The sequence below is a fragment of the Methanolobus sp. genome (genome assembly GCF_016278365.1).
Lineage (GTDB): Archaea > Halobacteriota > Methanosarcinia > Methanosarcinales > Methanosarcinaceae > Methanolobus.
This window is the reverse complement of sequence record NZ_JADQBZ010000011.1, coordinates 172350-260639: the sequence shown is the minus strand read 5'-3', so window position 1 is coordinate 260639 and position 88290 is coordinate 172350. Positions and strand designations below refer to the sequence as shown.

Below are 88290 nucleotides of genomic sequence, written 5' to 3'. Positions count from 1 at the left end.
CAGGAAGCTGAGAACTTGAAGTGCAAGCTCCCGACTTCAGTCGGGAGTCGTTGACAGATTTATGCTCTCTGTTGCCTGGCAAAATGTCTCATACTGAAAAAGGTTAAATATATTTATACTACAAGAAAAATTTTCCTGATAAAAGGTTATATCATGTAAAACCCTATTAAACCAGAAATGTATATGCTATCAATGATAAAACTGAGGCTTCAAGTATGGTAAAATGGAAAAGGGATATGGGGCTGGAAGGAAGGATGGTCCTGACGATGTTCCTGCTGGCTGCAGTGTATCTGCTCTTCCTTGCATTCCTCGCTTCTATGGGGACTTCGATGGGAGTCATGCTACTCTTTATAGGTCTGTTCATGGGGCTGCAATACTACTATTCTGACCGGCTGGTCCTGTGGTCCATGAAAGCGACAGTGGTCTCAGAAGAAGAGGAACCTAAAATTCATCAGACAGTGACACGGCTTTGTGCCATGGCCGACCTGCCAAAACCCCGGATAGCTATTGTAAGGACTCCTGTCCCAAATGCCTTTGCTACCGGAAAGAGTCCGGGCAGTGCTGTAGTTGCAGTCACTACCGGATTGATGGACAGGCTCAACCAGGGAGAGCTTGAGGCCGTGCTTGCTCATGAGCTGAGCCATGTTAAGAACCGGGATATGACCATACTGACCATTGCCAGTTTCCTCTCCACTGTCGCCTTCTTTTTTGTGAGGTACAGCATGTATTTTGGAGGTTTCGGGAACAACAGGAAAGGTGGAGGAAATATTATTGTGATCTGGCTTGTCTCTATCGGCGTATGGCTGGTCAGTTTCCTGCTCATCCGCGCCCTTTCACGCTATCGTGAATTCGCTGCTGACAGGGGTGCAGCCATGATCACCGGGAACCCTGCCAACCTCACCTCTGCATTAATGAAGATAAGCGATGTTATGCCACGGATACCCACGGAAGACCTGAGAAAGGTCGAAGGAATGAATGCATTCTTTATCATCCCGGCGGTCTCGGGTTCCATAATGAACCTCTTCTCCACTCACCCTTCAATGGAAAAGCGTATAGCAGCACTTGAAAAGATGCAGAGGGAGATGGAGTCCTGATGGGTCTGCGCGATATGTTCGACTCTGTGCTTGGAAAGAGCAAACTGCCTAAAGCAAATACTGACCGTCTCTTTGCGATATCTACTGCCGTGGTGACCATGGAGCTGAACCTGGGCCTGGTGCCTTCAAGTTCTGCAGGTATCTGCTTCAAGTCTATGGCTATGTCAAGTTACCAGACGGTCAGGGAAGAGATAGAAGGCCTGCTTAAGTACAGTGCAGCTGAAACAGGCACTGACTACAGGCTTGAGAAGGATGAGTATAATTTTCTATGGGTGATTCTCAAAGACACTGATTTTGAAGACCTTGTAACGACTATACACATGGTCTCCCAGACCCTTATCGAAAGTGACTTCGGTGAACAGTTGCTATGCGCCGTGTACAGGTTCGAGAGCAACGGCCCTGTCTACTGGATATACAACTTCAAGCAGGGAAGTTATTATCCATTTGTACCCCGGGAAAAGAACAAAAGGGACAACTCCATGGAAATGAGGCTCAAATCTCTCATAGAGAAAGAACTACCCGTTGAGAAAGATCTGGAAAAATGGCATCCTCTATGGGGAATGCCATTCTGAGCAGTTCAGCCTTCAAGTAATCCGTCGCCTGTAAAGATCTCCCTTGCCTCTTTCAGGGTCAGGTCGTCTGGCGGGACGATGACGTCTGATTCCCTGATGTCGGCATCATCAAGCTTCTTCCCATTTGAACGAATGCAGTTCAACAGATTTAAGAGTTCGGCTTTGTACTCTTTCTCATTTCCATTGACCACAAGTTCCACTATTCTGTTATCAATGACGTTCAATTCATCAAAGAGACTGCTTGGAACCTGGTATTGTCCTTCTTCGGATATCCGTATTATCATTTCCCCGCCTCCTTCTTCAGTCTTGCAAGCTCGCTGTCCACACCTGATTGTGCATTGATCTTTGCAAGTTCCCGGTCTATGTCATCCCCGCTGCTTGTGAAATCTTCCAGTGTGCCGGTCTCGATGAGTTCATCAAGTGCTGAAGCGCGGGCCTTCATATCTTCTGTCTTGTTCTCCGCACGGTCTATCGCAAGGCCGATATCAGCCATTTCCTCGCTTATCCCTGAAACGGATTCACTTATCTTGACCTGGGCCTCGGCAGCAGAGTACTGTGCCTTGATGGTCTCTTTCCGTGTCCTGAATACCTCTACTTTGGTCGAAAGGCGCTTCTCGGCTGCGACAAGTTTCTCCTGCTCCTTTTCCAGTTCCTCTATCTGTGTATCGAGGCCCTGGATCTGGGTGGCCAATGAGCTCTTTCTCTCAAGAGCCAGTCTTGCCAGGTCCTCCCTGTCGGCATTGATGGCTTCCTTTGCCTGTGCATCAAGTTTTTCCATGCTTTGCTGGAGCTTTGAGCGCTGCAACTGGAGCCTCTTCTTTGAGGTAGTTACCTCAGCAACTCCCCGTTTAACATTCTGCAGCATCTCAAGCTGCTTCTCGTAAGAATAATCAAGCGTTTCTCTCGGGTCTTCCATCTTATTGACCAGCTTGTTCATTTTAGACTTAACTACGATTCCCATTCTGTTGAATAAACCCATGATCTTCCTCCGGAATAACTTTCTCAGGCACTGACATTGATTCAGGTGGTGTATCTGTCTGTCCGCTATTTCAAATTTTCTTTTAGTATCCAGTGACTATTATATGTGGTCATAAAAGCATAATACGTTTGTCCTGCAAAATATATCGTTGTTTCATATCATCTAGTATTACGTGGCTAAGAGTTATCATTTTGTACTTTCCCAAACCAGGTATATTTTTGTAACGCTCATCTATATTAATATGTAGAAGCCAAATATAGGATACCAACTAAAAGAAGGAATCGATATGAAAACACTTGTAACATACATGTCACAGAGCGGAAATACAAAGAAAGTAGCTGAAGCGATCTATGGAGAGCTTGCAGGGGAAAAAGAAATTAAAGCATTATCAGAAGTTACGAGCCTTGAAGGTTATGATCTTGCTTTCATAGGTTTCCCTGTATTGCAGTTTGACATTCCTCCCAAAATGAAAGAATTCTTATCCGGGAATACAAAAGGCAAGAACATTGCAATATTCATGACTCACGCTGTTCCCGAAGGATTTGAAGCTATCCATTCGTGGACAGGCTCAGCCCAGCAAACAGCAGCAGATGCAAATCTCCTTGGAACATTCGACTGTCAGGGTGAACTTGCCCAGCCTGTTATCGATATGCTGTTAAAAGCAGAAGACCCTCAAATGAAAGCATTCGGTGAGATGGGTCCGTCCACCAAGGGACAGCCTGACGAAAGCCGTCTCCGGAAAGCACGCGAGTTTGCCAGGGACATCCAGTCCAAGGCTAAGTAAGCAATAAGCAAATTAACAGAGGTGTCCCATGTCAGATCAGAAAAAAGCTCCGGTATTCTGTGAGAACTATTGCTTTATTTGTAAAGGAGCACGTGCCGGGAACAGCCTGTGCAGGACCTTGCAGAACATCGAACTGAAGATAGTAGGGAAGAAAGGATGCATATGGGGCAAGGCAAGGACAAAATATTACGGTGTCACGCCGGATAAGCCAATACCAAAAAAGTGAGAACCGGATAAAGGACAGCTCGCCTTTATCCTTTTCATTTACTCTTTTTTCTTTAATTCGCTTTTATATACTCTATCATTTTCGGTGTCAGCAATGGTGCTATCTGAGGCAGCATGTTGGGCATCAGATTCCCCATTGCTGCAGGCATAAGGTCTGGCATCTGCTCCTTCATATGAGCCGGCATAGGTACTCTCTTTTCTACTGCTATGAGCATCTTTGGCATCACCTTGGGCATCAGGGACGGCATGAGCAGTGGCATCATTCTCGGCATCATGGGCTTCATCAGCGCATCCATGCCCGGCACGTACTTTACGGTCTTCATCATGGCCCTCATGTATGAAGGCATTGCACCTATCATGTCAGGCAAGAGCTCCACCATCATCTCTGTCATGTTCTCCGGCTCCATCAGCTCGATCATTTTCTCGAATGTGACCCATGCTTCAAGTGCCACATTGGTGGTATCGGGGATGTCGTATCCAAGGCTGCGGGCTGCAAGTGCTCCAAGGTCCTGTATCTCTATGTTTACATTATTATCCTTTGCAGCGACCCTGAACTGCACAAGGCAGCAAGGGCAGAGTGCAGCCATAATGTCCGCTTTCTGGTCTTTTGCTTCCTGAAGGCGGACATTGCCTATCTTACTCGCGACCTTCGGTTCATCGATAAGTGTCACAACAGAACCGCAGCACAGAGCTCTTTCCCTGTTATGCTCCATTTCCCTGAACTCTACTCCCGGTATGGCCTTGAGCAATTCTCTGGGAGCATCGTATATGCCGGCACCCGCCCTGCCGATGTGGCATGAATCGTGCCATGCTACTACTTTGTTCAAAGGCTGCTTGAACTTAGGCCTGAGCACATCCAGCTTATCCACCAATATCTCTGAGTAATGCTTTGCTTCAATACCATAATCTATTCCCAGCTTTTCCGCCCATTGGGGATATATGGTCCTCCACATGAGCAGGCATGCGGGACAGGACGTTACAACCGTTTTCACACCTTTCTTCTGCATATTGGCGGTGTTCATCTTCATTATTTTCTCAAAGAGGTCCCACTTCCCTGCTACAAGCATCGGTATTCCACAGCATGATTCCTTGTCCCCGAGATATGTGAATTCCACTCCCGCCTCATCAAGCAGGCGCACGGTACCTACAGCCACATCCTTTTCGACAAATGATGCAGTACACCCTGCGAAATAGGCAATCTCTGCCTTGTCCTTGATTTTGGCCCTGATGTCATCTGGCACCCACATGTCCCTGTCTTTCTTGTAATTAGCCCAGATGTTCCTTTCTCTCTCAAGGCTCTGTGCCATAATCTCGAAAGGCGGGATGGTCATCATCTTCTTCTTCTGGACAAGGTTCTCCCTGAGGGTCATCCAGGAGCGCTCGATAGGCAGGTCCAGCTGGCAGTAATGGTCGCACATCTCACAGGTGGTACACGCAAGGAAAGTATCAGCCTGTTCCTGGTCAAGTTCCATCCTTCCTGCAAAGTACTCCTTAAGGAAGAACCATTTTCCTCTTGGTGACTGGGATTCCCATCCCCTTCCATAGTACTGGTCACACTCGTTAACACAGTAGCCACACTGTGCGCAGGTGAAAGCATGTGAGACGATATCTCCAGGTATGCCCTTCTCTTCCCTGAAATCCTGCTGGCTGACCCCTGACACATTACCCATGGCGCGTGCCATCGGTTCAAAGGCTTTTGCAAAAGAGAGCCCTGTCTGCATCAGCGGCTTGCCTGTCAGTGTCTCAGGATTCATGATGTCATTGGGATCTGTACTCTTCTTGAGCTCCCGTATCTTTGCCAGCCTTCCACCGAAGACCTTCTCTGCCTGTTTCGAGAAGTAAAGGCCTGATGAATAGATCCTTCCTCCGTTGTCCTCTGCTATCTTCACGATGCTCAGGGCCAGTGGGAATGCAAGGTTGTACCTGAAAGACCTTTCCGAATGGGGTATGAAGCATAGCATGACAGCTTCATCACCTTTCACGACCATACCTTCAACCAACACCGGAAGACCTATCTTCCTGCCGATATCATCGAATACGGATCCGATCTTGTTCACAGGCACGACCACTTCTGCAGGGATAAAGGACGGGCCAAGTCTCTTGACCTTCATGGACCTGAACCATTCCTCTATCTCATGCTCTGCTATCTCTTGCGGCAGTACTTCTCCACCTGCCTCTCTGATAATATCCTGAAGGCCACTGACATCTCTTGATGCAGGGTACACGAAATTACATATGTACGACTCAGGCAGCTGTGGCCTGTGATTGTCCACCGGCTCTCCATAGTGAGTTTTAGGCGGAGCCTGGTTTTTCATATTTGCCCATTGCGGGTTCAGGAAAGAGATAGCCCATATCGGGATCTTTTTCTGGCCCACTTTTTCAATGGCTGCCTGCATGCTCTGGGCATCCGGGAATTGTGCAGAAATGGCAGCATTCTTCTCATGCTCTCTGACCCGCAGGGTTACCTGTGTGATTATTCCGACAGTCCCCATGGTACCAACGATCTTTCCAAGCTCGTCACCTGAGAAGTCCCTGACCTCACCATTTGGCAGTACCACACGTGCAGACTCCATGGTGTCCTGTGACCAGCCGTACTCATAACTCCCATAGCCTACACCATTCTGGGCAAGCCAGCCACCCACAGTCGCGGATAATGCACTTGACGGAACGGCCTGTACTGACAGACCTTCTTCGTTCAGTTTTGTTTCAAGGTCATACCAGATGATTCCCGCTCCCACAGTGACCCGTAGTTTGTCTTTATCGATGCTGATTATTTTTCTCATCGGGGTCATATCAGCTATTATGCCTCCTTTTGTGGGAATGACGCCCCCATAGCCGGAAGAAGCGCCTGCTCTTGGCACAAGGGGAATACTGTGCCGGCGTGCGAAGTTCACAAGCTTGACAGCATCCTCCTCATTCAATACTTTCACAATTGCAGCAGGTTTTGTATTGCCTAGCATCCTTTTCACAAGGGATGGCAGTGCACCAACATCATGGGTATAGAAATGTCTTTCCTTTTCGCTGAAATTAACCCCTTTCCCAAACATGGATGAAAGCTCTTGTTTTTGTTCATCCTTTAACTCATAGGTCGTATTTACCATGCTAATCTCCCAATTTTCATTATTATGTGATCTCTATAATTATTTTCAATATAGTTCCATTTAAATCCTGCCTATATAAATGCGCTTGAATACTGCAGAATAAGCCTTAATCCAATCAGTTCCATATTACGTAATATCAAGGGTGTGAAAGAGGATGAATGAAACTATGCATTTGCCGGATAACAAAACCAAGATCGTCTGTACCATAGGCCCTGCCTCTTCCTCAGAAGAGGTGTTGAAGGAATTGATAATTGAAGGCATGAATGTGGCGCGGCTGAATTTCTCCCATGGGGACATGGAGGAGCAGCGAGAAGTGATCAGGCGGATACGCAAGATATCGGCAGAATTGAACAGGGTTGTGGCAATAATGGCAGACCTGCCGGGGCCCAAGATAAGGGTAGGTACTTTTGAGAAGGAGCCTGTATTCCTCAAAAAGGGGGAGAAAGTTATCCTCACATCGCGGGATGTCATAGGGACTGAGTCGCTCATCCCGGTTAACTATGACCGGTTATCGCACAGTGTACAGGCCGGCAAACCAATTTATCTCAATGACGGTTTCATACAATTGCAGTGTACGGGCACAGAAGGTGAAGATGTCTATTGTGATGTGGTTGTGGGCGGGCCCCTGTCATCCAACAAGGGCCTGAACCTCCCCGGCGCTCGTATATTCATTGATCCTGTCACACAAAGGGATCTGGAAATAGTTGATTTTGCACTTGATGAAGGCCTGCATATCTTCGGTGTGTCTTTTATCGAATCAGGAGAAGACATAAGGAAACTGCGCGACCACGCGACAAGGAGGGGGAATGAAATATTCATTGTCTCCAAGATCGAACGGGAAAAGGCTGTCAGGAACATTGACAGTATAATGATGGAAAGTGATGGTATTATGATAGCACGTGGGGATCTGGGTGTGGAGATTCCCATACAGGATGTGCCTATCGTCCAGAAGGATATCATACATAAGGCCAACCTTCTCAGCAAACCTGTGATCACGGCGACCCAGATGCTTGAGTCCATGATAGAGAATATACGCCCCACAAGAGCGGAAGCCACAGATGTTGCAAACGCTATCATTGACGGCACTGATGCTATCATGTTATCTGCAGAGACCGCTGTAGGCAAATACCCGGTAGAGACTGTCCGGATAATGGTGAAGATAGCAAGATCCACTGAGGCATGGCGAAGCAATACAAAAGAAGGTCTCACTCTCATGAAAAAGGCTCTGAACCGGATGAGCCCGGGTGTAGAGGACATGATATCCATGCAGGTAAATGATGCGTTGCAGGTCCTTCCGGTCAGATATGTGGTGACTCCCACGGTTTCAGGGAAGACTGCAAGGAATGTTTCCCGCTTCAGGCCGGACAAGTGGATACTTGCATTCAGCCGTAATTCTCAGACATGTGAGCAACTGGCACTTCAATACGCTGTCCATCCCACGTTTGTCAGTGAACTGAAGGATGATTGGGAGGATATGGTCATCGATTATCTGAAGAAATCCGGGGCAGCGGGTGTGGGTGATATGTTCATTCTGACACAGGGACAGCCTTCCGGGCGAGGTCGGCCGGGGGGTACTAATCTGCTCAAGTTTATTCATGTAGAATAACAACAATTACCGGATGCATAATATAATATGCACTCCCACTTTCCTTTTTTTATTCTAATCAACTTATATACACAATTATATTTATATATGGATATAGCTATCCTACAAGTTGATAGTAACGCGTAGGAGTCTCATGTCTCTTACCATCACAAGAGTTGCATACTGTAATGAAGCTACATTCAATAGTCGCCCGGTTTTCCTTACTTCTGATGCTCTTTGGCCTTCTTTTCCTGCCAATTGCATCGTGTGAAGAAAATGTTTATGTGATAGGGATACTTTCCCACAGAGGTCCGGACCATTCCCTGAACACGCTGGCCAAAACGGCAGAATACCTCTCCGATGAGGTTCCGGAATGTACTTTTGAGATACTGCCTCTGGATTATGATGAGGTATTTGATGCAGTAAGCAATGAGGAAGTTGATTTTGTCCTGACAGACCCCTTCCTGTATGTGGAACTGGAATCCACTTACGGGATTAACAGGATAGCTACCTTGAAGAACCGTTGGGATGGTAACGCCTACACAGAATATGGCGGAGTTATCATTACCAAATCTGATAACACTAATATCAACGAGCTCAGTGACCTTCAGGGTAAGTCGCTGATGGCAGTGGATGAGCATTCATTCGGAGGGTTCTGGATAGCTGTGCGAACCATGGAGCAGAGCGGTATCGATCATAGAAGGGATTTCAGCCACATTTCCTTTGGGAAAACACATGATGCTGTAGTTTATGCTGTGATGAGCGGGAATGTCGATGCAGGTATCATCAGGACTGATGTGCTGGAGCGGCTTGAAGCGGAAGGAAGGATAAACCTTTCAGAGTTCAAGGTGATCAATCAGCAACATGTGGAAGGCTTTCCTTTCCTGCTCAGCACGGAGCTCTATCCCGAATGGGCATTCTCAAAAGCGAGTACTACATCCCTTGATCTTTCAGAAGAGGTAGCAATTGCGTTGCTCAGTATGCCCTCTGATAATATTGCGGCACAGTCCGGTAATTACGCAGGCTGGACTATCCCTCTTGATTATGCGCCAGTGCATGATCTCATGAGAGAATTGCGCCTGGGTCCTTATGAGAACTACGGCAGAGTCTCCCTGAATGATGCAATGACACAGCACTGGTACTGGGTGGTCCTCTTCTCCATGCTGCTCGTTCTGATTGTCACGTATGACCGCCTGACAACAGAGAAGATCAAAAAGGCAGAACTTGAAAGGTCTAACAAACTCAAGGACCTCTTTACGGATATAATGCGGCATGACCTCCTGAACCCGGCCGGAGCTATCAAAGGTTTCAATGATGTGTTATACTTCAAAGAAGAGGACGAAGAGAAAAGAAAGATCATTAAAACGATCGACCGGCAAACCGACAAGCTGATATCCATGATCGACTCCGCCGCAAAGCTTGCAAGACTTGAATCGTCCCATGAACTGGAGCTGAACAGGAATGATCTGGGTGCTATAATAAGAAATGTAGCTGAAAGCTTTGATCATAGCCTGATGGAAAAAAACATCACAATGGAGCTTGTAACTCCTGGTAAATATCCTTCAAGAGTAAATGAGATAATAGAAGAGGTATTCTCAAACCTTATGTCCAATGCTATTAAATACAGTCCTGAGGGAAGCAGAATCAAGGTGGAAGTAGTCGATGCGGGAGCCTACTGGAAGGTTCATGTCATCGATAATGGGGATGGTGTTACTGATGAGAACAAATCCCGAATATTTGAGCGCTTTACAAGGGCTGACAGGAAAGGTATAAAGGGATCAGGTCTTGGACTTGCTATCGTCAAGAGGATAATCGATCTTCATAACGGCTTTGTTGGCGTGAACGACAATCCGGAAGGAAAAGGTTCCGTGTTCTGGGTCGCCCTCAAAAAATGTGATCCTGGTGCAGCCATACATTAATCTGCCTTTCTGAGGACAATGGACCCATCGCGCATGCGTACTTCTATATACTTTTCCTTTTCAGGTTCAAGCTCATACTTGTTGTACAGAGCAGCATCTATCCTGCCGGCTGCCATTATTTTGTGCATCAGTGCAGCGTCCTCTCTTCCCATCCTGACCTTTCCGACAGGGGGATTTGTTTTAACTCTGCTTCTTGAATATATTGTACCACCTGTCATCCCTGCACCGATGTAGCCCTTAGCATCCTTAAAGGCAAGAAGACCGCGTTTCATATAGGCGCCTGCAAACTCTCCGACGCTGCCAAGAATAGCTACCGTCCCTCCATTAAGGTGCGATCCGGTGTTCATACCGGCGTTACCGTTCACTATTATCATACCTTCGCGCATGAGTACACCTGTACCATTATGTGCATTCCCTTCTACGCGGATAGTCATGGAGGCGGCGCAACGTGCTCCTATGGTTCCCCTGAGGATGCCATCGTTGAGTAAAAGTGTCCTGTCATCTGGGTTGTAGCTGTTTGACACAAGGACGTCTTTTCCAGGGCCGTTGCATACAATGTCTGTTATGGAGCGGAACTTACGATAGCTTTGAATATCTGGCCTGACTTCAATGATATTTCCTAATGGCTCGCTGATACTGCCCGCTACATAGAGTGTGCCTGCAACCATTCCCATGGCAGCTTCAGGCCTGATATTCCCGTCCACAAATATCCTGCCAGCACTTTCCACATTACCGCTCCCGCCCAGGTGCTGCAGGTCAGCCCCTGCGCTATAGGCAAAGTTCCTGCCGACATTCCCTGTTATCTTAACATCTTTTCCGTTTTTCAGTGCCATTACAAGGTCCCGATAGCTCAGTTTGGTATCTTTCTGAAAAGGGATTATACTATCAGGATCTAATGACTTGTTATGCCAGTAAAAATTGAAAGTATAGTCCAGCAGGTAGTCTGCACTAGCTGTTAATTCTATTTTGACAGGCATGTTACTTTATCCATGTATCAGCTTTGGAAGGCATTGTGTACATACCCATATGCTTTCCATCTTGTGCCTGGCAGGCATAAGGTATGCTTTTTCCTCTCCGCAGCCGCAACTGAAGCATTGAATGGATGTATCGGTCTTCTTAGGTTGTGCATGGGCTTTTTCAGGATTGAATTCAAGGGTATGTCTCTGCTCTACGGTAATTGCCCCAACAGGGCATAGTCCTATACAAAACCCCATTCCATCACAGAGATCATCAGAAACCACCTTTGCTTTGCCATTGACAAGCTCTATTGCTCCCTCTGCACATGGTGATATGCATTTTCCGCATCCTGTGCATTTCTCTTCATCGATTTTGACTATTGATCTTTTAACCATGTTTAACTCCCCAGAACACTCAGTGGTGTGTTCCCATAACCAGTTTTATATTTGCATTGGTAATAGTCCTTTTTATCTCTTCGATATGAGGGCACTCAGGGTAATTATCCATCTGCATGCAGGAACTAAGATGAATAACATCCACTCTATGTTTCAGGAGGGATTTTACCAGCCTGTGGACCCTGCGCCCTGAGCATCCACCGCATGTGAAAAATGCTATCATCTCGGCATTCTGATCGTAGTCCCTGAAATATACTGTACGTCTGTTGAAAGCCTTGAGGCAACCGACACCGGGACATGTCTCTGATACAATATCACATCTTATTACTGCTATTTTTGTTGCAGGTTCAATATCTCCTATAACATCAGCTCCGCTATTAAGAAGTTTGATACATTAAATAAAAGCAGGGAAACTTTCCCCGGAAAATAATTTATGACTTATAAGCCGATCTCTTTTTTGAAGCTATCAATGCCCATCTCATCGATAACTCTGCCCAGGCGATGCTTTGAACCGTTGGTCTTGCAGAAGCTGATTATCTTATCAACAAGCTGGAGTACTTCATCCTCAGACAATTCATCTGCTATGACATCAGCAAGTCTTGGTTTGATAGCTGCGTTACCTCCAACCATAAGTGTGTATCCTTTTGGAGTGCCCATGACTCCGATATCCTTTATGGCAGGTTCTGAACATGAGTTCGCACATCCGGAAACAGCCATCTTGAATTTGGATGGAAGCGGCATTCCGTGATATTTCTCGTCAAGTTTGAGCCCAAGGCCGACAGCGTCCTGTTGTCCGCGCTTGCAGAATGTAGTACCCGGACATATCTTTATACTCCTGACACAAATACCTATGGCAGCGCCTGGTTTAATTCCAAGTTCCTTCCATGCATTATCGAGATCCTCTTCCTTCAATCCTACAATCGCAATTCTCTGGGATGAAGTTACCTTCAATGTTGCAGCGTTATACTTCTCCGCAACATCTGCAATCTTACGAAGTTGTTGAGCTGAAACAATTCCACCCGGTGTGTGTGGTGCAATAGCATACGTTTCCTTATCTCTTTGCAGGATAGCTCCTTTTTCAAGTAGGTCTTTTGACATATTAATTCACTCCTTCATCCAAAATAACTTATGAACATACAGGTATACCATGCAGGGACATATATATCCGGTAGTTTCTAATTGGATACTATGAAAGACTGTACTATATACAAAACAGTTGATATAATCGGAAAAAAATGGTCTCTCTGTATCCTTCTTGAACTGTACAAGGGTGAACAAAAGCAGAAGCGCTTCAATGAGCTCAAGACCCGGCTTCAGGATGTTACCCCCAAAACACTATCTTTAAGGCTGAAAGAACTTGAGGAACAGGGATTTGTCAGAAAGGTGGTAGATAACTCATCAGTTCCTATCAAGTGCGAGTATTCCCTGACAGAAAGCGGCGAAGAGTTCCTTAATATCATCCAGAACATCAAGAAATGGGGTCTGAAGTGGAAATTCGAGAATGATGAATGTGAGAACTCCAACTGCAAGTTATGCCAGCTATGATCAGGCAGCGTGTCAAATAACCCTGTAAAATATGTATTAAGTAAAAGTTTAAGTAAAAGGATGAGTTACTCTGGATTGTGATCTTATGGTTAAACAGTTAAGAAGGCTCAAACATGACAGGGTGATTGCAGGCGTGTGCAGTGGTGTTGGGGAATACCTTGGTGTTGACCCTGTAGTCATAAGGCTGCTTGTAGCCGCTGCAACTTTAATGGGTTTTGGGTCAGGCCTGCTTGTCTACCTGATTGCATGGGTCATCATACCGGAAGAATAATATGGGCTTCCTGACTACATTTGCCTGCAGAAGGTTTCAGGACATTCTTTCCGGTTTTTGAGTTACAAAAGCCATAAATAGACAGTTGTTGATTTATAACTGGGGACAAATAAGCAGTTTCCAGCAAACTGGATACGGGCGGGCGGTATGTTGTGAATAACCTTCAAAAATGCTTCTGTTGTTTCTGGTGATATCATTGTGTTTCATAATGGAGACCGGATACATGGGGACAATGATACCGGACCACAGACGGACACTGCCGGCTCACTTGATAAACTGCAGGAAGTCCTGGGGTAGATAGTTGATGGTCTCAAGCAGCGCCTTTGTGAATGGGGCATGTATCCCGGAGGAGACGGAAAGTCTGATGTTACTGGTAGATGACCCTGATTCTTCTTCAGGCAGTTTCATTCACTGGTCAGTCTGGATCATGCAACCTGGATTGAAGGCAGGAGAGACCCGTTTTCCGGGAGTAATAGGGACTAGTAGTTACGGGGGGCTATATATGGTAGTCCTTGTCCTTCTGCGGGAATACACCAATATCGTTTTAAGGTATTTGCACTTGATACGGAGATTGATCTGCCAGGCGGTTCGGGAATAAAGCAGGTCGAAAAGTTAATGCAGGGTCATACATTGGCGCAGGGACAGTTAACAGGTAGATATGGCAGAGCTTAAGGTACGATATTATTTCGAGAGGATTGATTCATGCAAAAGAATTTAAGATCTGATGCCGTGGGAATTGTTTCACAGGCCATCGCTGCTGTGAATCCATATGCATGTATTCAGCGGTCTGTGCAGAGGAAAGGCGATATCTTACATATTGGAAGCAGATCCTATGACATTTCCTTATATACTAATATTTACGTAGTTGCTTTTGGAAAAGCTTCTACATCTATGTCTGCTGCTCTTGAGGATATACTTGGTGAGAAAATTTCTGAAGGCTACGCTATAACCAAATATGGCTTTGCAGGTTCTCTTAATAAAATAATAGTAATGGAAGCAGGCCATCCTATACCTGATGACAATGGAGTTCTTGCGGCAAAGAAAATACGCGATTTTCTTGAGAGGACTGGTCCGAAAGACCTTATATTCTTCCTGATCTCAGGCGGTGGCTCGGCGCTTATGACCCTCCCGCGCAAAGGCATTGCCCTTACAGATATTATCAATCTCACGGATAAGCTTCTTCGGGTCGGAGCTACCATCGATGAAATAAACACTGTACGAAAACATCTTTCTGCAGTAAAGGGTGGAGGACTTGCGAAAATTGCATACCCTTCCGAATCAGTGAGTCTCATCCTCTCAGATGTTGTAGGCGATTCCCTGGATGTCATAGCCTCTGGACCGACTGTTCCCGACAGGTCAACATTTGATGATTTCCAGGAAATAGTGCTCAGATATGGCCTGCAATTATCCTCAGCAGTCCAGGGTTTGCTGGAAGACGGACTTGAAGGTGTAATAGAGGATACTCCCAAGTTGGAAGGTCCCATGTTTGAGAAATGCTACAACTATCTCGTAGGCAATAATCTCCTTGCACTTGAGGAAGCTACGAAAAAAGCGAATGAGCTTGGCTATAATACTCTGCTGCTGACATCCTCACTTGCGGGTGAGGCAAAAGAGGTTGCAAAGGTAATCGCCTCCATAGCAAAGGAAGAAAGGGCAAATGCAGTACCGCTACCTTTGCCGGTATGTATCCTTGCAGGCGGGGAACCGACTGTTACTATCAGGGGCAGGGGTAAGGGCGGAAGATGCCAGGAACTGGCCCTTTCTTTTGCTATAGAGGTTGAGGGCCTGGAAAACATGCTGCTTCTTGCAGCTGCAACAGATGGGAATGACGGTCCGACAGATGCAGCCGGTGCTTTTGCAGATGGTGACACTGTTGACAAAGGACAAGATGTGCAAATGGAAGCCAGGGTCATGCTGCAGCACAACAATTCTTACCAGTTCTTCAAGGAAACGGAGGATCTGTTTATTACCGGTCCTACAGGGACTAATGTAATGGATATATATGTCCTGCTTGTACAAGGGGACACTTGATCTTGTTATTTCTCATATCTCTATGTCCACACTATATACCTTTTCAGGATTCTCCTTATGGATCTTCCAGAAGATATCCTCTCCATATTGCTCTGCAAGTTTGAGTGTCCTTTTCGGGATTGTCTTTGGCCCCAGTACAGCTCCCGGCCTCTCCGGATCATCGATGTAATCTGTTTCCATCATAAACCGGGTACCCTGCTGCAAGGCTTCTTCAATGGCTCCCTTCCCTGCAAGCACCCCGGGGAATATCCCGAGTCTCTCGCACACGCTGACCAACGGCGGAGCGTAGTGTTTGACAACCCTGTGCAGTTTAATTCCTGTCTTTGTGGCTCGCTCCGTTATATCAACAAGTTCCGGCTCCCCCACGCTCTCCGTGTGTAGCTGGACAGCGCAATCCAGATCGGCTGCAAGGGAAAATGCGTGTTCCATTATCTCGTTCGATGCGTTCCAGACATCCTCAGGAACCGGGTAATGAGGTCTGCCGCTCTTAAGGCCCACGGCAAGGCCTTTTTCCACATAACCTGCTGCAATGTCAAGTCCACCTTTCATGGTCTCTTTTGCTCTTTCAAGGTCCATGTATTCGAGGAGTTTACTTATTTCTGCAGGGTGTACTCCAAGCACAGGGAAAGATGTGACACCTGTCTGGTTTATCTGCCGGGATATATCTATGGTCTCTTCAAAAACAGCTACCTGGTCCTCAGGTTTTGTGATTTTTATTCCCAGGGTCCAGCTTGGCTTCATGACAAGGAAGATATGTGTGCCGCCTGCATCCTGGAACTCCTTAACTGCTTTGAGTCCCCTGGCTCTGGGGTCAATATGCATGTGTTCGTCTGTTATGGGGAACGGGGCGGGTGTCTTCATCAGTTAAAAATCGTTCTTATTAAAAATAACCCTGTTGCCTGCAGGGCAGTTTCAGTTCTTTTTGAAACGCATGTGAAAATCTCCGTAAAATATACCCAAGGCTTAAGAATCAGATATGCATTAAGGGGGTCGGTGAAATTTATATGGCCAAGAAAGCAGCAGTAATTAACGGAGACGGAGTAGGTCCCGAACTGGTCGATGCGATGCTGAAAGTAGCGGAGGCTGCAAATACAGGTGTCGAATTCATTAGGTGTGATGCTGGTGCCACATGGTGGGAAAAGCACGGCGGTAACTCTCTTATTCCGGATGGAACGTGGGATGTACTAAATGAGGCTGATGCATGCTATAAAGGTCCGACAACGACTCCGGGAGTGGTCGGGGCACCAAGGAGTGTAGCAGTTTCCATCAGGCAGAAGTACAATCTCTATGCCAACGTAAGGCCCATAAAGACGTTCCCAAACACCCCAAGGCCTCTTGGTGATGTTGACTTTGTATGCGTCAGGGAAGGTACTGAAGGTCTTTACATTGGTGAGGAGGTAAGGCTCACAGACGATGTAGCTATAGCCATCAGGAAGATTACCCGCACATCAAGCTCCAAGGTTGCGAAGTATGCTTTCCAGGAAGCAAAGAGAAGGAATTTTGATACAGTCGTAGCTATTCACAAGAGCAATATCCTCAGGCGCACATGCGGTCTTTTCCTTGAAGAAGTGGAGAAGGCAGGCAAGGAAAATGAAGATATCGAACTCTGGGAGTATCACATTGACAACATTGCCCAGCAGCTCATAAAGAATCCCCAGTTGTTTAACAACAAGGTCCTGCTCTCAACAAATCTGTTCATGGATGTGATCAGCGAGGAATGCTCGGCACTTGTGGGCAGTATCGGTCTTATCTATTCTGCGAACATAGGCGACGATTATGCAATGTTTGAACCGGCACATGGCTCCGTGCCAAAGTACGCAGGCCAGGACAAGGTCAACCCTGTTGCCACTGTGCTCGCAGGTGCATGGATGCTTGACTATCTGGGCGAAAAAGAGCAGTCAAAGGCAATCTTCAGCGCTACCGAGAAGGTAATTACCGAAGGCAAGTACCTCACCTACGATCTTGGCGGTAATGCTAAGATGAGTGAGATGACTGATGCCATTGTCAGATATGTAGAAGCAGAGATGAAATAATCTCCTGCTTCAATCTTTTAAAAATGATGGCGGTCCTTACTCCGCCATTCCATTAAGGGCCTCTGAATACCAATACTTTTTCTGCTGGTGTATCGGTTCAGTCCAGACCATGGATATGCGGGTCTTTGCGCGGCTTGCTCAAAGGCGCTTCCGGGATACTATCCTCCTCTTCCTGCCGGTGCATGTCTTTGCTGACCAGGGGATTGAACATGAAATACTTCTTGACGTATGCAAGGATCTCTTCATCGGAAATACAGGAAACCCTTTTATCATCATTATATAGTTTCTGGATATCCATCTGTATGTCCCTGAGCCGCTTGTCGCTCTTTCCTATCTCTATCTGTACGTCCATCAGCTCATTAAGCGTCTCCTGAACTTTATATCTGAGAACCTCGATACCCGATGAATCGCCTATAAGGAAAGTTCTTTTTCCTCCCACGATCTCAGGAGGGTAGGGCTCATAGGTGAAGGGGTTCTTGATGACACCTGCTGTGTGGATACCTGACTCGTGGGCAAAAACATTGTTACCGACCACCGACTTGTTTCGTGGTATCCTGATACCTATCTCCTTTTCCATGAACTTGCCAAACTCCACAAGGCACTCCAGATTGTACTTATCAAAGCCTTCGATACGCCTCATCAAAAAGAGCAGAATCTTTTCCATCTCTGCGTTGCCCGCTCTCTCCCCTATACCGAGGAAAGTGACGTTGGACCAGTTTGCACCATGCCAGTATCCTGCAATGGAGTTGGGAACCGCAAGTCCGAAATCATCATGACAATGAGTCTCGATATTCTTCACATTAAGTTCGTTCTTTAGGTGCTTGATAATGGTTGGAAAGCCATAGGGCTCATCAACGCCTTCAAAGGGCACTCCAAACCCAATGGTGTCACATATGCGTATGGTACAGTCGGAGTCAATGTCCATTATCTGTTTGATAAGCGGGAACACGAAGTTGTAATTATCTGCACGGGTCATATCCTCGATATGCGCTCTGGTCTTAAGACCATGGTCAACTGCATACTGGAGTGCGTTAAGATATTTTTCTTCCGCAGCTTCACGGCTCTTCAGCCCCATCTTGTCAAAGATGTGTGGATCAGATACGGACATGAGGATGCCTGTTTCCTCTATTCCGTCAACTCCAAGGACCATGTCGATATCTGCAGGGTTTGCACGGGCCCAGCCTGTTATCTGCGGGAACTCATATCCCTGATCCTGCATGAGCTTTATGGCCTTCCTGTCCCTTTCATTGTAGACAAATGCCTCCAGTTTCTCAATGCCGATCCTGTGCAGATATTCATATATCTTTACTTTGTGCTGGCTTTTTATAACTATACCCGGCATCTGGGCGCCATCGCGTATCGTACTGTCACTGATAGAGACTTCCTGCCCATGCGGCAGTTTAATCTTTGGAAGGTCATCGTAGTCCCTGTATATTTTCATAATTTTCCTCCTCCTTAGAGTAAGTTCCTTAGTTCCCGGAATAAGCGACTTTCTCTAGAAACGGCAGGATATTTGTTGGTCTGAGCAACGACTGTTTTAACTCCGGGTAAACGTACGTTATTCAATAACCAGTTCGTTTTAATAGACAACCTAATACTTAAAATCCTTTCCTTTCATAGGGTTATGGTAGGTTTACATTTTTAAATAGGTAAACTAACCTTATATCTTTATAATTTAAAGTGGTAACAGGTTAATTATGTGGAGTCTACTGCTCAAAAAGTTCGAAAAACATCCTGCGCAACAGAAGGTCCTCCGACTAATGTTCGAGCGCGGCTTCCAGGTTAACAATGAAGGAAAAGTCACTTCCGGCAAAATCGAGATCGCGCATACCCAGCTTGCAAAAGAAGCAGGTGTTGACAGGCGCGTTGTTGACTCAACGACTGAAGTCATACTTGGTGATGATCTCCTGAGGAATATTTTCCAGAATGTAAAATCCATTCCTCTCCTGCGTGAAGTTGCTCCTCTGCTTGGCCTTGGTGTCATTATAATTACTCCTGATGATGCAGCTCATACCGGAATAATAGCTGACGTGTCAGCTGTGATTGCGCGCCACAAGATCAGCATCAGACAGGCTGTCTCGGATGATCCGTTCTTCACTGCGGAACCTCGCCTGACAATAATCACTGATGCAAAGGTACCGGGAAGTATCGTTGAAGAGCTCCTGGCCCTGGATACAGTTAAAGGCGTGAGTATTTACTGAAAGACTTTCCGGGCTGTCAGAGCACAGCCTTTGCAAAAGCTGTGAACACACCGAAAATGTGTTTGGAGTTGGCAGGGTTTAGCATTTTTTTGATCACAATGGATGGATGGTCCATGTCCCCGTAGGCTGTAATGGTTTCGAGAATCGAAGGCTTGTTCATTGAGGCAAGCAACTTGTTCATCTCAGTATCACTGAGTCTTCCCATGAAATCATGGATCTTCATCCCGATGGCAAGCTCCCTCCCCAGTTTTGCCCTCCACCTCCGGTCGTATTCTGCAAGCCGGTCAGCCGAAGTGTCGTTCTCAAGCGCTGCTGATGCTGCTACTTCACCAGCTATCTTTGCACATGCTGCACCAGTGTATATCCCGCCGCCCGAGGTGGGTTTGACCTGCCCTGCCGCATCTCCCACAATTAGTGTCCCTTCCGCATAGGTTTTACTTAAGGGCCCCAGGGGTATTCCTCCCACCACAAAGTCAAGCATTCCTCCGCTGTACCTGGATGAAACATGATTGTTATTTCTCAGCAGTTTTCCAAGGTAGTCCTGGGCACATTGTGAATCTTCACAATCTATTGCTAACCCAATGCGGGCTATTTCCTCGCTTACAGGGACAGCCCAGCCAAAGAAGCCCGGAGCCTGCGAGCCGACGAACAGTTCCACGAAATTCGGGTCAGCACTCCTGTATGGAGCTTCTATCTGTATGCCCGGGAGGACTTTTCTCACCTTCCCAAGTCCTGCCATCCTTGCGATGCCACTGCGTACTCCATCGGCTCCAATGACAACTTTAGTTTCCAGCTGCAGGCTAACTCCATTCCTTATTACTGACAGGATCTGCTTATCGCCCGCATTCTCAAGGCCAACTGCCCGGGTGTTCATCCATATATCAGCCCCGGCTTCAAGGGCCATAGTAGTGAGGGTGCGGTCAAATATTTTCCTTGAGATCACGTAAGCCTTTGTCTCTTTGCCATCTATGGGAAGACAGTTACCATCCATAGAATGCACAAAAGCACCGCGGACCTTGTTCAGCACAAAGTTCTCCGAAGGTTTGACATCGCACTCTTCCAGTGCCCTCTTGCTGAGAAGCCCTGTACAGCCCACCGGTGATCCGATGAATGCATGTTCCTCTATCATCAGCACACTTGCTCCGTGCTGAACAGCATACCTGGCTGCAGTGGATCCCACGGGTCCTGCTCCCACAACAATAACATCATAATCTGTCTTCATTTTCTTACTCATCCATTACAACTTTAAGCAGGTCGCTAAATCTGTTGAGTATAAGGTCTGGATTCTCTTTGATAGGTGCTCTGTCCCTGTCGGAGTTCCTGTCGCCATACACTGCATAAGCCGCCATCATCCCGAGCTGCTTGGAAGGCGCGATGTCGCGTCTTAAACTATCGCCGACAAAAAGTGTCTCATGGGGCTTTAACCCCATAGCATCTAATGCATGTGCAAATGTCTTGTGGGAGGGTTTCTTCCAGCCGGTTATATCATAGGTGAAAAGGGAGTCAAAGAGTGAATAAAGTCCTACTTTTTCAAGCCTTGCTCTTGCATTGCGCATCTCGGCATCTGTAAGGAGGCCAAGCAGGAGATTTCTTGATCGAAGTTCCAGAAGGGTGCTCTCAACGTCAGGGTACAGCTCAACTGACCTGATCTTCTCTTCTTCATATATCCTGCAACAGTCAAGAAAGATATCCTGCGAAAAACAGTCATTGTCTGTCAGGTAATCGCTGATGTTTTCGACATTTTCAAATCCGTGGATCTCTCTGCGGAAATAATTGAATAGCTCATGAGCATCGCCTCTTCCCAGATGATCAACAATAGATGTGCAGGCAAGGATCTTAGCATGGACAAAGTCAAAAAGAGTGTTATCCATATCAAAAATGATGCCTCTTATTATAGTTTGTTCCCTCCATTCAACTCTTTTCGGGTGTCCTCAAATATACAATACTTGGCGGGTATATATTTAACGTGTTCCTTACAAGTATCCTGACAGACAACATATTTATAAATATAACCAGTATAATTATTACCTGCATAGTAATATATCTCTAAAGGAGGACTGCATGGTTACTTCAAACACTTTAAATCGGTTGGGGACACGTGGCCCAAATGAACAGATTCATGAGCCAGTCAGTGAAACCACCTTCATAGATGAAAGAGAAGGTTTTCATTCTCCATGTGGACAGGCTTTTATTCGTGTCCCTGCATCTAAACACAATAACAGACATTCATTATAGCACACAGTTTTTTATTATTGCCGTGAGAAAGCTTCAGGAAAATGCTAATTGCTTTTGTATATCCTTTACTGTTGGATCATTCCTATAAGAAACAAAAGGTTGAGGAAGGTTTGTTTTTATTTCATCAGATATAACTACTATATGTACACGTCTTGACAACCTCAACCAACCGAATTTTCAGATGATGTGTACTGACCACTGAAGCACCTCTCGCAGGTGCTTCAAAAACCCTTTTGCATATGCCTAAAAGGGGATGCGGTTTCTTTCATTTCATCTATACTTTGTGTCGATGTGCTGTAATCCTGTTCTTGTATTTCTACATATTACTTTGCAGTGCTTCGCATGTCCAGAATCTCTGACCTGTCCCTGTAATATTTAAAAAGTTCCTCTCCCCACTGCAAGGCCTTTGGCCTGGAGCTGACAATAATGCGGTTTGTGTATCTTCCATTCCTATCCATGAGAGAGAGAGACAGCAGTCTGTCAGTGACTGTAATGCTCACAGGTCTGATATTCTCTCGATATATGTAGATATGCGAGCGACCTGTCTTAAAAAGAGCTTCTATTTCCTTTTCATAATCTTTCCTCATAGATAGGGATAGAGGATTCTCACTGGGCATATCCTCAATATCCTTGATCATGTCTTCCTGCAGGATATCATAAACCTGTTCGGTCATTATTACATTTACTTTAATTCCCTTTTCCAGGTAACTGGAAAATGGCAAAAAGTAGGAGGGATGATACACGGAAATGAATGCAGATAACTTACTGGAACCGCTTATTCTTTTGAGTATTTCCTCCTGTTGCTCGAATATGCTTGGAATGTCTGGCTCCAGAATTTCGCATTGTTCCAGTTCCCCTATTCTGTAAAGCAATTCTCTGGGTATGGGGCTTAAGTCGTGGTCTGACCAGTATTCCAATCTCTCCTCGTGGACATTGAGGCTCATCAGAAGTTTTTGCATGTTCTCGACAATAGCTTCTCCGGTCGGGGTAAGGGAATATATGTCATTCTCATAGGTAACGAGGTTCCACTCAAGCAGTTTCTTTATCTGGGGAATCATAGATTTCCATGGGAAATTGAAATACTCTCTTATTTCTTCTTTAGTCTTTGCTCCTCCCTTTAAAAATAACAAAAGATCTTTCCTTTTCTCAGAAAGGAATATTGTGTCAAGTAAAGAACACTTCATTACAACCCCTCTTATCTATTTCGCTTTTTATGGATATAAACTATTCCGAAAGCTATCTGTTGATGCGTTACCTTGCATCCTTTTTGTGTAGTAATAAAGTTCAGTAGAATTATCAAGTAATTGGAATATGATCGCATCAGTCTTTAACACGTGCCTGCAAAAACGAAGTATTGAATGGCATTTTGATTGGTTAATATTAAAAAATACTGTTTAGGTTGCTTCCGAATGACCTCTGCACTCTATAGGTATACACAAGGTTTCCCACTGTGCGGACTATGGGACCAGATGAGGAATCTTATTAGTGCGGCAATTTCAAGAAGGTTGGATGAGTTTACTCCCGAATGTTCTCCTTGTCAAAGGTACAAATAATAGGACTAAGCTGTTAATATAATCGGATAATTAATATAATGACGCGCTTCAAAGTCATTATAATTTCATGTTGCTTCCGTAAACGCTGTTACCCATTAAATTTAATCAGGTTCATGTTAAGTAACATAAAGACTAATTGTTTATTGTGGGCCTGGGAGTATGCGCTCGGGTTATCCATAGAAATCACCGATTGTGGCGTTGGGGAATGTTGCAGAATGGAAATGTGAGGCATCTGGAAGCTTGATGGTGAAGGATGCCTCGACTACCTCCTATATTTATTATTACACCATATTTTTATGGACTTGTATGAGGAGAGCATTTACTGTAGAATTCAATGTATTTCTTTCACGGACCTGCCGGGACTCGAACCCGGGTTCTAAGCTCCGGAGGCTTAAGTGATATCCGCTACACTACAGGTCCGTCTTGAAAATGTGTGGGATGTTTCATGGATACACCTCATTGATAATAAATCTGCTGTCGATATGGGATGTGTGTCGGTATTGTTAAGTATCAGGAAGTTCAATCTGGCTTCACAATTGTGATACAGCTAAGGTTCCACAAAAGTATTGTATTCAAAAGTGATTACAAATGAAGATCAAGCTCCCCTCAGGAATAACAGAACAGATATGTTCTGAACCTATCTCCGTAGAAGGGCTGCTCAGGCAACTGGGTATCAGCCAGAGCGAAGTGCTTGTGGTAATGAATGGTGAGGTGATTCCTGAAGACAGGGTTCTGGACAATGGGGCCGAGATTCGCATCATTCATGTGGTTTTCGGAGGCTAAATTTCTATTACTCCCTTTTTTCATTTACTTCCTTTTTGGATTCACTTTCCATTGTAGCAGTAAGGTATGCAGAATCAGCAGGCTGTATTTCGGCTATTCTCTCCCCACCTGAGTAGATGTTCATCCTTTTTCCTCTGACAAACCCTACAACTGTCAGACCACGCGCTTTTGAAATATCGACTGCAAGCGTAGTCGTGGCACCTCTTGATACTATGATGGGTATATTTGCCACCAGGCATTTCCTGACCATCTCAGAGGATATGCGTCCGGAACATATCACATAGGTGCCTGAAAGATTAATGCCTTGCTCAAGTGCGTATCCGATGGCCCTGTCAAGTGCATTATGCCTGCCGATGTCCTCGATGACCTGTATCTTTCCGCCAGGCCCATAGAGTGCCACGACATGGATACCTCCTGTCCTTACATGTAATTCGGAATCAAGTGCCTCTCTGACAGCAGCTCCGATGTCCTGTGCACTAATGAAAAGTTTGGAATTTATCTGAGGAAGCTTCTCTATATCCAGGAACGACATACTGCCGCCGCATCCGCTAAGGACGGTTTTATGTGACATGAGTATCTTGAACGGGTTCCTTGTAAGGACATCGGCGGTGTTACCTTCTATTCTGATGGATTCTATCTCTTCAATATCTTTGATGATACGTTCGGTGTAAAGGAAGCCCGTCACAAATTCCCTTAGCATCACCGGGCTTGTCATGGCTGTAAGGGCATGTCGTCCATTAACGTTTACTGCAAGGGGCATCTCTTCAATGACCGGGTGCATCTCCTGTGAGAATGACTCTCCTTCTCCTTTAATGCAGGGAATTTCTTTAAAGATGTTACAACCTCCGTGTAAGTTCATCAAGGGTATCCAGTAACAGGTCGATCTCTTCTTCGGTATTGTACAGGTATAGACTCACCCGGACGGTCCCGCCGGGAAGCCCAAGATAATTCATCAGTGGCTGACAGCAGTGTTCTCCTGAACGGGTCATGATCGAAGAGGCCTCGTCGAGTATGTGGGAAACTTCATGGGGATGCATACCTTCTATATTGAAAGAGACGACGCCTATTCTGTCCTTATCATTTTCAGGCCCGTAGATGTGCACATGTTCCAGTGAGGCAAGTCCCGTGAGGAGCTTGAGGGTAAGTTGCTCCTCATGTTTTTTTATGTCATTCATGCCTGCCTTCTCCAGATATTCTGCAGCTCCTCCAAGGCCTATCATCCCCGCTATGTGCGGTGTTCCGGCTTCATGGCGCTGGTAGCCTTCTGCAAGCGTATATTCCTCAATTGAGACGCTTTCTATCATCCCTCCTCCTACAAGGAGAGGGCTGATGTCGTCATCCTTCATCCAGAGTATTCCTGTGCCTGTGGGACCGAGCATCTTGTGTCCTGAAAAGCAGAAATAATCGCAGCCGATATCCATGACGTTAACCGGCAGGTGCGGTGCTGACTGAGCGCCGTCGACGAGTAACCTGGTGTCATGTTCTTCGCATATGGCAGCAATTTCCTTCACCGGCAGGATAGTGCCAAGTACATTGGATGCATGGGAAACGGCTACAAGGCGCGTATTGTCATTAATTGCAAGTTCAAAGTCCGAAAGGTCGAACGTGCCGTCAGATTGTGGCAAAATCACTTCCATCCCAACTCCTTTTTGACGAAGACGCATCCATGGAAGGAAATTGGAATGATGCTCTATGACAGTTGTCACGACACTGTCGCCTTTGCTCCATTTAAGGCCGTATGCTACCATATTGATAGCTTCAGTGGTGTTTTTTGCAAGCACTGTAGTGCCTGCATCAGCTCCTATGAAATGTGCTACCTTCTGGTGCGCATTAAAGTATTTCTGCGAGGCGATGCTGGTCAGCCTGTGCACCCCCCTTCCCACGTTTGCCCTGTACATCCTCTCAAATTCATTCATTATATCAATGACAGGTTCAGGTATGAGGCTGGTAGCTGCATTATCGAAATAGATGACATCATTAAGAAGCGGAAAATCCTTTCTGAGCTCAATGTTTCTCAAAGCGGCCACCCTCTATTGATGTGATGCCGGAACAAATTTCTTTGAAGGCACGGCTTAACCGGTATCGTGACCACCGCACCTGTCTCCCTCAGCTCGTAACTGCGTACATATACGGCAGACCCTGGGCACAATATCGGTAACACGCTTTTCTTTGATATCCAGGGCCAGTTGGCTTATGGACTCCTTTACATCATCTTCGAAAACTATTCGATAGCCTCTTTTCTTGGAAAGGTATTGTGAGACTGCAGAAGGCGCCATGTCCAGTTCCCTGGCTATTTCCTGTTGCGTAAGGCCGCAGTTTGCAAGCTCTTCGGCAATTGATGCCCTGATGGCAGGCAGAACATCCCATACAACCTTTTCACAGGGTAGTTTCATGATTCAGTCTCCCATCTTTCATTTACTTGAATGTGTGTCTCCCGGATAGTTTTCACAATTGTGGATTGAGTTCATGGCTTAAAGTATTTTTCGGCTTTGAGTTTTTTGTGATTTAGAATTAAAGCATAAAGTTATAGAGGTATTTAACTTGAATATGATATTTCAGAAAACATTCGAGGCACTCTTCGCCTGGAAAATGTCCGCAAAATACCTCGTGACTCCGTGCCTGATGGCAGAGGTTTGCATGAAGGGAACAGATTTCATGAGCAGATCAGCAGAGTGAAGGCAATTATCACTGATCTGGAAGCTGAACACCTATGGCCTGTCATGGGAAAAGATCAGGTGTCTTGCAGACTCATTCCAGAAAATAGCCGGGAAATATGAGCTCCAAATTATTTAACTCCGCCAAAAACGTCTGCTCCTTGACTTTGGGATCAAGTTTTTCTGCTTTGAGGGGGAAGAGTAGGTCATGCTAACTGAAGTTGAACTTGAACGCTATGCAAGGCAGGTCATGCTCTTTGGTAAGGACGGTCAGGAGCGTCTGAAGAAATCCCGGGTCTTCATAGCAGGTGCAGGGGGTCTTGGGTGTCCGGTGGCACTCTACCTTGCAGCGGCAGGAGTGGGTTATCTCAGGATAGTGGACAAGGACTTTGTAGAACGTTCCAACCTGAACAGGCAGGTGCTTCACTGGGAGCAGGACATCGGAAAAGAGAAGGTCATGTCTGTTGAAGAGAAACTGCTTGCTATCAACCCGCATATTGAGATAGAAGCATTATGCCAGGTCATAGACCAAACAAACGTTTCTGAACTTGTCGGTGACGCAGACCTGATCGTAGATGCTATGGACAACTATCCGACACGCTACCTGCTCAACCGTACAGCACATGAGAAAAATATTCCGCTAATCCATGGTGCAATACGAGGTTTTGACGGCCAGGCAACAACTGTGATTCCTGGGAAGTCTGCATGTCTTAGCTGTATCTTTCCCTGTGCTCCGCCGGCAGAGGTATTCCCGGTAGTGGGAGTGACCCCTGGTATTATCGGCATGATACAGGCCAACGAGGTTATCAAATACCTGGTGGGGACAGGCAAACTGCTCACGGATCGCCTTCTTATATGGAATGGCCTCCTGGCTGAGATGGACACTTTAAGGTTCGGCAGACGCTTTGACTGTGAAGTATGTGGGCATGGCTCTTCAGATGTATAAAAATCGGGTTATTTGATATCGAGCATTCTCTGGATAGCCATGCGTGCCCTTTCTGCAACATCTTCAGGCACTGTTATTCTGGGCGTGAGAGTTTCAAGGGATTTGTGTACTTTTTGGAGATCCGTTTTTTTCATAGTCGCACAGATTGCACCGGAAGATAACGGGTAGCAGGACTTGTCCGGACAGTCCTTTTCCATCCGGTGCAGTATCCCTACCTCGGTTCCTATAATGAACTCCTTGCTGTCGCTTGAGCACACATGCTTTATCATTCCGGATGTGGAGAATACGTGGTCTGCAAGGTCAATGACCTCCGGCCTGCACTCAGGGTGGACAAGCAATTCTGCCCCAGGATGCGCTTCCCTGGCATGCATTACATCATCGGAAGTTATCCTGTCATGTACGAAACAGAAACCTTCCCATGGAAGTATCTCCTTGTCCGTGAATCTGGCTACATAACGTCCAAGGTTCCTGTCCGGAACGAAAAGGACTTGTTTCTCTTTAAGTGACTCCACGACCCTCACGGCATTTGCGGAAGTGCAGCAGATGTCGCTTTCGGCTTTTACTTCGGCACTGGTGTTCACATAGCAGACAACAGCGGCTTCAGGGAATCTTTCCTTGAGGACGCACAATTCACCTGCGGTGATCATGTCTGACATAGGGCAATTGGCATCGGGTGCCGGTAAAAGCACTGTTTTATCAGGTGAGAGGACGGCTGCGGTCTCTGCCATGAAGTCAACGCCGCAAAAAACAATAACTGATGCATCCTGAGCTGCTGCTATCCTTGAAAGTTCCAGTGAATCTCCGGTGAAATCGGCTATATCCTGCACATCTGCGGTCTGGTAGTTATGTGCCAGAATGACTGCATCCTTCTCTTCTTTGAGCCTGAATATATCCTTGATTATAGATTCAGTGTCCTTTATCCTTATTTGAATATTAGCCATGAGTAATACCTTATAGAGCGATTATTTTTCTGTGCTTTTGGAATGAAGTCACATACTTTGAAAATAAATCAAAAGAAGAATTGGGTTGTTACAGAATATATTCTGTAACGAGTAGGTGATGATAGTTATTGTTTAACAATAACTATGCGTTTTTTAGTTCTGAAGTACTATCTCAATGTTGATGTCCTTTGGTACCTGGATGCGCATTAACTGCCTGAGTGCACGTTCATCGGCTGCAATGTCGATGAGTCTCTTATGGACACGCATCTCCCAGTGGTCCCATGTTGCGGTACCATCGCCGCTTGGACTCTTTCTGACCGGAACTACCATCTTTTTAGTAGGTAGTGGAACCGGCCCTGAGATACTTACTCCTGTTCTCTCTGCGATAGCTTTTACCTGATCGCAAACACCATCAAGGTTAACCGGGCTGATTCCTGATAATCTTATTCTAGCTTTCTGTGACATGTTCGTCTCCTAAAAAAGAAAAGGATAAGTGTCTTATTTCTTCTGTGTGACACTTATGCACATGCCAGCAGCAATGGTCATGCCCATATCACGGATGGCGAACCTTCCGAGCTGTGGGATTTCCTTTACTGGTTCGATTACCATTGGCCTTGTTGGCTTTATGGTAACGATTGCTGCATCTCCTGCCTTGATAAAGGTTGGATTCTCTTCCTTTACCTGGCCTGATTTTGGATCAAGTTTCTTGTTGATCGCCATCAGTGTGCATGCAGTTTGTGCAGTGTGGCAGTGGAATACTGGTGTATAACCTACTGTGATCGCGGATGGGTGCTGGAGCACAACTATCTGTGCAGTGAACTCATCTGCAACGGAAGGTGGGTTGGCCGTCGGGCCACAGACATCTCCTCTGCGGACATCGTTCTTACCTACACCTCTAACGTTCCAGCCAATGTTGTCGCCAGGTCCTGCTTGAGAAGCTTCTTCATGGTGCATCTCAATGGACTTGACTTCACCACTTACACCGCTTGGATTGAAGATGACTGTATCGCCTTTCTTCATGATACCGGTCTCAACTCTGCCAACTGGCACAGTTCCAATACCGGAGATGGTGTATGCATCCTGCACAGGAATCCTGAGAGGGAGCTTGTCTGGCTTGTCTGGTTCCTTGAGTGTGTTGAGTGACTCGAGGATGGTTTGGCCTGTATACCATGGAGTGTTTGCACTCTTTGTTGACATGTTGTCGCCAGCGAAAGCGGATGTTGGAATAAATGGAATTTCGCTTGCCTTGAACCCGACCATTCCGAGAAGCTGACTGACATCTTTCTTGACCTGCTCGTACCTCTCCTGGCTGTAGTTTGCAGCGTCCATCTTGTTGACAGCAATGATCAGTTGGTTGATACCGAGGGTCCTGGACAGGAACACGTGTTCCTTGGTCTGGGACATTACACCATCAGGTGCAGCGACTACAAGGATAGCTGCGTCTGCCTGGGATGCACCGGTGATCATGTTCTTGACGAAGTCACGGTGACCTGGGCAGTCCACGACTGTAAAGTAGTATTTGTCAGTGTCAAATCTTCTGTGGGCGATATCGATGGTGATACCTCTCTCACGCTCTTCCTTGAGTGAGTCCATGACCCATGCGAAAGCGAAGGATTCCTTTCCTTTCTCTTTTGCTTCTGCTTTATATTTCTCGATCATGTGAGCAGGAACTGCTCCTGTTTCGAACATCAGTCTTCCGACAAGGGTAGACTTGCCGTGGTCAATGTGACCGATGACTGCCAAATTCATGTGTGGTTTGTCAGATGCCATTTTCATATCTCCTATATTCGATTATTAATACTCTAATTTGATTTTGACCTAATAGACGTTTACACGTTTAAACCTTTCTGACGAAAAAGGTTTGCAGCAAATGCTGCAACCTCTGTCATCACTGGCTCAGGTAGTCAGATGCTTGCGGAAGCTCCTTCTTCAGTCCTTTCCTCTGTCTTATGGAACCAATGATTTCGGTCGTCAGGCTTGCCGGGAGTGTCTCAAATCCTGCGAACTCGGTGCTCCACATCGCACGTCCTTCTGTTGCAGATCTGATGTCTCCGGCGAATCCAAACAATTCGGCTACCGGTGATTTGGATTCGATGACCGTCATGTCGCCTTCAGAGGTCATGTTTAATATGATACCGCGGCGGCCTTGGATCTCCTTGGTTGCTCCTCCCATATGGTCCTGTGGTACATGGATGAATACTTTCTGATATGGTTCCAGAAGCGTGTCGTCAGCCATAAGCATTGCAGCCTGAATGGCCTGTCTTGATGCTGGGATGATCTGTGCGGGTCCTCTGTGGACTGCATCCTCGTGTAACTTTGCATCCACGAGTTTCACTTTTATACCCATGCATGGTTCTCTTGAGAGAGGTCCTGCTTTCATTACTTCCTGGAAACCCTCAAGGATAAGTTCCATGGTCTCATTGAGGTGCTGGATACCCTTGGTCATATCAAGATAGATGTTGCTTTCAAAGATATCAGTGATACTCTTTGCTTCATCTTTCTCCATACCTGCTGCCATGAGTTTTTCCCTGCGCTCTACCTCGGGCATACGCATGGATATCTCACCATTTCTGATAAGTTCCCTTACGCCTTCCTCAAGGGGCTCGACATGCACGTAGAACCGGTTGTGCCTGTTTGGTGACTTCCCTTCTACAGGGCCTGCCTGTCCACGGATTGTCTCACGGTATACCACTATCGGAGGTGTGGTTGTGATCTCTACTTTCTTGTCACGCTCTATCCTGTGCGCAATGACCTCAAGGTGCAACTCGCCCATGCCTGCCATCAGGTGCTCGCCAGTCTCTTCGTTGAGAGTGATTGAAAGTGTGGGGTCTTCCTTTGCTACCTGTCTGAGTACATCAACGAGCTTTGGAAGGTCTTTCATGTGCTTAGCTTCGACTGCTACCGTCACCACCGGTTCGCTTGCGTGCTTTATGCTTTCAAACGGTGTCATTCCGTCCAGTGTGGTTACAGTGGAGCCGACGAACGCGTCTCTCAGGCCGGTGACTGCTGCAATGTTACCTGCAGGTATAGTCTCCACTTCGAGCCTCTCCGGACCCATGAAGATACCTACCTGCTGGATCCTGTTAGTCTTTGCGGCACCAGTTACATATACTTCAAGGCCACGGGTGAGGGAACCGCTGAACAGTCTTCCTGTTGCGACTTCTCCTGCATGTGGGTCCATGGATATGTCAGTGACCATGAATGCAAGGTCTCCCTTTGCGTCCGCAGTTGCCATTGACTTTGCAATTGGTGATTGCCTGTCGCCGTGCCAGATGACATTAGTCCTGCCTTCCTGAGCCTGCAATGGGTTTGGAAGGAACCTGATGACCATGTCGTTGACCGCTTCGTGGAGCGGGCATTTGTCGGCAAGGGTCTTCATATCTCCATCGCGGCAGTAGTTATAAACATCATTGAAACTGATGCCGGTCTTCTTCATCATGGGCACACTGATGGCCCAGTTGTAAAGAGCTGAACCGAAAGCAACGGTACCTTGTGCAGCATCTACTTTCCATCCTGCCTTGTAGCGTTCCTCGTTCATACCCTTGATGAGTTTGTTAACGTGGTCAATAAGCTTTCCGAGCCTGATCTGCATTTCCTGGGAGTCTACCTTAAGTTCATTGATAAGGCGGTCTACCTTGTTAATGAACAGTACTGGCTTGACATGCTCCCTGAGAGCCTGCCTGAGCACAGTCTCTGTCTGCGGCATTGTACCTTCAACTGCATCAATGACTACAACTGCTCCGTCCACAGCGCGCATTGCACGTGTTACGTCGCCACCGAAGTCTACGTGACCGGGTGTGTCAATGAGGTTGATGAGGTAGTCCACACCATCATACTCGTGAACCATTGAGACGTTGGATGCATCAATTGTGATGCCTCTCTGTTGCTCTTCTTCATCTGAGTCCATGAAGAGCTGCCTGCCTGCAAGCTCCTTTGAGATCATGCCTGCGCCTGCCAGGAGGTTGTCAGACAAAGTGGTTTTTCCGTGGTCTATGTGTGCAACGATACCAATGTTACGTATCTTTTCTGGCTCGTTCATGAGCGCAGTCACACGCTCCACCATCTTCTTTCTTCTGCCCATATTGATTACCTTTCTTATAATTGGCTAAATGTAAAAGGCAGCATTAACGTGCTGCCTTTGCGACTCTTTCCTTGCCGTCTTTCCTGTTGATGGAGAAACATTTTGCATCACGGTTTGCAGCAGCGATTATCTCTGCAGCCAAAGCGCTTGCGGCACTCTTCTTTGATTTGAATGAAGCCTGCTTTGATCCCATGGATATGTACCTGAGCGCAGTGTCCACACGTCTCTGGGATGAAGTATCGACTGCTTTGGGGACGGATATGCCTCCGTACTTGAGTCTTACTACTTCTTCTCTGGGGCCTGCGTTAGAGATAGCCTCGACAAGCACCTGTACCGGATTCTTCTTTGTCTTTGCGTGGATTATGTCAAGAGCTTCGCTCACAACAGCCATTGCGTTCTGTTTCTTGCCGGTGTTAGTCTCTTCCCTCATTATGTTGTTAACGAGGCGCTCAACTATGCATATCTCTGATTTGTTGAACTGCTGCTTGGCATGCTTTCCGTTACTGTGGGGAACTATTACAGGATCGATGTTCACGTATTTCTTGATTCCAAGGTCCGTGACTTCTACTTCTGTGAGATCCCATTTGCCGAATAACTTTAACATAATGATTATCTCCTTGGTTTTTCCTTGCGACCGATGACCATTTCCCTTAGGGAAACATTGTTCACGGCAATTACCTTGAAGCGCACTCCGGGAATATCACCCATTGCACCGCCCATACGGCCACCAATCCTTTCTACAGTTACTTCGTCGTGTTCGTCGATGAAGTTAATAGCTCCGTCACCCGGGCAGAATGCTGATACCTGGCGTCCGTTCTTGATAAGCTGGATCCTGACACATTTTCTGATAGCCGAGTTCGGCTGTTTTGCTTCGACACCCACTTTTTCAAGAACGATTCCCCGTCCCTGGGGTGCGCCACCAAGCGGATCAGCCTTTACGTCCAATCCAAGTGTACGTCTGTTGTAATAGGAGTCTTTCCACCTTGCGTTCTTACGAATGCTCTGAAGTGTGTGAGCTGCATACTTTCCATTTGGCATGTTAATTCCTCTGATTATATCTATGAGTTGATTTAAAGTTGTTATAATTGTGATCACTGAAGGATTACGTCATCTATGTCATGATGTCGCTTTGCAACAAGCTTAACTTTCTCTATGTTTTTTCCATCTCGTCCAATGGCAAGTCCTTTGTCCTTATTGGATACTTCTACATAAGCTAATCGCTTGTTGTTCCTGTCCACAATATTAACTGACCTGACAGTTACGGGGCCGAAAGCATTCTTGATGAATTCAGCCGGCTCGTCAGAATACTCCACGAGATCGATATGTTTATCCACAGTTTTTTTGACGCGGTTTATGTGATCACCATTCTTTCCGATGGCGGCTCCCATGTCGCCTGCCTTGATCACATATATTATGCGTCCTTCATCGATTATGCAATCCTTGACAGTTGCCTTTGTCAGTTCTTCAAATAAAGCTATATATCTCAGCCCTTCTGTAGATAATTTGATCTCACTCAAATATGGCAACTCCCTTTTATTAAGATGCAGCCAGTATGTCAGATTCGCCGCTGTCAATGATGGCCATTGCAGCGATGATGTATGGCTTACCGCATGCAGGTCCCAGTTCCATGCCTGTTCCTTTATAGTTCAGTATGGTCACATTTGTGCTTTCTATCTTTGCTCTGACATCTTTCGGGCAGTTTGCAGCCAGTACGACCATCTTTGCCTCATTGTTCATGGCGGCATCGATAGTGCGGTTTGATCCTATTATGACCTTGCCGGTTCTGATGACTTTGATAAGTGCTTTATCAATGTTAATATCCATTTACATCAACTCGTTTATAATGTGTTAGATTGTATCCTAATACTTGAATCCTTATATGTAGTTTCTGGTTGTTCATATGGAACAACATGATACTGTTTACCTTGAAATAAGGTGGACATCGCCTGTACCAAGCTTGATTGGCTGTCCTACTATAATGTTCTCTGTGACACCATTGAGCTCATCAAGGTCTCCACGCATTCCTGCATCGAGGAGGTGATTCACAGTAACTTCGAACGCTGCACGGGCAAATACACTGGCTTTCTCTCCAGAAATACCATGTCTGCCGATTTGCTTCACTTCGCCGTCACAGCACATGATATCTGATACAAGCATGATGTGCCTGACATCTACTGTAAGACCCTGCTCTCCAAGTGTACTGTTGGCCTCAGTAATGATTGCATTCCTTGCAGCCTCGATACCAAATACATTATAGATTTCTTCTACGTTGTTAGTATATGTCCTTGTGACATCCACACCCCCGATCTGCAGAACTTCCTTAAGTTGTGAGCCTTCTGTATAAAGGGTGTACTCTTCGCCATCCTTTCTGATAACAACTCTCTTGATACCTTCGATACCTTTGAGTGTGATGTTATGGATATTCTTCGCAAGCTGGAGTAGTTCCCTGTAAGATGGGGCATTCGGTGTCAGTATTACCTGGTTTGAGATATTATTCGAAACAGTTACAACAACATCCATTTTCTCGCGTATCTTGTCAGCGATCTCGTCTGGTGTGAGCGCTCTCTGGACCAGGTTCTTCTCGTTCAGGTCGATGATCAACTGCATGTTTGCGAGATCCGTCGTTATATCTGCAAGGTTCTCTATATGTGTTGCCTCTATTTCCCAGGCGAGAGCACGGGCCTTGTCCCTGTCGGTCGCATATCCTGACTCCAGTGCAATTGTCATCATAGGTGTGCTTGGCAGTTTCCTTGCGTCAACTATCTCTATAAGCCGAGGCAGTCCCAAAGTAACGTTAATTTCAGCGACACCGGCGTAGTGGAAGGTACGCATCGTCATCTGCGTTCCCGGTTCACCAATAGACTGTGCTGAAACAACACCTACCGCTTCACATGGCTCCACGAGCGCATACTGGTAGCTTTCCAGCAGGCGTTCGATGATATCTTCAAGCTCCTTCTTTGTGACTCCCGCCTTGATGGCATCATCTTTAAGGGTCTTCATTATGTTCTTCGGAAGATCAAGTTGTCCGATCATTGAATCTATAGTAGCTTCACTAATGCTCATCTTTAGTTCACCTCTCTTCCTGTTACCGCCCTTACTATACGATGCACTGCTTCCGGTTTGCTGTAGTCACTCTTGGTTGAGTCTATACCATCTTCTCCGTACTTGAACTGCACGATCACGCCACGAGTCTCACGGACGGATCCGTCATACTGCACCTCAAGGTCCTGCAACGCATTCACAAGCCTTCTCTGCAGGTAACCTGACTGTGATGTACGTACCGCAGTATCCACAAGACCTTCTCGCCCACCAATTGCGTGGAAGAAATATTCGGTCGGATTGAGACCACTCTTGTAACTGGCCTTCACGAAACCACGTGCATCGGCACCGAGGTCACCTTTGTCAAAGTGGGGGAGGGTTCTTCCGTTGTATCCTCTTCTAATCCTCTCACCACGAACTGCCTGCTGGCCGACACAGGCCGCCATCTGCGTAAGGTTGAGCATTGAACCCCTGGCTCCTGACTTTGCCATTATAACTGCAGAGTTCTCAAGACCCAGTTGCCTTCCTGCAATGTTACCTGTCTGGTCCCTGGCTTTACCCAGTTCCTGCATTATCTTCATTTCAATGGTCTCATCCATCGTACGCCCCGGCAATGCTTCGAGTTCTTTTGCCTCATAGGCTTGTATCAACCGCTGGACATTCTCCTCCGCCTCATTCAGGAGGTTGGCGATCTGCATCTTGGCAGTGGCCGGTATATCTTCGTCACTTATTCCGAAACTAAGGCCGGTCTTCATTACTCCGCGTATTGCAAGCCTTGTAAAGTCATCTACAAACTTGGCTCCTGCTTCAGTGCCGTATTCCTTGACAACCTTGTCAAGTATCTTACCTTTGAAAGCGCCGATTGCCTGCTCGTCAATGGTTCCCTGTAACATTTCGCCGTTTTCTATAACAACATAAGCTTCGTACTCACAGTCCCTCTTCTTGCATGTTTCACACTTGAAACATACTTGTGCGGGGAATTCCAGATAAAGCCCTTTGGGTAATATCTGGCTGAATATCTGCTTTCCGTTCCATAGGGGTTCGCCATCTGCGGTGTAACTTGAAGGCTCCGGCAGGACCCTTATGTCTGACTTCCTGAGCAGCTCAAGTGCAGCTGTCTTGGTAATGCTGTTCTCATTTCTCGTGAGCAGGAAAAGCCCTGATATGTGGTCGTGTATACCGCCAATGATCGGCCCTCCGAAACGCGGAGAGAGGATGTTCTCCTGTACCTGCATGAGGATGCTTGCCTCTGCTCTTGACTCTTCGGTCTGGAGAACGTGCATGTTCATCTCGTCACCGTCAAAGTCCGCGTTATAGGGGGGGCAAACAGCCGGGTTCAGCCTGAATGTCTTGTAAGGAAGAACCTTTACTTTGTGTGCCATGATACTCATCTTGTGCAGAGAGGGCTGTCTGTTGAAAAGAACTATATCGCCGTCCATGAGTTGTCTCTCAACGACCCATCCAGTCTGTATCTTCTCGGCAAGTTCCTCTTTATTGATCTCAGATACCCTGATACGCCTACCATCTTCACGTATCACGTAGTTTGCGCCAGGGTGCACTTCGCTTCCCCTGAGGACATACATACGCAGCAGGTCAATGTTTCTGGTGGTCACCCTTTCAGGAATTGTCATCTGGTGAGCAATCTCAAAAGGCACTCCTACCTCGTTTATACTCAGGTTTGGTTCAGGGGACACGACAGTACGTGCCGAGAAATTCACACGCTTACCTGAAAGACTTCCTCTGAAACGCCCTTCTTTTCCTTTTAAACGCTGGGTGAGGGTCTTTAAGGGTCTTCCTGATCTGTGTCTTGCAGGAGGTACACCTGACACTTCATTATCAAAGAACGTTGTCACGTGGTACTGTAGCAATTCCCACAGGTCCTCGATGATGAGCTGTGGGGCGCCTGCATCCCTGTTCTCCTGGAATCTCTGGTTGATACGGATTATATCTACAAGTTTGTGTGTGAGATCGTCTTCACTCCTCTGGCCGGATTCAAGGGTAATGGATGGCCTTACGGTGACTGGTGGCACAGGAAGGACTGTAAGAATAGTCCATTCCGGCCTTGCACTGGTTGGATCCATGCCAAGAACTTTCACGTCATCATCAGGTATATTCTCAAAGCGGTCCCTTATCTCAGTAGGGGTAAGCTTGTGACCATCTTCTATGTAATCAGTGGGCTTTTCGAATTTGACCTCTTTCTGCTCAGACGAGCAGTACGGGCATATCTTTGTCTTGCGTGACTCCTTGAATACCTCGTTGACAATATCGTCAGGAAGGTGTCCCATGTCCTTGGAGTTCTCCAGCTGGGCAAGGAAGTTCCTTTTCTGGTCGACAGTGAGCAAAAGCCTGCTGCAGTTATGACAGATGGAACGCAGTACTTTCCGGATGGTCTTGTTGAAACCCACATGGATGGCCGGGGCAACAAGTTCGATATGTCCGAAGTGGCCGGGACATTCACCTGCACGGCTTGAGCAGGTCTTGCACTTAAGGCCCGGGTCAATGACACCAAGCCTCAGGTCCATAAGTCCCATATCTATAGGGTAACCGTCGTCATCATATGTGTCCGCAGTGACGATGGAGGTCACACTCATTTTCCTAATTTCTCTGGGTGACAACAGACCGAACTTTATAGCGCCGATCCTTTTAGGTATAGATGGTAGTTCTTTCATTTAGTGATCACCTCAGACAGCGTCCTCGAGGTGCAGCCTCGGAGCCACACCAAGGGACTTGATCTCATCAAGCAATAGTTTGAATGCATAACTCATTTCCACCGGATGGATATCTGTTTCAGCACCGCAGTTAGCGCAGTATCTGATGTTCCTCTTCCTGTCGAAAGTGGCGATCATTCCGCAATGTCCGCAGACAAGCTCGACGACCTTGTCAGATTCATCCAGCAACCTTTCTTTCAATGTCATTGCAGCGCCATGGCCTATAAGCACATCACGCTCCATTTCTCCGAAACGCAGGCCTCCTTCACGGGCACGCCCTTCTGTTGGCTGGCGGGTCAGCACCTGTACAGGTCCACGTGACCTTGCATGTATCTTTGATGCAACCATGTGGTGCAGTTTCTGGTAAAGGATAACTCCTACGAACACGTCCGCACGGATCATCTGTCCGGTGACTCCGTCGTAGAATACTTCCTTTCCGGTGTGGGCAAAGCCGTGGTTCTTAAGTGCAGCACGCAGGTCATCCTCATATTCCCCGGAGAATGCCGTTGCATTGATACGCCTGCCTTCCATGGAACCAATCTTGCCTCCTATCATCTCGAGCACATGCCCTACTGTCATACGTGATGGGATGGCATGTGGATTGATAACCAGATCCGGCACCATGCCGGTATGTGTGAAGGGCATGTCCTCATAGGGTACGATGAGTCCTATAACTCCTTTCTGTCCGTGCCTGGAAGCAAACTTGTCGCCTATTTCAGGTACTCTCTGGTCCCTTATCTTCACTTTTGCAAGCCGGGTGCCATTGATGGAAGCTGTTAGCAGTACGGTATCAACTACTCCTTTCTCGTTGGAGCGCATGGTGATTGCACTTTCTCTGCGCTGTTCAACGGTAATGCCAAAATCGGACTGCTCTTCAAGGAAACGTGGCGGGCTTGTCTTGCCTATCAGGACATCATTTGGCCCGACAACTGTCTCCGGGTTAACAAGACCGTCTACGTCAAGGTTCGCGTATGCCTCCGGGCTGCGCGCTCCTCTGAACTCAGAGTCGGGTATCTCGAACTTGTCCTCCTGTCCACCTGGATATCTTCTTTCCTCTCCTTCAAAGGTTCTCAGGAAATGGCTCCTTCCAAGACCTCTCTCGATCGAGCCTTTGTTAAAGACCAGGGCATCTTCAATGTTGTGTCCTTCATATGACATGACAGCTACAACGAAGTTCTGTCCGGCCGGTCTCTCATCAAAGTGAATGGCTTCGCATGTCTGTGTCCTGACCATCGCTTTTTGCGGGTAGTGGAGCAGATGTGCGCGGGTATCCGGCCTGAGCTTTGTATTGGATGTGGATACGCCGATACATTGCTTGACCATTGCAGCACCCATGGTGTTACGTGGGGATGCATTGTGCTCCGGGTAAGGTACCATTCCGGTACAGATGCCTAGCATCAGGCCCGGGTTGATCTCCATGTGTGTGTGTTTCTCAGTTATGTCTCTGCGATAAAGGGCGATGAATGCATTCTCTTCTTCTTCTGCATCAAGGTACTCTATCTTTCCTTGTGTAAGAAGCTCGTCAAAGGACAGATCTCCCACAGCTATCTTATCTTCTTCGTCGGGAGTTACCAGCGCCTGTCCGTTCTCAGCGACGATTAGTGGCCTTCTGGCACGGCCCATATCCGAGCTAATAATCACTTCATGGATCTCTTCATACAGAGTAACATTGATCTGGCTTGAAATTACCCCTGCTCTTCGCTGTTTTCTTATGTTTTCCACCAGATCCGCAGGATCGTTATGTGTGCCAATCAGTTCTCCGTTCAGGAACACTTTAGCTTCATTCATCAAGTAATCCTCCCATGTTGTCGTCCAGTGTGTCGGAATAGTTCGCATATCCAAGCGGTTCCGTGTTCTCCTCATCTATGTGCGGGGCACCCTCTTCATCCACAAATTCTTCCACTTCTCCTTCATAACCTGGTATTTTATGGAAAGATGAGCGGATCATGGTCGGGGTGACTCCGAGATCATAGAGTATATTCTTGATAGATTTGTCCTCATCGGATCCTGTGGAAAGTTCAACCATCTGGGCGAAGTTCTTCACCAGTCCACAGTTTGGTCCTTCCGGAGTTTCAGACGGACAAAGCCTTCCCCATTGTGTAGGGTGCAGGTCACGGGCCTCGAAGTGTGGCTGTGCCCTTGAGAGCGGGGAAATGACACGTCTCAGGTGGGATAGTGTCGAAATGTAATCTGTCCTGTCAAGGAGTTGTGATACGCCGGTCCTTCCGCCAACCCAGTTACCTGTTGCAAGTGGATGCTGCAGACGGTCGGTTAGTACATCAGCACGAACAAGGGTTATGACATTAAGTTCACGGTTCCTCATATTCGCTCTCTCGAGCTGGTACTTAATGTCGCGGGACAGCCTGTTGAAAGCTACTCTGAACAGGTCCTCCATCAGGTCTCCTGTAAGTTTAAGCCTCTTGTTGGAGTAGTGGTCCTTGTCGTCCTCATTCCTCTTCCCAAGTGCAAGCTCAAAACATGATTCTGCCATCCTGCCCAGGAAGTTTGCTTTGGCGACCCTGTTAGTGGGTTCGTTACCAAGATGTGGCAACAGATATCTGTCAATGACATAGTTGGCACGCTTGATCTGGTAATCCCTTGCCTGCCCGGAAGCTACACGGGAGCCTATTTTCTCCATTGCTTCTTCTACGGTTGAGACCTCAGCTTCTTCCAGGTTCTCGAACATGAACTTCATTATCTCAGGATCTGTGGAAACCACTTTCACAAGGTCTTCATCAGTTTCGACGCCAAGCGCCCTCATGAGGGTTATAAAGTTGACGCGACCTGATATGGATGGGAATGACACTTCAAGAATTGATTTTCTTCCTCTTTCCACTACGACGAGTGCCCTGTATCCTCTCCTCTGGGAGAACACCTTTGCAACCTCGATCATGTCTCCATATCTTTCTCCGAACTCCGTGAGTATCTTGTTAGGAGCAAGGTCTTCCAGTGTCATGACGACACGTTCTGTACCATTGACTATGAAGTATCCTCCGGGGTCCAGCGGGTCCTCTCCATACTTAACCATTTCCTCATCCGTCAATTCTGTCAGGTTACAGATGTCGGATTTTATCATTACCGGGAGCTGGCCTATCTTTGCCTCTTGTGGCTCTTTCTCTTCTTCTCCTACAACAACGCTCATTTGCAGGTAGAGCGGTGCGGAGTATGAAAGATTCCTGAGTCTTGCTTCGTTGGGATATAACCTTTCGATAGCCCCATCTGCCTCTTTTACAACAGGATTCTCTACTCTTATCTTTCCCAGTTTTATGTATGTATCTTCAAGATCTGTCTCTATTACTCTCTGCTCATCGATGATCTTTTGAAGTCCGCTTTCCAGGAATTTATTATAAGAATCGATGTGATGCTGCACGACCTTATCCTTCGTGAAAAACGAATTCGCTATTTGCCCTTTACTTAACGCTATGATAGCACCCTCTTTATGTAATATGGTAATATCGCAAAAAAATCGTAATAATAATGTCCTTGTTCCTCTGTGAAACGAACGGCTCTACAATTTCACGCGATAACAAGCCGGTAGTAGAACGCTTCGCCAGCAGTCTGGCTCTTACGGGTGATTCTGACAACTTCTCCCACCTGTGCCCCAATCTCTTTAATCACAGGGTCCTCAACCTTTATTTTTGGAAGCTGTTCTTTCCCGCTATTATAATGTTTTAAAACAAGTTTTAACTCTTCTTCCGACATGATCTCATGTTTGGGAATTAATTCATGGTCGAGCAGACTAAATTTTCTCTCTGGCACTGTAGTTCCTCCCTCCAAAATGTGAACGTGGACACTCCTCGCAAAATATGGCGGGCTCGTAGGGATTTGAACCCTAGGCCGTCTGGTTAAAAGCCAGACGCTCTGCCTGACTGAGCTACGAGCCCATTTTGACTGATGTAACTTCGCTGGAGGTACTGCACGTCCATTCTTCGGTGTAGCGGTGACTACAGGTTCACATGGTATATATAACTTGTGGAGGCCTTCAGTCTCTTGCTCATCAGAATGTGTAAACGCTTTTTTACTATTTATATTTGTTTATTCACTATTTTATTTTTATAACTTTAATATATTATATCTGGCAATCTATATATATCATTAAACAGGCACTTTACAAAGTAAAGCCTAATCTTTTCTCAAAACCTGGCCTTTAAATAATAAGTGAAAGCAGGACTGTTCAGGTCCCGCATTCCCAGCCTTCCATGTATTCGGTCTGTTCACATGAAAGCTTGTCAATACTAATGCCCATAGATCTGAGTTTCATCTCAGCTACACCGACGTCAAGTTTCCTTGGCACGGCATGCACTCCGCTGGCAAGTTTGTTCTCAGCTATGTATCGAACGCACAGTGCCTGGTTTGCAAAACTCATGTCCATGACTTCTGCAGGATGTCCGTCGCCTGCTGCAAGGTTGACAAGTCTGCCCTCAGCAAGGACATAGACTTTCCGGCTGCCAAGGTCGTATTCTTTTATATTCTTCCTTGATGTGTGTACTGACCTTGCCATGGTTTCCAGGTCCTCAAGGTTGATCTCTACATTGAAATGTCCTGCATTTGCAAGAATGGCTCCGTCCTTTATCACTTCAAAATGTTCTCTGCTTAAAATGTCCCTGTTGCCTGTCGTCGTCAGGAAGATATCGCCTATTTTTGCCGCTTCCTTCATACTCATAACACTGTTGCCGTCCATGCGAGCCTCCAGTGCTCTGATAACATCTATCTCAGTAACGATTACATTGGCTCCGAGGCCCTTTGCGCGCATGGCTGCACCTTTCCCGCACCATCCATAACCTGCAATGACCACGTTCTTTCCTGCGATAAGCAGATTCGTGGTCCTCATGATCCCATCCCATGAAGACTGGCCGGTACCATAGCGGTTATCAAAAAGGAATTTTGTCTGTGCATCATTGACTGCTATGACCGGCATCTTAAGAGCTCCGTCGCGTTCCATGGCCTTGAGCCTGTGGATGCCTGTAGTTGTCTCCTCACATCCTCCGAGGATGGTCGGAAGCATTTCCACACGCTCGGTATGGATCTTGAATATAAGGTCAGCGCCATCATCTATGGTGATGTCAGGATTGAAGTCAAGGACCTTGTCGATAGCATCGTAGTATTCCTGATTGCAGCAGTCATATCTTGCATAACAGTCAATGTCTTTGCATGCATCAAGTGCAAGTGCGACATCATCCTGCGTGCTCAGGGGATTGCATCCTGTAATGGCAACCTCTGCCCCTCCTGCCACCAGTGTCTCCACAAGTACCGCGGTCTTTGCTTCCACATGAAGGGCCATACCGACCCTGTGTCCTTTCAGGGGCTTATCCTTTTCGAACTGTTCCCGTATTGCCGCAAGTACCGGCATATGGCTGCGAGCCCATTCAATTTTCTGCCTGCCGGAATCCACCATTTCTTTTTCACTCATTTGTAATCTCCTCATTAAATGTTAGTAATATTGATTAAGCGTTAATTCTTGCCACCAGTTCCCGGGAGGTTTGTATCGCCTTCTCAAGGATACTCTGCTCATCAAGGCTGTTAACTATGGAATCTTCCATGAGCACCTTCCCGGCTATGATGGTCGTCCTGACATCCTTGCCGCTTGCAGCATACACCAGCTGTGAAGCAACATCATACACGGGTGTGAGGTGGGGTCTTTTCAGGTCCACGATAATAATATCAGCGTTATAATCTTTTTTCAGGACCCCACTCTTAATGCCAAGAGCTTTTGCACCGTTACTGGTTGCCATCTCCAGTACCTTGCGTGCAGGCAGTGCCGTAGGGTCCATTGTACTGACCTTCTGGAGCAGTGCTGCAGTCTTCATTTCCTCGAACATGTCAAGGTTGTTGTTGGATGCACACCCGTCGGTCCCGAGACAGACATTGGCCCCGCTTTCAATAAGTTTGGATACCGGTGCTATGCCGGATGCAAGTTTCATATTGCTTACGGGATTGTGTGAAATATTGACCCCATGCTCTGCAAGTATCTTTATGTCCCCGTCGGAGAGCCATACACAGTGTGCTGCGAGTATATCCGTTCCCCAGAAATCGATGCCTTTAAGGAAATGTATGGAGCACATTCCAAAATTCTCTTTCATATAATTGAGCTCCGCCTCGGTCTCAAGCACGTGGATGTGTATTCTTACTTTATCCTTTACAGCCTGCTCTTTTACCCTTATCAGAAAGTCTCTGGAGCATGTGTTGGGTGCATGAGGTCCGTACATCGTGGTGATTCTGCCTTCCGCCTTCCCATTCCATTCTCTGACAAATCTCATACCCTCATTAAGCTCAGCATCAGCCTTCTCTTTGTTACAAAAGTCTATCATGCCGTATGAGAGTGCAGCCCTCATGCCTGAATCATCAACGGCCTGCGCAACCCTGTCCATATGGATATACATATCAGCAAAAGCTGTTGTACCAGACCTTATCATCTCCAGGCAGGCAAGAAGGCTGCCGTCATAGATGTCATCATCGGTGAGTTTTGCTTCCGCAGGCCAGATACGGTTCTCCAGCCACTCCTTTAATGGCATATCATCTGCTTTTCCTCTGAAAAGCGTCATTCCTGCATGGCAGTGAGTGTTTACCAGTCCCGGCATAACCACACAACCTCCGGCATCTATTACTTTGTCCGCGGTGCTGTCAGTGGACGTGCCAACTTCTGTAATTATACCATCCTTGATAACAACAACTCCGCCCTTAATGTCCCCCATATCGGGATCCATTGTGAGCACATAAGCATTTTTGATTATGATGTCTGCCATGTTTACCTCTTATTTATCGTCTGTATCTATCCCAATTCTAACTTCAATTCCTCAAGATACAGGTGCATTATCCTCAGTCTCTGCTCTGCTATCTCTCTTGCAGTCCGGGTATTCAACCTTTCCATTATCCTGAAAGGCTTTCTTTCCATGTAATCGTAGAATCCGTCAAAAGGATCATCTGTATAAGCATTCATCGATGTTTCCTTTACCGTCCCGATGGTGCTTTTCAGCGCTCTGAGAGCTCCCATGGAAACAAGCGAGCGGAATATTCCCACAGCTCCAAGAGCATCCAGCCTGTCGGCGTCCTGGAGGATCATGGCCTCGATAGTTCCGGCCTGCATACCTCTGCTGAATCGGTGGGTAAGGATGCAGGAAGCCACGTGCTCCACCACATTCTCTTCCAGGTCCCTGCCTGTGAGGAACTCCCGCGCTATCTCCGCGCTATAAACAGCATGGTTCCCGCCTTCCTTATGCTCCCTGACAATGCCTGCATCATGGAGCAATGCGGCAAGCTGCAGCACTTGCCTGTCCCCTCCTTCTGTTTCCCGGATGTGCAGGCAGAGCTTTTCCACACGTTGTATATGTGACATGTCATGGGTGCTTGGCTCCCCTGCAAGCAATCCTGAGACAAACTCCCTTGTCTGCACTATCAGATCCATCGTATCCCTCTTTCTTCTGACTGCTGTTTCAATCTTTCCTGGATCGCATAGAGGGCGTCGGCAATAACCTCGTTGTTATCGTATGCTTCGATGACTTCCTCAAGGGACTGCCTGCTGTCCTGTTTCATTTCCTTCGTAAAGTGTATCATGTTCTGTAGCGCCCGTGTGACGTTGTCCACTATGGTCACCGTTGCACTGAGCGAAGTTCTTGAGAGCGGGTTAAGGTCGATGGCAATGACCGTCTTTCCCATTTCTGCCAGTTTCTGGCAGCGATCCCCGTCTTCCAGTGGCACCAGCACAACATCCGCGCTGAAGATCCCTTCCTCATCCACTATCGCCCTGTCATGGGACAGGTCAAGTCTCTTGTCGCCTTTGCCACCCAGCACCTTGACGGCACCATGGGATTTGAGAAGCTCTATGATCTTGTGCACCCTGGCATCACTCCTATGGAAGAGGTTCACTTCAAGAGCAGCTCCCGTAAAATCTGCGAGAGCCACAAGACTCTCTGGTACGAGTGCTGCTGTGTTCCCGTTCACCGATATGATCGGTCTCTTTGCCAGGAGAATGTATGCAACAGCAGCTCTCTCAGCCACGGCTGCGGATTCAATGGTCTTCTCACCTATGAGATAATCGAACGCCTCTCCCCTGCCCTGTGCAACCAGGCCTTGCTGGCTGGTAAAACCCATACGTACGCCTTCCACTATCTTTTCCCTGGTAATGAGGGATTCGTACCTTGGATGGTCTATGGGAATCTCTGTCATATTTTTATCTCCTCAGATCATTCGAATGCTGCCGGGGCTTATCCTGTAGTGCAGCACCTGCCCGAAGCAGGAAAGGATTTCCTCAATTTCAGCACCCTTACAATTTGCTCCCATTGCAAAGACCGTATTGCCGAGCATGGCCTGGGATGCTATTCCTCCTACTGCCTCTACATCTTCTATAATATCTGTTACCTTTTCATTTGCCAGTTTTGTCCCAATGGAAAAATCCCTGGAGCAGGTCATGAAGTTCTCTATGCTGGGCCTTACCATAAGTCTTTTCATGGCAACCTTTCCTGCAGTGTTTATACTTCTTACAGCCTCTTCGTTTCCAAGTACCGAGCCTGTCGGCAGTTTCCCCAGGACGATGCAAAAGACATCTGATTCGCCTGTCGGTATCCTGTCGCAGGCGCCGATACCCGGGGCTCCGGGTGATGTTCTTATCACAGCACCGCCCAGCGACTGGGCAGCTACATCCCCCAGTCCGCTTCGGTTCCTTACTTCCGCTACATGGGCTACCTCATTGAGCTTATTGGCTGTGAGATTAAGTGACAGAGCGCGGTTTAGGGCATAGGCCGTACCGAGAGCACCGGCGCCTGATGCGCCCAGCCCACATTCTATGGGTATCTGCGCAATGCTTTCAACTTTGACTGGTCTGTCAGTAAGCATTTCCACAACAGTCCGGCTGGTGCTGCCTGCAACATGCTTACCGTTCAACGATATGGCTGTCTCTTCGATAGTTTCCCCAATGGTTACAGTGGTCTCAACTCCCGCATTGAGCACTATTCCGCAACCTGTGGAACCTTTCCTTACAGGATCCGTATGATCATGGACTTCGAAAAAACCTGTAATATGCGCAGGTGCAAAAGCTCTTGCACTGATTGTTTCCTTGCTTGCCATCTAGTGTTTATCCCCTATGGAAAGCATCCGGGTTATCTCATCCATGATGGTGTTTGCTATCACGCTTTTTGGGCCGCTGATGTTCATGTGTTCCTTCCTGTCCGGCCTGATCATATATATGCTGTTATCATCGGTTCCCATTCCACCGGCACTGACCTCATTCGCGATTATCATGTCCAGATTGGAATTGTTGAGCGTACGCAGCGCACGCTCAAAAAGTTCTTCTTTGCTTATCCCGGTCTCTGCCTTGAACCCGACTATCTTTATTTCCGGATGAGCATTTCTTGCTTCTTTGATTAGCTTACGGGTAGGCCTAAGCGAAAGCACCGGCTCTCCTCCCGACTTTATTTTTGTTCCTGCTGCCTCCAGTGTGTAATCGCCAATAGCAGCCGCGCTTATCAGCAAGTCATAACCTCTTGCAAGCTCCTCCAGTACTGCGTCTGTCATCTGTTCAGCACTTTCTACGGATATTTCCCGAATACCATCGATCTCAAGCCTGTTCCTGTGCACTATGGTGACCTCAGCACCTCTGCGGTAGGCTTCCAGTGCCAGCTCGGTTCCAGTTTTCCCCGACGCCCGGTTAGTAAGTATCCTTATAGGATCCACAGTCTCTGCCGTAGCACCGCTTGTGATCAGTATCTTTTTCCCTTGCAGGCTGTTGCTGCCGATCATGCGCTCGACCTCAAGCACTATCCGGGTGTTGTCGCTGATCTTGGCAACACCTTCTTCGACCCTGGGCCAGATGATGCCTATGCCCCATGACCTTAATTTCTCAATGTTTTCAATCACTGCGGGATGCCTGTACATATCTTCGTGCATTGCAGGTACCACCATGACAGGTTTGCCTGCTCCGATGGCTGTTGTCGCAAAGGTTGTCACCGGTGTGTCATCTATCCCTGTCGCTATCTTCCCTATGGTATTTGCCGTTGCAGGTGCTACAAGTAAGAGGTCTGCACTACCCATATTTCCAAAGAATTCCACATGCTCCACTTTCCCGGTTATCGCGGTGATGACCTCATTCCCGGTAGCGTAGTGCAGGGCCATCGGGTTGATTATCCATCCCGCAGCCTCGCTCATGACCGCATGCACATCCGCGCCCCTGCGTATGATTTCTCTCGCCAGCTCGACCGTGCGCACGGCAGCGATGCTGCCTGTAACTGCAAGTACGATAGTCTTGCCATGTAACGATTCGGATCTCGTGGACTTTATCCACAGAGTCGGGTGTCCTTTTGGGATCAGGGGCATTTTACATCCTTTTTTGATTAAATAAGTGAATTTTTAGTATTTAATAGGGGTGGGTAAAAATAGTTTGATCTTTTGAGGATATCTAATTAGCTCCTGAAACCCTTGTTCTAATTTGATGGTGTTCCTTAGTATTCCACGATTCGCATTCATCCCTGAAATATCAAGACCCGGATTTACATGGGATTTACACAGATCTCTTTTTTGCAGGGTTCTAAGATCCACCGTTTTTGCAAATATGTGTTACTCTTGCAGATCCGTGTCTTAAATCTAGTTTGAAAACAGATAGCCTTAATGAGAAAAATGAATAGGCTTTTAAATCAAAACTCTAATTGGATAATCTCTTCTTATATTCTGTAGTACTTGTAATAGTTTGTACTTAAATGATAATGTGCTTATGTTATTGAATAGGAGGTGCATTTACATTGACTCCTCTACCGCTTCCCCGCTTCGCAACCCTCAATGATAAATACAAGATTCTCGCTCTCTACCGTGAAGTTACCTCACGCCCCCATGGTCTTGTGCGTGAAGCCTACGAGATCACAGAAGAATACGTTGATAAGTTCCTCGGGAACAGCCTTGCGGACGGAATAATCCTTGTGGTTGATGATGGCGAAGGCGCCGGGCTCGTCGGGGAGATACACACCTACAGGCCCACTCTTATTGCTCTCTCGCATGTTCTCGAGCATCTTACCGTTGCTGTGCATCCTTCATTTCAGAGAAGAGGTGTCGGAAGAGCACTTTTTATTGCTATGCTTGATAAGGTAAGGTCGGATCATCCGGAGATTCTCCGGGTCGAGCTGATAGCAAAGGAAAGCAATCATGCTGCCATCAGTCTTTACAAGTCTCTTGGATTTTTGGAGGAAGGCAGGATGGAAAAGAGGATCAAAAAACCGGACGGGAGTTTTGAGGCCGATATCCTGATGGTATGGATGAACCCGGAATATAAATGAGAAGGTAGCCTTATAATTCATGAAAACAAGCACGGGACTGGAAAAAAGTAAATGGTTGGTGTGAACACACCGCCATTTATCTGATGAATATTAATCTTTCGCCGCGTAGCATAACCATTTCATCCTTTTCCCACTGATAACTTTCATTTTCTTCAGTGACTGTCCATATTTCATATTCCCAGTATTTTCTGTCTCCGTTCTCATTGAGCATTGTCCATCCGCTGACTCCGTAATACGTGTCTGTAAGAGTATCCATTGCAGTTTTTATACTTCCATCATTCTCCGGAATGGCATCCAGGTCAACAAATGTAGCTATCCAGAGGGCGTCATATGCTGTCAATGCGTAAGATTCAGGAATCCTTCCAAGCTGTTGTTCTATTCGGGGTACGGTTGCCTGGTAGATGTCATTAGATCCCATGTATCCGTACATTGGTGCCTTGAGGTTGGTTGCTACAGCAAAACCGGCTGCACTATCATTGTCGATAAGTCCCTTGTTCAGTGCCATGCCGTCAGTGCCGTACCAGTTGACCTCTGAAAGGGCAGGATAGTTCTGGGCTAACGTAAAGATCTCTGTTACCTCTCCATAGGAACAAAGAACCACAGCTATGGACCCCTCGTCGTATTCTGAAGTGGCTGCTACTACTTTCTCATTGAGTGACTCTACTTCTGTGGAAAGGTCCAGGTTATCTGTTTCGTATGTAACTCCTTCAAGAACTGTGCCATCAAGAATCTCCAAACTCTTTTCAACCTCATCGGCGAGTCCGCTACCCCACGTGTCATTCCTGTATATAGGGATTATAGTGGTAGTGCCTTCTTCCTTCATGAGTGAAGCCAGTATCATTCCCTGATTTGTATCATCAGGTACAAGCCTGAACAGATTGTCGCCAGGAATTGCTAAAGATGGGGCTGTTGATGCGGTACTCAGAAGGATGATGCCATTCTCGTTTGCATATTCAAGGACAGCTTCTGCCTCATTACTTCCCTGTGGACCAATAACGATCTTAATTCCCATTCCATTAAGTTCTTTGAGTTGCTCCAGGGCTGTTTCAGGATCACTTCCTGTGTCCTTGACAATCAATTCTACGTTCTTTCCGGAACCAAGTTCTGAGAAATAGCCGTTAATATCCCCGGCCGACAATTCAAGTGCAGAATGGCTTGCTTCTCCTATAGAGGCAAGGTTGCCAGTAAGTGGTAATAGTGCTCCAATAGTGATGTCCACTGATTCATCAGATACCTTTTCTGTAGTTCCGACACAACCCAAACCTAGGATTGCAACTATCATAAGGCTCATTAGAACGCCTGTGATTTTTTTCATTCGATTATCTCCGGTTAACTACTAAATTATATTAATTTAAATATTTTCCTAGTATATTTAATAGCTTGCTGTTGCCTTTTGAAAGATTCTCTTTCATTAAGTAGCGCTTCTTGCTCCTTTTCAGCCATGAATCGATATGTTTTAATAGTCCTACTTCTACAAAATCACCTTTACAGTGAGGAATCTTTATGGGCATACTCAAAAATCAAAAATTTCTGATCATATTAATAATACTGATTGTCGTTTCAGCAGCAGGGTGCAGTTCGGATGACAGTAGTAATGATGATGGTAATGCAAACGTAAAAGGTGCCGACGGTGCCGCTCCAGGTAATGGATATACAAATACCCTCGGAATGGAATTCGTGCATATAGAAGCAGGCACTTTCAGCATGGGTTCAGCTAAGTATGCTGCTTCACAGCCCGTTCATCAGGTAAGGCTGCAGAATTCCTTCTATATCAGTAAGTATGAAGTGACACAAAAGCAGTGGGCGGAGATTATGGGCAGCAATCCTTCTGCATCGAAAGGCGATAATAAACCTATTGAATCAGTTTCATGGGACGAGGTCCAGCAATTCATAGCTAAGCTCAACGAGAAGGAAGGCACTACCAGGTACAGACTGCCTACAGAAGCCGAATGGGAATATGCAGCCAGGGCAGGGACAACTACGGAATACTCCTTTGGTGTCATCGATGCTGAAAAAGGCATGACCCTTGCAAACCATGCATGGTTCAAGGATAACTCTGATGGTGCAACCCATAATGTGGGCCAGAAGCTTCCAAACTCATGGGAATTGTATGATATTCATGGAAACGTAGGTGAATATGTTCAGGACAGCTGGGCTGAAGGCTATAGCAGCGCATATGAGGATGGTAGCGCAGTAGTAAAGAGCGGCAGCACTCTGAAAGTAGCCAGAGGTGGCAGTTGGTCTAGTTTTTCCAATGCATTGGATTCTGCATATCGGGTCAAAAAAGATGCTCGTGACGGTGATTCTATGACTGGTTTCAGGCTCGTTATGGATGCCTGAACCTTTTTCCTCTTATTTTGATCCTCCCTTTTTATTTCCACTTTTTTGCAATGGCTACGTGTAAAATAATATTTGGATACAACCATGGTACAATATATCTCTCCTTTTCTAGCGCTTGGAAATTAGTTTATAGATTGTGTGCGCAATAAAAAGGAAAGCCTGAATGAAATCAAAAAGATGGATAGGCTTTTTATATAAAAATTTTATATTGATATTTCGAATGACAGAAAAGAGCAAGACAGAAAAAGGTAAACTTGCAGATAATATCAATTCTCTTTTTGGCAGGTACACGGGAAAAGAAAAACTGGAAGAAGAGATCGACAGACTTCACTCGCATATCGTTGAGCTCAGGCTGGATATCAGTACTCTGCAGAGAAGGATGGATAAGAGCGCTGAGAATGAAAAGAAGGCAGTGGCAGCCAAACAGGTTGCTGAAGAAAATCTGAATATTGCAGAGGTGAGAGTCCGTACCCTGGAACACGAACTTGAGATCCAGAAAGGGACATGTTCCTCACAGGCGGCCTACCGCCTTGTTGAAACGATTTCCCCACGTAAGGCACAGGAATACATTCATTCTCTATCTTCCTTGAGGTCACCTTCTGCTAATCTGTTGACAATTTATGTACCATCGGATCATTCCCTGTCGGATGAGCCTTACAGGGGCATGCCTGAAGGCCAGATAGACCCTGAATCCTTACAGCTTATACAAAAGATCGAATCCTCAAACGGATGTGTGCTTTTCTATGACCAGGACCACATGGTGAATGAACTGGTCATTCCCCCGTTCCCTGTGGAAGATGCAGATTGGCAGGCAGGAGACTCATTCAATGTCACGCCTTTGAACATGCTTCTGGACAGGGAGGAGGCAGCCCTTGTTATAGTTGCACATGCAGGTGAGTCCCTGGCAGGTTATTCCCGGGATTCCCGGACATTCGATTCATATGAGATTATCCGGAGCAACGTAAAATCAAAACACTCAAAGGGTGGGTTCAGCCAGAGACGCTTTGAACGCCTGAGGGATGAAGAGGTAGTGCACCATGCGGAAAAAGTGCGAATTGCTCTTGTAAAGATGCTGGAGTCCCTTGAGGAATCTCCGGATTATCTGCTGATAGGTGGTGACCAGCAAGTGGCAAAAATGATCACTGCAGGCATAGCAGAAGACATCCCTCGGCTGTTATCTTCTGCGGATGTGCATATAGAAAAGCACAACCTTGATGACATACTGAAGCAAATGCTGGTCCTTAGGCGCTACAAATTATAAGCAATAAATGTTGATATTACAAGGAAATCCCATGATCACAAACGAGGAACTTGCAGGCATCATTGATGCGCTTGGCGCTTTAAGGGAGGATGAGATATGCGCTGTGGCAGAAGAGATATCTTTCCTGAGGAAAGAGGACTTTTCTGCGGAAACGATAACTGAGATGTGCAGGAAAGCAGTGGATGAGCACCTGCTCGAGGTTATCAGTCCGGATGAAGTTAAATGCGCTGACTCAGATGTAAGCCATCCCTGCGGGAATAATTATTACATTCCAGGGCCAAACGCTTTTCCAGATATTCCCTTCGAATTAAGTGAGGCTATTGATATTCTCGTGATGTCCAAAAGGGAAGTCGATCTGGAAAGGGTTTCAAAAAGCTTTTCTGCAAACCTGCATGAGCAAGCTATGGGACTTAGCGAGGATATAAGTTCTTTCTCAGAGGGCAGCATAAGTGAAGCCGGATTCTCCGTTCTTGCAGGACGGTATGGCGATATCCTTAACCTGTACTATGATTACGATTCCTGGCTTCCCGGAGGAATGGACGGCATTGAAGATGAGCTGCAGGAACTGAGCAGGAAACTTGAACAGTTAAGAGCTGCACAAGGTATTTGACATTTGGATTTAATGAGGCTACAGATTCATATGGCAAGAGACAGACGCGACAACTATTACTGGAGAGCCAAGGATGAGGGTTTTCGTTCAAGGGCATCTTATAAGTTATTCCAGATCAATGAAAAGCATCAACTCATCAAATCCGGAGACACAGTAGTTGACCTCGGGGCTGCACCGGGAGGCTGGCTGGAAGTTGCAAAAGAGATTTCCGGAGGACGTGTTATTGGTGTTGACCTTCAAAAGATCTCTCCGATAGAAGGTGTCGAAACCATAAAAGGCGATATCACTTCCGATAGGACTGTTGAGAAGATCGTAGAAATGGTAGGCCTGAGGGGAGTAGATGTGGTGATCTGCGATGCCGCACCCAACTTGTCCGGCAACTGGAGCCTGGACCATGCGCGATCTATCGACCTGACCACCTCAGCCCTCGGATGTGCCAAGAAGATACTCAAACCCGGTGGCCATTTTGTTGTCAAGGTTTTCCAGGGTGACATGTTCAAGGATTTCCTCAATAAGATGGACAAGAATTTCACGTTCATGCGCTCCTATACTCCCGATGCTTCCCGCTCCCAGAGCGCCGAAATATACGTTATAGGCAAAAAGTTCCTGACATCTCCCGTCCGTAAAGGTGACGAGTTCGATGTCGAGATAAAGGAACTTGGTGCAAGTGGAGACGGTGCTGCGCTTATCGATAATTTTGTGGTATTTGTAAAGAATGTGAAAGTAGGTGACCATGTGCGCGTCAAGATAAATGATGTAAAACCAAATTTTGCTTTTGCCCAGGTCATCTCACAAAAGGGTGAGTGAAACAAAGCTTTACTTTTATATAACTATTTATATGCCCTTTTGCAGATTAGTTGTATAAGACAAATTTCATTGAATGTTCGGGTGAAAACGATCGATGGCGTTGGAAGAATTAATTCCGGAAGGTGTCCCCAGGCGCTCCGCCCTGGTCATTTTGTTCCTCATTCTTCTTATTGCATCTTTCTTTATTGCAGGTGACTACTCCAAAACCAGGACACTGGATGAGGTTGAATCCCGATGGGAACAGGCTCAGATATATCGTGAACAGCGTGATTTTGGGAGCTCTGTCAGTACATATAACAGCGTTTTTGGAATAGTCTCTTCATCTGATTTTCCGCGTGAATATGGAATGAACCATTATTATCTCGGCAAGACATATGAAGAGATGTCATCTTATGGGAACGCGTCCTCTAATCTTCATAACAGCATATCCTTTTACTCAAAAGCACTCAGTCTTTTCACCATAGATGATAGCCCTGCGGAATATTTTCTAATTCAGTACAGCCTTGGGGACGCATATCTTAAGTTATACGATGCCAGTGGCAGGGCAGAGGACCTGGATACTTCCATTAGAATGTATAATGATTCTCTAAGTCACTATTCACTAGCTAAAGATCCTCTGTATTTTGCCTCACTAAACAACAAGCTTGGTAACGCATACAGGAAAAAAGGTCTTTTCACCGGGGATAGCGTTTCATTATCAGAATCTGTCCGGTACTATGATGAGTCCCTGAGAGTCTTCAGGAAAGACATTTATCCCATAGAGTATGCTGGTGTGCAGAACAATCTCGGCAACGTGTATCTGGAGATGTCGCGTTTAGATGGCAGTCCGGATAACATCAACAAAGCTATAGTTTCCTACAGTAATGCCCTTGAGGTTTTCACTCTGCAGAGCAATCCAATGGAGTATGCCACCGTTCAAAACAACCTTGGTAATGCTTATTTTGAGCTATCTGCAACAGCTGACCGGTCTGATAATATCGAAAAAGCTGTAGGTGCCTATCGCGAGTCTTTAAAGGTCTTTACTGTGGATCATTTTCCAGTCGAAAATGAAGGTGTCCTTGCTAATATAGTCAAGGCGTACAAGAGCCTGTGAGAATGGATGTGGAAGTGGGAGGCAACAGCCAATGCAGTCACTAAACCCTATGAATGGATTTATTTAACTGTAAAGCATAGGCAGATGTATAATTATCATAAATTATCAGGAAGGTTGCAAAAACCTGTAATAATAGGTGTAATATATTCTTGTAGATGTCCTTGAGGTGTTGTCATGATAGATATGCATACCCATACAATTTTCAGTGACGGGGAACTGATACCAAGCGAGCTTGTCAGAAGGGCGGTTGTCCATGGCTACAGAGCAATAGGGATTACTGACCATGTTGATTTCTCCAATGTGGAGCATGTACTGAGTAATGTTAAAAAGGCCAAGTATCTGGAAGATGAGTATGATATCAGGGTACTGGTTGGTGTTGAGATAACCCATGTTCCTCCGGCTAAGATCGCGGCGCTGGCACGGATGTCAAGACAGCTTGGTGCAGAGGTAGTTGTTGTTCATGGCGAGACCATCAATGAGCCGGTCATGCCGGGAACTAATGCAGCATCAGTTGAACTGAGCGACGTGGATATTCTTGCACACCCGGGTTTCATAACTATAGAAGAAGCTGAAACTGCACGTGACAATGATGTGTGTCTTGAGATAACTGCAAGGAACGGCCATAACAGGACAAATGGTCATGTTGCACGTATAGGCATGGAAGCCGGTGCCACCCTTGTGGTCGATACCGATGCTCATAGCCCTGATAATCTCATTACCCGGGATTTTGCCAGGAAGGTGGCCATGGGTTCAGGACTTACAGAGAAACAGGCAAACGGCGTACTGGATAATTCCCTCCGCTTCCTGAAATATTAGAAAATGGAACCTGGCAAAATGCACGGCAGGATCATTGACATCACGGTCGGGGTTTCCCGTGATACTCCCGTTTATCCCGGTGACCCTGAAACAGTGATAGAGTCTGTGTCTTCGATCGAGTCTGACGGATATGCAGTTTCCAGGGTAACATTTGGAACGCATACAGGTACTCATGTGGATGCTCCCTCGCATATTCTTAAGAATGGTTTGACGGTTGACTGGCTTCCTCTTAGTTCTCTTCTTGGCAAAGCTGTCGTCTTAGATCTTTCTGGTGTAACTGTTGATATCTCGCACAATGAAATACAGGCTGCTTTCAAGAGATCAGGCGCTTATAAAGACCCATATGTTGACACCATATTGGTAAAGACTCGTAACTGCTCTGCTGATTCATGCAACCAGACATCCGGGCTGAGTGATTGCATATGCGGACTGAAGCCTGAAGTGGGACCATGGGTACTGGAACGCGGGTTCAAGCTTATAGGTGTTGATACTCTTTCGGTCGATTGCAGTACATCTCTGGATAATCACAGGCTGCTTCTGGAAAATGGTATTGTTGTCCTTGAGAATATTGATCTTTCTCTGGTGAATGAAGGTATATATCACATTATTTGCCTTCCCATGAAACTGGAAGGCTGTGATGCTGCACCCGCCCGGGTAATATTGGTGGATGGTCATTTTCCTGATAGTGCAGACTTTAAGTCGTATTAATATTGAATAAATGCGACTATTTATATATTATAATATATATTATATCTATATGCGATAGATGAGGATGAATTTATGGTGGATTATGCTTGCTGGCTTCAAAGTTAAGTGTCATAAATAACAGCATTAATATACTATAAATAATATACTCATGTTACACGATTGCTACAACGTTTGATGAGGGAAGCACACGAAAGCAAATCAAAAACATACAATGCACAGTGACACCCGTGCACAGGTCGGTATAGGTACCTTGATCATATTCATATCAATGGTACTGGTAGCTGCAGTCGCATCAGCACTTCTTATTAAGACATCCGGTGTGCTCCAGCAAAAAGCTTCTCAGACCGGTCAGGAAACTACAAGGGAAGTCTCTTCAAATATGCGTGTTGACCGTGTTGACGGGGAACGTGCAGTCTATTCCACTGCTACAGTAACTGATGGTGCCGTTTCCAATACTACTATCAATTCTTACAAAGGCGGGATGGTAGAGTGGATCTCTACTTCAGGTGCTTTCGATATATCTGTAGCCGGTGTAAATTCATCTGTTGCGGACGGGTCCTATTTTGAGCATCGTTTCACACAACCCGGCACATATCCTTTCACTATCACCGGGAGTGGTAGCAGTTCAGGCAATGTTATTGTGAGCAATACGCTGGAATATGGTCAAATCACTAAACTACATATTTCCGTGTCCCTTGGGCCGGGAAGTGAAGACGTGGATCTGTCCCAGATCATCATATATCTGTCCGATGGTGCTCATGTTTCCAATCTGAGATATGATATTTCAGAAACAAGCGCTGAGATACATAAACCCACAGCTGAGTATTTCTCCATCGAACCTGTGCGTATCCGTGACCAAAGCACTTTCAAGGCCACACAGCCGGTGTTAAGGACAGGAGATATAATGGAGATCGTTGTCGACATTCGCAAAGTGTTCGGTGAGGATGATGACGATTACGCTGGCATTAAGCCAAGGACGGAAGTATCTTTCCAGATCCGGCCGGAAGCAGGTTCCCTCGTATTCTTTGATTTCACAACACCAGGTGCATACTTCGATGTCAAGTATATCTCATTGAAGTACTGAAAGTATCTATTCAGATACATATCAATACTTTTTCTACTACATATTTTAAATATTGGGGAAAATTTGTTATTGGGCTTCAGAAATGAGATAGTGTATATTTTTCACCTGCAAATACCAGTTCAAATATATACTCACCATTCACTGGATTCTCTATAATAATTCCCATATTGTCCTGGATTGAATATGGGTCCAGTTCCCAGCTTCCTTTAGCAGTGAGACTGCCTTGTCTGAATCCGATGTGCTCTCCCTCGATGATAAAACGGTTTCTGACCCCGTTATTATACTGGATGAGCATTGTATTGTTCTCAGTATTCCATGCTGTGTTACTCAGGTTTCCGTCGATATCGGGATCAGGGTCAACACCCAAAGCAAGGTATCTGACGTTGTCCGGCAGTGACAGCCGGACCGTGCACATTGAACCTGTCGTGCTTCCCACTTCCTCCAGGTTCCTGGTATATCCCTTCTGGATTGAAAGCAGCTCAACCGACAGGTCATTGAGCTGTTCTTCAGCCTGGTATCCTCTAAAGAAAGGTGATATGTTGCTCCAGGACACAGCAACAAGCACAATGATAATTCCCATAAGCGCCAGATAAAAGGCCATCTTAAGGGGAACTGTGTCTATAGCTCTCGTATCCTGAAGAAGTCCCTGTTCTTTCATACAATCCCTCTGTCAGTCGAGCCATTCACAGAACTTGTCCAGGGCTCTTCTGCGATGTGACACTTTGTTCTTTTCCTCGTCACCAAGTTCACCAAAGGTCATGCCCTTATATTCAAAAATGGGATCATATCCGAATCCACCTGTCCCACGCTCTTCAAATGCGATCTTCCCTTCAACCGTTCCGGTAAACACCATAGGCTCTTTACCAGGTTCACAGTAGCCTATAACTGATTTGAAGACTGCGGTCCTATCCTCTTCATCTTCCATCAGCTTAAGGACCCTCTTATTACCGAGGTGTTCTTCCACGAAGGCAGAATAAGGACCGGGAAATCCGTTGAGAGCCTTTATGAAGAGCCCGGAATCATCCACTATCACAGGCATTCCAAGTTTCTCGGCCACCCATCTGGCTCCATAGGCCGCAATCGGCTCAAGCTCATCTTCCTGCAGTTCAGGATAGCCATCACTGTTCTGAATAACTTCTATTCCTTTTGTTGCGAGTATATCCCTGGCTTCCTTTAGCTTACCCTTATTACCTGTAACAAAAACGATCTTACGCATATCTTCCTCTCTTCTCTATTTCTGTAACCCTTTCAAGCACTTCGTCAGCGCCTGTAAAAACTCTCCTGTATCCCCTGCAGAAAGCTTCGATTAGTGACTCATAATAATGGTGTGTACTCTCAAAGGTCTGGAAGAGCACATGGATATCCACACCTCTGGCCTCGACAGCAGAGTTCATGAACGATAGTCCGAAATCTATCATGTAGAGTTTGTCATCGTTAAGTATCAGGTTCGATGTGGTCAGGTCACCATGAATGATACCTCCGGTATGCAGGAGCCCTACAAGTTCTCCAAGGCGCTCACTCAGTACCTCGTTGATGACATGCTTTAGCGGCATTCCCGGGATGTACTGCATCCTAATAACTGATTTCTCCACATCATGGATTATTGGAGTTGGTATCCCAAGACGCCTTGCTTCCGATATGAGGCGGCTTTCGGCCTTTGTCCTCTCTTTCCGGATGCGCTCATCCAGTTCTCGGAGGCGGTATCTCTTTTGGATTCTCTCCTTGACGACACATCCGTCTTCTATCCTCACAGTTGCTTCTGCACCATTTGTAAGCTCTATTATATCTCCATCAATATTCTCCTCGCTTACTATCATTATGATCACTCCAGCCAGGTGACATCTACATCATCCGGTCTGAAATTCGGATTGACATGCGAATTCTCTATGCTCAGGATATCTCCTGCGTTATACATCAAAAGCCCCAGGTATGCTATCATTGCTCCGTTATCTCCCATAAATCTCTTTTCAGGCACATGGAAGGATACGCCCCTGTCAGTACACATGATGTCCAGCATTTCCCGAAGCCGCATATTTGCTCCTACGCCACCTGCAAGCAGGACTTCGTTCTTACCGGTGTGTGCAAGGGCACGTTCGGTCACTTCAACTATCATGGCAAAGGCAGTTTCCTGCAGTGAGTAACATACGTCCTCAAGGGAATTGCGCTTAAGCGCTTCTGTTGCTGCAGTTGAAAGTCCTGAGAAGGAAAGGTCCATACCCTTTACCACATAGGGCAGGGGTATGTAATTCGTCGATTTTTTCGCAAGCTGCTCTATCTTGGGACCGCCCGGATGGCTTAAGCCCGCGTTCCTTGCAAACTTATCAAATGCATTCCCAAGGCCAATATCCAGTGTCTCGCCAAATACGCGGTACTTCCTCATCCGGTAGGCAAGTATCTGGGAGTTCGCACCGCTGACATACAGGGTGACAGGATCCCTTGCTGGAGTTTTCCAGCGCCCGATCTCTATGTGTGCCAGGCAGTGATTAACGCCAATAAGAGGTACCTCGAATGTGATAGCCAACATCCTTGCAGCCGTTGCCACAGTCCGCAGGCAGGCACCAAGCCCTGGTCCTTGTGAAAATGCAATAGCATTGATGTCTGAAGATGTGACACCTTTCCCATTTGCTTCCTCCAGCACCTTCCTGATAACTGTGGAAGCATATTTGGCATGATGCTGGGCCGCTTCACGTGGATGAATGCCCCCGGTTGCGGGGCTATAAGTATCAGTGACCTCTGCAATCACATCTTTTTCATTAACGATGGCCGCGCTGAGATTCCATGCCGTACCCTCTATACCAAGCACTGTTCCTTTCAAACTTAATTCTCCAGCGCTTAATGGTCAGCTTCATAATATTAATTTTGCTGTCTTCTTCTGAAGAAATAAAAGGCTGTGAGTGTCACACATAAGATTCCTATGAGTGCTTCCGGAAGTGGGTCCTTTCCAGTATTTCCTTTGCCATTCCCATCATCCTGTGTTAAAGATATTGTGTTGCCTTCCTGTTCAAGCAGAAAGGCTTCTGGATCTCCTCCCTGTTTGGCAAGTGAGAGATGTTTACCTGTAATGGCAAAAGGTGAGAAGCCGGGAGTTTTTGCCTCGAAATAGAAATAGTTGTCATCGGAGCCTGTCTGTTCCGTGGCAAGTTCTTCCCAGGACTCGCCGGAGTACCTGTTGAGCCTTACAGTATATGGGTCAATGGCATTGTCGAGAACCCAGGCCTGGCTGACGCGGAATCCTATGGCAGGATCCATTATATTGCTCTCCGTGGCGTATCCGGTCTTGCCGACCCAGATGTTGATATTCCTGTAAGTGACATCTGGAGCCGCGCTCTTTGCAAAACCGGATGTGTTCTTCAACACTTCAATAGTAGTGCTGATCTTGCCCGAATTCTTCAGTGACAGGTACTTTACATAATATATATCATTCATCTCGTTGTCGAAATCAAATGTAATGGCCGCGTCTGTCATTGTATTGACTGTAAGCACATCCTTAAAGAGGATGTTCTCTGCACTCTCTCCGCTGGAGCCTCCTCCACCGCCGCCGCCTCCTGAGCCAGTTGAAGCGGTCTGGGCTGTTGTTACACTGATATTGGACCATTCCCCGATATTCCCAACAAAGTCGGTTCCTCTGAGGCTGTAGGTGTAAGTGACGCCCTCAGACAGTCCGCTGTCGGTCAAGGTTGAGCCGGAGCTATTTGTGATAAGAACACCATTCCTTCTGATCTCTACATAGCCTGTATCAGGTGAGCTCTGCCATGTAAGGATGATTGACGTCGTAGTCCTTGAACTTGAGAGTCCGCTGATAACTGGGGAAATGGTGTCCTCAAGGGGAGCATATATGCTCAGGTGTGTGATATTTGTATTGAGAGTATGTGCGGAACTGTTTACCGTACTCCTAAAAGGCACCCAGGTATCTTCAACAGGGTCATACCATGCAATAGTAAGTTTGCCTGCATTATCCACGAGAACCGGATCATATCCAAGGCTCAAGGAAACATTCCTTCCAAAATTGTATGAATTAACAAGCTCAGAGCCATTCATCGCTTTGATATCAACAGCAGGGCCCGTTAGATAGGTTCCGCTTCCCGGGTCCTGTCCTCTGACGATAGCACCGGCCAGGCTTCCCGGATTGGCGGATGTGCCGGTTATGTTGAAGTTGATGGTTGGGCAGGGGACACTTACAATTCCGGGAATCGGAAGCGTTGCCTCATCACTAATTCCAGTGTCGAAAATCTTTCCCACGCTAAGGTATATTGTGGTGTTGGGACTGAAGTATTCCTGCTCAGAATAGTTTAAGATGGAAGTAACATTCACGGTGTTTGTGCCATTCAAGAGTGGTATGCTATTGATACTGAATGTTCCGTTCTGGGTGGAGTGAGAACCGTTTGTGAGTATATCATTTACATAAACTGAGGCATTGGTAGCTATTCCTGCAGTACCGCTTACATTAAAGCTGTTATCGGGTAGGTAGTATATCGTTCCAGATGCAGGTGAAGTGATAACCGGGGGGTTTGTGAAAACGGTAAAATTGAGAATGACTGAGCTTGTGTTTCCAGTGATATCTTCAGCAAAGACTGTGATGTTATGGTGACCTTCGGTGAGGTTAAGGATAGTGTTGAATGAAAATGTGTTTTCTTCTGTGTAATTGATTCCGTTATCTATATTGTACCAGAAATTACACATTTTCCGGTTGCTTATATTCATCTCGAAAGTTTCTTCTTGTATCACAGCATTTTCTTCAAGTCCTTGAATCACTATCACATTCTCTTCTGCACTGACATAGAATCTCCAGCTGTGGTCCAGTTGTTGACTCAGGTTCGTCACTGCACTGACTGATACATTGTGGTATCCCTCTGAATAAGGCTGAGAAGTAAGATTTCTGATTCTATATCCTTCCTCTATGTTTTCCAGGGAATAGAGGACTGGGAAATTATCTATAGTCATGCTCACAGAGTTTCCATCGATTCCTGAAGGATGTGTCAGGTTAATGTAAACCTCAGTTGTGGCGTTGGTTGTGTATGAATTATGCATAGGGAAAACATCGTTATTCTCATAGGAAACTACAAGAGAGAAGTTTTGCGGACCCTCGGGAACATTTGTACCGCTTACTATTATTGTATATATCCCGACAGCAGGATTTGCCAGTTCTACACCTTCAACGTTGTTAGTGATGTCATGAGCATCGTTCCCATAGTATGTGCCCTCTGGTCCGACTACAACGAGGTCAAGGTTGTTCACAAGTCCTTTAGTATATGCGCCCCCACCCGGGTAATCTGTCCAGACAAGTGTAACCCTTAGAGGCTCTGACGTGTGGGGAATGTTATAGCTTACACTCCAGGATTCGGTGGTGTCCAATGCCTTTACATTGTCAAAATAACTTATGGCTTGCGGATACCGGGGATATATGGAGCTTTCAAGGTCAATTCGCCCCCAGCCCTGTGAATAGTTCGGCCTGTCTTGTCCGGATGTTATGTCGTAGGCGCCGTTTATCAATGTAGCTTTGATAAGTGCAGCACTCGGGTTTGACAGGCCTTCAATATCCATGTAGTATTGCCTGACAAGCGCAGCAGTTCCGGCGACAATAGGTGTCGCCATGCTTGTCCCGCTCATGTATGTATAATACCCGCTGCCGCTGGTCAAGCTTGATTTTGTTGAATTTATATAAGTCCCAGGAGCTACCAAATCAGGCTTGATCCTGCCATCAGCCGTAGGGCCACGACTGCTGAAAAAAGCGATTTCGTTGATATTGTCTGCATAAATGCCAAGGGAAGACCTATTATTCTCCGAAGCTCCAATAGTCAATGCATTTTTTGCCGTTCCGGGAGCATTGATTGTACCACTTCCATCTGCACCACTGTTGCCAGCCGCGAAAAGGATCAGCATGTCAGGATTATCCCACATGAACTGATCTACTTGTTGCGAATATGTTGTATATGCCCCATATGAAGAAGTTCCCCAGCTGTTTGTATGGATTTTTGCATCAAGGTTGTATGCTGCCTGGAATATTTCTTCCAGGCCAGCTGAAAGGTCCAAAGAATTGCTGGCATCTCCCACCGCTTGGAATACCAGCTCTGCCTCAGGTGCCATTCCGCTATACTGACCGCCAGAGTTTGCCCCGTTCCCCAGTACGGATCCTGCAACATGAGTTCCATGACCATTCTGATCGGCAGCGCTTCCATCCCCTTTTGTATCTACAAGACTTAATACTCTACCTCTCAGATCCGTATGTATTGTGTCTTTGTTTCCTGTGTCAAGCCCTGTGTCACATACGGCTATTATCTGCTCCTCTCCTTTCAGGCCATATGTGTTAAGGATAGGGTTTACGGTTATAATGGCAGCAGCCATATCGTTGAAAACAAAGGGCTGAATATATTCTTCTATCCAGCTGACCTCATCTATTGTCGCAATATCGGGTAGTGTGGATGATAGTATTTGTACTTTCAGGATATCTCCTGAGCTTGAAAGGACCTTCCCGTCCAGTGAAATAATTTCATTAATTACTTTTTCACTGTCTACCGGGGAAAAAAGCAATACGAAATAGGTGGTCCTGTTTTCATCTGGTGAAGAAGATAGTTGAGGAATCTCATCATTTACCAATTCAGGCATATATTTGTACGAAGGCTTGTACTCGCCGATCCATTTTACGAAATCGAGTGAATATAACTGCACCTTTACAGTCTCATTCATCCTGAAGACAAATGCGTTGTTTGGAACATAATTGTAGATAGAAGCTCCTTGAGATATTATCTCCTGCTTCCATGTTCCCTGTATGGGACCGATGAACTGCACAATGTAGTATTTTTCCTCATTATCCATGGATTGGGTGGTGAAAGCCATAGGCTCATGCTCATCATTTTGTATTCCGGGCTCCTTTGTGATGTCTGTATCCACATACCCGGCTTTTAAGAGGAGGAGGCCTTCATCATTAAAATCTGCATTAGATACACTTCCTGCAGCACACAGAGAAGTTGTGAGAATTATCAGAATAAACGTAATGAGGATCTTGTTTTTAGCGCGCATAAGCCTACATCCACGAACTGTATATTAAAAATAGATATACTATTAATAGTATATTTATTTGTGCTGCTTAATATTGCAAACTAAGTAATACTGTCCTGCAGTGAACCTGCGAGAAAAAGTTAAAAAAAGAGTTACTGCTTCCTAAGGAGGAAGCAGGCAAAGATAACTATTATCAATGTGACAGTAACAGAAATAGCGGGCAATGTTTTCTCGGCTTGAGCTCCATTTGCTTTTGGGTCACTGGAATCATCCAAGGCACCTACTCTGTTCTCTGGAGAGTCTGTTGAGAACAGCGCCTCAGATGTGCTATGTAGTATTGATTCATTTTCGAAGCTTTCACCTGTGATCGCAAATGGAGAAAATCCCGGCGTTGCTGCCCTGAAGTATAGGAAATCTGCGTCCGAACCTGTCTGTTCAGTGGGCAGTTTGCTCCACGTACCGTCACTGTACCTGTTAAGAATAATAGAGGCCGGATCTATGTTATTACTGCTTATCCAACTATTATCAACTCTGAATACAATCCCTGGATCAATAATGTTTGCCTCGGTGGCATATCCGCTTTTCCCCAGCCATATATTTACGTGCCTGTACACGGTTCCCTCAGGTGACGAAACGGCAAAGATAGAGCGATCCTTTAACATCTCTATGGTTGCAGTTATGGTTCCCGAGTTCTTCAGGGAGGTATATTCTATATACTGTATGTCGCTGCCAGGGTTTTTGAAGTCAAACCTGACTGCATCCTTGCCAACAAAGACTGAACTTACGTCTTTCAATAATATATTCTCTGTCTTTTCTCCGGTGGAACCACCTCCCCCACCGCCTCCACCACCACTTGTCGCTGGGGGTGGGGACTGTACAGCATTAACGGTGATTGCCTGTGTCGTGCTTTTCCCGCTTTCAGTATGGGCGATGGCTACCATTGTGTTGGTTGTTGCAAGAACAGTTCCGTTTGCAGGAGTCACAACAATTCCTTTTGAGCTGAAGTCCGTAAAAATTACATCTTCTGTAACCGAATTTGACCTGGTAAGAGTTATTATTATGTCATGCAGATTGAGAGCTTCACCTTCAGTGTAGACTAATTTTGTGGGAGCTGCTTTTACTGTTATGCCTGTCACTGTTACAGGTACAGCGTTCACAGTGATCACCTGTGTTGTATTTTTCTCGCTTTCACTATGGGTGATAGTAACCGTTGTATTGGATGTTGTGAGAACAGTTCCACTTGCAGGAGCCACAACAATTCCCTTCGAATTGAAGTTTGCAAACGCTACATCTTCTGTGCTTGAGTTTGATTTTAGCAGGGTTATTACCATGCCCTGTAAATTGAGAGTTTCACCTTCAGTGTAAGTGACTTTTGTAGGAGCTGTTTTTACTACTATTCCTGTCACTGTTACAGGTACAGCATTTACAGTAATTACCTGTGTTGTGCTTTTCCCACTTTCAGTATGGGTGATGGTGACCAATTTATTGATTGTTGCAAGAACAGTTCCGTTTGCAGGAGTCACAACAATTCCTTTCGAACTGAAGTTTGCAAATGCTACCTCTTCTGTGCTTGAATTTGATTTGGTGAGGGTTATTACCAAACCCTGTAGATTGAGAGTTTCATCTTCTGTGTAGGTTAGCTTAGTGGGCGCTGTCTTTACTGAAATATTAGTTACTACCACTGGTACTTCAGTAACCATAACATTGAGAGTGCCTAGTATGCCCGAACCATCAGTAGCTGTCGCTCTGACAGTTACTGTCCCAACTCCTGTTGCTGTTAACAGTCCAGTTTGACTGATTGTGGCCGTTCCTGCTCCATTTATCACTGACCATGAGATGTCCTTATTGGCTGCATTTGCAGGAGACACTGTTGCATACATCTGCAGTGTTTTCCCCTTCTCTACTGCCATAGCATTCCCTGCTCCGTTTATGGTGATCGATGTAACCTTTATTGGTGCAGTATTAACAGTGATTAGCTGTGTCGTGCTTTTCCCGCTTTCAGTATGGGTGATAGTAACCAGTGTGTTGGTTGTTGCAAGGACAGTTCCATTTACAGGAATTACAATAATTCCTTTTGAGCTGAAGTCCGTAAAAATTACATCTTCTGTAGCCGAATTTGACCTGGTAAGAGTTATTACCATACCCTGCAAATTGAGATTATCTCCTTCAGTGTATATCACTTTTGCAGGTGTGGACTTGACCGAAACTCCTGTTACTGTTACAGCATTAACGGTGATTGCCTGTGTTGTGCTTTTCCCACTTTCAGTATGGGAGATATTAATCAGTGTGCTGGTTGTTGCAAGGACAGTTCCGTTTGCAGGATTAACAGTTATTCCTTTTGAGCTGAAATTTGCAAACGCTACCTCTTCTGTGCTTGAATCTGATTTGAGCAGAGTTATAACCATGCCTTGAACATCTAGTTTCTCACCTTCAGTGTAAGTGACTTTTGTAGGAGCGGTTTCCACCTTTATTTCTGTCACTGTTACAGGTAAAGCATTCACAGTGATTGCCTGTGTAGTGCTTTTCCCACTTTCAGTATGGGTGATGGTAACCAATGTGTTGGTTGTTGCAAGGACAGTCCCGTTTGCAGGATTCACCGTTATTCCTTTTGAGCTGAAGTTAGTAAAAATTACATCTTCTGTGCTTGAATCTGATTTGAGCAGAGTTATAATCAGGCCTTGAACATTTAGTTCCTCACCTTCAATGTAAGTGATCTTTGTAGGAGCTGCTTTTACTGTTATGCCTGTCACTGTCACAGGTGCAGCGTTCACATTGAATTTCCATCTATATGAGAACGGCTGTCCTTTTGCTGTAAAGGCCGTCACCGACACATTATATTCCCCGCTTTGGTATGGGGCGGAAGTATCATGCTGTATTCTGTATCCGTCATTTATGGCCGAATTCGTGTAAGATACAGATGCACCATTAATCTTCATGTTTATAGAGCTTAAGTTCACTCCTCCCGGATGCACAACATCAGTTGCTATTATGGCCATACTTTCCGATGTATAGGAGTCATGTGCCGGGAACAAGTTATTATCACAGGTGAAAGAAAGGACCAGTGCAAAGGGTTGTGGTCCCTGTGGTATGTTTTCCCCGGTCACTGTAAATTGATAACTGCCGGATGAAGTACTTTCTATCTCTACTGCTTCGATGTTATTGATCGATTCAGATGCCCCGTTTCCGTAGTATGTGTTCCCAGAGCCTGTCACCGTGAGGTCAAGGTCGTTAACAAGTGCCTTCCCGGAAGCGGGAGAACCCGGATAGTCGGTCCACACAAGTGTTGCTCTGAGTGGCTCTCCATCTTTGATATAACCGTAGTCTGCGCTCCACGCTTGTGAAGTAACCAGGCCTTCACTCATGTCATGGTATGCGGTTACCTTGGGATACTCAGGGAAAAGTGAATTCTCAACGTCAACACGGCCCCAGCCCTGTGAATGATCAGGCCTGCCCACAATCTCCTGGTAATTTCCTGTCCCGTATTGTCCGGGGGTCATATCATGGGCACCGTTGATCAGGGTGGCTTTGATAAGTGCGGCACTCGGGCTTGGCAAATCTTCTATTTCGGTATAATACTGCCTCGCAAGTGCTGCTGCTCCCGCAACGAGTGGAGTGGCCATGCTGGTACCGCTCGAATATGCATATTCAGGATAACCAGGCATGCTATATAGGGCAGTAGCGAGACTGGATTTCGTAGATGCTATATATGTGCCAGGAGCAACAATATCTGGTTTTATCCTGACATCGTCTGTTGGTCCTCGGCTACTGAAGGCAGCCATTCCTTCAATATTGTTGGCCCTGATGTCATTATTTATGGGAAAGCCATAATTGCTCCCCCAAGTTGTTGAGCTTAATGAAGATCTATTGTTCTCCGAAGAACCCACGGTAATACAGTTCTTTGATGTTCCAGGAGGGGTGATGGAATTGGAATCCACTATACCATTCTTATCGATATCCTCTCCATAGTTGCCTGCTGCGAAAAGAATAAGCATGTCAGGATTATTCCACATGAATGTGTCAACCTGCCACGAGTTAAGACTATAGTTCCCGCTGTCATGGGTGTAACCCCAACTATTAGTATGGATTCTTGCGCCTTGATTGTATGCCTGCTGGAAAAGTAAATTCAGGTCCGCCGGGATGCCCGTTAGCTCTCCCCCGGCTGTACCTGCAGCCTGGAACACAAGCAATGCCTCATGAGCCATACCTTTATACTGTCCACCAGAGTTTGCCCCATTCCCGAGCACAGACCCTGTCACATGTGTGCCATGTCCATGCTGGTCACCAGCCCCATCGCCGACAAGGTCGAAAATGCCCCGAATCCTTCCCCTGATGTCTTCATGAATGAACTCATCATCGACGCCTGTATCCAGTCCCGTATCGCACACTGCAACTATTTGCCCTGTACCGTTCAGCCTGTAATTCTCGTGGACATGGTTCACGTTGATTATACCGGCGGCAACGTCATTGAAAACGACCGGTACTGCATATTCTTCGATCCAGCAGATGCCTTCGATGGCTGCAAGATCGTTGATCCTGTCCCTTGTGATTCTTACCCTCAGGATGCGAGGGGAACTTTCCACAATGTCCGCATCCATGGAAATGATCTTTTCCAGTATATTCCGGCTTTCGCTCTCGTCAAAAAGAAGTACAATAAGGTCTGCAGCATCATAGGATGATGGGGACATTGACAAGGTTGCGACCTTTCCTGTATTGACCTGGTGTTTGTATGGTGCCCTGTATTCCCCTGTCCATTTCACAAAATCAAGGGAATCGACCTGTTCTTTCTGTGCAGGATCCATTCTCACGACAAAAGCATTATTTGGGACGTAATAGAACAGGGCAGCCCCGGTCACGGCAAGTTCGTTCTTCCATTCTTCAAGCACTGGTCCATCAAACTGCACAATATAGTAACTTCCAAGGTTATCGTCAGTCTCTGTCGTGTCAACAGAGTAAGAAGCAATGGATGCAGCAGGAGCCTCCTCAATTTCCTTCTCACCGGCAACAGAAACAATATCTGTATGTATCGGGCCTGCTTTGAGAAGAATCATGTTTGCATTATCGTTTTCAGATGTGTCATTTTCATCGCCCCCGGCGATTGGAATGATGAGTAGGAGCACTATTAGGCTCCACAGGAATAGTACATTTTTGTGCATTGCCAGACTTCCGGTTTTTAGTCGACATTACAGGACTTGTCCGTAACTCTTTACATATCTGAATTTAAACGTATATAAAATTAGATATGTATCTTAAATCAGCTATAGTAATACTAATATTTAATTCGTAGAATTGTTTCAGATGGGTCCTACTAAGAATAACCAATAATAGGCGTAAGTAAAAAAGACAAATAACACAGCCAAGCTAAAGGCTATGCATCAAATGATAAATCTGAAGTAAGTCTTCAATCTCTCGAAAATAAGAACATGTCAGGCTCTGCTGACATGTTTCCTTTGTGTATTTTACATTTTCCTCCTCTTCCAGAATCCCACATACACTGCCCCGACTCCGGCAAGCACAAGCACTGAAGCTATTATGTCAGAGCCTGAGAATGAGGGGCCGCTGTTATCCGGCTGTGCGACACTTTCCCTTGTCATCTCGTAGCCTTCAACGTAGTTGTCCTTTACAGGAGACTTCATCGATACATCCTTATCAAAATCAGTACCTGCTCCTGCTTCACTCATGGAAGTCTGGTTGCCTGAGCCAGTTTCTACTATGTTGAGCTCTTTTCCGATACTGCTTGAGCTGGAAGATGAGCTGGATGGTCTCTCTGTTGTAGTCGTAGGTGTCGTTTCAGTCGTAGCTTCCTGCATGATCTTCTTGTACATGTCAAGTTCATTTTGGCTAATTTGTCCGGTTTCAACAAGCGCCTGTGCAATTCCGTCTACAAATGCCTGGTTAAGTAAATTGCCACAAGTATGGTGGCAACATGTGGCGCCACTATCAATGACTGCCCTAACTTGCTCGGCCACAAGGCTTTTTAAAACTTCATCTGAAGCGTTCCAGTTTCCCTTCCTGGCAGTTTCGGTCATCCGAGCTACCATGGCCTGATAAGCATGGGGATTGTTCTCCTTCAGCCAGTCGCTGAGCTCGCCATTGGCAAAGTAGTTCTCATACACTCTGTTCCATACATCATCACTGATGAGATCCGGGTTAAGGGCTTCCCAACCCCAGAGATTCTCAAGGAATTCTTCCATTTGTCTGGCACCCTCAAACCCATGCTGCTGCATTCCGTTAATCCATGTGGGGTTGAAGTACCTTGCATAAATTTCGTTTGCAAGATAGGTTTGGAGTGTTTCCACTTTCAGGTCTCCCATATTCTGCAGGTTCACGACATAAGCATCTGGTGCGGTGCCAGATAGATATTCAATAGCATTGTAGAGTCCTCCCAGATACTGGTAGAAATCATCTGTATCGAGTGAACCATATGTGTTGGAACTTCTGCTATGGAATATGGCCTGTGTCCCGTTCAGGTTATTCTCAAAGACAACCTTATTATCTATATCGATCGTCAGGCCTGTCTGTTGCCTGATGTACTCGGATATGCTCTGTCCCCAGATGTTCTGGCCGTAGACATAGCTCATCCTGTTGATATACAGTTGTGCCAATGCATCGTTATCTTCCCATGTGTCGCTGGCAGATACTGCATTTGCCATGCCGGTTCCATAGTTCCCGTCGGCAGGGCCGAATATCCTGAACAGTGAGACATTCAATGAGAGGTTCTCGTCCTGTATAGTCTCGTTCAGAACCTCCTGTAATGTATCTGTGTTCAAGGCCACATAGTTATCATATACATCGGTCTCTCGATTCTCATAGGCAAGCCTTACAGCCTTGTCTATCAGTTGCACCTTCATCGGGAAAGTGTCCCGGTACAGGCCGGATATCTGTACGATTACATCAATACGAGGTCTTCCAAGATCGGCGGAATCTATAATCTTGACATCCTCTACCTTGCCGTTATTGTCGTTCCAGACCGGCTCCACACCGAGTAGATAAAGAATCTGTGACTCCATTATACCCTGGTGGCGTGTGGATTCTCCTGCCCAGAGTATATATCCCACTTTTGTAGGATACTCGCCGTGCTCAGCATAATATTCTGCAAGCCATTGGTCAACAAGTGCCTTTCCTTCCAGCCACGCCTGCTTTGTGGGAATGAGCTGTTCGTCAAAAGCGTAGAAGTTGCTGCCCGAAGGAAGTGTCTCGGAGCGGAGCACAGGGTCGCCGCCCAGGTTTGGCCTGATGAACTCGCCGTTCATGGCTTTCAGGACCTGCTGGATCTCATTTTCAGTTTCTGAGAGCAGTTCTGTGTAATTGATCGCAGTGTTCAGGTAGGCTTCGATATCTGTGGAAGTAGTGTCCAGTACCTGCACCTGTGCGTCAGTAACACTCTCTCCCTCCAGGAGCACCTTTGAGAGCAGGTCGTAGTATGCCGAATCTGATTCATTATACACGGCCACCTTTTCTGCAAATCCGCTGCCCAGCATGGAGTTGACCATCCCGACAAGTGCCTCTCCTTCCGGCGCCTCTCCGAGTATGTGCAGGCCGTATGGCATGGACAGGCTCCTGAGCTCATAGAGTACATCAGTAAGCTCTTCCAGGAACAGACCAACAGTTGCTTCATCCTGGGCAAGGCTCATGTCAACATGACTGTCAAGCCCCAGTTCAAGTGTAAGGTTGACTATCTTCTGTAAATGTGCCTGCCTGAGCGATTCGTCTTCTGTAACGGATGTCTGGTATGATGTAATTTCACTGCTAAGCAGGCTGTAATTCCCATAAAGGCCTGCAGATATCACCGGAGGTATCATGTGGTCGATAATTACAGCATTTCCCCGGCGCTTTGCCTGCATGCCTTCACCCATGCCATCCATTACATAAGGATATATGACCGGTATATCGCCAACCATAAGTCCGGGCCATTCATCACTGAGCAGGCAGAAATCCTTCCCGGGCAGCCATTCTACGGTACCGTGCCTCCCCATGTTGACCATCACGTCAGCATCGAACTCATGCTGCAGCCATAGGTAAAATGCAATATATTGGTGATGCGGGGGTAATTCTGTATCGTGGTACAATGCATCGTAGTTCTCCAGCCACCCGCGTGAGGGCTGGGGAGCAAGGATTACATTCTCGCTGAGGCTGATGGTGGGGATGACTATGAACTGCTTGCCGTTGCCATCGGTGTAGACCATTATCTCTCCCGGAGCCTCTCCCCACATTTCTATGACCTCTTCCCTTCTCTTCTCGGGAAGTTCATTAAACCACACCTGGTAGGTGCTTTCGGGCAGCAGCACAACTTTTCCTGTCCTAACAAGAGCATCAAGTTCTCCCGGTGCCCATGTGCCTACGTTCCTCCCCTGGTAAACCATGAGGTCCACGAGTTCTGTCTTATTGGGTATGAGGCTGCCGTCCACATCATAACCTGCATCGGCCATTCCCTCCAGAAGATTCACGATACTCGGGGCAACCTCAAGGTATGACGCTCCGATGTTATCTTTGCCGCCTCCATGGTTGTAGTAGATGATGGCAACCTTCTTGTCAGCTTCATCCTTGATGCCAAGATTTGCCTGTGCGATGGTGCGGTCAACGAGCCACTGGGCCTGTCCTTCATGGACTAGGTACTTTTCCACAGTGCTGTTGTTCACCAGAATTGTTTCCTTTGCTCCTATCATAATGGGGTCTATCATCCCTTCAGCTTCAGGCCCGTAAATCCTCAGCATATTTGTAACAGGCAAAGGAGTGCTTGTTTCTATCCATTGGCTGGTGTTCATGTACCCGTTGAGGACGGCATTTATGACAGGGACCCCAAGGCCCTTTATATCAAAGTAATTCCCTCTGTAGTGATAGGAAACAACAGCATCGACCTTTGTCTGGCTGCTGTAGTTCAGGTATCCATCAAGAGAATGATCTGCATTTCCGTAACAGGCAATTACATTGACACCTTTTGCCTCAAACCCTTCTATGAGCTTGTCGACAGGCTCCATATCATCCGGATAGTATGACTTATAGAACGTGATCCCGACAGTCGGTGCATTTTCATCAAAGGCATGTCCGTTAGTCCTGATTGCATACCAGTTGAAATATTCCTGTGTATCGGCTGTAAAGTACTCTATGGGAGTTGCCGTCATTGCAGGATGATATATTGCGCCTTCCAGGCCGGTAGGTTCTTTTACTATAAGATCTGTGCGATCGTAGTATTCCTTTGCCAGATAGAATATGAGATTATCGAAGTTCTCGTCATCCGCAGCTCCCCCTGACCAGTATTGTGAAAGGTACTTCTTGAATACGATCAGGTCCGCAAAATCCGAAGGAACTTCATAGGTGCTTTCAGGGAGATATGTGTTGGAGCCTATGACAAGTGCCCCGTTATCAATTGCCTGCTGTATAGTTTCCTGAAGCTTTGGTGCACTCTGTGTGACCATCACGATGTAAATCATATCCATCTGGCTCAAGTCTATGTCATCCGGCAGTTTGGTAGTGATATAATAACTGGATGTAATATTGAGGCCTGTGTTGGCATTGATCCTTTCTATGGAAGCAGCAAGTTCGTTATCATATGAGGAGTAGCCGGTTACGATTGCTACCTTCAGATAAGTTGCATTATTTGAAGGGATACTGTCAGAGGACTTGACTTTCTTCATCAGTACGAGTTGAGTCCCCGGTTTAATTGCTCCATTCTTGTCAACTGTAGTTCCGGATATTGTGGTCCTGTCCAGCATGCTCAGTATCGCATCATGGTCAATACCGGTATTTTTTCTCATCTCCATAACTATGTTCTCAACAGGCTGCCCATTCTCAACTGTGATCTCCTGCACATTTGTGAGCCACATGCCGTTCATCGCAGTGCTCCATATTATTCCTGAGAGTGTGTATTCACCATCCATGATATTTTCCAAGATGAACTCTCCGTTAGCATCGCTTGTTGCAGAGAAGACAAAATGACCTTCCTCGTCGGTAAGAAGAACCTGTGTTTCAGGCTTGATGACTCCATTCTTGTCAACTGTGGCTCCGGATATCGTGGTCCTGTTCAGCATGCTTAGTATGGCAACATGGTCAATGCTGGTGTTCTTTCTCATCTCCATGACTATATCCTCGACAAGTTGTCCGTTCTTAACAGTAATCTCTTGCACATTTGTTAACCACATACCACTCATTGCTGTGCTCCATATTATTCCAGAGAGTGTGTATTCACCGTTTGTGATATTTTCCAGAATGAACTCCCCGTTCTCATCGCTGGTTGCATTGAGGATGAATCTCCCGTTCTCATCAGTAAGAATAAGTTGTGTTTCAGGCTTAATGGCTCTGTTTTTGTCAACTGTGATTCCGGATATTGTGGTTCTGTTCAGCATGCTCAGAATGGCATCATGGTCAATGCTTGTATTCTTTCTCATCTCCATGACTATATTCTCTACAGGCTGCCCGTTCTCAACCGCTATCTCTTGTGCGTTTGTGAGCCACATACCGCTCATTGCCGTGCTCCATATTATTCCAGAAAGTGTATAATTCCCATTGGGAATATCTGTTAGAATAAACTCCCCGTTCTCATTGCTTGTCGTATTGGTAACAAACTTCAATTCATCTGCCGATACAGGTGCTGCCAGCGATGCCAGCAACAACAAACTTAATAACAATACCACTATACTTTTTACTTGCATGTTATCACCCGATAGCGTGCCAGGCATTTCGGTCACTTTGCTTGCAGGCGGTACCGAAATGCTTTCACGTGTTTTCCATTCTTATTATTCACAAGTTATTTTTATAAATTATAGTTGTGTTAAAACAACCTAACTTGTCCAGTAAGGCAAAAAAAATTATGTTGAAGTCATGTTTTCCTCCTCCGGCACATAGACCACTCTTCCGTCAGCAAGTTTGTAAGCCGTACCAAGGGCCTCTCCGGTTCCTCCTCCGATCTGGTCTGTCATATTCATTATCTCGATAGGTTTGCCTTGTTCTTTCATGATGATCTGCATGTCTTTCTGTCCGGGGTTCTTCACGATGGTTATGTCCTCGTCAGTTAATAATTCCGGTATGTTGTAGGACATTACCAGTGCTACCAGGAGTGCAACTGAGAATACCATTGCAATATCGAAGAGATTGGCAACCCCTGTGAGCGGGTTTTGCTCATCCTCGTTGGTGATGAGCCCTGTTCGTCTGTATCTTCGCCTTCTCATTCCTGCATCTCCAGCGTATCCAGGATATAATCGATGTCAGCCATATCCTGCCAGTACCATCTTTTCCTCACCTGGGTGAGCACATAGGCAATGGTGCCTGCGAAAAGTCCTACAACCGTTGTTGCAAATGCTATCATGAGGTTGTTTGCAAGTTGTTCGATATTGCCCTGGGAAAGTCCTATTAGTGCAGGTCCCAACGGTATCAGTGTTCCCATCAGGCCGAGCATCGGAGCGATCGTCGCGACGATCCTTGTCTGCTCAAGCCTTTTTGCCATCATTATCTCATAGTCCTGGGAAAGCCATTCTATAGAAGCAACGGTGCTCTTTTCAAGATGTTCTGCAGCAGCTTTTGCAAAGCCTGTTACCATGAAGTTCTGTTTGATGTTACGCAGGGAAATTGCAGCTTTCCCAAAAGCAGCCTTATTCATATGTTCTTTTATATCATGGCAACAGTCCTGCAGGTTCTTTACATCACGATGACGCCTTGCGTATTCCGAAAGGAACTCTCCGATGAGAATAAGGGAGTGGACTACCATTCCCAGCAGGATTATTATTACGGGGTACAGCAGTGAAGCTGAAAAAGTGTACAAAATACCGAACAATGAAGAAGTTGTATCCATTTTTATTGACCTCTCATATAATTAAAAGCAAATCCGCCAAGTATAAATAACGATATCACTACCAGCGGAACGATATCCAGGCCTCCGCCTTCGATGGTTGAAATATTCAACTGTTTTGCCTTTATATAGGCAGGAACTATCATGGCTCCCATCAGGTAGAATATACCAAGGAACATCATAGCTGTCCCAAGGTCTTCAGGTGTTTTTCTCATACTCTTGAAGACCCATGTGGATGATACCACTGACAGGAAGAAAACGATGCCTACTATGACACCGACCTTCCATCCGCTTATCTCAAGGCTTGAGGCAAGGAGCATGCAGGACACAAAAAGGGCTGTCAGGCAGACAGGGCATGGTACCGAGATAACAAGGAATGTCTTTTTTGAGACATCATGCCCGCAGATCCATTTTTTCTGAGTATATATCCCGACCGCGATAAGGATGAGCGCAATAAGGACGTGCAGGGTCATTCCAAGACCTGCTATTCCCTCCAGATACGACTCATCCACCAATCCTACAAGACTTCCAAGGATAACTGATATGACAAAGTAACCTGTGGCCAGGATGAGCACATCCCGTTTCCGTATACTCGAAAATCCACACCCTACTCCTGTTTTCAGCCCAAAGATGAATATGGCGATAAGAATGCCTACAACTGCAGCATAAATAGTATCCATTTTGAATCACCAACTGTTTATAAAGACAATAACCCAATCTTGACATTTGATTTCTATATATAGCTTAAGGTGCCAATATGTATATTTTAGTTAACACATGTTAATTGCTATAACTGATCCAAATGTTTGCATTTTAGGTAATACTTACCATGTATTTTAATCTTACTAATCGGTACTGCTAAACTATAGTATCTTTACTGCACTAGTAAGTATAAATATAAAGTCAATGCTATTTTCATTATGGGGTATACTTTTATAATAATTCTTATCTGCTGTTATAAATCTTCGGGCAAGTAGGCATGACAAGATTAAAAGTATGCATTGAAAAGCCAAAACAAAAAAAGTAGGAATAAAATCACAACTTGTGGCCGTGATTAAAAATAGATTGAATATAATTATTTCTTGAACTCAGTGTATGCGCACTTACCACAGGAACGTCTGTCCTTGTGTTCAGCCAGGAATACACCCTCTCCACAGCGGGGGCAGATCTGGTTTGCCCTCTCAATGGAATCGCCACTGACCTTGTAGTAATCTTTTGCAGCCATTATTTCACCTTTGGAAATTATTCTTCTTTTACTTCCGGTTCAGGAACTGTGTTCCTTTCCAGTATATAGTTTTTCTCGATCTGTTTCATGCGCTCTGCACTCTCATATATCTTTACATATGCTTCAAGTGCCTGTCTGCCGAACTCGTTACCCATCTTGTGGACGACTACCAGTTCAAGAGGTACGTTCAGCATAGCTGCTATCTTTCCTCTGACAACACTTCTTGCAGGAGTTGGTCCTTCATAGTTAATGCTGAAGTCAATCTCACGCCTGTTAAGGAGTGCGTTGGTGTTATCCTTCATGATCTTTATGTCCATCTAATTTCCTCCAAATGATTTCCGTATCTTCATTATGGCCCTGTGCTTCAATGATCTTTGTTAACAGGTCCCTGATTTCTTCTTTTTTTGATTCTGTGATTTGTACAAGTACAACTCCCTGGTCAGGTTGTCCGTACAACACTGCTGAACCTTCGGGAGCCATCAGCATGGCGGGTACAGCTGCAAGGTCTTCTTCGCCGCGCACAAATATCCTCACACGGCAGTTCGATGCAATTGCATCACCCACAGCGTCTATCAAATCCCCGGTTATCACCCCGGCCGGATTATCAACGGATATTTCTCTGAAGCCTTTATGCTTTGTGCCCACCACGACCCGGTCAGAAGCCGGTCCGCGTTTTGTCCGGTCATCCACTATAAGGATGTCCGGTATGATATCTGAACTGAGCAAGTGGAATGTAGTAACATCACCTACGGATATAAGTTTTGTGGGACTATCCAGGTCCTTGGATAGTTTTCTGATGGTGTCATCACCAGTGCCTGTGTACAATGTGCCAAACAGTCTGCGAAAAAGAGGCCTGACAGATTCAGGCAAACTTATCTGCACACCCAATCAGCGCACCTTCAATGCATACTTGTCTGCTACCTTGACATCTATCTTCTTTGCAATCTCTGAACGCTCGGGATCTATGATAACGACCATGCCACTCCAGTCCGAGCTGAGGTTGCTGGATCCACATATGGGGCATGTCTGGCTTGTTAATATACGATGGCATTCACGGCAAACCTGTTCACCCATCTCCATCCCTCCAAATTATTGTGCCTTCTCTGCGCTGGGTTTCTTATCTTCTTCCAGCCATTCCATTTTACCGAGGGAATGCTGTCTCATAGTAAGACCTATTTTACTTTCCCTTGGTTCTCTTTCGTTGATACTGACTGCAACGACACGTGCCCTGACCTTGTCGCCTTCTCCAAGCGACCTTCCGCCGCCCTTGCTGATTAGCCTTCCATTCTTGCCATCGTAGGACATAAAGTCATCAGTTATCTGGCTCACATGTAAAAGCCCGTCCATTGCACCAATACTTATGAATGCACCAAAGTCAACAGTCTCAACAACTTCACCCTCGATGACTTCCTGGATGACAGGAACGAACACTATCGCATCAAATGTAGCATCATAATAGACGGCTCCATCACCAACAAGGATGTGTCCTTCTCCGATAGCATCAATCTCAGTGATAGCTACAATGGCACCTAGCGCTTTATCAATTCTGCCTTCGAGCTTGTCTCTTAAGGCACTCTTCACATTTGCCCTTACGTCTCCACCCAGAAGGTTAGGAGCCACACGAATAGTGTCCGCGAGCCTCATCTTTTTGTACATGTGATTAACTCCGAAAATCCTGTATGATTGTCATATTTATATTCTGATTATCTTAACTGAACCTATATATCATCCGTGATATTGCCAAGCCTGTTCTTCTGGCGCAGGCATATAATGGGGATATGTTCACTTTCCAGCCTTTTCTTTAATCCGATATCATTTGTCAGCACTGCTGCGCTAAGTTCCATTGCAAGCCCGATAATGACATCATCGGCATGGCCGGAAACATCTATAATTTCGCATCTCTGTGAAAGTGAAAGTGCGATCTTTGCTGCAATCCTGTCTTTTCCACGGAGTTTCTTCCCAAGGCTCTCGAGTTCTTTTACCACAGCAAGCGGCACAATGAACCTGTCGTATCCCAGTCTTTTGAGTTCCTCGAATATATCAACTTTGAACTGGACAGGTATCATCAGGCCGTTGGTGTCGATAATGACTTTCAACCCTTGATTACTCCTACACCGATAAGGCGCCAGCGGGAGCCAACCCGCCTGCTGATAGCCACCGTTGCTCCGATCTCGGCGCAAACTGGCCTTTTCAACTTAACCTCTGCGATATCCTTCCTTGCACTTGTCACAGTTCCTACTGTGGTTGCTGTGCCCACATTGAGCATCAGGGGCTCGCTTGTCTTGATCGGGCCTATTTTCTCCTCATCAGTGACCCCTACTACCCTGTCCAGAAGGTGTAAGTCAAGTGTGAAAGAATCATGTGTTGGAGGCAAGGTCCCCGGTATTCCTGCAACCTGCCCTGTAAGGGAATCGCTCTTGGTTAATGTAGGATCAAGACTGGTCCCTACTGCAAGCAGTCCTCCGGGGGTTGCTTCTTTAACTGTTTCCTTCCCTGCCACTATCCTTGTTATTTTAGTCCTGACTGGCTTCCATCTGGTAGTTCCTTCACTTTCGATCTTGATGCCCGGGCATATTTCCAGTTCATCGCCAGGATGCAGGACTCCTTCTGTAAGAGTGCCACCTATAACTCCTCCTGTGATGCCACTGATGGCAGTTCCGGGCTTATTGATGTCAAATGATCTTGCAATAAGCATATGTGTGGGCTTGTCAAGTTTGTGGACAGGTGTCGGGATCATCTCTTCCATTGCCTGGATCAGGGCATCAATATTGGTGTTCTGCTGTGCTGATATGGGGACAACGGGTGCGTTTTCAGCCACTGTACCCTTCACGAACTCCTTGATCTGGTGGTAGTGTTCCACCATTTTTTCTCTTGAGACCAGATCAATCTTGTTCTGCACGATTACCAGGTTCTTGATACCGATAATGTTCAGTGCCATGAGATGCTCCTTTGTCTGAGGCTGGGGGCAGGTCTCGTTGGCTGCTATGACAAGTATCGCACCATCCATAATGGCAGCTCCAGAAAGCATCGTTGCCATCAATGTTTCGTGTCCTGGTGCATCAACAAAGGAAACAGTCCTTAGTTCTTCGGATGCCTCACCGCATCCCTCGCACTTGTCTGAAACTGTATAGCACTGAGGTTCGGGGCAGTTAGGACATTTCCGGAATGTGGTATCTGCATATCCCAGACGGATGGATATGCCGCGTTTCATCTCTTCACTGTGCGTGTCTGTCCATATGCCGGACAGTGCACTCACAAGCGTGGTTTTTCCATGGTCGACATGACCCACCATGCCGATATTAACACTAGGCTGACTCAATTTTTAAATTCCCTCCCGGTTGGGTATAAAGTTTATAAGTATAAAATCACGGACGATTTGATCGATTATAATTTAAGTTTGTGGTATCATTTCATTTATGGTATTTAAATGATTTCTACCATTTTTAAAATGCATATATTCCTATCCAAGGTCGTGGAGTCTTTCTCCCTATTATTTTTATCATGTATATAACTTGCTGTGCATGAATGAATAATTATCCGGTATTCGGAAGGCCCTGTTAAACATATGCTGCCTCAATTCAAGATCCGGTAAGGGGTGACACAACTTCATACTGTGATATCAAGAATGCCGCGGAGGACTTCATCTCTCTGGAATATCTTCTCTATCTTAATTCCCATAGGTGTTATCCTGAAGCTCATGGGTTCAAGAGCTATATTCGTGCAGCGCATCTTTGGTATATACAGTTGCCTTAAGCCCTTACCTGTTCTTTCGTCCCTGTTGACATACATATTGATGCTTCCAAATACGATATGTTCGGCAATGCTATCTTTTTCCCCTGATTCATCCTGACCTATCAGAAAAAGACTGGTGCACTTTTTATTTGACAGGATGTCATTGATCGTGAAGAACTTGTCCGCAAACTCCTCTACACTGTGATAGAGGGATAGCATATCCAGATTGTCAATTACTACTACCTCCACATCATCAGGTATTTCCAGTACGCTTTCCACACTGTCCTTTTCCAGGAAACCAATGCCACTCCCAAGTCTGGAAGCATTGTGTATTTTATTTGTCCTGATCTCAAAGGATTTTGTTATCAGGAGTTTTCCATTTTCTATGCATTTCCTGAAATCAAAGCCAATGTTCTCCGCCTGTTCCAGGAAACTTTCCACATTGACATGTGTGAGCATAAGCATGCATCTTTTTCCGTCTCTGCATGACCTGTGAAGGAAGTGCGTGGCAAGTATGGTCTTTCCCGCCCCCGGGGGTCCTCTGACAAGGAGGCCGTGGCCTGCAGGATATCCTCCTTCCAGTATCTGGTCCAGTTCTGCGATTCCGGTCGGTATCCTTTTGATGTGCATTATTAGAATATAATATATTTACATATATAAAAACTGTTCCATATTATGGTTTTTTGTTCTCCATACCTTTCATGATGATACTGGGCTATAACTAAGGGATGACTATTATGTAAGTCCAGTCACATCAGGCTCCTGCAGATGCAAAAAAGAATCAACCTGAGTGTCCTGCTCAGGTTATGATTTTGTCCAGCTGGCCTGTCTCGATGGCCTTTCTTATTTCAAAAGCCATGCGTCTTCCAGTGCTCATTGGCTTGCGCCAGGTGGTGTTACCGTAGGGATGCCCCACCGACATATGTACATTGGTACCGCCTCCGACTCTTGGAGCTACATCATAGATGTAGAAGTTAAGATCCTTGTCAACGCAGGTCTGCAGACAGAACGGGCCTATTACTCCCGGGTCATAATATTTTCTGGCGGCCTCTATGTATTTCTCTGCCAGGGAAAATGCTTCCTCAAGAAGTGACTCCCTGAGTGTTGCTGAGTTGTGACCGCATACAGTGTATTCAGGAGTGAGCTGGTGTGTTGCAAGTGACATCTGCTGCGGTGCCGGTAGCCTCACGTGCCCGTCGAGGCTGGTCTCAAACCTCCAGTCAACCCCCAAAAGTTCGGTCTTGCTCATCTCTGACTCAAGGGGTGAATAGAACATATCCAGATTGAATACCGGCCCGATTATGTATCTCTCTATCCTTGCATGCTCAAGAGCTTCCAGAGTAATGACTCCCTGTTTCAGAAGAGCCTGCGACTTCTCGAGGTACTGCTCGTATGTACCGGCTGTGAAAAACCCTCTCTCCAGTTTTTTGACAGCATGGGGTAGTTTGACCATCACAAGCTCATCGATATCCTGCGGGTCCTCTATTCTTTCCGGAAATGGCAGCCCTGCCTTCTCAAGTAGCCAATAGTAATCTCTCTCGATGCCTCTCTCCTCGCTCCTGAGCATGTTCCTGCTGCCCACAAGAGGAACACGGAACTCGTTCTCTATATCATCGATGCCGCAGTAGGACGTGAATGAGCGGTTTGGAATGAAAAGGACGTTGTTATCGACCAGTTTCTTCTGGTTCTCGGGACTTATAACCTCATTGAACTTCTTCAGACATATTGATTCATCCACGATTCCCCTAACTACATTTCCTTCAATATCTCTCTGGGACCTGAAGTATTCCGTATATGTCTTGTCACGTCCCTGCTGGCAGACTGCAAAGGTCCTGAAGCCCTCTTCTATAGCACCGTCAAAGATATCCAGTGCAGAATGTGAGGCAACAGAGCCTATCTTTATGTTGTCAGTATCATAACCTTCGATTATCTCTATGATATCTTTCCTGTTGATCATGTTTAGCCTCGGTTTTCTCCGCAAATGTTCTAGTCATTAATAAATCTGTTTACATTATCAATTACATATATTGTCAGCCAGTCACCATTAACCTTATGATGTCCTTATGTACCTGCAACCAGGTACATTATCACGGGCGTGATGAACGTCTCGATGAGCGCAGCGATGAATATGAGGGGCACCATCCAGTAGAAGAAGAATTTCATTCCTTTTATGAATTCATTTTTTATACCTGAAGGCTTTCCGGCAAGAGCCAGCAAAACCTCATAACCAATCCTCATCCCGATCGAAGTGGAAAGCAGCAGGAGGGGTATCTCTATTATACCGTGAGGGACAAGCCCGGAAACAATAAATGCAAGGCCGTTCTCAACAAGCAACAAGCGGACGATCGTACCTATTATGAATCCGTTTAGAACCAGGACCAGCAGAGGTACTATACCCAATACTGTACCAAACAATATTGCAATGAACATTGCTATGGTGTTATTGATAAAGATCAGCAGCATAATCTCCAGGGGTGAGAGGCCTTCCAGCATTTCTACAAGTTCCTCAAGCCCCGATATGGATTGCATGGCATATTCTGGGTAAATTCCGTATGTAATATAACCCACTGCTATAGACAGGACAAAAACTATCGTGCTGAGCACGATATATGGCTTGAGGGCAGTAAGGTATGCCCTCAGGTTCTCTCTTCTTTCCACATTAATCATAATGTCTTACACTCCCAACATCATCCGGATCGTGTTCCTGACAGCAGGTGCCAGTCCCAACATGATTATTACCAGTTTAAGGAACGTTTTCAGGGTCTTTGATTCTTCGTCTTCATTGAACTGGGTATCAAGTATGTATATTACTGGCAGGAAGATTAAAAGTTTTAGTGGATACATCACCAGGGCTGTACCTGTCAGGTCGATGAGAAATGCAGGCACTACGTGTTTTTCGTAGTATCCTAGGAAATCGACACCTGCAAAAGTGGATGAAGCGTCCAGCAAATGCACTCCCAGTATGGAGAGGTTTAGTTTATTTTTGAGTATATCAGAGCCTGCCCGGTCGAATGCCAGATAGAGTACGTAAAGCAGTGCGCTTGCAGAAACGATAACAAATATCGGTACCCATGGAAGAGCAATATCTTCCAGGTGAAGCAGGTAGGCTATGTTAGTAATAAACCATGCACACCCAAAGAGTGCAAATACTACCTCAAAGTCTTTGTCCATTGATCTGCTCACCAGTTTTGCAAGGATGAGGAAGATCACTGTTATAAAGAAAACCAAAAAATAGATATTCGGGGTTATGAACAGGTAACTGACAGGAGGTTCAAGCATGCCGGTATCTTCTATAACCCTGAGCGATGAACCTGCGAGTATGAAAGGAATCACTGCGGCTGTAAGCCTGTCACTGATACTGACATCCATCTTCCTTAGTAATTTTACTATGCCAAATATACATATCCCTAATATGATTGCCCATGTAACAGTGTTAACTATATTGTAACCACTATCGTGCAATATCGGGTCTATGTAATATTCGTTTATTAGCTGGCTGATTTTGTCTATAATTGGAACCATTTGTGATCACAGCAGTAATGTAATATAGGAATATCCTAATACAACAAATGTTTAATAGTTTATGGGGAAAATCCCATTGACAGTAGTTTTTATATAAGGGCGATCCTCTCTAAAGGCAATATATAGTAAGATATTAATTAAATATACTACTCAAACCAGCAGGTATAGAATTGATCCCCATGCAAGATGGAATGAAAAAGTGGATGCAGCTACCCAGGGACGTGCTGATAGGTCACGACGTCATCTATGATATAACAGATGTTTGCAAAGATCTTAAACTTGGCAAAGACCCTGTTATTGTCACAGGCAGTAATACCAGGAAGATAGCCGGAGATATAGTCTGCGATCTGCTGAACGACTGCGGGCAGGATGCCAGGGTAGTAGTGTCAGCGGAAGCCTCTATGGTCGAAGTAGAAAAAGTTAAAAAAGAGGCTTTTGAGCACAACTCTTCATATCTGATCGGTGTTGGCAGCGGTAAATCCATCGATGTTGCAAAGCTTGCCGCCACACAGCTGGATGTCCCTTTTATGAGTGTTCCAACGGCTGCATCACATGATGGTATTGTTTCCTCGAGGGCCTCTATTCGCTGCAACGGGAAGGCAAGCTCGATAGAGGCAAATGCCCCTATGGCTGTGATAGCTGACACAGCGATCATATCAAAAGCTCCATACCGCCTGCTTGCAGCAGGTTGTGGTGACATCATCTCTAATTATACCGCTGTCAGGGACTGGGAGCTTGCCTATCGTCTGACAAATGAACCCTTCAGTGAATATGCTGCGGCTCTGTCCCGGATGACTGCAAAGATTCTGATCGATTCGGCTGATTCCATTAAACCTGATCTTGAGAGCTCTGTAAGGATGGTTGTCAAGGCCCTTGTATCCAGTGGTGTTGCCATGAGCATTGCAGGCTCGTCAAGACCGGCTTCCGGTTCAGAACACATGTTCAGCCATGCTCTGGATATGGTCTCTCCGCATCATGCGCTTCACGGCGAGCAGTGTGGTGTGGGAACTATCATGATGATGTATCTGCATGGAGGAGAATGGAGTAAAATAAAAGAGTGCCTTGAAGTAATAGGTGCTCCCACGACGGCCGAAGAGCTGGGTATTGAAGATAGGTATATATTAGAGGCGCTTCTTGTTGCACATACTATCCGCCCGGAAAGATATACGATACTCGGAACGGGCCTGACACCCGCAGCCGCTGAAAAAGTAGCACGTATTACTAAGGTGATCTCATAATTAATCTTTCAAGGTGACTATATGACCGATACCGATACTACGATAACCCTTGTTGGCTCAAGGCTCGCAAAAGAAGGAGAAGACTTCATGTTCTTTGGCGAGTCTCGTGAGTGCCAAAAATGTAAACTTAAAAGAACCTGTATGAATCTTGAGCCCGGGCGTAAGTACCGGATAGTGAAATTAAGGGGCGATACGGTTCATGAATGCTTCGTACACGATGCCGGTGTCCTGGCAGTGGAGGTTGTGACTTCCCCTATATTGGCAGCGATCGATTCCAAGAAGGCTATCGCAGGTGCCCGGATCAGCTATGAGAATCCCAAATGCACCAGTTTCGATGATAGTCTCTATGATCTGATAAACCCTGAAGGCATCAGGAATGGTGACAAGTGCACCGTGACTAAAGTCCTTGAAAACATAGATGAAGGTCTCTCTGGCTGTTCACTTAAGAAGGTCGAGCTCAAGTTGTGATTCGCGAAGATCCACTTATCACATTAATGTCGTAGTAGCAGGTAAACAAAATTCAGATGAATAATACGAAATCGAGGTAAGCAAATGTCTGGTAGGGAAGATGAAGCCTTTCATCATGATTTTTATACTGAGGAACGCTGGAAGAACTGGCTGAACCAGGTCAAAGAAAGCAATTTCAAGTTTGTTGAGTCTGCTGAACCACAGGGAAAAGAGGGCGCTATTTTTGTCAATATGGAAGATGACATCATTCTTGCCTGCCTGAAGATAATTGCAAAACATGATAAGAACCAGCTCTCATCAGAGTCTGCTCTTAAGATGCTTTTCCGTGTGAGGGATATAGCACTTGCTGAGATAGATCCTATCTCTGAGGATGCGGACCTGATGATTGAATCACTCCAGACCTCTCTTATGGGCAGTTTTGCGGCATGTGAATGTTACCTGAACAAGGATTATGATGAGAAGGAAGATGTCAATGACCTTGTAAAGGTTGCCCTTGAAGCCGAGGCATCGGATGACATCGAGATATCCCTTGCCACTGTCGCTGAGATTGGCGCTCACATCCTGAGTGGAAAGCAATTGTCTGATAAAACCATGGAAGATATACCCTACGGGCTAGTGGCAGAGTGGCTCGACGGCATTGAATCAATCGCAGCTGCCATGGTGGGCTCTGACAGTTACAAAGATGATGAAGAAGATGATGATAGCTAGTCATCATTTTTCTCTT

Annotated in this window: 84 protein-coding genes and 2 tRNA genes; 28 read left to right on the top strand and 58 right to left on the bottom strand. The window is 46.1% G+C overall.

Annotation, left to right across the window (positions count from 1 at the left end):
• Positions 1 to 215: 215 nt before the first annotated feature.
• Together htpX and QZZ22_RS12980 are read left to right on the top strand one after the other, a co-directional pair.
• Positions 216 to 1094: a zinc metalloprotease HtpX gene (gene htpX / locus QZZ22_RS12985; RefSeq protein ID WP_292465562.1), complete on the top strand. Its 879-nt coding sequence runs from the start codon at positions 216 to 218 to the stop codon at positions 1092 to 1094.
• Entirely contained in the window at positions 1094 to 1666 is a 573-nt protein-coding gene (locus QZZ22_RS12980; RefSeq protein WP_292465560.1) for a hypothetical protein, read from the top strand. Before htpX ends, QZZ22_RS12980 begins: the two co-directional genes overlap by 1 nt.
• Before the next feature lie 5 nt (positions 1667 to 1671).
• On the opposite strand, the gene QZZ22_RS12975 is transcribed toward QZZ22_RS12980, so the two are convergent.
• Together QZZ22_RS12975 and QZZ22_RS12970 are read right to left on the bottom strand one after the other, a co-directional pair.
• Positions 1672 to 1950 (bottom strand): hypothetical protein, encoded by a 279-nt coding sequence (locus QZZ22_RS12975; RefSeq protein ID WP_292465558.1) that lies wholly within the window; start codon positions 1948 to 1950, stop codon positions 1672 to 1674.
• Positions 1947 to 2645 (bottom strand): PspA/IM30 family protein, encoded by a 699-nt coding sequence (locus QZZ22_RS12970; protein WP_292465555.1) that lies wholly within the window; start codon positions 2643 to 2645, stop codon positions 1947 to 1949. Before QZZ22_RS12970 ends, QZZ22_RS12975 begins: the two co-directional genes overlap by 4 nt.
• 286 nt (positions 2646 to 2931) lie before the next feature.
• On the opposite strand from QZZ22_RS12970, the gene QZZ22_RS12965 reads away from it, so the two are divergent.
• Complete coding sequence (locus QZZ22_RS12965) at positions 2932 to 3429, top strand: flavodoxin family protein (RefSeq protein WP_292465554.1); 498 nt, start codon at positions 2932 to 2934, stop codon at positions 3427 to 3429.
• A gap of 28 nt (positions 3430 to 3457) precedes the next feature.
• Entirely contained in the window at positions 3458 to 3655 is a 198-nt protein-coding gene (locus QZZ22_RS12960; protein WP_292465551.1) for a hypothetical protein, read from the top strand.
• A gap of 52 nt (positions 3656 to 3707) precedes the next feature.
• Here the strand turns inward: QZZ22_RS12960 and QZZ22_RS12955 are convergent, their stop codons facing one another.
• Positions 3708 to 6755, bottom strand: coding sequence for an FAD-binding and (Fe-S)-binding domain-containing protein (locus QZZ22_RS12955; RefSeq protein ID WP_292465549.1), 3048 nt, complete (start codon positions 6753 to 6755; stop codon positions 3708 to 3710).
• 166 nt (positions 6756 to 6921) lie between these two features.
• On the opposite strand from QZZ22_RS12955, the gene pyk reads away from it, so the two are divergent.
• Both pyk and QZZ22_RS12945 read left to right on the top strand, forming a co-directional pair.
• Positions 6922 to 8361: a pyruvate kinase gene (pyk, locus tag QZZ22_RS12950; RefSeq protein ID WP_292465598.1), complete on the top strand. Its 1440-nt coding sequence runs from the start codon at positions 6922 to 6924 to the stop codon at positions 8359 to 8361.
• Positions 8362 to 8528: 167 nt separating this feature from the next.
• Positions 8529 to 10259 carry a sensor histidine kinase gene (locus tag QZZ22_RS12945; RefSeq protein ID WP_292465547.1) on the top strand — a complete coding sequence of 577 codons (1731 nt, stop codon included), beginning with the start codon at positions 8529 to 8531 and terminating at the stop codon, positions 10257 to 10259.
• Here QZZ22_RS12945 and QZZ22_RS12940 read toward each other — a convergent pair.
• From QZZ22_RS12940 to QZZ22_RS12925, 4 genes are all read right to left on the bottom strand, one after another.
• A complete protein-coding gene (locus QZZ22_RS12940; RefSeq protein WP_292465546.1) occupies positions 10256 to 11236 on the bottom strand; it encodes a formylmethanofuran dehydrogenase in 981 nt (326 codons plus the stop codon). The two genes, QZZ22_RS12945 and QZZ22_RS12940, sit on opposite strands and share 4 nt — an antisense overlap.
• A 6-nt stretch (positions 11237 to 11242) precedes the next feature.
• Positions 11243 to 11611 (bottom strand): 4Fe-4S dicluster-binding protein, encoded by a 369-nt coding sequence (locus tag QZZ22_RS12935; RefSeq protein ID WP_292465544.1) that lies wholly within the window; start codon positions 11609 to 11611, stop codon positions 11243 to 11245.
• Between the two features lie 19 nt (positions 11612 to 11630).
• Entirely contained in the window at positions 11631 to 11936 is a 306-nt protein-coding gene (locus QZZ22_RS12930; RefSeq protein ID WP_342765111.1) for a CGGC domain-containing protein, read from the bottom strand.
• Positions 11937 to 12049: 113 nt separating this feature from the next.
• Positions 12050 to 12709 carry an NAD(P)/FAD-dependent oxidoreductase gene (locus QZZ22_RS12925; RefSeq protein ID WP_292465542.1) on the bottom strand — a complete coding sequence of 220 codons (660 nt, stop codon included), beginning with the start codon at positions 12707 to 12709 and terminating at the stop codon, positions 12050 to 12052.
• Positions 12710 to 12799: 90 nt separating this feature from the next.
• Here QZZ22_RS12925 and QZZ22_RS12920 point away from each other — a divergent pair, with 90 nt between their 5' ends.
• The 4 genes from QZZ22_RS12920 to QZZ22_RS12905 all read left to right on the top strand — a co-directional run bounded on the left by QZZ22_RS12920 (position 12800) and on the right by QZZ22_RS12905 (position 15458).
• Positions 12800 to 13156 (top strand): helix-turn-helix domain-containing protein, encoded by a 357-nt coding sequence (locus QZZ22_RS12920; RefSeq protein ID WP_015052966.1) that lies wholly within the window; start codon positions 12800 to 12802, stop codon positions 13154 to 13156.
• 85 nt (positions 13157 to 13241) lie between these two features.
• Positions 13242 to 13427, top strand: a complete 186-nt coding sequence (locus tag QZZ22_RS12915; RefSeq protein WP_292465537.1) for a PspC domain-containing protein — start codon at positions 13242 to 13244, stop codon at positions 13425 to 13427.
• A gap of 304 nt (positions 13428 to 13731) precedes the next feature.
• Positions 13732 to 14025, top strand: a complete 294-nt coding sequence (locus QZZ22_RS12910) for a hypothetical protein (RefSeq protein WP_292465535.1) — start codon at positions 13732 to 13734, stop codon at positions 14023 to 14025.
• A 104-nt stretch (positions 14026 to 14129) separates the two neighbouring features.
• Positions 14130 to 15458 (top strand): glycerate kinase, encoded by a 1329-nt coding sequence (locus QZZ22_RS12905; RefSeq protein ID WP_292465533.1) that lies wholly within the window; start codon positions 14130 to 14132, stop codon positions 15456 to 15458.
• Between the two features lie 12 nt (positions 15459 to 15470).
• Here QZZ22_RS12905 and QZZ22_RS12900 read toward each other — a convergent pair whose 3' ends face one another.
• Positions 15471 to 16319, bottom strand: a complete 849-nt coding sequence (locus tag QZZ22_RS12900; protein ID WP_292465531.1) for a TatD family hydrolase — start codon at positions 16317 to 16319, stop codon at positions 15471 to 15473.
• Between the two features lie 143 nt (positions 16320 to 16462).
• On the opposite strand from QZZ22_RS12900, the gene QZZ22_RS12895 reads away from it, so the two are divergent.
• Positions 16463 to 17491 (top strand): isocitrate/isopropylmalate dehydrogenase family protein, encoded by a 1029-nt coding sequence (locus QZZ22_RS12895; RefSeq protein ID WP_292465529.1) that lies wholly within the window; start codon positions 16463 to 16465, stop codon positions 17489 to 17491.
• A 97-nt stretch (positions 17492 to 17588) separates the two neighbouring features.
• Here the strand turns inward: QZZ22_RS12895 and QZZ22_RS12890 are convergent, their stop codons facing one another.
• Entirely contained in the window at positions 17589 to 18932 is a 1344-nt protein-coding gene (locus QZZ22_RS12890; protein WP_292465528.1) for an isopropylmalate synthase, read from the bottom strand.
• Positions 18933 to 19188: 256 nt separating this feature from the next.
• On the opposite strand from QZZ22_RS12890, the gene QZZ22_RS12885 reads away from it, so the two are divergent.
• Positions 19189 to 19692 (top strand): amino acid-binding protein, encoded by a 504-nt coding sequence (locus QZZ22_RS12885; protein ID WP_292465527.1) that lies wholly within the window; start codon positions 19189 to 19191, stop codon positions 19690 to 19692.
• A gap of 16 nt (positions 19693 to 19708) precedes the next feature.
• On the opposite strand, the gene QZZ22_RS12880 is transcribed toward QZZ22_RS12885, so the two are convergent.
• From QZZ22_RS12880 to QZZ22_RS12865, 4 genes are all read right to left on the bottom strand, one after another.
• Positions 19709 to 20914: an NAD(P)/FAD-dependent oxidoreductase gene (locus tag QZZ22_RS12880; protein WP_292465526.1), complete on the bottom strand. Its 1206-nt coding sequence runs from the start codon at positions 20912 to 20914 to the stop codon at positions 19709 to 19711.
• Between the two features lie 4 nt (positions 20915 to 20918).
• A complete protein-coding gene (locus QZZ22_RS12875; protein WP_292465593.1) occupies positions 20919 to 21572 on the bottom strand; it encodes an HAD family hydrolase in 654 nt (217 codons plus the stop codon).
• Between the two features lie 678 nt (positions 21573 to 22250).
• Complete coding sequence (locus tag QZZ22_RS12870; RefSeq protein WP_292465525.1) at positions 22251 to 23111, bottom strand: winged helix-turn-helix domain-containing protein; 861 nt, start codon at positions 23109 to 23111, stop codon at positions 22251 to 22253.
• A gap of 717 nt (positions 23112 to 23828) precedes the next feature.
• Positions 23829 to 23900 (bottom strand) — tRNA-Arg (locus QZZ22_RS12865).
• Here QZZ22_RS12865 and QZZ22_RS12860 point away from each other — a divergent pair.
• Together QZZ22_RS12860 and QZZ22_RS12855 are read left to right on the top strand one after the other, a co-directional pair.
• Positions 23876 to 24022, top strand: a complete 147-nt coding sequence (locus tag QZZ22_RS12860) for a hypothetical protein (protein WP_292465524.1) — start codon at positions 23876 to 23878, stop codon at positions 24020 to 24022. The genes QZZ22_RS12865 and QZZ22_RS12860 overlap by 25 nt on opposite strands.
• A gap of 46 nt (positions 24023 to 24068) precedes the next feature.
• The gene (locus tag QZZ22_RS12855) at positions 24069 to 24263 is read left to right on the top strand and encodes a MoaD/ThiS family protein (protein WP_292465523.1); all 195 of its coding nucleotides are present in this window, start codon (positions 24069 to 24071) and stop codon (positions 24261 to 24263) included.
• Positions 24264 to 24270: 7 nt separating this feature from the next.
• Here the strand turns inward: QZZ22_RS12855 and fdhD are convergent, their stop codons facing one another.
• The 3 genes from fdhD to QZZ22_RS12840 are packed head-to-tail and all read right to left on the bottom strand — an operon-like array spanning position 24271 to position 26656.
• A complete protein-coding gene (fdhD, locus tag QZZ22_RS12850; RefSeq protein ID WP_292465522.1) occupies positions 24271 to 25122 on the bottom strand; it encodes a formate dehydrogenase accessory sulfurtransferase FdhD in 852 nt (283 codons plus the stop codon).
• Positions 25100 to 26290, bottom strand: coding sequence for a cysteine desulfurase (locus QZZ22_RS12845; RefSeq protein WP_292465521.1), 1191 nt, complete (start codon positions 26288 to 26290; stop codon positions 25100 to 25102). The genes fdhD and QZZ22_RS12845 overlap by 23 nt, the downstream gene beginning before the upstream one ends.
• A gap of 45 nt (positions 26291 to 26335) precedes the next feature.
• Complete coding sequence (locus QZZ22_RS12840) at positions 26336 to 26656, bottom strand: winged helix-turn-helix transcriptional regulator (RefSeq protein ID WP_292465520.1); 321 nt, start codon at positions 26654 to 26656, stop codon at positions 26336 to 26338.
• A 154-nt stretch (positions 26657 to 26810) separates the two neighbouring features.
• Between QZZ22_RS12840 and QZZ22_RS12835 the strand changes: the two genes are divergently transcribed.
• Together QZZ22_RS12835 and QZZ22_RS12830 are read left to right on the top strand one after the other, a co-directional pair.
• On the top strand, positions 26811 to 26939 hold the full coding sequence (locus tag QZZ22_RS12835) for a hypothetical protein (protein WP_292465519.1): 129 nt from the start codon (positions 26811 to 26813) through the stop codon (positions 26937 to 26939).
• Positions 26940 to 27125: 186 nt separating this feature from the next.
• Positions 27126 to 27863 carry a HesA/MoeB/ThiF family protein gene (locus QZZ22_RS12830; RefSeq protein WP_292465517.1) on the top strand — a complete coding sequence of 246 codons (738 nt, stop codon included), beginning with the start codon at positions 27126 to 27128 and terminating at the stop codon, positions 27861 to 27863.
• An 8-nt stretch (positions 27864 to 27871) separates the two neighbouring features.
• On the opposite strand, the gene nadA is transcribed toward QZZ22_RS12830, so the two are convergent.
• The 20 genes from nadA to coaBC all read right to left on the bottom strand — a co-directional run bounded on the left by nadA (position 27872) and on the right by coaBC (position 48937).
• Positions 27872 to 28804, bottom strand: a complete 933-nt coding sequence (gene nadA / locus QZZ22_RS12825; protein WP_292465515.1) for a quinolinate synthase NadA — start codon at positions 28802 to 28804, stop codon at positions 27872 to 27874.
• Between the two features lie 153 nt (positions 28805 to 28957).
• Entirely contained in the window at positions 28958 to 29269 is a 312-nt protein-coding gene (gene rpsJ / locus QZZ22_RS12820) for a 30S ribosomal protein S10 (protein ID WP_292465513.1), read from the bottom strand.
• 33 nt (positions 29270 to 29302) lie between these two features.
• Positions 29303 to 30574, bottom strand: a complete 1272-nt coding sequence (tuf, locus tag QZZ22_RS12815; protein ID WP_292465512.1) for a translation elongation factor EF-1 subunit alpha — start codon at positions 30572 to 30574, stop codon at positions 29303 to 29305.
• Between the two features lie 118 nt (positions 30575 to 30692).
• Positions 30693 to 32885 carry an elongation factor EF-2 gene (locus tag QZZ22_RS12810; RefSeq protein ID WP_292465511.1) on the bottom strand — a complete coding sequence of 731 codons (2193 nt, stop codon included), beginning with the start codon at positions 32883 to 32885 and terminating at the stop codon, positions 30693 to 30695.
• Between the two features lie 43 nt (positions 32886 to 32928).
• Complete coding sequence (locus tag QZZ22_RS12805) at positions 32929 to 33498, bottom strand: 30S ribosomal protein S7 (RefSeq protein WP_292465590.1); 570 nt, start codon at positions 33496 to 33498, stop codon at positions 32929 to 32931.
• A complete protein-coding gene (locus QZZ22_RS12800; RefSeq protein WP_015052943.1) occupies positions 33495 to 33923 on the bottom strand; it encodes a 30S ribosomal protein S12 in 429 nt (142 codons plus the stop codon). The genes QZZ22_RS12805 and QZZ22_RS12800 overlap by 4 nt, the downstream gene beginning before the upstream one ends.
• Positions 33924 to 33976: 53 nt before the next feature.
• Positions 33977 to 34402: a NusA-like transcription termination signal-binding factor gene (locus tag QZZ22_RS12795; protein WP_292465510.1), complete on the bottom strand. Its 426-nt coding sequence runs from the start codon at positions 34400 to 34402 to the stop codon at positions 33977 to 33979.
• 19 nt (positions 34403 to 34421) lie between these two features.
• Positions 34422 to 34709, bottom strand: a complete 288-nt coding sequence (locus QZZ22_RS12790; RefSeq protein ID WP_292465509.1) for a 50S ribosomal protein L30e — start codon at positions 34707 to 34709, stop codon at positions 34422 to 34424.
• 96 nt (positions 34710 to 34805) lie between these two features.
• A complete protein-coding gene (rpoA2, locus tag QZZ22_RS12785) occupies positions 34806 to 35918 on the bottom strand; it encodes a DNA-directed RNA polymerase subunit A'' (RefSeq protein ID WP_292465588.1) in 1113 nt (370 codons plus the stop codon).
• 32 nt (positions 35919 to 35950) lie between these two features.
• Positions 35951 to 38593: a DNA-directed RNA polymerase subunit A' gene (locus QZZ22_RS12780; protein ID WP_292465507.1), complete on the bottom strand. Its 2643-nt coding sequence runs from the start codon at positions 38591 to 38593 to the stop codon at positions 35951 to 35953.
• A 12-nt stretch (positions 38594 to 38605) separates the two neighbouring features.
• The gene (rpoB, locus tag QZZ22_RS12775; protein ID WP_292465505.1) at positions 38606 to 40420 is read right to left on the bottom strand and encodes a DNA-directed RNA polymerase subunit B; all 1815 of its coding nucleotides are present in this window, start codon (positions 40418 to 40420) and stop codon (positions 38606 to 38608) included.
• Entirely contained in the window at positions 40413 to 42035 is a 1623-nt protein-coding gene (locus QZZ22_RS12770) for a DNA-directed RNA polymerase subunit B'' (protein ID WP_292465585.1), read from the bottom strand. Before QZZ22_RS12770 ends, rpoB begins: the two co-directional genes overlap by 8 nt.
• 113 nt (positions 42036 to 42148) lie before the next feature.
• Positions 42149 to 42334: a DNA-directed RNA polymerase subunit H gene (locus tag QZZ22_RS12765; RefSeq protein ID WP_292465583.1), complete on the bottom strand. Its 186-nt coding sequence runs from the start codon at positions 42332 to 42334 to the stop codon at positions 42149 to 42151.
• A 105-nt stretch (positions 42335 to 42439) separates the two neighbouring features.
• A tRNA-Lys gene (locus QZZ22_RS12760) sits at positions 42440 to 42516 on the bottom strand.
• Positions 42517 to 42806: 290 nt separating this feature from the next.
• The gene (locus QZZ22_RS12755) at positions 42807 to 44042 is read right to left on the bottom strand and encodes an adenosylhomocysteinase (RefSeq protein WP_292465503.1); all 1236 of its coding nucleotides are present in this window, start codon (positions 44040 to 44042) and stop codon (positions 42807 to 42809) included.
• Positions 44043 to 44076: 34 nt separating this feature from the next.
• Entirely contained in the window at positions 44077 to 45375 is a 1299-nt protein-coding gene (locus QZZ22_RS12750; protein WP_292465500.1) for an amidohydrolase family protein, read from the bottom strand.
• Positions 45376 to 45401: 26 nt separating this feature from the next.
• The gene (locus tag QZZ22_RS12745) at positions 45402 to 46034 is read right to left on the bottom strand and encodes an HD domain-containing protein (protein WP_292465498.1); all 633 of its coding nucleotides are present in this window, start codon (positions 46032 to 46034) and stop codon (positions 45402 to 45404) included.
• Positions 46025 to 46795, bottom strand: a complete 771-nt coding sequence (locus QZZ22_RS12740) for a 4-phosphopantoate--beta-alanine ligase (RefSeq protein WP_292465496.1) — start codon at positions 46793 to 46795, stop codon at positions 46025 to 46027. The genes QZZ22_RS12745 and QZZ22_RS12740 overlap by 10 nt, the downstream gene beginning before the upstream one ends.
• A gap of 12 nt (positions 46796 to 46807) precedes the next feature.
• On the bottom strand, positions 46808 to 47692 hold the full coding sequence (locus QZZ22_RS12735) for a pantoate kinase (protein WP_292465494.1): 885 nt from the start codon (positions 47690 to 47692) through the stop codon (positions 46808 to 46810).
• Positions 47693 to 48937: a bifunctional phosphopantothenoylcysteine decarboxylase/phosphopantothenate--cysteine ligase CoaBC gene (gene coaBC / locus QZZ22_RS12730; RefSeq protein ID WP_292465491.1), complete on the bottom strand. Its 1245-nt coding sequence runs from the start codon at positions 48935 to 48937 to the stop codon at positions 47693 to 47695. It lies immediately after the preceding gene.
• Positions 48938 to 49359: 422 nt separating this feature from the next.
• Here coaBC and QZZ22_RS12725 point away from each other — a divergent pair, with 422 nt between their 5' ends.
• Positions 49360 to 49887, top strand: coding sequence for an N-acetyltransferase (locus QZZ22_RS12725; protein ID WP_292465488.1), 528 nt, complete (start codon positions 49360 to 49362; stop codon positions 49885 to 49887).
• A 76-nt stretch (positions 49888 to 49963) separates the two neighbouring features.
• On the opposite strand, the gene QZZ22_RS12720 is transcribed toward QZZ22_RS12725, so the two are convergent.
• Positions 49964 to 51202: an ABC transporter substrate-binding protein gene (locus tag QZZ22_RS12720; protein WP_292465485.1), complete on the bottom strand. Its 1239-nt coding sequence runs from the start codon at positions 51200 to 51202 to the stop codon at positions 49964 to 49966.
• A 188-nt stretch (positions 51203 to 51390) separates the two neighbouring features.
• Here QZZ22_RS12720 and QZZ22_RS12715 point away from each other — a divergent pair, with 188 nt between their 5' ends.
• The 8 genes from QZZ22_RS12715 (at position 51391) to QZZ22_RS12680 (ending at position 58606) form a co-directional block, all read left to right on the top strand.
• Entirely contained in the window at positions 51391 to 52227 is an 837-nt protein-coding gene (locus QZZ22_RS12715) for a formylglycine-generating enzyme family protein (RefSeq protein WP_292465483.1), read from the top strand.
• Positions 52228 to 52447: 220 nt separating this feature from the next.
• Entirely contained in the window at positions 52448 to 53488 is a 1041-nt protein-coding gene (locus tag QZZ22_RS12710; protein WP_292465481.1) for a Vms1/Ankzf1 family peptidyl-tRNA hydrolase, read from the top strand.
• A 31-nt stretch (positions 53489 to 53519) separates the two neighbouring features.
• Entirely contained in the window at positions 53520 to 54098 is a 579-nt protein-coding gene (locus tag QZZ22_RS12705; protein WP_292465479.1) for a hypothetical protein, read from the top strand.
• Positions 54099 to 54128: 30 nt separating this feature from the next.
• Positions 54129 to 54905, top strand: a complete 777-nt coding sequence (locus tag QZZ22_RS12700) for an SAM-dependent methyltransferase (RefSeq protein ID WP_292465581.1) — start codon at positions 54129 to 54131, stop codon at positions 54903 to 54905.
• A 94-nt stretch (positions 54906 to 54999) separates the two neighbouring features.
• Entirely contained in the window at positions 55000 to 55998 is a 999-nt protein-coding gene (locus QZZ22_RS12695; RefSeq protein WP_292465477.1) for a tetratricopeptide repeat protein, read from the top strand.
• 174 nt (positions 55999 to 56172) lie between these two features.
• Positions 56173 to 56814: a histidinol phosphate phosphatase domain-containing protein gene (locus tag QZZ22_RS12690; protein ID WP_292465475.1), complete on the top strand. Its 642-nt coding sequence runs from the start codon at positions 56173 to 56175 to the stop codon at positions 56812 to 56814.
• 3 nt (positions 56815 to 56817) lie between these two features.
• On the top strand, positions 56818 to 57522 hold the full coding sequence (locus QZZ22_RS12685) for a cyclase family protein (RefSeq protein WP_292465473.1): 705 nt from the start codon (positions 56818 to 56820) through the stop codon (positions 57520 to 57522).
• Between the two features lie 211 nt (positions 57523 to 57733).
• Positions 57734 to 58606 carry an archaellin/type IV pilin N-terminal domain-containing protein gene (locus tag QZZ22_RS12680; protein WP_292465471.1) on the top strand — a complete coding sequence of 291 codons (873 nt, stop codon included), beginning with the start codon at positions 57734 to 57736 and terminating at the stop codon, positions 58604 to 58606.
• A 76-nt stretch (positions 58607 to 58682) separates the two neighbouring features.
• Here the strand turns inward: QZZ22_RS12680 and QZZ22_RS12675 are convergent, their stop codons facing one another.
• From QZZ22_RS12675 to QZZ22_RS12575, 21 genes are all read right to left on the bottom strand, one after another.
• On the bottom strand, positions 58683 to 59264 hold the full coding sequence (locus QZZ22_RS12675) for a hypothetical protein (RefSeq protein WP_292465469.1): 582 nt from the start codon (positions 59262 to 59264) through the stop codon (positions 58683 to 58685).
• A 12-nt stretch (positions 59265 to 59276) separates the two neighbouring features.
• The gene (locus QZZ22_RS12670) at positions 59277 to 59822 is read right to left on the bottom strand and encodes an XTP/dITP diphosphatase (protein WP_292465467.1); all 546 of its coding nucleotides are present in this window, start codon (positions 59820 to 59822) and stop codon (positions 59277 to 59279) included.
• The gene (locus QZZ22_RS12665; protein ID WP_292465465.1) at positions 59815 to 60423 is read right to left on the bottom strand and encodes a Kae1-associated kinase Bud32; all 609 of its coding nucleotides are present in this window, start codon (positions 60421 to 60423) and stop codon (positions 59815 to 59817) included. Before QZZ22_RS12665 ends, QZZ22_RS12670 begins: the two co-directional genes overlap by 8 nt.
• Positions 60424 to 60428: 5 nt before the next feature.
• Positions 60429 to 61421 (bottom strand): bifunctional N(6)-L-threonylcarbamoyladenine synthase/serine/threonine protein kinase, encoded by a 993-nt coding sequence (locus tag QZZ22_RS12660; RefSeq protein WP_292465463.1) that lies wholly within the window; start codon positions 61419 to 61421, stop codon positions 60429 to 60431.
• A 38-nt stretch (positions 61422 to 61459) separates the two neighbouring features.
• A complete protein-coding gene (locus QZZ22_RS12655; RefSeq protein WP_292465462.1) occupies positions 61460 to 65623 on the bottom strand; it encodes a S8 family serine peptidase in 4164 nt (1387 codons plus the stop codon).
• A gap of 131 nt (positions 65624 to 65754) precedes the next feature.
• Complete coding sequence (locus tag QZZ22_RS12650) at positions 65755 to 70719, bottom strand: PGF-pre-PGF domain-containing protein (protein WP_292465459.1); 4965 nt, start codon at positions 70717 to 70719, stop codon at positions 65755 to 65757.
• Positions 70720 to 71058: 339 nt separating this feature from the next.
• The gene (gene cobN, locus QZZ22_RS12645; protein ID WP_292465457.1) at positions 71059 to 76248 is read right to left on the bottom strand and encodes a cobaltochelatase subunit CobN; all 5190 of its coding nucleotides are present in this window, start codon (positions 76246 to 76248) and stop codon (positions 71059 to 71061) included.
• Between the two features lie 156 nt (positions 76249 to 76404).
• A complete protein-coding gene (locus QZZ22_RS12640) occupies positions 76405 to 76764 on the bottom strand; it encodes a DUF2149 domain-containing protein (protein ID WP_292465455.1) in 360 nt (119 codons plus the stop codon).
• A complete protein-coding gene (locus tag QZZ22_RS12635; protein WP_292465453.1) occupies positions 76761 to 77384 on the bottom strand; it encodes a MotA/TolQ/ExbB proton channel family protein in 624 nt (207 codons plus the stop codon). The genes QZZ22_RS12640 and QZZ22_RS12635 overlap by 4 nt, the downstream gene beginning before the upstream one ends.
• 2 nt (positions 77385 to 77386) lie before the next feature.
• On the bottom strand, positions 77387 to 78061 hold the full coding sequence (locus QZZ22_RS12630; protein WP_292465451.1) for a DUF2162 domain-containing protein: 675 nt from the start codon (positions 78059 to 78061) through the stop codon (positions 77387 to 77389).
• A 395-nt stretch (positions 78062 to 78456) separates the two neighbouring features.
• The gene (locus QZZ22_RS12625) at positions 78457 to 78606 is read right to left on the bottom strand and encodes a 30S ribosomal protein S27ae (RefSeq protein ID WP_292465449.1); all 150 of its coding nucleotides are present in this window, start codon (positions 78604 to 78606) and stop codon (positions 78457 to 78459) included.
• A gap of 17 nt (positions 78607 to 78623) precedes the next feature.
• On the bottom strand, positions 78624 to 78923 hold the full coding sequence (locus QZZ22_RS12620; RefSeq protein WP_292465447.1) for a 30S ribosomal protein S24e: 300 nt from the start codon (positions 78921 to 78923) through the stop codon (positions 78624 to 78626).
• Positions 78898 to 79494, bottom strand: coding sequence for a GTP-dependent dephospho-CoA kinase family protein (locus tag QZZ22_RS12615; protein ID WP_292465444.1), 597 nt, complete (start codon positions 79492 to 79494; stop codon positions 78898 to 78900). The genes QZZ22_RS12620 and QZZ22_RS12615 overlap by 26 nt, the downstream gene beginning before the upstream one ends.
• Positions 79495 to 79680, bottom strand: coding sequence for a transcription elongation factor subunit Spt4 (spt4, locus tag QZZ22_RS12610; protein WP_292465442.1), 186 nt, complete (start codon positions 79678 to 79680; stop codon positions 79495 to 79497). It lies immediately after the preceding gene.
• 15 nt (positions 79681 to 79695) lie between these two features.
• A complete protein-coding gene (locus QZZ22_RS12605; RefSeq protein WP_292465440.1) occupies positions 79696 to 80262 on the bottom strand; it encodes a DNA-directed RNA polymerase in 567 nt (188 codons plus the stop codon).
• 62 nt (positions 80263 to 80324) lie between these two features.
• Positions 80325 to 80702 (bottom strand): DNA-binding protein, encoded by a 378-nt coding sequence (locus tag QZZ22_RS12600; RefSeq protein WP_292465437.1) that lies wholly within the window; start codon positions 80700 to 80702, stop codon positions 80325 to 80327.
• Positions 80699 to 81925 (bottom strand): translation initiation factor IF-2 subunit gamma, encoded by a 1227-nt coding sequence (locus QZZ22_RS12595; protein WP_292465436.1) that lies wholly within the window; start codon positions 81923 to 81925, stop codon positions 80699 to 80701. The genes QZZ22_RS12600 and QZZ22_RS12595 overlap by 4 nt, the downstream gene beginning before the upstream one ends.
• A 287-nt stretch (positions 81926 to 82212) precedes the next feature.
• Entirely contained in the window at positions 82213 to 82968 is a 756-nt protein-coding gene (locus tag QZZ22_RS12590) for an RAD55 family ATPase (RefSeq protein WP_292465434.1), read from the bottom strand.
• Between the two features lie 169 nt (positions 82969 to 83137).
• Positions 83138 to 84295, bottom strand: a complete 1158-nt coding sequence (locus tag QZZ22_RS12585; protein WP_292465432.1) for a formate--phosphoribosylaminoimidazolecarboxamide ligase family protein — start codon at positions 84293 to 84295, stop codon at positions 83138 to 83140.
• Positions 84296 to 84399: 104 nt separating this feature from the next.
• Positions 84400 to 85005 carry a stage II sporulation protein M gene (locus QZZ22_RS12580; RefSeq protein WP_292465430.1) on the bottom strand — a complete coding sequence of 202 codons (606 nt, stop codon included), beginning with the start codon at positions 85003 to 85005 and terminating at the stop codon, positions 84400 to 84402.
• Positions 85006 to 85011: 6 nt separating this feature from the next.
• Positions 85012 to 85860: a DUF63 family protein gene (locus QZZ22_RS12575; protein ID WP_292465428.1), complete on the bottom strand. Its 849-nt coding sequence runs from the start codon at positions 85858 to 85860 to the stop codon at positions 85012 to 85014.
• Positions 85861 to 86039: 179 nt separating this feature from the next.
• Here QZZ22_RS12575 and QZZ22_RS12570 point away from each other — a divergent pair, with 179 nt between their 5' ends.
• From QZZ22_RS12570 to QZZ22_RS12560, 3 genes are all read left to right on the top strand, one after another.
• Entirely contained in the window at positions 86040 to 87098 is a 1059-nt protein-coding gene (locus QZZ22_RS12570) for an NAD(P)-dependent glycerol-1-phosphate dehydrogenase (RefSeq protein WP_292465579.1), read from the top strand.
• Positions 87099 to 87119: 21 nt separating this feature from the next.
• Entirely contained in the window at positions 87120 to 87566 is a 447-nt protein-coding gene (locus tag QZZ22_RS12565) for a UPF0179 family protein (RefSeq protein WP_292465425.1), read from the top strand.
• Between the two features lie 84 nt (positions 87567 to 87650).
• Complete coding sequence (locus QZZ22_RS12560; RefSeq protein ID WP_292465423.1) at positions 87651 to 88274, top strand: DUF2150 family protein; 624 nt, start codon at positions 87651 to 87653, stop codon at positions 88272 to 88274.
• Positions 88275 to 88290 lie beyond the last annotated feature (16 nt).

Coding starts and splice junctions, on each gene's coding strand:
- QZZ22_RS12800 (WP_015052943.1), bottom strand. CDS start 33,923: ATGCCAAATGGAAAGTATGCAGCTCACACACTTCAGAGCATTCGTAAG.
- QZZ22_RS12640 (WP_292465455.1), bottom strand. CDS start 76,764: ATGAGAAGGCGAAGATACAGACGAACAGGGCTCATCACCAACGAGGAT.
- QZZ22_RS12670 (WP_292465467.1), bottom strand. CDS start 59,822: ATGCGTAAGATCGTTTTTGTTACAGGTAATAAGGGTAAGCTAAAGGAA.
- QZZ22_RS12705 (WP_292465479.1), top strand. CDS start 53,520: ATGATCACAAACGAGGAACTTGCAGGCATCATTGATGCGCTTGGCGCT.
- QZZ22_RS12665 (WP_292465465.1), bottom strand. CDS start 60,423: ATGATAGTAAGCGAGGAGAATATTGATGGAGATATAATAGAGCTTACA.
- QZZ22_RS12630 (WP_292465451.1), bottom strand. CDS start 78,061: ATGGATACTATTTATGCTGCAGTTGTAGGCATTCTTATCGCCATATTC.
- QZZ22_RS12720 (WP_292465485.1), bottom strand. CDS start 51,202: ATGAAAAAAATCACAGGCGTTCTAATGAGCCTTATGATAGTTGCAATC.
- QZZ22_RS12655 (WP_292465462.1), bottom strand. CDS start 65,623: ATGCGCGCTAAAAACAAGATCCTCATTACGTTTATTCTGATAATTCTC.
- QZZ22_RS12885 (WP_292465527.1), top strand. CDS start 19,189: ATGTGGAGTCTACTGCTCAAAAAGTTCGAAAAACATCCTGCGCAACAG.
- QZZ22_RS12945 (WP_292465547.1), top strand. CDS start 8,529: ATGAAGCTACATTCAATAGTCGCCCGGTTTTCCTTACTTCTGATGCTC.
- QZZ22_RS12855 (WP_292465523.1), top strand. CDS start 24,069: ATGAAGATCAAGCTCCCCTCAGGAATAACAGAACAGATATGTTCTGAA.
- QZZ22_RS12905 (WP_292465533.1), top strand. CDS start 14,130: ATGCAAAAGAATTTAAGATCTGATGCCGTGGGAATTGTTTCACAGGCC.
- QZZ22_RS12680 (WP_292465471.1), top strand. CDS start 57,734: ATGCACAGTGACACCCGTGCACAGGTCGGTATAGGTACCTTGATCATA.
- QZZ22_RS12625 (WP_292465449.1), bottom strand. CDS start 78,606: ATGGCTGCAAAAGATTACTACAAGGTCAGTGGCGATTCCATTGAGAGG.
- cobN (WP_292465457.1), bottom strand. CDS start 76,248: ATGCAAGTAAAAAGTATAGTGGTATTGTTATTAAGTTTGTTGTTGCTG.
- coaBC (WP_292465491.1), bottom strand. CDS start 48,937: ATGCCCCTGATCCCAAAAGGACACCCGACTCTGTGGATAAAGTCCACG.
- nadA (WP_292465515.1), bottom strand. CDS start 28,804: ATGGCTAATATTCAAATAAGGATAAAGGACACTGAATCTATAATCAAG.
- htpX (WP_292465562.1), top strand. CDS start 216: ATGGTAAAATGGAAAAGGGATATGGGGCTGGAAGGAAGGATGGTCCTG.
- QZZ22_RS12570 (WP_292465579.1), top strand. CDS start 86,040: ATGCAAGATGGAATGAAAAAGTGGATGCAGCTACCCAGGGACGTGCTG.
- QZZ22_RS12740 (WP_292465496.1), bottom strand. CDS start 46,795: ATGACAGAGATTCCCATAGACCATCCAAGGTACGAATCCCTCATTACC.
- QZZ22_RS12870 (WP_292465525.1), bottom strand. CDS start 23,111: ATGAAGTGTTCTTTACTTGACACAATATTCCTTTCTGAGAAAAGGAAA.
- fdhD (WP_292465522.1), bottom strand. CDS start 25,122: ATGAACTTACACGGAGGTTGTAACATCTTTAAAGAAATTCCCTGCATT.
- QZZ22_RS12690 (WP_292465475.1), top strand. CDS start 56,173: ATGATAGATATGCATACCCATACAATTTTCAGTGACGGGGAACTGATA.
- QZZ22_RS12840 (WP_292465520.1), bottom strand. CDS start 26,656: ATGAAACTACCCTGTGAAAAGGTTGTATGGGATGTTCTGCCTGCCATC.
- spt4 (WP_292465442.1), bottom strand. CDS start 79,680: ATGGGTGAACAGGTTTGCCGTGAATGCCATCGTATATTAACAAGCCAG.
- QZZ22_RS12755 (WP_292465503.1), bottom strand. CDS start 44,042: ATGAGTGAAAAAGAAATGGTGGATTCCGGCAGGCAGAAAATTGAATGG.
- QZZ22_RS12675 (WP_292465469.1), bottom strand. CDS start 59,264: ATGAAAGAACAGGGACTTCTTCAGGATACGAGAGCTATAGACACAGTT.
- QZZ22_RS12750 (WP_292465500.1), bottom strand. CDS start 45,375: ATGGCAGACATCATAATCAAAAATGCTTATGTGCTCACAATGGATCCC.
- QZZ22_RS12810 (WP_292465511.1), bottom strand. CDS start 32,885: ATGGGCAGAAGAAAGAAGATGGTGGAGCGTGTGACTGCGCTCATGAAC.
- QZZ22_RS12780 (WP_292465507.1), bottom strand. CDS start 38,593: ATGAAAGAACTACCATCTATACCTAAAAGGATCGGCGCTATAAAGTTC.
- QZZ22_RS12590 (WP_292465434.1), bottom strand. CDS start 82,968: ATGCACATCAAAAGGATACCGACCGGAATCGCAGAACTGGACCAGATA.
- rpoA2 (WP_292465588.1), bottom strand. CDS start 35,918: ATGATCGGACAACTTGATCTTCCGAAGAACATAATGAAGACCCTTAAA.
- rpsJ (WP_292465513.1), bottom strand. CDS start 29,269: ATGTCACAGAAAGCTAGAATAAGATTATCAGGAATCAGCCCGGTTAAC.
- QZZ22_RS12635 (WP_292465453.1), bottom strand. CDS start 77,384: ATGGATACAACTTCTTCATTGTTCGGTATTTTGTACACTTTTTCAGCT.
- QZZ22_RS12695 (WP_292465477.1), top strand. CDS start 55,000: ATGGCGTTGGAAGAATTAATTCCGGAAGGTGTCCCCAGGCGCTCCGCC.
- QZZ22_RS12915 (WP_292465537.1), top strand. CDS start 13,242: ATGGTTAAACAGTTAAGAAGGCTCAAACATGACAGGGTGATTGCAGGC.
- QZZ22_RS12685 (WP_292465473.1), top strand. CDS start 56,818: ATGGAACCTGGCAAAATGCACGGCAGGATCATTGACATCACGGTCGGG.
- QZZ22_RS12790 (WP_292465509.1), bottom strand. CDS start 34,709: ATGGATATTAACATTGATAAAGCACTTATCAAAGTCATCAGAACCGGC.
- QZZ22_RS12620 (WP_292465447.1), bottom strand. CDS start 78,923: ATGGACATAAAGATCATGAAGGATAACACCAACGCACTCCTTAACAGG.
- QZZ22_RS12965 (WP_292465554.1), top strand. CDS start 2,932: ATGAAAACACTTGTAACATACATGTCACAGAGCGGAAATACAAAGAAA.
- QZZ22_RS12745 (WP_292465498.1), bottom strand. CDS start 46,034: ATGGATCTGATAGTGCAGACAAGGGAGTTTGTCTCAGGATTGCTTGCA.
- QZZ22_RS12960 (WP_292465551.1), top strand. CDS start 3,458: ATGTCAGATCAGAAAAAAGCTCCGGTATTCTGTGAGAACTATTGCTTT.
- QZZ22_RS12565 (WP_292465425.1), top strand. CDS start 87,120: ATGACCGATACCGATACTACGATAACCCTTGTTGGCTCAAGGCTCGCA.
- QZZ22_RS12715 (WP_292465483.1), top strand. CDS start 51,391: ATGGGCATACTCAAAAATCAAAAATTTCTGATCATATTAATAATACTG.
- QZZ22_RS12710 (WP_292465481.1), top strand. CDS start 52,448: ATGACAGAAAAGAGCAAGACAGAAAAAGGTAAACTTGCAGATAATATC.
- QZZ22_RS12895 (WP_292465529.1), top strand. CDS start 16,463: ATGGCCAAGAAAGCAGCAGTAATTAACGGAGACGGAGTAGGTCCCGAA.
- QZZ22_RS12900 (WP_292465531.1), bottom strand. CDS start 16,319: ATGAAGACACCCGCCCCGTTCCCCATAACAGACGAACACATGCATATT.
- QZZ22_RS12580 (WP_292465430.1), bottom strand. CDS start 85,005: ATGATTAATGTGGAAAGAAGAGAGAACCTGAGGGCATACCTTACTGCC.
- QZZ22_RS12765 (WP_292465583.1), bottom strand. CDS start 42,334: ATGTCGGAAGAAGAGTTAAAACTTGTTTTAAAACATTATAATAGCGGG.
- QZZ22_RS12830 (WP_292465517.1), top strand. CDS start 27,126: ATGCTAACTGAAGTTGAACTTGAACGCTATGCAAGGCAGGTCATGCTC.
- QZZ22_RS12970 (WP_292465555.1), bottom strand. CDS start 2,645: ATGGGTTTATTCAACAGAATGGGAATCGTAGTTAAGTCTAAAATGAAC.
- QZZ22_RS12890 (WP_292465528.1), bottom strand. CDS start 18,932: ATGAAAATATACAGGGACTACGATGACCTTCCAAAGATTAAACTGCCG.
- QZZ22_RS12975 (WP_292465558.1), bottom strand. CDS start 1,950: ATGATAATACGGATATCCGAAGAAGGACAATACCAGGTTCCAAGCAGT.
- QZZ22_RS12880 (WP_292465526.1), bottom strand. CDS start 20,914: ATGAAGACAGATTATGATGTTATTGTTGTGGGAGCAGGACCCGTGGGA.
- QZZ22_RS12835 (WP_292465519.1), top strand. CDS start 26,811: ATGATATTTCAGAAAACATTCGAGGCACTCTTCGCCTGGAAAATGTCC.
- QZZ22_RS12585 (WP_292465432.1), bottom strand. CDS start 84,295: ATGATCAACAGGAAAGATATCATAGAGATAATCGAAGGTTATGATACT.
- QZZ22_RS12920 (WP_015052966.1), top strand. CDS start 12,800: ATGAAAGACTGTACTATATACAAAACAGTTGATATAATCGGAAAAAAA.
- QZZ22_RS12980 (WP_292465560.1), top strand. CDS start 1,094: ATGGGTCTGCGCGATATGTTCGACTCTGTGCTTGGAAAGAGCAAACTG.
- pyk (WP_292465598.1), top strand. CDS start 6,922: ATGCATTTGCCGGATAACAAAACCAAGATCGTCTGTACCATAGGCCCT.
- QZZ22_RS12605 (WP_292465440.1), bottom strand. CDS start 80,262: ATGTACAAAAAGATGAGGCTCGCGGACACTATTCGTGTGGCTCCTAAC.
- QZZ22_RS12700 (WP_292465581.1), top strand. CDS start 54,129: ATGGCAAGAGACAGACGCGACAACTATTACTGGAGAGCCAAGGATGAG.
- rpoB (WP_292465505.1), bottom strand. CDS start 40,420: ATGAATGAAGCTAAAGTGTTCCTGAACGGAGAACTGATTGGCACACAT.
- QZZ22_RS12575 (WP_292465428.1), bottom strand. CDS start 85,860: ATGGTTCCAATTATAGACAAAATCAGCCAGCTAATAAACGAATATTAC.
- tuf (WP_292465512.1), bottom strand. CDS start 30,574: ATGGCATCTGACAAACCACACATGAATTTGGCAGTCATCGGTCACATT.
- QZZ22_RS12940 (WP_292465546.1), bottom strand. CDS start 11,236: ATGCCTGTCAAAATAGAATTAACAGCTAGTGCAGACTACCTGCTGGAC.
- QZZ22_RS12560 (WP_292465423.1), top strand. CDS start 87,651: ATGTCTGGTAGGGAAGATGAAGCCTTTCATCATGATTTTTATACTGAG.
- QZZ22_RS12925 (WP_292465542.1), bottom strand. CDS start 12,709: ATGTCAAAAGACCTACTTGAAAAAGGAGCTATCCTGCAAAGAGATAAG.
- QZZ22_RS12955 (WP_292465549.1), bottom strand. CDS start 6,755: ATGGTAAATACGACCTATGAGTTAAAGGATGAACAAAAACAAGAGCTT.
- QZZ22_RS12935 (WP_292465544.1), bottom strand. CDS start 11,611: ATGGTTAAAAGATCAATAGTCAAAATCGATGAAGAGAAATGCACAGGA.
- QZZ22_RS12735 (WP_292465494.1), bottom strand. CDS start 47,692: ATGGCAAGCAAGGAAACAATCAGTGCAAGAGCTTTTGCACCTGCGCAT.
- QZZ22_RS12910 (WP_292465535.1), top strand. CDS start 13,732: ATGGTCTCAAGCAGCGCCTTTGTGAATGGGGCATGTATCCCGGAGGAG.